The sequence below is a fragment of the Photorhabdus tasmaniensis genome (assembly GCF_011189505.1).
GTDB classification, from domain to species: Bacteria; Pseudomonadota; Gammaproteobacteria; order Enterobacterales; family Enterobacteriaceae; genus Photorhabdus; species Photorhabdus tasmaniensis.
In genome coordinates, this window is sequence record NZ_PUJU01000018.1 from 1 (window position 1) to 95,867 (window position 95,867).

Annotated in this window: 89 protein-coding genes, 1 other RNA gene and 3 pseudogenes; 39 read left to right on the forward strand and 54 right to left on the reverse strand. The window is 42.1% G+C overall.

Annotation, left to right across the window (positions count from 1 at the left end; genetic code table 11):
* Positions 1-161: 161 nt before the first annotated feature.
* Positions 162-263 (forward strand): annotated as a pseudogene (locus C5471_RS10300) (transposase); the annotation flags it as partial.
* On the opposite strand, the gene C5471_RS25285 reads toward C5471_RS10300, so the two are convergent.
* Positions 233-484 carry an IS110 family transposase gene (locus C5471_RS25285; RefSeq protein WP_133816212.1) on the reverse strand — a complete coding sequence of 84 codons (252 nt, stop codon included), beginning with the start codon at positions 482-484 and terminating at the stop codon, positions 233-235. The pseudogene C5471_RS10300 and the gene C5471_RS25285 sit on opposite strands and share 31 nt — an antisense overlap.
* Positions 485-680: 196 nt before the next feature.
* A pseudogene (locus tag C5471_RS25290) lies at positions 681-788 on the reverse strand (IS30 family transposase); the annotation flags it as partial.
* Positions 789-2,060: 1,272 nt separating this feature from the next.
* Here C5471_RS25290 and C5471_RS10310 point away from each other — a divergent pair.
* Genes C5471_RS10310 through C5471_RS10320 form a run of 3 tightly spaced genes read left to right on the forward strand, consistent with a single transcriptional unit; the run spans position 2,061 to position 5,395 of the window.
* On the forward strand, positions 2,061-2,948 hold the full coding sequence (locus C5471_RS10310) for an outer membrane protein OmpK (RefSeq protein ID WP_339959278.1): 888 nt from the start codon (positions 2,061-2,063) through the stop codon (positions 2,946-2,948).
* Positions 2,949-3,003: 55 nt separating this feature from the next.
* Positions 3,004-4,278, forward strand: a complete 1,275-nt coding sequence (locus C5471_RS10315; protein ID WP_207627289.1) for an MFS transporter — start codon at positions 3,004-3,006, stop codon at positions 4,276-4,278.
* Positions 4,279-4,336: 58 nt separating this feature from the next.
* The gene (locus C5471_RS10320; RefSeq protein ID WP_242688645.1) at positions 4,337-5,395 is read left to right on the forward strand and encodes an LLM class flavin-dependent oxidoreductase; all 1,059 of its coding nucleotides are present in this window, start codon (positions 4,337-4,339) and stop codon (positions 5,393-5,395) included.
* A 105-nt stretch (positions 5,396-5,500) separates the two neighbouring features.
* On the opposite strand, the gene ybbP is transcribed toward C5471_RS10320, so the two are convergent.
* Both ybbP and ybbA read right to left on the reverse strand, forming a co-directional pair.
* Positions 5,501-7,933: a putative ABC transporter permease subunit YbbP gene (gene ybbP / locus C5471_RS10325; RefSeq protein ID WP_133816080.1), complete on the reverse strand. Its 2,433-nt coding sequence runs from the start codon at positions 7,931-7,933 to the stop codon at positions 5,501-5,503.
* Positions 7,930-8,616, reverse strand: a complete 687-nt coding sequence (gene ybbA, locus C5471_RS10330; protein ID WP_133816079.1) for a putative ABC transporter ATP-binding protein YbbA — start codon at positions 8,614-8,616, stop codon at positions 7,930-7,932. The genes ybbP and ybbA overlap by 4 nt, the downstream gene beginning before the upstream one ends.
* Here ybbA and tesA point away from each other — a divergent pair.
* The 5 genes from tesA to C5471_RS10355 all read left to right on the forward strand — a co-directional run bounded on the left by tesA (position 8,587) and on the right by C5471_RS10355 (position 12,385).
* Positions 8,587-9,219 (forward strand): multifunctional acyl-CoA thioesterase I/protease I/lysophospholipase L1, encoded by a 633-nt coding sequence (gene tesA / locus C5471_RS10335; RefSeq protein WP_207627292.1) that lies wholly within the window; start codon positions 8,587-8,589, stop codon positions 9,217-9,219. The two genes, ybbA and tesA, sit on opposite strands and share 30 nt — an antisense overlap.
* Before the next feature lie 50 nt (positions 9,220-9,269).
* Positions 9,270-10,055: an SDR family oxidoreductase gene (locus C5471_RS10340; RefSeq protein ID WP_021323825.1), complete on the forward strand. Its 786-nt coding sequence runs from the start codon at positions 9,270-9,272 to the stop codon at positions 10,053-10,055.
* A 71-nt stretch (positions 10,056-10,126) separates the two neighbouring features.
* The gene (locus C5471_RS10345; protein ID WP_133816077.1) at positions 10,127-10,984 is read left to right on the forward strand and encodes a co-chaperone YbbN; all 858 of its coding nucleotides are present in this window, start codon (positions 10,127-10,129) and stop codon (positions 10,982-10,984) included.
* 22 nt (positions 10,985-11,006) lie between these two features.
* Positions 11,007-11,927: an SPFH domain-containing protein gene (locus tag C5471_RS10350; RefSeq protein WP_133816076.1), complete on the forward strand. Its 921-nt coding sequence runs from the start codon at positions 11,007-11,009 to the stop codon at positions 11,925-11,927.
* Positions 11,928-11,929: 2 nt separating this feature from the next.
* Positions 11,930-12,385, forward strand: a complete 456-nt coding sequence (locus tag C5471_RS10355; protein ID WP_133816075.1) for an NfeD family protein — start codon at positions 11,930-11,932, stop codon at positions 12,383-12,385.
* On the opposite strand, the gene cueR is transcribed toward C5471_RS10355, so the two are convergent.
* Complete coding sequence (cueR, locus tag C5471_RS10360; RefSeq protein WP_133816074.1) at positions 12,379-12,780, reverse strand: Cu(I)-responsive transcriptional regulator; 402 nt, start codon at positions 12,778-12,780, stop codon at positions 12,379-12,381. The two genes, C5471_RS10355 and cueR, sit on opposite strands and share 7 nt — an antisense overlap.
* A 142-nt stretch (positions 12,781-12,922) precedes the next feature.
* Between cueR and copA the strand changes: the two genes are divergently transcribed.
* From copA to ybaK, 3 genes are all read left to right on the forward strand, one after another.
* Complete coding sequence (copA, locus tag C5471_RS10365; protein WP_133816073.1) at positions 12,923-15,658, forward strand: copper-exporting P-type ATPase CopA; 2,736 nt, start codon at positions 12,923-12,925, stop codon at positions 15,656-15,658.
* Between the two features lie 185 nt (positions 15,659-15,843).
* Positions 15,844-16,656 carry a TraB/GumN family protein gene (locus C5471_RS10370; RefSeq protein ID WP_133816072.1) on the forward strand — a complete coding sequence of 271 codons (813 nt, stop codon included), beginning with the start codon at positions 15,844-15,846 and terminating at the stop codon, positions 16,654-16,656.
* Between the two features lie 190 nt (positions 16,657-16,846).
* Positions 16,847-17,323, forward strand: a complete 477-nt coding sequence (ybaK, locus tag C5471_RS10375) for a Cys-tRNA(Pro)/Cys-tRNA(Cys) deacylase YbaK (RefSeq protein ID WP_133816071.1) — start codon at positions 16,847-16,849, stop codon at positions 17,321-17,323.
* Between the two features lie 59 nt (positions 17,324-17,382).
* On the opposite strand, the gene ushA is transcribed toward ybaK, so the two are convergent.
* Positions 17,383-19,041 carry a bifunctional UDP-sugar hydrolase/5'-nucleotidase UshA gene (gene ushA / locus C5471_RS10380; RefSeq protein ID WP_133816070.1) on the reverse strand — a complete coding sequence of 553 codons (1,659 nt, stop codon included), beginning with the start codon at positions 19,039-19,041 and terminating at the stop codon, positions 17,383-17,385.
* Positions 19,042-19,296: 255 nt separating this feature from the next.
* Here ushA and C5471_RS10385 point away from each other — a divergent pair, with 255 nt between their 5' ends.
* Positions 19,297-20,514, forward strand: a complete 1,218-nt coding sequence (locus C5471_RS10385; protein WP_133816069.1) for an MFS transporter — start codon at positions 19,297-19,299, stop codon at positions 20,512-20,514.
* Positions 20,515-20,755: 241 nt separating this feature from the next.
* Positions 20,756-22,462, forward strand: a complete 1,707-nt coding sequence (gene ybaL / locus C5471_RS10390) for a YbaL family putative K(+) efflux transporter (protein ID WP_133816068.1) — start codon at positions 20,756-20,758, stop codon at positions 22,460-22,462.
* Positions 22,463-22,665: 203 nt separating this feature from the next.
* Here the strand turns inward: ybaL and C5471_RS10395 are convergent, their stop codons facing one another.
* Complete coding sequence (locus tag C5471_RS10395) at positions 22,666-23,277, reverse strand: LysE family translocator (RefSeq protein WP_133816067.1); 612 nt, start codon at positions 23,275-23,277, stop codon at positions 22,666-22,668.
* 186 nt (positions 23,278-23,463) lie between these two features.
* On the opposite strand from C5471_RS10395, the gene C5471_RS10400 reads away from it, so the two are divergent.
* Positions 23,464-23,793 (forward strand): hypothetical protein, encoded by a 330-nt coding sequence (locus tag C5471_RS10400; RefSeq protein WP_133816066.1) that lies wholly within the window; start codon positions 23,464-23,466, stop codon positions 23,791-23,793.
* A 242-nt stretch (positions 23,794-24,035) separates the two neighbouring features.
* Here the strand turns inward: C5471_RS10400 and C5471_RS10405 are convergent, their stop codons facing one another.
* The 15 genes from C5471_RS10405 to apt all read right to left on the reverse strand — a co-directional run bounded on the left by C5471_RS10405 (position 24,036) and on the right by apt (position 39,947).
* Positions 24,036-24,755, reverse strand: a complete 720-nt coding sequence (locus tag C5471_RS10405; protein WP_133816065.1) for a thioesterase II family protein — start codon at positions 24,753-24,755, stop codon at positions 24,036-24,038.
* A gap of 1 nt (position 24,756) precedes the next feature.
* Positions 24,757-25,665 carry a DMT family transporter gene (locus C5471_RS10410; RefSeq protein ID WP_133816064.1) on the reverse strand — a complete coding sequence of 303 codons (909 nt, stop codon included), beginning with the start codon at positions 25,663-25,665 and terminating at the stop codon, positions 24,757-24,759.
* The gene (locus tag C5471_RS10415; protein ID WP_133816063.1) at positions 25,655-26,338 is read right to left on the reverse strand and encodes an alanyl-tRNA editing protein; all 684 of its coding nucleotides are present in this window, start codon (positions 26,336-26,338) and stop codon (positions 25,655-25,657) included. The genes C5471_RS10410 and C5471_RS10415 overlap by 11 nt, the downstream gene beginning before the upstream one ends.
* 19 nt (positions 26,339-26,357) lie before the next feature.
* Positions 26,358-27,299, reverse strand: coding sequence for a chlorinating enzyme (locus tag C5471_RS10420; RefSeq protein WP_133816062.1), 942 nt, complete (start codon positions 27,297-27,299; stop codon positions 26,358-26,360).
* Positions 27,300-27,328: 29 nt separating this feature from the next.
* Entirely contained in the window at positions 27,329-27,580 is a 252-nt protein-coding gene (locus tag C5471_RS10425) for a phosphopantetheine-binding protein (protein ID WP_133816061.1), read from the reverse strand.
* Positions 27,570-29,084 (reverse strand): amino acid adenylation domain-containing protein, encoded by a 1,515-nt coding sequence (locus C5471_RS10430; RefSeq protein WP_133816060.1) that lies wholly within the window; start codon positions 29,082-29,084, stop codon positions 27,570-27,572. Before C5471_RS10430 ends, C5471_RS10425 begins: the two co-directional genes overlap by 11 nt.
* A gap of 390 nt (positions 29,085-29,474) precedes the next feature.
* Positions 29,475-30,785, reverse strand: coding sequence for an inosine/guanosine kinase (locus tag C5471_RS10435; RefSeq protein WP_133816059.1), 1,311 nt, complete (start codon positions 30,783-30,785; stop codon positions 29,475-29,477).
* A 96-nt stretch (positions 30,786-30,881) separates the two neighbouring features.
* Entirely contained in the window at positions 30,882-31,985 is a 1,104-nt protein-coding gene (gene wzz(fepE) / locus C5471_RS10440; protein ID WP_133816058.1) for an LPS O-antigen length regulator Wzz(fepE), read from the reverse strand.
* Positions 31,986-32,148: 163 nt separating this feature from the next.
* Positions 32,149-33,138 carry a ferrochelatase gene (gene hemH, locus C5471_RS10445; protein WP_133816210.1) on the reverse strand — a complete coding sequence of 330 codons (990 nt, stop codon included), beginning with the start codon at positions 33,136-33,138 and terminating at the stop codon, positions 32,149-32,151.
* Between the two features lie 178 nt (positions 33,139-33,316).
* Complete coding sequence (gene adk / locus C5471_RS10450; RefSeq protein WP_133816057.1) at positions 33,317-33,961, reverse strand: adenylate kinase; 645 nt, start codon at positions 33,959-33,961, stop codon at positions 33,317-33,319.
* Positions 33,962-34,145: 184 nt separating this feature from the next.
* Positions 34,146-36,038 (reverse strand): molecular chaperone HtpG, encoded by a 1,893-nt coding sequence (gene htpG / locus C5471_RS10455; protein WP_207627293.1) that lies wholly within the window; start codon positions 36,036-36,038, stop codon positions 34,146-34,148.
* A gap of 282 nt (positions 36,039-36,320) precedes the next feature.
* Positions 36,321-36,926: a recombination mediator RecR gene (gene recR / locus C5471_RS10460; protein ID WP_133816055.1), complete on the reverse strand. Its 606-nt coding sequence runs from the start codon at positions 36,924-36,926 to the stop codon at positions 36,321-36,323.
* Complete coding sequence (locus C5471_RS10465) at positions 36,926-37,255, reverse strand: YbaB/EbfC family nucleoid-associated protein (RefSeq protein ID WP_133816054.1); 330 nt, start codon at positions 37,253-37,255, stop codon at positions 36,926-36,928. Before C5471_RS10465 ends, recR begins: the two co-directional genes overlap by 1 nt.
* Positions 37,256-37,310: 55 nt before the next feature.
* A complete protein-coding gene (gene dnaX / locus C5471_RS10470) occupies positions 37,311-39,299 on the reverse strand; it encodes a DNA polymerase III subunit gamma/tau (protein WP_133816053.1) in 1,989 nt (662 codons plus the stop codon).
* Between the two features lie 96 nt (positions 39,300-39,395).
* Positions 39,396-39,947, reverse strand: coding sequence for an adenine phosphoribosyltransferase (apt, locus tag C5471_RS10475; protein WP_133816052.1), 552 nt, complete (start codon positions 39,945-39,947; stop codon positions 39,396-39,398).
* Between the two features lie 143 nt (positions 39,948-40,090).
* Here apt and priC point away from each other — a divergent pair, with 143 nt between their 5' ends.
* Entirely contained in the window at positions 40,091-40,633 is a 543-nt protein-coding gene (gene priC, locus C5471_RS10480; RefSeq protein WP_133816051.1) for a primosomal replication protein PriC, read from the forward strand.
* 21 nt (positions 40,634-40,654) lie between these two features.
* Positions 40,655-40,822, forward strand: a complete 168-nt coding sequence (rsmS, locus tag C5471_RS10485) for a pleiotropic regulatory protein RsmS (protein ID WP_133816050.1) — start codon at positions 40,655-40,657, stop codon at positions 40,820-40,822.
* Between the two features lie 118 nt (positions 40,823-40,940).
* Here the strand turns inward: rsmS and C5471_RS10490 are convergent, their stop codons facing one another.
* The gene (locus tag C5471_RS10490; protein WP_133816049.1) at positions 40,941-41,378 is read right to left on the reverse strand and encodes a DUF1284 domain-containing protein; all 438 of its coding nucleotides are present in this window, start codon (positions 41,376-41,378) and stop codon (positions 40,941-40,943) included.
* 125 nt (positions 41,379-41,503) lie between these two features.
* Here C5471_RS10490 and C5471_RS10495 point away from each other — a divergent pair, with 125 nt between their 5' ends.
* Both C5471_RS10495 and C5471_RS10500 read left to right on the forward strand, forming a co-directional pair.
* The gene (locus C5471_RS10495; RefSeq protein WP_133816048.1) at positions 41,504-42,268 is read left to right on the forward strand and encodes a 2OG-Fe(II)-dependent halogenase WelO5 family protein; all 765 of its coding nucleotides are present in this window, start codon (positions 41,504-41,506) and stop codon (positions 42,266-42,268) included.
* A 31-nt stretch (positions 42,269-42,299) separates the two neighbouring features.
* Positions 42,300-43,205: a DMT family transporter gene (locus C5471_RS10500; protein ID WP_133816047.1), complete on the forward strand. Its 906-nt coding sequence runs from the start codon at positions 42,300-42,302 to the stop codon at positions 43,203-43,205.
* On the opposite strand, the gene C5471_RS10505 is transcribed toward C5471_RS10500, so the two are convergent.
* The 4 genes from C5471_RS10505 to acrR all read right to left on the reverse strand — a co-directional run bounded on the left by C5471_RS10505 (position 43,202) and on the right by acrR (position 46,145).
* Entirely contained in the window at positions 43,202-43,750 is a 549-nt protein-coding gene (locus C5471_RS10505; protein ID WP_133816046.1) for a biotin transporter BioY, read from the reverse strand. The two genes, C5471_RS10500 and C5471_RS10505, sit on opposite strands and share 4 nt — an antisense overlap.
* Before the next feature lie 38 nt (positions 43,751-43,788).
* Positions 43,789-44,418 (reverse strand): energy-coupling factor transporter transmembrane component T family protein, encoded by a 630-nt coding sequence (locus C5471_RS10510; protein ID WP_133816045.1) that lies wholly within the window; start codon positions 44,416-44,418, stop codon positions 43,789-43,791.
* Entirely contained in the window at positions 44,415-45,089 is a 675-nt protein-coding gene (locus C5471_RS10515) for an energy-coupling factor ABC transporter ATP-binding protein (protein WP_133816044.1), read from the reverse strand. The genes C5471_RS10510 and C5471_RS10515 overlap by 4 nt, the downstream gene beginning before the upstream one ends.
* A 414-nt stretch (positions 45,090-45,503) precedes the next feature.
* Positions 45,504-46,145: a multidrug efflux transporter transcriptional repressor AcrR gene (gene acrR / locus C5471_RS10520; protein ID WP_133816043.1), complete on the reverse strand. Its 642-nt coding sequence runs from the start codon at positions 46,143-46,145 to the stop codon at positions 45,504-45,506.
* 129 nt (positions 46,146-46,274) lie between these two features.
* Here acrR and C5471_RS10525 point away from each other — a divergent pair, with 129 nt between their 5' ends.
* The 3 genes from C5471_RS10525 to C5471_RS10535 all read left to right on the forward strand — a co-directional run bounded on the left by C5471_RS10525 (position 46,275) and on the right by C5471_RS10535 (position 51,897).
* Positions 46,275-47,468: an efflux RND transporter periplasmic adaptor subunit gene (locus C5471_RS10525; protein WP_133816042.1), complete on the forward strand. Its 1,194-nt coding sequence runs from the start codon at positions 46,275-46,277 to the stop codon at positions 47,466-47,468.
* Positions 47,469-47,486: 18 nt separating this feature from the next.
* Positions 47,487-50,636: an efflux RND transporter permease subunit gene (locus C5471_RS10530; protein ID WP_133816041.1), complete on the forward strand. Its 3,150-nt coding sequence runs from the start codon at positions 47,487-47,489 to the stop codon at positions 50,634-50,636.
* Between the two features lie 1,057 nt (positions 50,637-51,693).
* Entirely contained in the window at positions 51,694-51,897 is a 204-nt protein-coding gene (locus tag C5471_RS10535; RefSeq protein WP_011147992.1) for an HHA domain-containing protein, read from the forward strand.
* A gap of 79 nt (positions 51,898-51,976) precedes the next feature.
* Here C5471_RS10535 and ffs read toward each other — a convergent pair.
* An RNA gene (gene ffs / locus C5471_RS10540) (signal recognition particle sRNA small type) lies at positions 51,977-52,073 on the reverse strand.
* A 130-nt stretch (positions 52,074-52,203) separates the two neighbouring features.
* Positions 52,204-52,650: a YbaY family lipoprotein gene (locus C5471_RS10545; protein WP_133816040.1), complete on the reverse strand. Its 447-nt coding sequence runs from the start codon at positions 52,648-52,650 to the stop codon at positions 52,204-52,206.
* Between the two features lie 251 nt (positions 52,651-52,901).
* On the opposite strand from C5471_RS10545, the gene tesB reads away from it, so the two are divergent.
* Complete coding sequence (gene tesB, locus C5471_RS10550) at positions 52,902-53,765, forward strand: acyl-CoA thioesterase II (RefSeq protein WP_133816039.1); 864 nt, start codon at positions 52,902-52,904, stop codon at positions 53,763-53,765.
* Between the two features lie 74 nt (positions 53,766-53,839).
* Here tesB and amtB read toward each other — a convergent pair whose 3' ends face one another.
* The 5 genes from amtB to C5471_RS10575 all read right to left on the reverse strand — a co-directional run bounded on the left by amtB (position 53,840) and on the right by C5471_RS10575 (position 59,756).
* Entirely contained in the window at positions 53,840-55,123 is a 1,284-nt protein-coding gene (amtB, locus tag C5471_RS10555; protein WP_133816038.1) for an ammonium transporter AmtB, read from the reverse strand.
* 22 nt (positions 55,124-55,145) lie between these two features.
* Positions 55,146-55,484, reverse strand: coding sequence for a P-II family nitrogen regulator (gene glnK, locus C5471_RS10560; protein ID WP_133816037.1), 339 nt, complete (start codon positions 55,482-55,484; stop codon positions 55,146-55,148).
* A 177-nt stretch (positions 55,485-55,661) separates the two neighbouring features.
* Positions 55,662-57,446 carry a SmdB family multidrug efflux ABC transporter permease/ATP-binding protein gene (locus C5471_RS10565; protein WP_133816036.1) on the reverse strand — a complete coding sequence of 595 codons (1,785 nt, stop codon included), beginning with the start codon at positions 57,444-57,446 and terminating at the stop codon, positions 55,662-55,664.
* A complete protein-coding gene (locus tag C5471_RS10570; RefSeq protein WP_133816035.1) occupies positions 57,439-59,208 on the reverse strand; it encodes a SmdA family multidrug ABC transporter permease/ATP-binding protein in 1,770 nt (589 codons plus the stop codon). Before C5471_RS10570 ends, C5471_RS10565 begins: the two co-directional genes overlap by 8 nt.
* 86 nt (positions 59,209-59,294) lie before the next feature.
* Positions 59,295-59,756, reverse strand: coding sequence for an Lrp/AsnC family transcriptional regulator (locus C5471_RS10575; protein ID WP_133816034.1), 462 nt, complete (start codon positions 59,754-59,756; stop codon positions 59,295-59,297).
* Positions 59,757-59,882: 126 nt separating this feature from the next.
* On the opposite strand from C5471_RS10575, the gene C5471_RS10580 reads away from it, so the two are divergent.
* Both C5471_RS10580 and queC read left to right on the forward strand, forming a co-directional pair.
* Positions 59,883-60,935 carry a PLP-dependent cysteine synthase family protein gene (locus C5471_RS10580; RefSeq protein WP_133816033.1) on the forward strand — a complete coding sequence of 351 codons (1,053 nt, stop codon included), beginning with the start codon at positions 59,883-59,885 and terminating at the stop codon, positions 60,933-60,935.
* A 32-nt stretch (positions 60,936-60,967) separates the two neighbouring features.
* Positions 60,968-61,666 carry a 7-cyano-7-deazaguanine synthase QueC gene (gene queC / locus C5471_RS10585; RefSeq protein WP_133816032.1) on the forward strand — a complete coding sequence of 233 codons (699 nt, stop codon included), beginning with the start codon at positions 60,968-60,970 and terminating at the stop codon, positions 61,664-61,666.
* Positions 61,667-61,694: 28 nt separating this feature from the next.
* Here the strand turns inward: queC and C5471_RS10590 are convergent, their stop codons facing one another.
* The 9 genes from C5471_RS10590 to bolA all read right to left on the reverse strand — a co-directional run bounded on the left by C5471_RS10590 (position 61,695) and on the right by bolA (position 72,199).
* On the reverse strand, positions 61,695-62,102 hold the full coding sequence (locus C5471_RS10590) for an acyl-CoA thioesterase (protein WP_021323860.1): 408 nt from the start codon (positions 62,100-62,102) through the stop codon (positions 61,695-61,697).
* 154 nt (positions 62,103-62,256) lie between these two features.
* Positions 62,257-62,631 carry a ComEA family DNA-binding protein gene (locus tag C5471_RS10595; protein WP_133816031.1) on the reverse strand — a complete coding sequence of 125 codons (375 nt, stop codon included), beginning with the start codon at positions 62,629-62,631 and terminating at the stop codon, positions 62,257-62,259.
* A gap of 150 nt (positions 62,632-62,781) precedes the next feature.
* Complete coding sequence (ppiD, locus tag C5471_RS10600; RefSeq protein WP_133816030.1) at positions 62,782-64,653, reverse strand: peptidylprolyl isomerase; 1,872 nt, start codon at positions 64,651-64,653, stop codon at positions 62,782-62,784.
* A gap of 177 nt (positions 64,654-64,830) precedes the next feature.
* Entirely contained in the window at positions 64,831-65,106 is a 276-nt protein-coding gene (hupB, locus tag C5471_RS10605) for a nucleoid-associated protein HU-beta (RefSeq protein ID WP_133816029.1), read from the reverse strand.
* A 229-nt stretch (positions 65,107-65,335) separates the two neighbouring features.
* Positions 65,336-67,690, reverse strand: a complete 2,355-nt coding sequence (gene lon, locus C5471_RS10610) for an endopeptidase La (RefSeq protein ID WP_133816028.1) — start codon at positions 67,688-67,690, stop codon at positions 65,336-65,338.
* A gap of 209 nt (positions 67,691-67,899) precedes the next feature.
* The gene (gene clpX, locus C5471_RS10615; RefSeq protein WP_133816027.1) at positions 67,900-69,171 is read right to left on the reverse strand and encodes an ATP-dependent protease ATP-binding subunit ClpX; all 1,272 of its coding nucleotides are present in this window, start codon (positions 69,169-69,171) and stop codon (positions 67,900-67,902) included.
* 138 nt (positions 69,172-69,309) lie between these two features.
* Positions 69,310-69,933, reverse strand: coding sequence for an ATP-dependent Clp endopeptidase proteolytic subunit ClpP (gene clpP / locus C5471_RS10620; RefSeq protein WP_133816026.1), 624 nt, complete (start codon positions 69,931-69,933; stop codon positions 69,310-69,312).
* A 273-nt stretch (positions 69,934-70,206) separates the two neighbouring features.
* On the reverse strand, positions 70,207-71,511 hold the full coding sequence (gene tig / locus C5471_RS10625; protein ID WP_133816025.1) for a trigger factor: 1,305 nt from the start codon (positions 71,509-71,511) through the stop codon (positions 70,207-70,209).
* A 376-nt stretch (positions 71,512-71,887) separates the two neighbouring features.
* Positions 71,888-72,199 (reverse strand): transcriptional regulator BolA, encoded by a 312-nt coding sequence (bolA, locus tag C5471_RS10630; RefSeq protein ID WP_046973837.1) that lies wholly within the window; start codon positions 72,197-72,199, stop codon positions 71,888-71,890.
* Positions 72,200-72,445: 246 nt separating this feature from the next.
* Between bolA and C5471_RS10635 the strand changes: the two genes are divergently transcribed.
* From C5471_RS10635 to C5471_RS10675, 9 genes are all read left to right on the forward strand, one after another.
* Positions 72,446-73,024: a lipoprotein gene (locus C5471_RS10635; protein ID WP_133816024.1), complete on the forward strand. Its 579-nt coding sequence runs from the start codon at positions 72,446-72,448 to the stop codon at positions 73,022-73,024.
* Between the two features lie 52 nt (positions 73,025-73,076).
* Positions 73,077-74,555 (forward strand): muropeptide MFS transporter AmpG, encoded by a 1,479-nt coding sequence (gene ampG / locus C5471_RS10640; RefSeq protein WP_133816023.1) that lies wholly within the window; start codon positions 73,077-73,079, stop codon positions 74,553-74,555.
* Positions 74,556-74,795: 240 nt separating this feature from the next.
* Positions 74,796-75,557: a nucleoside-specific channel-forming Tsx family protein gene (locus C5471_RS10645; RefSeq protein WP_133816022.1), complete on the forward strand. Its 762-nt coding sequence runs from the start codon at positions 74,796-74,798 to the stop codon at positions 75,555-75,557.
* Between the two features lie 364 nt (positions 75,558-75,921).
* Positions 75,922-76,848 (forward strand): cytochrome o ubiquinol oxidase subunit II, encoded by a 927-nt coding sequence (gene cyoA / locus C5471_RS10650; RefSeq protein ID WP_133816021.1) that lies wholly within the window; start codon positions 75,922-75,924, stop codon positions 76,846-76,848.
* A 4-nt stretch (positions 76,849-76,852) separates the two neighbouring features.
* The gene (gene cyoB / locus C5471_RS10655) at positions 76,853-78,844 is read left to right on the forward strand and encodes a cytochrome o ubiquinol oxidase subunit I (RefSeq protein ID WP_133816020.1); all 1,992 of its coding nucleotides are present in this window, start codon (positions 76,853-76,855) and stop codon (positions 78,842-78,844) included.
* The gene (locus tag C5471_RS10660) at positions 78,834-79,451 is read left to right on the forward strand and encodes a cytochrome o ubiquinol oxidase subunit III (RefSeq protein WP_133816019.1); all 618 of its coding nucleotides are present in this window, start codon (positions 78,834-78,836) and stop codon (positions 79,449-79,451) included. Before cyoB ends, C5471_RS10660 begins: the two co-directional genes overlap by 11 nt.
* Positions 79,451-79,783, forward strand: coding sequence for a cytochrome o ubiquinol oxidase subunit IV (locus C5471_RS10665; protein ID WP_133816018.1), 333 nt, complete (start codon positions 79,451-79,453; stop codon positions 79,781-79,783). The genes C5471_RS10660 and C5471_RS10665 overlap by 1 nt, the downstream gene beginning before the upstream one ends.
* Positions 79,784-79,796: 13 nt before the next feature.
* Entirely contained in the window at positions 79,797-80,681 is an 885-nt protein-coding gene (cyoE, locus tag C5471_RS10670) for a heme o synthase (RefSeq protein WP_166295845.1), read from the forward strand.
* Positions 80,682-80,835: 154 nt separating this feature from the next.
* Entirely contained in the window at positions 80,836-82,194 is a 1,359-nt protein-coding gene (locus C5471_RS10675; RefSeq protein WP_133816017.1) for an MFS transporter, read from the forward strand.
* 151 nt (positions 82,195-82,345) lie between these two features.
* On the opposite strand, the gene C5471_RS10680 is transcribed toward C5471_RS10675, so the two are convergent.
* Positions 82,346-82,837, reverse strand: coding sequence for a YajQ family cyclic di-GMP-binding protein (locus C5471_RS10680; RefSeq protein WP_133816016.1), 492 nt, complete (start codon positions 82,835-82,837; stop codon positions 82,346-82,348).
* Positions 82,838-82,971: 134 nt separating this feature from the next.
* Between C5471_RS10680 and panE the strand changes: the two genes are divergently transcribed.
* On the forward strand, positions 82,972-83,886 hold the full coding sequence (panE, locus tag C5471_RS10685; protein ID WP_133816015.1) for a 2-dehydropantoate 2-reductase: 915 nt from the start codon (positions 82,972-82,974) through the stop codon (positions 83,884-83,886).
* 74 nt (positions 83,887-83,960) lie between these two features.
* Here panE and thiI read toward each other — a convergent pair whose 3' ends face one another.
* Positions 83,961-85,409, reverse strand: coding sequence for a tRNA uracil 4-sulfurtransferase ThiI (gene thiI / locus C5471_RS10690; protein ID WP_133816014.1), 1,449 nt, complete (start codon positions 85,407-85,409; stop codon positions 83,961-83,963).
* A 206-nt stretch (positions 85,410-85,615) separates the two neighbouring features.
* Between thiI and xseB the strand changes: the two genes are divergently transcribed.
* The 3 genes from xseB (at position 85,616) to dxs (ending at position 88,798) form a co-directional block, all read left to right on the forward strand.
* Positions 85,616-85,894, forward strand: coding sequence for an exodeoxyribonuclease VII small subunit (gene xseB / locus C5471_RS10695; RefSeq protein WP_133816013.1), 279 nt, complete (start codon positions 85,616-85,618; stop codon positions 85,892-85,894).
* 4 nt (positions 85,895-85,898) lie between these two features.
* Entirely contained in the window at positions 85,899-86,813 is a 915-nt protein-coding gene (ispA, locus tag C5471_RS10700; protein ID WP_133816012.1) for a (2E,6E)-farnesyl diphosphate synthase, read from the forward strand.
* Between the two features lie 119 nt (positions 86,814-86,932).
* Positions 86,933-88,798 (forward strand): 1-deoxy-D-xylulose-5-phosphate synthase, encoded by a 1,866-nt coding sequence (gene dxs / locus C5471_RS10705; protein ID WP_133816011.1) that lies wholly within the window; start codon positions 86,933-86,935, stop codon positions 88,796-88,798.
* Positions 88,799-91,150: 2,352 nt separating this feature from the next.
* Here the strand turns inward: dxs and C5471_RS10710 are convergent.
* The 5 genes and pseudogenes from C5471_RS10710 to C5471_RS24320 form a co-directional block, all read right to left on the reverse strand.
* Positions 91,151-91,306: a hypothetical protein gene (locus C5471_RS10710; RefSeq protein ID WP_166295848.1), complete on the reverse strand. Its 156-nt coding sequence runs from the start codon at positions 91,304-91,306 to the stop codon at positions 91,151-91,153.
* A 61-nt stretch (positions 91,307-91,367) separates the two neighbouring features.
* Positions 91,368-91,868: an Imm70 family immunity protein gene (locus C5471_RS10715; RefSeq protein WP_133816010.1), complete on the reverse strand. Its 501-nt coding sequence runs from the start codon at positions 91,866-91,868 to the stop codon at positions 91,368-91,370.
* A pseudogene (locus C5471_RS10720) lies at positions 91,865-92,311 on the reverse strand (DUF637 domain-containing protein); the annotation flags it as partial. The pseudogene C5471_RS10720 and the gene C5471_RS10715, both read right to left, overlap by 4 nt.
* A complete protein-coding gene (locus C5471_RS10725) occupies positions 92,312-92,749 on the reverse strand; it encodes a hypothetical protein (protein ID WP_133816008.1) in 438 nt (145 codons plus the stop codon).
* Between the two features lie 27 nt (positions 92,750-92,776).
* Positions 92,777-93,196 (reverse strand): hypothetical protein, encoded by a 420-nt coding sequence (locus C5471_RS24320; RefSeq protein ID WP_242688651.1) that lies wholly within the window; start codon positions 93,194-93,196, stop codon positions 92,777-92,779.
* 34 nt (positions 93,197-93,230) lie between these two features.
* Between C5471_RS24320 and C5471_RS10740 the strand changes: the two genes are divergently transcribed.
* Complete coding sequence (locus C5471_RS10740) at positions 93,231-93,446, forward strand: SymE family type I addiction module toxin (protein WP_133816007.1); 216 nt, start codon at positions 93,231-93,233, stop codon at positions 93,444-93,446.
* A gap of 42 nt (positions 93,447-93,488) precedes the next feature.
* On the opposite strand, the gene cdiI is transcribed toward C5471_RS10740, so the two are convergent.
* The 4 genes from cdiI to C5471_RS24835 form a co-directional block, all read right to left on the reverse strand.
* Positions 93,489-93,842: a ribonuclease toxin immunity protein CdiI gene (gene cdiI, locus C5471_RS10745; RefSeq protein WP_166295851.1), complete on the reverse strand. Its 354-nt coding sequence runs from the start codon at positions 93,840-93,842 to the stop codon at positions 93,489-93,491.
* Positions 93,839-94,408, reverse strand: a complete 570-nt coding sequence (locus tag C5471_RS10750; protein WP_207627290.1) for a CdiA family toxin C-terminal domain-containing protein — start codon at positions 94,406-94,408, stop codon at positions 93,839-93,841. Before C5471_RS10750 ends, cdiI begins: the two co-directional genes overlap by 4 nt.
* A 191-nt stretch (positions 94,409-94,599) precedes the next feature.
* Positions 94,600-94,857 carry a MafI family immunity protein gene (locus C5471_RS10760; protein ID WP_110085971.1) on the reverse strand — a complete coding sequence of 86 codons (258 nt, stop codon included), beginning with the start codon at positions 94,855-94,857 and terminating at the stop codon, positions 94,600-94,602.
* A gap of 12 nt (positions 94,858-94,869) precedes the next feature.
* Positions 94,870-95,766, reverse strand: coding sequence for an EndoU domain-containing protein (locus C5471_RS24835; protein ID WP_278250153.1), 897 nt, complete (start codon positions 95,764-95,766; stop codon positions 94,870-94,872).
* Between the last annotated feature and the right edge of the window lie 101 nt (positions 95,767-95,867).

The window sequence follows — 95,867 nt, forward strand, 5'->3', positions numbered from 1 at the left end:
CCGAAATACTGAGAAAAAGCGTCGATATTCATGGGGGCACTCCTGAAAAAAGGAGTATGAGATCATAAGTAGCTCCGTGGGTCAAACTGAACGATTTTGATTAAATAACGTTCGCGATCTCACCCTAGTAAGATTACCCCGTTAGTTAAAAGAGGTGTTCAATGACAAGACAACGTCGTACGTTTTCTACCGAGTTTAAGCGTGATGCAGCCAGTCTGGTACTTGACCAAGGCTACCGCATTGCAGAAACAGTTAAGTCACTTGGTTCATGATAGACTCCAGTGGCTTCCATAACGATATTTGCTTGTTGCAGGGCAGGAATATACTTAGCTAACCACGCTATTAACATACAGGCTGAATGCTCATTATTCATAAGGGATTTTGTTTTGCGTTTCCCTTTAACTCCATCATATAATAAGCAGATATCCAGTTTATTCTTGCTAACATCTATTCCGACATAATACCCCCCCCCACTCTTATTGATGCCATCACGTCAATTTCACTTGTATATACAGAGTTCTTGTCTTGGTTACCGTTCAATATTGGTGCTGGCGTGGAAGGTGAAACAAGGGGCTTTAACTTATTAACAAAGTCTCGCTTAAATGTGCAACATGAGACTCACCTTGTTTCTTATGATGGTAGCTAACCACCATAATTACTATGATACAAGTGCAACATCGTTAATCTGGAAGTAAACATGTTCGTATTCCTTTAAATAATTCATTTGGTCTTTTCCCACTCCATGTTTTTCGGGGGCAGTTATTAAATGAATTTACCGATTTATTTAAACACCATTTGAATAGATGTCGATCGGTAAGCTGTTTTTTTTCGGTGATCCGTTAACTGAGGATAAAAAACAGGTATTCATTAATGCCAGATTTTGAAAAGATACAGAATAACTAAAAACGGCTTATTCCCTATCATGTTTAATGTATTTATCAACGATGTTATCCTTCGTTTATCTTACATTTACCTGTCCTGTTATAACCATTTAAAAACACGAAAACAGATGTATTAAAGCTTTTATATAAAAAAAGGATTAAACTATAAGTGTAGTTTTTTAAATGACATTAACCATTAACATGAAACTTAAAATAAATCAGCGAGAAAAAGAATATTATCCGAAAAAACATAACGAGGTATCTTTATACTACCAAGCTATTTACGGATTGATTTATGAAGATAAAAGATTTATAAAAACTGTTCATAATTGCCAGTAAAACAACGCCAATAAAGATAAAAAACGAATATGATTAACATTGGTTAAACGTAAAACACAATATACCATGATGATTAAACTTAATAAAAATAAAGTGTTAAAAGCAGTAAAAACAACGGCTAAAACTTTATTATACCAATTAAAACCAGAGGTTAAAAACCTACCCATCATAAATCTATCAGTGAAAATGAGAAAAAATATTGACTTTATTAATACTTATATACCCGGTAAAAAGACACATAAGAATATATAATGGGTTATTCAAATAATATATTTAAAAAAAGAACCGGGTTTAATCACGTTTTCAATCAGAGAGTTAATTCTTTATCAGCTAGTTAAATAATTATTCGTGAGAAATAGGAATAACAAAATCCGCAAATAAATGATTTAATCGAATACGAACTTGTTTACTCGCAGAGTCATTATGTTGCACTTATTATGTGAATCCGCCCAATATTTAAATTGTAATTCACTATTGGCCTTAATTCCACTATGATATAGAAAATATTAATTCATTGTTGTCATTTCTATGACTATCTCTCATTATAAATAAAATCATAAAATTCAGTGACCTAAGTCACAATTACATAAATATTTCCACACAACAATAAATTAACAATATTCTTTCCGATCTGGAACAAAAAGTTAAATAAAAAAACATTGCTAACTAAATAATCAATATATTAGCGATACTAAAAAATAACTAAAGTTAGAATAATCTTATCTTTCTACACGGTTCACCATTCATCAATAAAATCAAATCTTCCTTTGACAAAACCGTCTCATTAGATCAATGCTATCGCTATTATTAGTCCTATAACGTATAAAAAGGGGAACCCTCGTGTTATTTGCCGGGAAAGCCCACCATCCTAAAAACTGCCCACCGTTTTTTTTCACTTTAGGGCTCTCTTCTCCATTTTCTTGTGCCGCTTATCTGGCAATGGCCTGGTATTGGATCAGCACCAGATTAAAACAGAGAGAATTATCTTCAATATTGTTATTACTACCGGCAATCAATCAAGCTCAGGCAAGTGATTTTGTTAATTTTCAATCTGTTGATACCAGCCTTTATATGCAATTTGAAAACCGGGTCGATCCCAGAAAAACGATCTCACCCATTTTAGAGGCTTTCGGTGACTACAGTGTCGGAGATATGTACGTCTATAGTATTTGGCAAAATTCACTGCAAAGCGATTATACCGGTGATAAAAGCACCTACTATTACAAACTTGTACCAAGAGTGAGCTTTAGTAAAGTGACTGGTCATGACATTTCTTTTGGGCCGTTAAAAGATATTCTGTTCGCTCAATGGGTTGCTAAAACCAAAAGTATGGATTATGACTACTTTCCAGGTATCAGCATTGACTGGCAAGCAGACTGGATTAGCTGGTTACGTACAATTTTTTATTTTGAGAATAACGCCAAGGGGAGCTGGAACGATCAGCGAATTCATGTTGACTATGGAATTCCCTTCAATAATCGTTTAGGTGATTTCCGGGTTGTCGGGACTTTTGATTATACATTAGGCTTACATGGACAACCCGCAACTATCGATTTCAAACCCGAGTTGCACTATGATTTAGGAAAATTCCTAGGTAATCAACCAGGCCACTTATGGACTGGCATTGTCCTGAACCCAATAAAAAATAAATACAAAATAAAAGATACCCCTTATTATCGAACGGATCAATTTAGCTACGGGATCTTTATTCGATATAGTTTTTTCTGATACCGAAATAAAATATCAGAAATTTTTGATGACCTTTATCCATGATGGAGTCAAGATGCCCATTCAACACGACAGGTTCGGACGTACTTATCAGTGGCTCCTGCTGATACTTTTGGGTCTGGTTTATTTTTTGGTCACCGCAACGACATTTACCTCATTGGGCGTTGTGTTACCCAGCATGATCAAGGAATTACGCTGGAGTTGGACTGACGCAGGTTTGGGGTTCACTTTACTTGGCCTGTCATGTGGGCTGTCCAGTTACCTTCCGGCGATACTTATTCGCCATACGAGTGTCCGGGCCACTTTGCTGATCGGTACGCTAATCTTTATCACTGGTTTTTACATCCTCTACAACACCCACAGTATCACCGCCTATTTCACCGGCACAACACTGCTGGGGATCGGTTTTAGCCTTATGGCTACTGTTCCCGGAACTTATGTCATTAGCCGGCTTTTTGAAAAACAATCTCTGGCCTTTGGTATCTATTTCACCATTGGTGGGTTAGGTGGAGTGCTTGGTCCATGGATCTATTTCCTGGCAACAGTATTCTGGGGAAGCTGGCGCATGCACTGGGCGATTTCCGGGGTATTACTGACTCTGTTCAGCCTGTTGACTATTTTAGTGATGCGCGAAGGCAAAAAGGAACATGCCCATGCTGAACAAGTCAGTAGAAATCAACAAGATCAACCTCCTTCCAGCATCTATCGCACCAAGGAAATCTGGAATGCCCGGCAGGCACTGCAAACCTGGCAATTCTATGCTATTGCGGCAGCTTATACCTCTTTCTTACTGTGCGGAATAACCGTTAACAGCTTTGCTGTAGCCCATATCACCGAAAACGGGTTCAGTGAGTCTGTTGCCGCCTCGTCACTCAGTATTTTGGCGTTTATCAATGCATTTTCAAGATTTGCTGGAGGAGCTGTTGGTGAATGGCTCGATCCCAAAAAACTTCTTATCGGCAGTCTGTCGATCATTATCTGTGGTCTTATCGCACTCAGTGCGGCCTCTTCATGGACATCTTTAATCCTGTTTACTTTATGTATTGGCATCGGTTATGGCATGACTTTTCTGGCATCCAGCCTATTACTGTTCAATTACTTTGGGCGTAAGCCTTACCTGGAATTGTTCTCGGTGGTGAACCTGATATCCACTGTCGCGTGTTTCGCTCCTTTCCTGGTAGGAGCGATTAAAGATTATTCAGGTAGTTTTACACCCGCATTCTTTATTATTGCCATACCCGTATTTACCATTCTGATTATCACATTCACGATGCAACCACCTTCACAAATAGTGAAGAAACACTCTGATAACAGTACTTTGCTTAACTGAATTTAAAAACAAAATGGACCTGAAAAGGTATTCCTTACAACACAAAAACAAGGAATTGATGATGGCAAAAAAAGAATTCGGTGTATTTCTGCCCATAGCTAAAGGTGGGTGGATTATTTCTAAAAATACACCACCACTGGATGCTTCTTATCAGCAAAACCGTGAAGCCGCTATTCTGGCTGATCAAATCGGCCTGGACTTCATTATGTCCATGAGTAAGTGGCGTGGCTTCGGCGGTGAGACCGAACATTGGGGTTGTTCGCTGGAATCCGTCACGATGATGGCTGGCATTGCCGAAGTGACTCATCATGCCAAACTTATCGCGACCATGCACGCCGGTCTGCATAATCCCGCAGTGACAGCCAAGATGATCGCCACATTGGATCAGATTAGTCATGGACGCGCCGGGTTGAATATTGTTTCCGGTTCATTCAAAGATGAATTTGAACAAATGGGAGAATGGAATAGTGATTTAGATCATGATCAACGTTATGCAATGACTGAAGAATGGACACAATTAATCAAACGGCTTTGGTGCGAAAAGCAGGTTGATCATCAGGGCGAGTTCTTTAATTTGAAGAATTGTGTTTCTGAACCCAAACCTGTTTCCGTTCCACGTCCTTATTTGGTCTGTGCCGGTCAATCAGAACGTGGGCTGCGCTTTAGTGTACGTAATACTGATGTGTGTTTCATTGGCGGCAAGGATGAAGAAGAGACACAGCAAATAAGCCTAACGGCCAAACGTATTGCGGCAGAATACGGTACAACCACCAAAACCTTTTGTATGTGTACAATTATCTGCGCCGAAACAGATGAAGAAGCTGAAACTCTGGCTCAGTTCTATCGTGATGGCCTGGATATCGACGCAGTTAAAAGCATGATGCATAGTTTCGGCGTCGATGTTGGTGAAAAAAGCAATGCTATGGTTGAACGATCCCAAAATGCTTTTATGACCCACACGGCTATCGGCAACCCAGAAACTTGTCTCAGACAATTGTCAGATTTACTGCGTGAATGCGAGCTGGATGGAGTGATGTTGATCTTCCCTGATTATGTCGAAGGTCTCACGACTTTCGGCACACAAATCCTACCACAACTCAGAACCGAATTTGCTTAAACAACGATAAACAGATCAGCAAATAATACAGTTTCTCCCCTGGGAATGGGCTCACCCCGTATCGGCGATCTTACCCATTCCCCGGATGTGACAAATATCGCCTTTTTACCCCTGAACCCGCCGATGTAATCCCGTTCCCCGTAACAGTCGGATCCCCAGCCAACTACCACACAATGAAAGCAACAGGCTGCTGATGATTGGCAGTAAGAGCCACATTTGCCACTCTGGTTGCCATGGAAAATCAAACACTTTTGTCTGCAATATCCAAAGCGCAACTTCAGCACCCAATGCCGCAGTAAAACCCGCCATTAGCCCAAGCAAAGCGAATTCACTCCAGAGAGTACGGCGCAGTAATTGCTTACTGGCTCCCAAGGTACGGTAAACCACCAGCTCAAGTTGTCGTTGATGCATCCCTACCTGAACCTGTGCTAACAGGAGTAATGCGCCACATACCATAACCAGCCCAACCATGACCTCAAGCGCCCGGCCTACTTGCTGCAAAATCCCCTGAATTTGCTTAATCACCGCACCGGTATCAAGCAGGCTCAACGTTGGAAACTGACGATTAAGGCTGGTTAGTAGTCGGCCATCTCCTTGATAATGGAAACTGGTCAACCAGGTTTGTTGCTGATTTTCCAATGCTTGTTTCGGGAAAATAAAGAAGAAATTTGGCCGAAAACTTTCCCAATCTACCTGCCGGATACTGCTCACTGTGGCGCTGAATTGCTGCGTATCGCCACTGAATGTCAGTTTATCGCCGATTTTAATTGCCAAACGTTCAGCAACCCCCTTCTCAATAGAAACTTCATCCTCTTTTGGTGGCCAATTTCCCTCGATCAGGGTATTAAATGGCGGCAATTCCTCTTTCCATGTCAGGTTCAATTCCCGTCGTACCGTGTTGCTGTCCGGTTCTCTGGCATCTGCCCAGGTTATTGCCGATTGCCCATTAATTTCCGTCAAACGGGCCAATACCACCGGATAGAATTCCGCCGGTTTAACCTGATACTGAGCCAACAAATGTTCTACCTGTGAAATTTGCTGCCCAGTCATATTAATCAGAAAATAGTTTGGGCTGTCCGCTGGCAGTTGTTGTTGCCAGCGATCAAGTAAATCTCCCCTGACCACCAACAACAAAGCAAATAACATAAATGATAAAGAGAAAGCCGCCAATTGAGTTACAGACTGCAATGGCTGCCTCAATAATCGGTTAACCGCCAGACGAAAACTAAGTTGGCGAAATTTCAGATGACGTAATAGCCACAATCCTCCCCAACCGAGTACAGCCAGTGATACCGCAACAATCATCATGCCGGCAAGTAACGCCCATAACATTGGTTTAGTTCCAGCCAGCAGACTCAGCCCGCTAATCACCACCAGTGCCACCAACGGCAGGTAATAGCGCAACGGCCAGATGGGCGCGATAATATCATCACGCAGCACCCTTGATGGTTGGGTTGCCATTAATTGTTTATATGGACGTCCCCCCACCAGTAAAGCGATACCAGATAATGCCCCTAACGCCCATATCCACGGCCAGAAGCCTGCTTGTGGTAACGTCTTCGGCAACATAGGTGCCAAAATCTGCACCAGCAGGTATTCGAACATCAATCCAAGAAGCGCCCCCACCAGCCCTGACGCAATCAATATCACCAACCATTGACCAATCACCCATTTACGTAACGCCCAACGTCCCGCACCAAGTGTTTTAAGCACTGCAATCAAGTCATAGCGGCTACGGCAATAGTGAGTCATTGATACCGTTACCGCCGCCACAGCAAGTAATAATGTAAGCAAAGCCGATAACAACAAGAATTGCTGCGCCCTATCAATAGATTTTGCCAGCGCGCCACTATCCTGCTTCAAGGTATACCAACGCTGATCAGCCTTAAGTAGGGGATCAATTAGCTGTTGATATTGATAAACCGCTTCTTTATCGCCAGAAAATAGATAACGGTACGTCAAACGGCTGCCAGGCTGAATCGCGCCGGTAGATTGCGCATCATCAAGATTGATCAAAATCCGTGGCGCAATCTGGAATGGATTGAAACCACTGTCTGGCTCCTGAATTAATTCTCCACTCACCTTAAGCGTGGTATCACCCACATCCAGATTATCGCCAACTTTAATTTTCAACAGTTCAAGCAAACGAGGTGCTACCAGCACCGTGCCCTTTTCTGCTTTCAAACCCGGTGGATTTGTTTCCAGCTCACCATATAACGGATAGTAACTGTCTGCGGCTTTGACACTGGCAAGTTGAGGAATATCCCCGGCATAAGTCATTGTGGAGAAAGAGAGCTGGCGGCTCAACTTTAGCCCAAGGTTTACCGCCTGTTGTAACCACCCTTCATCTACCGGGTAAGAGGCTCGCAGAACTAAATCACCCGCCAGAAAATCCCGGCTCTGGTAATGAACACTTTGATCAATGCGATCACTGATCCTGCCCAATGCCAACACACAAGCCACGGCCAGCGTCAGAGATAACCAGACAATCAATAAAGCAGGAGTGCGCCATTCGCGCCAAAACCAGCGCCAAATCATTTTTCTTCCCTCAATTTACCATCGACCAACCGCAAGCAACGTTGGCAGCGGGCTGCAAGTTGGCTGTCATGAGTGACCAGAATTAATGTTGTGGCGTAATCACGATTGAGAGAAAACAGTAAATCTGCAATACGATCTCCCGTTTGTCGATCCAGATTCCCTGTTGGCTCGTCAGCAAACAAAATTTTGGGTTGGCTGCTGAATGCCCGTGCCAACGCCACTCGCTGTTGCTCACCACCAGACAGTTGTGCAGGCATATGTTTTAAACGCTTCCCCAATCCAAGTTGTTCAAGCAATGCAACCGCCCGTTTCTTGCTGCTACTTTCCGACTCACCACGTAATAGAGCCGGAAGCTGGACATTTTCCAATGCGTTTAACGTCGGAATTAACATAAATGATTGAAAGACAAAACCGACATTTTCAGCCCGCAGTTGTGCCCTTTGTTCTTCATTCATCCGGCTTAAATTATGCCCCAGCAGCCGAACCTCACCGTCACTGCCATCATCCAACCCGGCAATAATGCCGAGCAATGTAGATTTACCCGAACCCGATTCGCCCACTAAAGCAATCGTCTGTGCAGGCTCGACAACCAACCCGACTCCCTGCAATATAGTGATCCTATGTTCCCCCTGACCAACGTGCTTACTGAGATGCTGAACTTCAAGAATATTCCCCGTTACCATTTACTCTTCCTTTTACTGGTGGTGCTATTCAGCGCCAGAACGACTGCCGCTGATACCCTTTTGATTCTGGGTGATAGCCTTAGCGCCGGTTACCATCTGCCAGTTGAACAGTCATGGCCTGTTTTGATGGACAAAAAGTGGCAAAAATCCGGCAATAAGATCACTGTTATCAACGGCAGCATCAGTGGTAATACCGCAGCTCAGGGCCTTGAAAGGCTGCCCGAATTACTTAAACAGCATAAACCCCGTTGGGTCCTGATAGAGCTTGGGGCCAATGATGGATTACGCGGTTTTCTTCCACAACAAACAGAACAGGATCTGCAACAGATCATCACTTTAGTGAAACAAGCCAATATCCAGCCTTTATTGATGCAGATCCGGCTGCCACCAAACTATGGCCGCCGTTATACCGAATCTTTTGCCAGGATTTATCCCAAACTGGCAGAACACAATCAAATTCCCCTGCTGCCGTTTTACATGGAACAAGTCGCTATTAAACCAGAATGGGTACAACAGGATGGATTACATCCCAATCTGGCTGCTCAACCGTTTATTGCCGACTGGATATCTGACATATTATTAGTACACCTTAATCATTCTTAAGTAGTAAACCATCAGTTTTTACAAATTGATGTATATAAGCAGGTAAAGTTATGCAAAAGTCAGTTCTTATCACCGGCTGTTCCAGTGGAATTGGTCTGGTGGCGGCCAAAACACTCCATCAACGGGGCTACCGAGTATTAGCAGCCTGCCGGAAACCCGAGGATTTACAACATATGCGCGAATTGGGGCTGGAACCTATCGCATTGGATCTTGACGATAAAATCAGTGTCGAACGTGCCGCTGCCGAAGTTATCCGATTAACCAATGGTCGCCTTTACGGACTGTTTAATAATGGCGGCTTTGGTATTTATGGTCCATTAAATACTATCAGCCGTGAACAACTGGAACGCCAATTCTCTACCAATCTGTTTGGTACACATCAACTTACCTGTTTATTACTCCCGGCAATGCAGCTTCATGGTGAAGGCCGTATTATCCAAACCAGTTCAGTCATGGGACTGATTTCAACTCCAGGCCGCGGTGCTTATTCTGCCAGTAAATATGCTTTGGAAGCATGGTCAGACGCATTAAGAATGGAATTGGCAGGAACAGGAATTAAATCTTGTTTGATTGTACCTGGCCCAATAAAAACACGTTTTGCAGAAAATGTGAATCAAACCCAACGCGATAAACCCGTTGTAAATTCTAGGATCGCCCGCCATTTCACTCTGACACCCGAGGCCGTTGTGCGCAAACTAATTCATGCGTTGGAAAGTCCGAATCCTAAATTACGTTATCCGGTGACTTGGATAACCCATGCTGTAACTATTATGCGCCGGTTTTTGCCGGGAAGATTAATGGATAAAATACTGAGTAAACAGAGCGGTACAACTTGAAAGTCAGGAAAATAACCTCATCTGTCTAATAAGACCCTGCGACAACCGAATTAATTTAAGAGACTAATTATATGCTACCAACCACGACTGGAATTAACGTTAACGAAAGTAACCTGCATCAAACCGTCGAACAGTCTATGACTGTACCTGTTTTATTTTATTTCTGGTCTGAACATAGCCCCCACTGCCAGGAATTGGGCGTAATTCTGGATAAACTGGCAGCAGAATATGCAGATCAATTTATATTGGCAAAAGTAGATTGCGATAAAGAGCAAATGGTCGCTTCACAGTTTGGCTTACGGGCCATTCCTACTGTTTATATGCTGCAACAAGGCAGGCCAGTCGATGGTTTTCAGGGGCCACAACCTGAAAACGCGATCAGAGAAATGCTTTTGCGCGTATTACCCAAACCGGAAGAGTTGAAAGCCGCCCAAGCCGAAGAATTTATCGCGGAAGGGAAACCTCAAGAAGCTCTGCCACTGTTGAAAGAAGCCTGGCACTTAGCCCCTAAAAACAGTGAAATTGCACTGATGTTGACCAAAGTGCAAATTATGCTCAATAATATAGAAGAAGCTCAGGAAATTCTGAATCTTATCCCACTACAGGATCAAGACACGCATTATCATAGTTTACTGGCTCAAATTGAGTTACAAAAGCAAGCGGCGGATACACCGGAAATCCAGCAATTGCAACAAGAATTCTCCACTCAACCGGAAAATGCAGAACTGGCAGTTAAGCTCGCTCTGAAACTGCACGAAGTCAACCGTAACGAAGAAGCTCTGGAATTATTACTAGGCTTCCTGAAAAAGGATCTTTCCGCTGCTAATGGTGCAGTACGGAAAACCATGATGGATATTATGTCTGCAATGGGAACAGGTAACACTCTGGCCTCAAAATACCGTCGCCAGGTTTATTCGCTGCTTTACTGATTTATTTAATTAAGGAATTGCTATGGACTTATTTGCTTTTGGTGCCGTCCCTATTCTGATATTTATCGCTGTAGTTATTGTATTTACTTGCGTAAAAACAGTGCCACAGGGTTATCAATGGACAGTAGAGCGCTTCGGCCGTTATACCCGAACTTTATTACCGGGCCTGCACATTATTATTCCTTTTATCGACCGCATTGGCCGTAAAATTAATATGATGGAACAAGTGCTGGATATTCCTTCACAGGAAGTGATTTCCCGCGACAACGCTAATGTTACCATTGATGCAGTCTGCTTTATTCAGGTTGTCGATCCCGTTCGGGCCGCCTATGAAGTCAGCAACCTTGAGCTGTCCATCATCAACCTGACTATGACGAACTTCCGTACCGTTCTGGGTTCAATGGAGCTGGACGAAATGCTGTCACAGCGTGATTCCATCAACAGCCGTCTATTGCATATTGTTGATGAAGCCACTAACCCATGGGGCGTGAAAATTACCCGTATTGAAATCCGTGATGTGCGCCCACCAAAGGAACTGATTTCTGCCATGAACGCCCAGATGAAAGCAGAACGTACCAAACGTGCTGATATTCTGGAAGCGGAGGGTATCCGTCAGGCGGCGATCCTGAAAGCCGAAGGGGAAAAGCAGTCTCAGATTCTGAAAGCGGAAGGGGAACGTCAGTCCGCGTTCCTTCAAGCAGAGGCGCGTGAACGTGCCGCCGAAGCGGAAGCCCGCGCAACCAAAATGGTTTCTGACGCGATTTCTGACGGTAATATGCAAGCCATTAACTACTTTGTTGCCCAGAAATATACCGATGCGCTGACCAGCATTGGTGCCTCCAATAACAGCAAAGTGATTATGATGCCTCTGGAAGCCAGTAATCTGATGGGCGCTATTGGTGGTATTGCTGAACTGATTGGCGAAAGCAAAAAAGGTAAATAACCATGATTGCACAACTTGCGGCTCAAACAACTTGGCTTTGGTTCTCTTTCGGCGGTTTACTGTTAATCGCAGAGCTTCTGGGAACCGGCGGCTATCTGTTATGGACTGGTATAGCCGCTCTCGTTGTTGCGTTTATCACCTGGTTACTGCCAGGAATGGGCTGGGAATTGCAAGGTATTCTGTTTGCAACGCTGACGCTGCTCTCTGCGGTGTTATGGCGCTACTGGTTACGTAGCCGCCCGTCAAAAGGCAGCGATACACTGAACCAGAAAGACCACCAGCTCATCGGTACCCAGGCTAAACTGACTGCGGATACCGAAAATGGTTACAGCCGGATCAAGCTTGCAGATGGAAGCTGGCGAGTTCACTGTGATAGAGAACTCTCCGCCAATACCGAAGTAGAAGTCATTGCTGTTGATGGCATTACATTGAAAGTAAAATCCGTCGATTCTCAATGATGAGAACAGCAACCAGACAAATGATCTATGATGGGGCATACTGCCCCATCATCTCCTGGGCACTCTTGCGCCAAAGATAACAATTTACTTCTGATTTCCTGTAACTCTTTAATCGTCTTTTCTATTTCTGCCACTTTATGCAGCGTTGCCGCTTTTACATCAGCACTGTGACGGTTGGGATTGCGAAATAACACCAAAAACTCACGACACTCCTCAAGCGTAAAACCGATCTGTTTTGCCTGACGCAACAATATTAATTCATCAATATGTTTCTGCTGATAATAACGGTAGCCATTATCACCTCTTTCCGGCGGTGTGATCAGCTCCTTTTCTTCATAAAACCGAATAGCTTTACTGGTCAAGCCGGTTCTTTGGGCAATTTCACTAATGTTCATTTTTTCCCCTTGACCTTACCCTTGCGGGAAGGTTTAACCTTCGCAACAAGTCAGAAATTCACTTGGACTGTGTAGATATCATCATCAATTATCATACCGATGTGAAGAATAATTATATCACTATGTGTTAGGAGGTTTTTTTATGTCACATACCACTATTTTAACATTACAGGGGCTCTCCTGTATGCACTGTGTTAACCGTGTGAAAAAAGCACTGGAAAATCGTACCGATGTAGAGCAAACAGATATTACGATTGCTTACGCTAAAGTAACCGGAGAAGCCTCTCCTGAATCTTTAATCGAAACGATTAAAGAAGCGGGTTACGAAGCCGCCATTGCCTGCCAACCTGATGTCGAACTGGCACTTTCTGGCCTGAGCTGTATGCATTGCGCAGGTACTGCACGTAAAGCACTGGAAGCCGTAGATGGCATTATCGCCGCAGATGTGAATACTGAAACCGCTAAAGTTTACGGTAAAGCCGATACCGATACGTTGATTGCCGCCATTGAGCAAGCGGGTTATCACGCAAAACTGGCTGCTAGCCAAAACTCCCCAAAATCTAAGCCGCTGACAATATCTGCTTCAAACAGACCGGAACCTTTGGCAGCGGCAACCCCTTCTGTTCCGGTCGAAAAAACGGATGTATTCCTGGTCAGTGACAGTGATGACAGTATCCAGTTGCTGTTGGATGGTATGACTTGCGCCAGCTGTGTGAACAAAGTTCAGAAAGCATTGCAAAGTGTTGCTGGCGTGGAAAATGCCAGAGTGAACCTTGCGGAACGCAGCGCTTTGATTACCGGTAGCGCATCACCTGAGGCGCTGATTCAGGCAGTGGAAAAAGCAGGATATGGTGCTGAACTGATCCAGGACGAAACTGAGCGTCGTGAACGCCAGCAACAAGTTTCTGAAACCAATATGCGCCGTTTCCGCTGGCAATCGGCATTAGCCTTGGTCGTCGGTATTCCCGTCATGGTATGGGGTATGATGGGCGATAATATGGTGCTCACCCCGGAAAACCATAACATCTGGCTGACTATCGGGATTATCACGCTTGCCGCGATGATTTTTGCTGGTGGTCATTTCTATCGCAACGCGTGGCAAAGCCTGAAAAATGGCAGTGCCACAATGGACACATTGGTAGCATTAGGAACAGGTGCCGCCTGGTTTTACTCCATCAGTGTCAACCTGTGGCCGGATATTTTTCCACCACAAGCCCGTCATCTTTATTACGAAGCCAGTGCCATGATTATCGGTTTGATAAACCTGGGACATGCTCTGGAACAACGCGCCCGCCAGCGTTCCTCAAAAGCACTGGAACGCCTGCTGGATCTGACACCACCGACCGCCCGTGTGGTGACAGAAGTTGGTGAAAAAGAGATCCCTCTGGCCGATGTTAAACCGGGAATGATATTGCGTTTGACGACGGGTGATCGTGTTCCGGTTGATGGTGAAATCATTCAAGGTGAAGTCTGGATAGATGAGGCGATGCTGACCGGTGAACCGATTCCACAGCAGAAATCCAGAGGCAATAACGTTCACGCGGGTACAACTGTGCAGGATGGCACCGTGCTGTTTACTGCCGCCGCAGTCGGCAGCCAGACGACATTAGCGCGGATTATCAAACTGGTACGTCAGGCGCAAAGCAGTAAACCCGAAATGGGTCAGTTAGCAGATAAAATCTCCTCCGTGTTTGTTCCGGTCGTTGTGGCGATTGCCGTGATTGCCGGTGCCATTTGGTATTTCGTTGGTCCGGCACCACAGATTATGTATTCATTGGTCATTATTACCACGGTGCTGATTATTGCTTGTCCCTGTGCTCTTGGGCTGGCAACCCCTATGTCGATTATCTCGGGTGTTGGCCGCGCCGCAGAATTTGGAGTTCTGGTTCGGGATGCCGATGCTTTGCAACAAGCCAGCACACTGGACACCCTTGTTTTCGACAAGACCGGTACGTTGACTGAAGGTATGCCACAAGTTACTGATATCCATACTTTCAACGGATACAGTGAACAAAATGTATTGATTTGGGCAAGCGCACTGGAAAGTGGTTCTAACCATCCATTAGCCAAAGCAATTCTTGCCAAAGCCGAAGGACTGGAATTACCACCAGTTGAACAATTCCGCACTCTGGCTGGACTGGGTATCAGCGGTGAGGTGAATGGTATGGCACTGTTGCTGGGTAATCAGGCATTGCTGGAACAAAATCAAATTGATACACAGGAATTAAAACCGCTGATTGCTCAACAGGCAGAAAAGGGCATCACGCCGGTTATTCTGGCGGCAGGCGGCAAAGCGGCGGCAGTGCTGTCAATTCGTGATCCATTGCGTGAAGACACCCTTAGCGCACTGAAACGATTGCATCATCAAGGCTACCGTTTGGTGATGCTGACTGGAGATAATCCGGTGACTGCCAATGCAATTGCCAAAGAAGCAGGTATTGATCAGGTGATCGCCGGTGTCCTACCCGATGGCAAAGCTGAAGCTATTCAGAAACTTCAAGCAGCAGGCCACAAGGTTGCTATGGTGGGGGATGGTATTAACGATGCTCCCGCACTGGCACAAGCTGATGTTGGGATAGCAATGGGCGGCGGTAGTGATATCGCCATTGAAACCGCAGCAATAACATTGATGCGTCACAGTCTGCATGGTGTGGCTGATGCGGTTGCACTGTCCAAAGGAACTCTGCGCAATATGAAACAGAATCTGTTGGGCGCATTTATTTACAACACATTAGGGATCCCAATTGCTGCCGGCGTGCTCTATCCCTTTACCGGAACATTATTAGATCCGGTGGTAGCCGGTGCCGCTATGGCGCTTTCTTCAATTACGGTGGTAAGTAACGCTAACCGATTACTGAGGTTTAAGCCTAAATTCTGAATCACCAGAGAAATGAGTCCGCTTTAATGATCTACCCCAGCACCTTCTCATACAGAGATGAGGGGAAATCTCCTTGTATACTGACAGTAGTAAAGAAACATTCAATGGAAATGAATAAAGGTACAGCTGTAATATTAACCTGAAAATAGTTAGCCTAAAAAATATATGCCGAAACTGGAGTTCAAATGGGACGACTGATTAAACACCTTGCCAATATACTGGGGCTGAACTCATCCCACCACCGGTATCCTTATCCAGCTTGTGATATTACACTGGCAGGTGACCGACATCTGCATCTGGTAGGCAGTATTCATATGGGCACGGAAAACATGTTTCCGCTTCCAGAAATATTAATAGAGCAGCTTAATCAATCCGATACATTAATTGTGGAAGCAGATATTACTCAGGCAAGTTTCCCATTTCATAATGACGAGGTTCAATCGTATTCCCGTATTGAACAACGTCTATCTTCTGAAATGTATCAGGATTTTCAGCGCTGCTGTAATGAAATCCGGCAACAGGAAGAATGGCTTAATTTATTACCCTCATGGCAAATCGCTTTAATTTTACAGTCTGAACAAGCGCAAAATCTTGGATTGTACTCTCACTATGGTATCGATTATCAGCTACTGAATGCAGCCAAAGCACGAGGGAAAACAATTATCGAACTGGAAGGTACTGAATCACAGATTAAGTTACTCAATCAAATACCGAATAACGGCCTGCCACTACTGGAAGATACATTAGCCCATTGGTACGCCAATGCCCGCGCTTTACAAACGATGATAAGTTGGTGGATGGATTATCAGCCTGAACAGCAAGAACATGCTTTACCAACAACTTTCAGTGAAGAAATATATCAACTGCTGATGACTGAACGTAATAAGCAATGGGATCAGCGCTTACGGGAATTACCTGCCGGCCGGTATTTGATCGCTGTCGGAGCTTTGCACTTATATGGTGAGGGTAATTTGCCTCAGATGCTGGTGGAAGAGTAGAGTTAAAAAAAGGCCAATATTTCTATTGGCCAGTCAAAAAGAGGAATAACCTATTATTTTCGTTATTCTTATTATTAAGGGGTATTACCCGTTTGTATACAGGTAACAGAGCCGAGAGTCAGAATATCAATTTCACAATTCTATTTCATCCGTTATCCTAGATTATAAAATTACCCTCTGTAATGAAATCATGACACCGGCGATCATTTTATTAGAAAAACAAAAAGTTAACTTCACGCTTCATACCTATGAACATGATACCAATGAGCATAACTTTGGTGATGAAGCGGCTAAGAAGTTAGGATTAAATGCCAGACAAGTGTTTAAAACGTTGCTGGTCGCACTTAATGGTGATGCTAAAAATTTAGTCGTCGCCGTTACCCCTGTTTCAGGTCAACTGGATTTGAAAAAGGTCGCCAAAACCTTTAAAGCCAAAAAAGCAGATATGGCTGATCCATACATAGCCCAAAAAATCACGGGTTATCTGGTCGGTGGGATCAGCCCGTTAGGACAGAAAAAACACTTGCCAACAGTTATTGATAATCAGGCGCAACAGTTCCCGACTCTGTTTATCTCTGGCGGTAAACGGGGATTAGATATTGAACTGGCACCTGCTGATCTGTGTCGTTTGCTGAATGGTACTTTTACCGATATAGCAAAAGTTTAATCTCAGTAAAAAAGGGCCGCCAGATTGGCAGCCCTTTCAATTCATCACGTTGTCAGGGATTAGTGATAAACAATTTCACCTTTTGGCTCATAATCAGCCTCTTTCAGTGGTGAGTGCTTCTCGATATAGCCTTTTAGAACTTCTGCATCAATAAAACCGGTGTTGACATAGGTTGGGTAATTATCAATACGTGGGTAACCATCACCACCAATAGCGTTAAAATCAAGCATTGCCATGCGGTAAATTTTATTTGGCTCTAATGGTTTACCACCAATTTTTACCTCTTTAACATGTTTACCATCAGCAACCAAGCTGACATTCACGAACTGAGCATAAGCGCCAGAGTCAACTTTCATATTTGCAATCGTCGCCAGATATTGCTCAATTTCGCTGCCTTTCATCTCAACGTAAACCAATGTGTTAGCAAATGGATGCACTTTCAACACATCTTTATAAGTGATGTCGCCTGATTCAATTGAATCACGAATACCACCACCACTCATAATCGCGAAATCAGCATCAGCGCGTTCCATCATGGCAGAAAGAACAACATGGGCCATATTAGTCTGAACAAAACGAACTTTGCTGCGATCACCTTCCAATTTACCGTCAATAGAACCCACTTTTAAACCAAGCTGTTTATCACCTTTATCCTGATAAGGCGTCAGCAACTTCATCATTTCCGGGTTTTGAGCAATTTCATGAGTGTAGTAAACTCGTTCAGCAGAACCCTCTTCCTTTTGCACTTTCTTCTTGAGATTAATGGGGATCAACTGATAGTGAGTCAGCTTTAATTCACCATTACGGAACTGGAAATCAGCACGACCAACATATTTGCCCCACTCGTGAGCCTGAACAATCCAGATGCCATTCTGGCGATCAGGCGAACATGGCGTTCCTGGTACATAATCGATCTGTTTGTAATTTTTATTTTCCGCAGACATACAGACCGGATCTTGTGAGTGACCACCTACAATCATATCCAGATAACCCGCCGGCAAACTGCGTGCCATTTCAACATCACCCGGTGCGTTGGAGCCATGATTACCGTTGTCATAGTGTCCCATATGCGTTGCCGCAATAATGACATCGGGTTTTTCATTTCTTTTCAGTTCCTCAACCACCATTTTAGCTTCTGTAGCGGGAACACGAAATTCAACATCAGGGAAATTAGCAGGATTGCCGATTTTTACCGTATCATCAGTCGTCAAACCGATAACCGCAATTTTCACACCCTGTTTATCAAAAATGGTATAAGGCTTGAACAAACGTTTACCGGTGCTGGTCTTGTAAATATTGGCCGCAAGGAATGGAAAATTTGCCCATTTTTCCTGTTGACGCAACACTTGCAAAGGATTATCAAACTCATGGTTACCCAACGCCATTGCATCATAGCCCACCAGGTTCATACCTTTAAAATCAGGCTCCGCATCTTGCAAATCGGACTCTGGTACGCCGGTATTAATATCTCCGCCGGAGAGCAGTAATACACTACCGCCTTTTTTAGCGATTTCCTGACGAATTTCATCAACTACCGTTTTTTGCGCAGCCAAACCATATTCGCCGTAGTCGTTATGCCAAAAATGACCATGATGGTCATTTGTGTGCAAGATAGTAATGTCATAGGTTTTGTCTTTCTCCCATGCATTTGCCATTGCTGGAAGTAGTGTCATAGAAACAACCAAAGCACAAGCTGAGGTTTTAAACGAAAACGTCATGGTATATCTCCATGTTTTTTTTAGTGAATTGCCATGCAAAAACAGCTTCAGAAGCTAACAAGGCGGGATTAATTGATCATCCTATGGGATAGGTCACTTAATGTGATTATTAGAACATGATTCGTTTCATCTTTTCGAGCATCTTATCAAACTATTATCTGGGATAGTAAAAAATCAACTATCAGCCTAATATATATTTAAGTGCAACAAATAACCAATGAACTTACTTCCAAATGAGACAGGCTGGCAGTTAATATGAGTGAACAAAGCAACACCACCATAGTTCCACCTCATGCAAGAAAAACCAAGAATACCGTTTTTACTATTCTTGGTGCGATCAGTATTTCACACTTGTTGAATGATATGATCCAATCGTTGATTCTGGCGATTTATCCTTTACTGCAATTAGAGTTCAACCTGAGTTTCGTGCAAATTGGCATGATCACATTAACTTATCAGATTACGGCGTCTTTATTACAACCACTGATAGGTCTTTATACTGATAAACATCCACAACCCTATTCATTACCCATTGGGATGAGTTTTACCTTATCCGGCCTGTTACTGCTGGCCTATGCTGACAGTTTCCCAATAATCTTATTAGCGTCTGCATTAGTTGGTACTGGCTCTTCGGTATTCCACCCTGAATCATCGCGCGTAGCACGCATGGCATCTGGAGGTCGCCACGGGCTGGCTCAATCTCTTTTTCAAGTCGGCGGTAATTTTGGCACTTCCCTCGGGCCTTTGCTGGCGGCTGTGTTTATCGCACCTTATGGTAAAGGCAACGTTGGCTGGTTCTCTTTGGCTGCGTTACTGGGAATTGTCGTGTTGTTGCAGGTCAGTAAATGGTATAAGGCCCAAAATCATACCAAAAAAAATCAAACCAAAATTGCCCCTGCTGTTAAAGTTTTATCAAGAAAAACAGTGATCATTTCTCTGTCTATTTTGCTGATCTTAGTATTTTCCAAATATTTTTATCTCACCAGTATCAGCAGCTATTACACTTTTTACTTAATACACAAGTTTGGCATTTCCGTACAAAACGCCCAGTTTCATCTGTTCATCTTTTTATTTGCAGTTGCAGCAGGGACCATCATTGGCGGACCTGTTGGTGATAAAATCGGCAGAAAGTACGTTATCTGGATCTCAATCCTTGGTGTTGCACCTTTTACATTGATTCTGCCTTATGCTTCTCTGTACTGGACAAGCATTCTGTCAGTGATTATTGGTGTGATCCTGGCATCTGCGTTTTCTGCAATCCTGGTATATGCTCAGGAGCTTATTCCGGGTAAAACCGGGATGATATCCGGCCTGTTTTTCGGACTAGCTTTTGGTATGGGAGGTATTGGTGCCGCGGTACTGGGTTACATTGCGGACAGGACAAGTATTGAACTGGTTTATCAGATTTGTGCTTTTCTGCCGTTACTTGGAATATTTACCGCACTATTACCTAATATAGAAGATAAGAACTAGAAAAATCGCCAAACCGCACCACATAAAATTTATTTTTTATGTGGGCATAACCTTTATATACCTCATAAATGTTCAAACAAATCAATAAAAATCGATGTTACGGGTAATTTAATCCTTTCAATCCATATTTTTTGATGTTTTATTCATTTTTTTAGCGAATTTACCTCGAATTATCTATAAAATACGGTTACACCTACCTCTTCACTATTCTATTTAATAGCCTCAGTAAGAAGGAGTTTTAATGGAGCATTCGACACCACTTATCACCACTCTCGTTGGCGGGTTCGTCCTCGCTTATCTGCTTGGTATGCTGGCACAACGTCTGAAAATCTCACCACTGGTTGGTTATCTTACTGCCGGTGTACTCGCGGGTCCTTTCACCCCCGGTTTTGTCGCTGACGCATCACTGGCACCGGAACTGGCCGAAATTGGTGTTATCTTACTCATGTTTGGTGTTGGACTGCATTTTTCACTCAAAGATCTGCTGGCAGTAAAATCCATTGCTATCCCCGGCGCTATTGCACAAATACTGGTAGCAACACTGCTTGGTGTCGGGCTATCGGCAATACTGGGTTGGGAGTTATTTAGCGGGATTGTCTTTGGTCTCTGCCTGTCAACCGCCAGTACTGTCGTTTTGTTACGAGCGCTGGAAGAGCGTCAACTGATCGATAGCCAACGAGGTCAGATAGCTATCGGCTGGCTGATTGTTGAAGATCTGGCGATGGTACTAACGCTGGTATTACTGCCTGCGGCTGCCGGTATTCTGGGTAATCATGACGCCAATATCGGGCAGTTGATTATGGAACTCGCCATTACCGTCGGAAAAGTTATCGCGTTTATTCTGCTGATGATTGTTGTTGGCCGCCGTCTAATTCCGTGGCTACTGGCAAAAACCGCCAGTACCGGCTCCAGAGAACTATTTACCCTTGCCGTACTGGTTATCGCCCTGGGTATTGCTTACGGTGCCGTTACGCTATTTGATGCCTCATTTGCGCTAGGGGCATTCTTTGCCGGTATGGTACTAAACGAGTCAGAACTCAGCCACCGTGCTGCTCAAGATACACTGCCACTCAGAGATGCTTTCGCTGTTCTATTCTTCGTATCCGTTGGTATGCTGTTTGATCCGATGGTACTGATTCAGCAACCACTTGAGATACTGGCAACACTGGCAATTATCATTATCGGTAAATCTGCCGCTGCAATGTTGCTGGTAAAGATGTTCGGTCATTCACGCCGTACGGCGCTGACGATTTCGGTCAGTCTGGCACAAATCGGTGAATTTGCCTTTATTCTGGCTGGTCTTGGCGTTGCACTTGGCCTGCTTGACGGAAATGCCCGTAACCTTGTTCTGGCTGGCGCGATTGTTTCTATCATGCTGAACCCAGTTCTGTTTAGCCTGCTGGATCGTTATTTGGAAAAAACAGAAACCATTGAAGAACAGTTATTGGAAGAAACGCTGGAAGAAGAGACGCAAATTCCTGTCAATATCTGTGGTCACACTATTGTTGTCGGTTACGGACGCACGGGTAGCTTGCTATGCCAACGCTTGCAGGAAAATGGGTTCCCTCTGGTTGTTATTGAAAATACCAGAGCCAAATTTGAGGAACTGGGTGAACAAGGTATCAGTGCAGTCATGGGTAACGCGGCCAGCAAAGACATTATGTCACTGGCGCGCCTAGACTGTGCTTGTTCCTTGTTATTGACCATCCCTAATGGTTATGAAGCGGGTGAGATTGTCGCCAGTGCAAGAGAAATCCGCCCGGATATTAATATTATTGTCCGTGCTGACTATGATGACGAAGTTACCTATATCACGGAGCGCGGAGCTAGCCATGTCATTATTGGCGAACACGAAATTGCCAAAACAATGGCAAATGTGCTGATAAACGGTGAGCAAGGTTATCCGGTTGAACCTCCGCCAGTATCGCCCTTTTCTCCATCACTGTGAGGAAATGCTGACAATGGAATAATTTCCTATTCATAACCGAGTTGGGTCATGACCTTTATCATATGATATATTCCATGACCCATTTTATTCAAATTTAAAACAGAAAAAATCAAACACAAATTCAACAGCCTCCAATATTTTCTTGAATAAATCTTATTTTTCAAAAAATTAATAGGAAAACAATATCAAATCTCAATATTACATCAGAGATATAACATTCCCTTGATTGAGGAGTAAAACATGGAGAATGAGAAAACGGATAGTACTAAAGAAGCAAAACGATAAAACAGATTAGGTTTTAAACGACCAGCTTCCTGTCCTTCCCGATATAATATTTTTCCTACTCCCGTCCAAATCAGGGAAACGGGTAACAATGCACAAACAAAAGTTGTCATGGAAAAGATATAATCTACCCACTGAGTGAACGCAGTAAAAGGCAAGACATAGGTAGCAAATACAAAAGCCTTGGGATTAAGCAAAGTGGTAAACAACACAATACTGAAACAAACTTTCACCCCATTTTTGCTTAATGAAAAATGCCAGACTTTAAAAGCTAAATAAGCAATGTATGTTGAAGCACAAAGCTTTAAAACTAATATCAACCATATGAAAGTCTGAGGAATTATGGATAACAATAATCCCCATAAACTAATTGCGGTTAGATAACCCAACATCTCAGCCAATACCAACCTGAGTATGCTAATAAAACCATATGAATATCCAGATAATACTAAAAGGGTATTTGTCGGGACAGGCATCATTAAGACCATTGTCAACATACCAACAATTTTCACATAATCATAATAACTACTCATAGTATCCTCAATGACGGTTATATAATAATTTAATCATTCGACGTGTAATAGAAAATACTTATTACAAGTTTCAACATGTGCTTCTCCTTCCTCAAATGACCAACAATGAAATTATAGTTACTGAATGCTATTAATTTTATTTAGCCACTATTAACTTCATCTTTTATTCGAATGTTGGGAATCTCAATGTATCTTCAGAGCATCTCTATAAATCTGGTTCAACAACAAATAAGACTAAAAAAACCTGTACTATCGAAACCAAAATCAGAAAACCACAACCCGCGTATCGATACACTGGATGCTATCGCTATTACAACACTACATCTCCCTTTAGATAATTTGCCAGGAGGAAATAAAGAACAACACTCCTATTTAGAAAAGCGTCAATCTATGAAAGGAGACTACACAAAAAATATGAAATTCCAGGTCGGTTTAGGGAATGTCACTAAAATATATTATTTCAAAATGAATCTCGGTGCTGCTATCAATAGCCCTGACCACATAAGGTATTCATGAACATATTATGGTACACTTAAGCGTCTTAATATTACGTCTGACCACAGATAGAAGCATTATTTTACAAGCGGGTGACTTTTACATTTAATGGTGATGTTCCACACACTTATGTTTGTATTGATGAAATAGTAAGTGCAACAGTTATCATATCTTATTCTATACTGACATAACAATTCGCTACAAAATAGAGATGTTAACTCCCCAAACATAAACACTGCAAAAAGACACCTTAAAACACCTTCTCAATTAATTTTTTGTGAATGAACGAAGTTTATAATCTGATGAGCAATCTCTTCACCTCTATCTGACAAGATGAAATGCCCTCCAGATAAACTTAATACTTTAAAAATTCCAGGGCCGTATTGGCTCCACTCCAATACTCTCTCATCTAAAAGAGGATCATCATTTCCATATATGACGAATAAAGGAATATTTTCTAGCTGCCTATCCTGATTTTGATTAATAGAATCTGCAATTGAAAGATCGGCCGCCAAAACTTGTAAAAATTGCGATCTTAGCTCGGGTTCATCCTTTAACCAGTCAGGGATCCCGCCAGCATAAGTCGCAAAATCAAGAAGTTTATCCTCTGATGTTTCTCCCTGTCGTATTTCACAAAAGCATTTGCGTAAATGTATCGGCAGATTTGAAATAACAACCAGATTAACTTGGCGCCCAGGTTGACGGCATCGTACATAACGAGCCATCATATAGGCCAAATAAGCTCCCAGGCTATGTCCAATAAAAGTCAGCGCCCCTTGCGATGGTACCTTCGTAGCAAAATCGGCGATAGCATCATCAATCTTATAAAGAAGCCGCTCTTTACGACGTTTCCCACGCCCAGGTAACTCCATTGTGTGAACCGAAAAATATTTTTTCAGGGCCGCAGAGAAATTATGCATTACGGCGGCGCTTCCTCCAGCATGAGGAAATAGCAAAGCATGAAAGCCATGAGGATCATTCATATCATTTTCCCTCAATCATTCTCCCCACAAGCGCAGAAAATAGAATAATTCCGCCACCTATACTTTGCAATAACCCAATATGTTCTTGCATAATGATAATAGCAAACATAGCTGCAAACGCCGGCTCAAGAGAAATGATTAGGCCAACACGAGTCGGGCTTGTGACTTTAGCGGCGTATAACTGCATTAAAAATGAAAATGCCGTAGCAAACAAACTGAGAAATAAAATATATCCCCATATATGGTATGGAATGTGTAAAATCATGCTAAACGATGATGGAGAAAATAACGATACACCTACCAAGCCCAATACCGCCACCGTCACCAATTCAATTAAGGTAATATGCACCAATGAATAATCTTTCCCCACTGTTTGCCGCCCAAACATAAATATTTGGAAACCACGGATCAATGCAGCAAGTAAAATCAGTATATCTCCACTATTAAAGCTAAAAAATCTGCTATCGGAAAAACTCAGTAATCCACCGCCAACCAAAGAGAGCAGGCACATAAGATAGACCATATTACTCTGCCGTTTCTTACCAATCACTCGTTCAAAAATTGGAACAAGAATAACCGACAGAGCAATCAGAAATCCCGCATTTGATGCAGTTGTATACTTAACACCTAAAGTTTCAAAGGTCAGAATTGCATACAGTAAAACACCAAAGATAACACCATTTACCACTTCACCCTGCCGTATTTTGGCAAAATTAATCCGCGTCCCCATAAACATAAAAGGAACAGACAAAGCAAAACGCAGCATTAAAAACAGTGGTACGGCAACACCGGCCTGAATGATTAATTTCATCAGAGAATAACTTGCTCCCCATGAGAGAGCAACAGCAATCAAACCAATATCGATCAGATAAAGTCGTGCTCTTGGTGGACGCAAAGTATCATTCAACATAGTCAGACCTTAAATCACCGTGGATGGCATCATAGCTGATCCGTAGTGTGCTCTTTTTAAGCTTCACAGCCTTGATTGAAAATTCAACGATACTTCCCAATGTCTTAACATGTGTCCCCGCGCAAGGCATGGCTTCAGTTCCTTCAATCAAACAGAAGCGTATTTCATTTTCTATCCAAGTTTTAACCGGCAAATTCGCTTTTATCTTCTCTTGCATCGAAGTTTCAATTCCTACAAGCGGTAATTCGCTTACGGGAACTGTATCTGAACCCATTGCTGTAAATTCAACCCTCGATTCCCCTGGAAAATGGTGCCCGGTTTTCGCCAACCACCCATACCGGCGCAGTTCCCAATTAAGCAAATGACCGGCGCTATGCAGCGCCGTATTTAATAAACGTTCTGACTGGGACACTGATGCTTCAACTTTTTCCCCAAGCACCACATCCAGTGTTTTTTCAGGGTAAAGAACAATCAATCCTGAAGGTTGTCTTTTCACTTTAACCGGAACATTATTAACCCAGCCGCTATCTGCCGGTTGCCCTCCACCCTGAGGATGAAAGATGTTCTTCTCTAGCGCAATCCAGTGACCATATTCATCATTGCCCATTACTAAAACGGAGCTGACTAAATGAAAGCAATAAGTATCACTAATATAACATTGATGCTGGGTCATAATCATTCCACCGCGGTTATTACACTAATAATGTATTAAACTTGTAGCCTCGCAGGTTATGCGTTGCAATTCTATTATTTTGGTTATTACTATTACCTACCACGATAACATTACCAAATTTATCCAAGGGAATGCTTCCTCCATATTCATGCACAATATCTGTGTTAGGATAAATGTCAACGTAGCTTGGCGCATAACGCGTCGCAAATCCCATACGGTAATCCTTTTCCGTACTATTTGGGTAAGACGCATGCATCAGTGTCGACCAAAATATTACGCACTGCCCCGCCTTCATTACCAAAGGCACAGCCTGATTTTCATCAGGTTTCCAATCGGAGTCTATCTGCAAGTTACGATAATCGTAGCCAAAAAAGCCGCGTTTTTTACCCTCTTTCTCAAGCTCATTAATAATATCGGCCTGATAGTCCATTGATTTGTTTTCATCATAATTCATTTTATGATGTGTGCCTGGTATAATTTCCAGACATCCATTTTCAATAGTAGCATCCGTAAATGCAGTCCAGACAGTTAATGTCCCCTTACCAAAACTATTCTCCGTTTCTCCAGGCCATAAAATCTGTGGCTTCCCACTGGCATTAGCAAATGTATCAGCTTGATGCCAATCAGTACCTTCATCTCCAGGGTATTTAGGGAAAAACTCTGTACGCCAGCATAAAACATCATTACCCAAAATACTTGACACAGGCGCTACAATACGCGGGTTGGTAATATGCTTGCTTAACAGTTCAATATCTAAGTGACGATCATAATTTGAGATGTTCGTTGCTGCGCTGTAAGAATCAGCAGAATACGCCGCATAGCTTCTATCTGGTAATGCTCTTCTTACATTATTCCATATCTCGGCCATTTCTTCCGGGGTGTAGATTGTCAAAGGACCAATAAAACCATTTTTATTAAAATCGTCCAGCTGTTGTTCAGTCAGAAATAATTCTTTACTCATAATATTATATTATCAACTTGAAATTAAGATTACTTGGCCTGAGAGAAGGCTTCCATTAATGACACGTTATAAAGCCTCTCCATTGAGATAGAGAAACCATATTGTTTATTAATACGTTCATTCAACGAGACTGCAATCATTGAATGCCCACCCAAATCAAGAAAGTTATCGTCCTTTGTTACAGACACTTCCAAGATATCTTGCAACCATGTTATATAATCCTTTAAGGCTTTTACCTTATCATCTCTTATATTACTTTCAGATAATTCATCAACTAACATATGCTAACTCCAGTGAATGTATAATCGCAGATTTATCCATCTTTCCATTAACGGTTCTTGGGATTCTATCTAACCTTTTATATTTCAGAGGTCTCATATAAACAGGAAGTTTATCTTTAGCCAATATTTTAAATCTTTCTATCAATGTAACATCAGACTCTATAATAGAAGAAGAAAAATAGCAAAGCAGATAATCCCCAAGCATTTCAGATCTTAATGCTATAACGCAAACATCTTCAATCCCATCAAGTTGAGCCATAATAGATTCAATCTCACCAGTTTCAATTCTATAACCGTTGATTTTAACTTGTTGGTCAATTCTACCCTGATAGATTAATTCATCATTATCGTTACATTTTACTATGTCACCAGAACAATAATAGACTATTGATAAATTATTATTCTCTATTTCGATGAACTTTCCTGATGAAGTGTTATCGCTGTTCAGATATCCTTCAGTAACCTGTCTTCCGGAAAGGAGTAATTCACCACTATTATCAGAAAACGATGAATCTTGAAGCTTCCTAAGTATATAATTAAAACTCGGTAATACTTTACCAATAATAGATTCTGGTTTATCGAGATCGTTTTTTTTAACTACATGCAAAGTCGCATGAACGGTAGTCTCAGTAATACCATACATGTTAATGAGTAACGGAGAATCTAAACCAAATTTTTTCTCCCACGGCTTCAATGCCTGAAAGTTAAGGCGCTCTCCTCCAAAAATAATAAAACGTAACGCTAGTTCCGAACGATTAAAATTCATCAATTTAGGTGCATTAATAGAAAAAGCCGTTGGTGTTTGATTTAATACTGTTACATTTTCATCTTTTATTAACTGTGAGAGTTTTTCAGGTTCAATTCGTGTCTCATCATCTGGTATTAACAACGTCCCACCATAGGCGATAGCAGACCACATTTCCCATACGGAAAAATCAAAAGCATAAGAGTGATATAACATAATCACATCTCTGGAATTAAACTGATAAAAACTTTCCGTAATTTCGAACAGTGCACTCAAGTTATTATGCGTTATTGGTACCCCTTTAGGCTTACCCGTTGTACCGGAGGTATAAATAACATATGCAATACCAGTCAACTGCGATGAATCGCTCACTGACTGGAATATATCCATTTGCTGAATACAATGATAAATATCACAAAAGGGGTAATCTTTCTGATGAAAGTTATCCTTATCCCCGATAATGAATACAGGTTGAACATCTTCCAAAATCAGTTGGTTTCTTTCTATGGGCGCCTTTTTATCCAAAGGTACATAGGCTGCCCCCAAAGCCTGAACAGCCAACAATGACGCAATTAATTCTGCCGAAGGTGTTAACTCTACAGCGACAAAATCTCCCGGCTTAACACCATTTAATGAAAGATAAGATGCAATCTTTCCAACCCATTGGTTTAAAAGCCCGTAAGAAACTGTCTGATTTCTATATTTCACCGCTGTCAGGTGTTTATTTTTTTGAGTAATGTAAAAAAAACGACTCAACATCGTGCACTTATCATGTGAATCCGCCAAAACAAACAAATATGTTTTTTATGTTAGTTTAGAATAACAAAATGAAATTTTATAATAAATAGATTAATTTATTTAGAATTAAAAAATAAAATTTAATAATTATAAAGGAAGTAATAATGTTAAAAAAAATTATTCACCTTAAAACAAAAACCATTTACTAATAAGGCATAAAATTACAATACACAACTATTATAATAATAAACAATTAAAGAGCGGTCCTAAAAAAGTCAGTCTTTTCCTTTCATACCATTACGTATATTAGTGATCAGTGTAATCTCTTTCATTTAGAAAAAATACGGCTGTAAGCTACAGCCGTATTAAATTACGCAATAATGAATATAATGAGCTGATATTATCTAATAATTACCGTTCCCAGTAAGACTCTTCCAGACTATCTTCTTTTTCTGGTAAACCACGGCTTAATCGTGGTGAGTGCTGACTCAATACCTGATAACTCACTCTGTTTGCATATTTACAAACCTGAGCAAGTGATGAATATGTCAGGTAAGTACGAATATGCTTACTGGAATTAGGCACATTCATTCTGTGATGGTTGTTAGCGGTTATATCATGCAATAAAGCAGATAAAGCACCATCACCCGCACCATTAGTATTCATAATTTTTTCTGGCCCCCCCATATAAGGTTCAATATGGGAGTAAACTTTCATTGGAGTTTGGCAATCAGATTTTCGCATAGCGCGGCTAAATTCATAACGGTTAAATTCAGCAATAGCACCTGGCAGCAGTGGGTGAGTTGTCTGACGCTTATAATCTTTTTCCGTATACCCCGCCATATATAATCCCGCAGGACCTGCGGTACACAAAACTAAATCGACCCAATCCAGAGCCATATCTGACGCCAATAATGGATCACTGAAACCAGTAAGCTCATAAGCTTCATCTTCATTCATTGCCAGAACAGAAATATTCTCAACCAGAAAATCGCGCCACCATTGTGGATCATCAGCAATAACATATTTTGTCCCCAAAGTCAGAACAACAGGTACACTATGTTTTTTCGCATATTCGATGGCTTTCATTGTCGCTTCTGGCATTGGTTCCCCAGGCTTGCAACGAACCAAATAAGCGGTTAATACCAAGGCTGAAGCTTCAGCGATAATCTGCTCAGGAATACTCTCCGGTTTTAGTTGGTTCATTTGTCCAGGACTAATGGCAAAAGTCCGTTCACCATTTTCTGTCACCAGCGTAAAACAGCGGCCAATTGTGCCGTCCACACCTTGTAAATAATTTAGATCAGTTCGACTAGAGGTGTTACATAAGTAGCGGTAAGCATAGCTGCCAATCTGAATGTTATTACACATCGCGCCCAGTAAAACAGAGCGATCATCAGCCAGCACTGAATAATTATGTAAAGTATTACCGATCGTGCCACCAGCAAATTCGTGGCTGATAAGATTGTTATCCGTCAGTTCTCTATACAAGGTTTCAGCTACATCATCTTCAATAACTAATGAATGTCCCTGGCTGAGGTGATAACGCCGGATAAAATCTTCGTCTACTTTCGCCTCAATATCCACTAATGTCTGATCGATACCAACAATATAAGCTCGGTTATTCTCACCATCCATCATTTCTTTAATTGGCTGGAGTAAAGGATCACGCAGACTGACAGGAAAATAGTGTTTTGATTTACGTTTACCAGGGAATTTCATATTTGATTAATGCTATAACGCCAAAAGATGCAGCATGTTAGCACAATAAAAACTGACAGGCAGCAAGTGTCATTGCAACACCGGCTGCCAGAAAGATTAAGCCACTTGCTGACGACTGCGCGCCACGTGACGAATCAGAACAAACATTACCGCTAGGATCAAACCGATAAAGGCACTGCCTACCAAGATAAGCAGACGTTTAGGCGAATCTTTCTTCGTTGGTTCATAAGGCGCCTGCATATATTTAAATGGCTGGAAGTTAACTTTATCTATTTTAAGTGATTTAAGTTCGTTTATATAGAACATGCGGTTACGTAAATCACCATCAATCAAGGATGGATCTTTGATCTCTTCTGTAATTTGCAGCTTACGTTGTAATGCATCAGCGCCCAAAGCAATGGAATAATCTGGATCGTCTTTGATCATTGCTCCTTCGCTGGAAATAGGCTTTTTAATTCCTGCTGAATTGGCGATAGATAATGAATATTTCAATCGCTCAATATTAGCTCTTTGTATATTTTGAACACGGTTCAAATCAATTGCATACAAACCTTCAGAGTAGGCAAGCTTCTGTTTCACCATATCTCTCAATTCACTTTCCAACCGCTCATGAACAACAGATGACACATACCCGATATAGCCATTTAGCAGGTTATATGCATCCTCAGCAGTTCCGGCACTGAAAGTCAGTTTAGTTTCACCATTTTCATCATCTTTTTCCACTTTTGAAGAAGATGAAATATTATTATTTACAATCTTTTCAATAAGTTTTCTTTTTGCAAGTGGTGAATGATCATCTGATTCAGCTAGCAGATTTTTAAAATATTCTGTATTAATCAGATATTCTTCTCGTAAAACACGTGAATTAAAATTATTTAAAAAATTATCATACAGTGATGATGAAGTTACCGATGATTGTAAGCTTAAAACCTCAAATTTAGTCAGGATATTTTTAAGTGGCTGTATTTCTTCAAGTTGAGGTTGAATAACTGAAGCTGAACTGGTCCATTTTTGTGGCATAAAAGATGCCGTTGTAAAACCAATGACAGCAAAAATGATAGTAACAGCAATAATCAATAACTTTGATTGAAATAAAACAGAGAATAACTCAAACAAATCAATTTCATCGTCTTGTTTTGAATTGTAATAATTAAAATATTCTTCACTGGAGTTAGGGCTTTTAATCGGTTTAATACTCATTATTTATGTCCAAATTCAAATATGACTGTTGCTAACTATTCTACAAAACATCATCCCACAGAGCCCTCAGTTTATATCCTGAAAAACCGGGCGAAACAGCTCGGATAGATAGACTCCCGCGTGAGAATATATCATTAAAGAGTCATTTAATCCTAATGATAGATTAATTGTATATACTATTCGTTTTGCTTCCAACAAGCCCGCTCACCAACGCTTCTAGCAGAAAAATATGATTACTATTGTCGTTAAGCGCAGGAATATATTCACATTTCTGCCCACCAGCATTAAGAAATATCTCTTTATTCTGCTGTTTTATCTCTTCCAACGTTTCCAGACAATCGGACGAAAAGCCGGGACAAAGTACCTGAATATGCTTTATTCCCTGATTAGGTAATGATTTCATGGTTTGATTAGTGAATGGCGTCAACCAAGGTTCACGACCAAACCGCGACTGATAAGTCATCATTACCTGCTCTGCCGGATAGTTAATTGTCTGCTTTAGCAACCGGGTTGTTAACTCACACTGTTCAGAATAAATATCACCTGTATCAACAAAACGCTGTGGAATACTATGGTAGGAAAATAGTAGTCTGTCCGGCTTGCCATGCTCATGAAAACTCTGCTCAATAGTCTCTTTCAATGCAGAAATATAAGCAGGATGGTCAGCATAACTACGGATAAAGTGAATTCCAGGAATAGTCCGGTATTTCTGCAATACTTTGCTGACACCATCAAACACAGCCGCAGATGTAGAACAGGAATACTGAGGATACAGTGGCAAGACAATCAATTGCTCAACACCCTGTTTGAGCAGATTGTCAATTGCCTGCTCAAGCGATGGAGAACCATAACTCATTCCCAATTCAACAGGAATCACTGCCAGTTTTTCTGCCAGCAATTTCTGCTGACGACGGCTATATACTAACAGGGGAGAACCTTCATCAGTCCAGATTTTCTGGTACAACTTTGCCACACGTGAAGAGCGGAAAGGCAAAATAACGCCATATAGTATTGGAATCCAGATAAATCTGGAAAAGTCGACAACTCTTTTATCACTCAGAAACTCAGCCAAGTAACGTTTTATAGCCGCCGTTGTCGGCTCATCAGGAGTGCCAAGATTAACTAATAAAACGCCATACTTACCGCTGCTCATCATGCCGATTCCCTATTGTCTTCTCTGGTGAGAACCCTAACACAATAAAATACAGATGAAAATCATGTTTATCCATCAAGACAATAAATAAAAACCAACTGATTTACCTGAAATAGTAAAGAAATAATATAAGAATAAGGCAGCTTACAAGCCGCCTTTTAAACATCACTAAGGTTGATTAATCCAGAATTTTGACTAATTCTTCACTAACTTCAGATACCTTGCAAGTACCATCAATTCTGAAATATTTAGTATCACCTGCTTTAGCTTCTTTCTGGTAATAAGATACCAAAGGAGCTGTCTGTTGATGATATTCAACTAAACGTTTACGCACGATATCTTCATGATCGTCTTTACGAATAGTCAGATCTTCACCGGTAACATCATCCTTATTTTCCACTGCCGGTGGATTAAATTTGAGGTGATAAACACGGCCAGATGGCGCATGTACACGGCGCCCACTGATACGTTCGATAATCAGTTCATCAGGAACATCGAATTCCAAGACATAATCAACATGAATGCCGGCCTCTTTCATTGCATCAGCCTGAGGAATGGTACGAGGGAACCCATCCAACAAGAAGCCATTGTGACAATCATCTTGTTTGATGCGCTCTTTTACCAAAGCAATAACCAGTTCATCAGTAACCAGCTTACCATTATCCATCAACTCTTTGGCTTTTAAGCCCAATTCTGTGCCAGCCTTAACCGCAGTACGCAACATATCACCGGTAGAAATTTGAGGGATCCCATATTTCTCCATGATAAATTGCGCCTGAGTCCCTTTACCGGCGCCCGGAGCGCCCAGCAGAATAATACGCATTGCGTAAATCCCCTTGCTAGTTAGTTTTTATATTTGTCAGAAAACGAGTCACCATACCATTTGGAATAGGGTTCGCTCAAGAAAACAGGGAAACGATTTCGTGATATTTTTTTGCAAAAAATAAACCACGCCCCATCTCACTATCAGAGGCATGGTTTACAATCATTACCAAAAAATAATTAAATCAAGCTTTTTCAGACAGTAATAGCTGATTCATACGGCGAATAAACTGGTTTGGATCTTCCAATGTGCCACGTTCAGCAAATAATGCCTGATCGAGCAACAGTTCAACCCAATCCGAGAATTGAGCTTCATCATTGATATCAGCAGCCAGTTTTACCAATTGATGATCAGGATTCAATTCAAAATTGTATTTAACATCCGGCACTTGTTGACCCGCCGCAGCAAACAATTTCGCCATCTGAGTGCTCATTTCATCCGCATTTGTTGTCACAATTGCCGGAGTATCCGTCAGACGGTGAGTCAATTTAACCTCTTTTACCCGGTCGCCAAGTAATGTTTTCACACGCTCAACAAACGGCTCCAGCTGTTTATCAATTTCTTCCTGTTCAGCTTTGTCTTCATCTGCCAGTTTATCCAGAGATTCATCAGCTTTACTGACTGACTGGAATTTCTTACCATCAAATTCAGTAAGGTATCCCATCATCCATTCATCAATACGCTCTGACAACAGCAGAACTTCAATACCTTTCTTACGGAACAGCTCCAGATGAGGGCTATTTTTCGCCGCAGCATAACTGTCCGCAGTGATGTAGTAAATCTTATCCTGACCTTCGGTCATCCTGCTGACATATTCTTCCAAAGAAACTGTTTGCGCAGAACTGTCATTATGAGTAGAAGCAAAGCGCAACAATTTAGCGATAGCTTCTTTATTTGTATTATCCTCTGCCGGACCTTCTTTCATCACTAGACCAAACTGCTGCCAGAATTGCTGATATTTTTCTGCGTCATCTTTCGCAAGCTTATCCAGCATCTGCAATGCCCGTTTGGTCAACGCATTACGTAAATTACGGGTAATAGAATTATCTTGCAGAATTTCACGGGAAACGTTCAGCGGCAAATCATTGGAATCAATCAGGCCACGAACAAAACGCAAATAATTTGGCATAAACTGTTCTGCGTCATCCATGATAAACACGCGCTGGACATACAATTTCAGCCCGTGCTTATGCTCACGGTTCCACATATCCCACGGTGCCTGGGAGGGAATATAGAGCATACTGGTATATTCCTGTTTACCCTCTACGCGGTTATGGCTCCAGATCAACGGATCAGTAAAATCATGAGAAATATGTTTGTAGAACTCTTTATATTCTTCATCTGTAATTTCAGATTTACCACGAGTCCACAAGGCCTGAGCTTTATTAATCTTTTCCCAGGTTACTGTATCTTCTTCGCCCTCTTCTTCGCTCTTATTTTTAGTTTCAATTTCAACTGGCAGAGCAATATGGTCAGAGTATTTACTGATAACAGAACGCAAACGCCAGTCATTCAGGAAATCATCTTCCCCTGCACGTAAATGAAGGGTGATCTCTGTACCACGAGTTTCTTTTTCAATATCAGCGACAGTGTAATCGCCTTCACCAGCGGATTCCCAAAATACACCCTGATCAATTGAAGCACCGGCAGCACGGGTACGTACCGTGACTTTATCAGATACAATAAAGGCAGAGTAAAAACCAACACCAAATTGACCAATTAACTGGCTGTCTTTAGCCTGATCTGAACCAATAGACTCCAAGAAAGCTTTTGTTCCTGATTTAGCAATAGTGCCAAGATTGTCGATGACTTCATCACGGGTCATACCAATGCCATTATCACTGATCGTGATAGCTCTCTTTTCTTTATCAAAAGAGAGACGAACACGAAGTTCACCATCACCTTCATAAAGTTCTGGAGCAGATAATGCGCGGAAACGTAATTTGTCAGCCGCATCGGAAGCATTTGAGATTAACTCACGAAGGAAAATCTCTTTATTGGAATAAAGTGAATGGATCATTAATTGCAGAAGTTGTTTTACTTCAGACTGAAATCCACGGGTTTCCTGACCTTTCATACTCATTTGTTACCTCAATCTAAATCCAGTTCAGACAGATAAAATCAGACGATAGTATGCAGATGGGGATAAATAAGCCGGGTTTCAAGTTTGATTATTCAAAAGAGTATCAAATAATGCGAATAAGTTAGATATTTAAATAGGTTATAACTATAGCGGAATGAATTGATAGGCGTGCGCCACATAAATGCAGCGCCTCAACGTCTTTACGATTTAATCTATACAGGGTATACAACCGTATTCTTTTCCAACCAGATAAAACGGTAAGACATCAACAGAAAATCAATAAGTAATCTTCTGCCGCCCAGCAAGTGAATGCGACAAAGTTGTACCATCTACCATTTCAAGCTCACCACCAACCGGTACACCATGAGCAATGCGGCTTGCTGTTACACCATACTGAACGCATATTTCTGCGATATAATTGGCCGTTGCCTCTCCCTCCACTGTCGGATTAGTCGCCAGAATTACCTCTGAAATCTCTTCTGTGGAGAGACGGTCTTCAAGACGATCTAAACCAATATCTATCGGGCCAATGCCATCCAATGGAGATAGATGCCCCATCAGAACAAAGTAGCGCCCGGCAAACTGCCCAGTTTGTTCAATGGCATGAATGTCCGCAGGGCTTTCAACCACACAAATCTGGTCATTTTGCTGACGGCGTGGATTAGCGCAGATCGTGCACTGTTCCTGCTCGGTAAAAGTCCGGCAATATTTACAGTGTCCAATTTCCGACATCGCCCTTGTCAAGGCCTGAGCCAAACGCATTCCACCACTGCGATCACGCTGTAACAGATGAAAAGCCATCCGCTGCGCAGATTTGGGGCCAACTCCTGGCAAGCAGCGTAATGCTTCCATCAAGGATTCAAGGAGAGGACTGGTTTGCATCAGAATGGCATCTTAAAACCTGGTGGCAGTTGCATTCCGCTGGAAACGCCCGCCATTTTCTCTTTCTGAGTTTCTTCAATACGGCGGGCTGCGTCATTGAATGCAGCCGCAATCAGGTCTTCCAGCATCTCTTTGTCATCTTCCATCAGGCTTGGATCAATCTCAACACGACGGCAATTATGAGCACCATTGATAGTCACTTTAACCAGACCTGCGCCAGATTCACCTGTCACTTCCAGATTGGCAATCTCTTCCTGCATTTTCTGCATCTTGTCCTGCATTTGTTGGGCTTGTTTCATCAAATTGCCCAAACCACCTTTACCAAACATAGTTTTCTCTCTTCGCTATGGCTACATCGTACAACAGGTACAGATTGCAGCGCGGTTAGACCGGCCGGATACTCTCTTCATCCAGTGCAGCATCAAATACCTGCCGCAATGTCTGAATCGTCTTATCCGCAATAATTGATTGGCGAGCTTGTGCCAATTTTTCTTCATAAATGGCTTGTCGCCACTCCAGTGGAGTTTTCTCCTCCGGATTATCATCTTCAATAATGCTGAATTCAATCGTTACACCGTACAACTCGCTTAAAGCCTCCGCTAATGATTTTTGTGCAAAAGCGGAATTAAGATGACGCTGATTCGAGCGCAGGTGTAAACAGATATTATTAACACTAATCTGCTCTTTAAACGCATTTAATGCTAATTGTTGCACCAATTTAGGAATTTTAAGTTTATCAACTTCCGCAGCCCATGCATCTCTTTGTTTGGACTCTTCAGCTAATTTTTCTGCCAGCTCCTGCGTTTTTTCATGCTCCAGAGCCGTCCTTAAAGCCTTTGGCGTAGCGACATGGGTTTCTGGTTTTTCTTCAATATTCTTGGCTCGCCAACGGTAAGCCTCTTTTTTCTCAGGTTTTTCTTCCTGTATTTTATTAGCTATTGATGACTGAGGTCGCTGCCCTGACACTGCGGCAATCCGTTCCAGTGCCGAGGTTGCCGGCCTCGCCTTAACAGGCGTAGCCGGTTTAGGCTTTTTTGGTGGCGTTTGCTCTTGCTGCCGGGATAACACACTCCTTGCTTTCAACAACTGCGCTGTCGGACTTGATGCAAGTGCCTGAGGTATCTGAGGTTCTGGCTGAGAAACGCTGTCCACCGGTACTGGCTCATCAATAAGGTAAGCGGATGGCGTATTGCCCTGATTATGTTGCGGCTGTGCTGCAACTGATGGGATAGCCGCAGGATGTCCATGCACAACCGGTGCAGCAACCTCTTCAATGACTGTTTTTGGATGAAATGCCAAAGCCCTGAGCAGCGCCATTTCAACACCCATCCTGCGTTCCGGTGCATACGGCAAGTCTCTACGACCAATCAATAGAGTTTGATAATAAAGTTGCAAATCTTCCGGTGAAATTGCTTTTGCCAATATTCGCAAACGGCCTTCAATTGAAGAGGAAGCGATTTCTGATTGAGAAAGTAAAGGTAATAGCTGGATCATTGCAATACGATGCAATAATGAAAGAATCTCTACCAACAAATTCTCCCAATCAGCCCCCCGTGAAGCAGCTTGTTCCACCAACACCATAACCTGTTGACCGTCAGCCCGAATCAATGATTCTATAATTGATAACGGCTGTTCATCATCCAACGTTCCCAGCATCAGGCTGACTATTTCAGTTGTTACCTGGCCTTGTCCCATCGCGATAGCCTGATCTGTCAGACTCAAAGCATCACGCATACTGCCATCAGCCGCACGGGCCAGAAGCTGACGGGCACGGCTGTCACTCCCCAGATGTTCAGCTTTAAGAATATGTTCGAGCTGATCGCTTATCTGATCAACATTCAGCGCTTTGAGGTGAAACTGCAAACAGCGGGAAAGGATAGTTACCGGTAATTTTTGCGGATCAGTGGTTGCCAGTAGAAATTTCACATGCTCAGGTGGCTCTTCCAGCGTTTTCAATAATGCATTGAAGCTGTGGCGGGAAAGCATATGCACTTCATCAATCAGGTAGACTTTGAAACGCCCACGAGCTGGAGCATATTGTACGTTATCTAGCAATTCGCGCGTATCTTCAACTTTAGTACGAGAAGCTGCATCAATCTCAATGAGATCGACAAATCGCCCTTGTTCAATTTCAAGGCAATTAGCACATTTACCACAAGGCTTATCAGTAATACCTATTTCGCAATTTAACCCTTTGGCAAACAAACGGGCAATCGTCGTTTTCCCGACACCTCTGGTACCGGAAAATAGGTAGGCATGATGGAGCCGGCCATGGGAAAGACCATTAGCCAGCGCAGTCAAGACATATTCCTGACCAATCACATCAGAAAATATTTGTGGACGCCACTTACGGGCAAGTACCTGATAGCTCATTGATACCGGGAAAATTGAATATAATTGGGTGCCATGCTAACACAGCCCCACTACAGACAGCGAGGCCGATATATCAGTAATACGAAAATAAGCAGATTAATGACCAGGGAATTCCAGTAGAGTGAAGCTGTTCACGCCTTGTTTTTGCAGGCGTTCACTCCCCCCCAAATCAGGTAGACCAATAACAAAGGCAGCTTCAAAAACTTCACCATCTAAATGACGAATTAAGCGAACAGTTGCCTCAATAGTGCCACCCGTTGCCAGCAAATCATCAATAACCAACACCTTATCACCTTCTTTAATGCTGTCCTTATGTATTTCCAGTGTATCGGTGCCATACTCTAAATCGTAAGTTTCACTCAATGTTTCACGAGGTAATTTGCCTGCTTTACGGACGGGGATAAAACCAACACCGAGACGCAATGCAACTGGCGCTCCGAAGAGGAAACCACGCGCCTCAGTGCCCACAATTTTTGTGATGCCTTTGTCCTGATATCGCTCTACCAGAAGATTAATTGTTGCCTGGTAGGCAAGAGGGGTATCCAATAAGGTCGTGATATCACGAAAAAGAACCCCCAGTTTAGGATGATCAGGAATAGTTTCAATACTGTCTTTAATAAATTGCAGTTGCTGCGCGTTTGCGGTCATAATCGGTGCCGGTAAGTAGAACACGAGAGTGCTAAAATCTATGCAAACTGATAAAAAAAAGCAACCGATGAACATGCATCAACCTATTTTTTATCGTTTCTGGTTAATTCTTCTTCACAAAACATAACCATTGTAGGGTATAAATGAGTACGCAACCGTTATTAAATTTACTCGAAAAACAAGTCAATATACTGGCGGAAGAGCTCACACCTTTGGCAGATATCCCATTTTTTACTGCCCGGTTTGATCAAACTTTATTTAACCGGCGCAGCGATAAACTCCGTGGTTATCTGCAAGAAGTCAGACATAACATGGAACAACTCAAAGAGTGTGTTCAAGATAACCGAACGGAACAAGTCGCATTTCTGACCGAGCGTTTAGTTGCTCAAATGGAAGCATTAAAGCGTGAATTGTCTACTCAATCACTGCGAAAAAAAGAGAGCAGATTCGAACATAAACAACAAGCTACGGACCTGTATCACAAACTGGCTGAACATCAGGATTATGAGCGCCGTCTGCTCGCAATGATCAATGATCGAGAGCTAAGATTGAATCAACAAACTACACTGAGTAATCAACAAAAAATACAGAAAGAAATCGCAGCATTAGCCGGAAGGCTAGCACGTTGCCGCCAATCTCTGACGCGAATTGAAAAATCAATCGAATATAAAGAGAATATGGATTAACGACTCAGATGAGGAAGTTTTATGTCAATCGAACACGCACCACCTGAAGTTCAACTTGCTGTTGATCTGATCTATCTGTTGGAATGTAATGAAATTACGCCCAAAATTGCGCTCGCTGCACTGGAAATAGTCAAACACGACTATCAAGCTAAGTTAGCGAAACAGTCACAATCCACGAAGGAATATTGAGCGATTTATTACAAACACTTCGTAGATACTTTGTCGATACTGTAAAAGATCTACATTAGTTAGTCTTAGAATTTGCTCTCACACTCTTGATCAGCCTTTGCAAAATGGCTTGATGTCGTCATTCATTCTTTCCATTGCTGAGTTTAAGAAACGTTGAAGCATAATCGTCCGCAGCGATTCGAGTGCAAAGCTGCTCCCATTCACAGCCTACACAGGCAGCTCTTACGATCCTGCGGTTAAAAGCCCATCTAGCTTGTTTTAAATAGGTTTCGTCGAGCCTCAGTGTATGACCTACTTCAACTGGTCGGCCCATCAGAGCACCAACAGCTTCCAAAGCATGACTATCTCGGATAATAACGCTCTTTCCCAAACAATGAGGATCATCTTCTCCAAGCAAAGGAGCACAGATGTCGTCCGGTCCTTCCACAATCAGAATATCTTCGTTCTGAATTCGAGAAATAATCTTATTGTAGTTTTCAATAAAGCCGGGGGAATATCCATTGCCCGCGTAGGTAAGAATACACAAGAGGTGATGCCCCCTCAGAGATATTGTCATTGTTGCGTTCCTGAGTGTGGAGTGCAGCCAAGTGTTGCATTATTATACAATCAATGTTATACGATTGACACTGACCTTCAATAAATCAATTTTTCTAATATAAAATAGGCTAGGAATCGGCAATTATGTCGTCAAGGTGGGCATCAAACGGGCTTGTCAAATTATCATCAGAAAGCTTGCAGGCAATCATGGATAACAAGATTCCGGCGGTAATGATAGATGATTTCGCAACTACAGAGGAATCAGTACAGCTTTCTGCGGCAATACTGAGCATGAAGGCCAAACAATATGAATTCGGAAAGCCAGGATTTTATTTGGGAAATCCACTCACCCATTATCGTGATCGCCCAAAAGAAGAATATTTTGCTCAAGTTGTCGCCGCTGAACAAGAACGCGCTCACGTGATCAATCAAGCTTTTGATCCGGTTGATAGGTTCATACGACGCATCAACCACGATACAAATTTCAGCATTTCGATCGCGCAAGAACCAGGGCTTGGCCCCTATTTTGCCGGTATCGTTCGTATTATCTCCGGTGGTTCAGATCTGCATGTGGACTACGCCCCCACTTTTGCAAAAGGAAATTTGGCCATTGGTGATGTATCAACGCAACTCGCCTGGAACCTCTATGTTTTGTCCCCCTCACAAGGAGGGGAAACAGTAATCTATAATCAACCATTCAAGAGTACTATCGTTGATAAAACATATAAGCCATATGATAGTTCGCTATTGGCTGATTGCGAATTTTTCACTTTCCGACCTCAAGTTGGTTCTGTCGTCATTTTTAACACCTGTAATCCTCACATCGTCCTGCCTGCGAACGGCAATCGGATTGCAACCGGCTCCTTCATCGGTCTGTTAAATGAGAAAAATCTGATCTTATGGTCGTGATATATTTCAATAAGGTGCTTGGAATCTGAGCATGAAGATCGCTTTTTCTTACTCTACCGTTGTTCTATATGTTGTGACGATCATCACGGGGGGAACATCCTGGTATGCAGCAAAACTGCAATTAACTGATGTTTCACCGGTAATATCCCTGATTTACCGTTTTGGATGTGCGTCGGTATTGTTACTTCTGATTACCGCTATTTCACGGGAGAGACTCACATATACCTGGCGTGAACACCTCTCTTTCGCTGCACTTGGCGCGTTCGGGTTCGCTGTCGCATTCTTACTGATTTACAAGGCTGCGGCTTTAATCACCACCGGACTAATCGCCCTTACCTATTCTTCGGTCATATTATTCAACTCTGTCAATGCAATTCTCTTCCTACGGCAATCAATTTCATGGTCAGTTCTAGTAGGTGCTATGGCCGGTCTGACTGGGATAATTTTGGTCTTCAGCCCGGAGTTTTTAAATAATGAATGGAATTGGACGGGATTTGGTTACGCTATCGCAGCAACTCTCGCATTCTCATTCGCCAACATTTCCGCAGTTCAGTTACAGAGAAAGGGGGTCACGGTTCTCCCAATGACAGGTATTTCTATGGGATATGGCACCGTATTCTTGTTCAGTTATGCCTTTTTAACCAAACAAACGTTTGACTTTGATCTATCTCCAACCTACGTAACATCTCTGTTCTATTTAATCCTGTTTCCTTCGGTAATTGGGTATACAACATATTTCGCCGTCGTCGGTCGTTTGGGTGCAGAACGAGGAGCCTATACAATGCTTCTCGTTCCGCTTGTAGCCTTAGCAATCTCCAGTGTCACAGAGGGCTATCGTCCAACCATTTGGGCCATCATCGGTACAACCATGATACTTGGCGGCAACTATTGGGTGATCACCACCAAGTATCAGCCCACCGTAAAGACTGACACCTAAGAACGTGGTTCAAGAGTCGGGTAAGCCCGACGAACAGTTTTCGCAATTAAAATAACCAGTACAATTTTGATAATATCCCCCGGCATGAACCCAATCGAACCTATGGCTGCTTGCCAGAAGCTGATTTTGGCAAATGCTGCAACCCACGGAAGACCGATCGCGTAAACAATCACAATGCCACCAAAGACAAGAAATACAGCTTCTTTAAAGGCATTTAGCTTTATAAGATTCCACTCATATAAATAGCCGATAACAAAAGCTGCAATTGGCCATGCCAAAACAAAGCCGCCGCTTGGACTGAAAAATACCCCCAATCCCCCCATACCTCCAGCCATTACCGGTAATCCAACTGCAACAAGAACACAAAAGAGCAACAATGCCAGCCCACCCCGTTTCGCACCAGCAATAGCGCCAGCAAGCATTGCTCCCATTGATTGTGCTGTTATCGGAACACTCACAACGGGAAGTGCCAGTGGTGGGAATAAACCCAATGCTGCCGTTAGCGCGGCAAATAGTGCTATATAAACAATATCTTTCGTGGACATTTAATCCCCCTTTTTTCGACAAAGCCACAAACCAGGCTTTATTTGCTGCTCGATTTCTTTCTCTCAAACCCTGGATCGTAGGACCGGGCTTCAATAGCAGCAGAAATATCGTCTGCCATTTTGAGAGTTCGCACGATAACGGGAACGGCTATTGCTATGACACTCTTATCGAGACCTCTTGCTTTCTGCGCCTCCCGGACTTCTTCTGTAATTGACGCGAGAACAGGGATAAACCGCAAAGCAAGCGATAGAGCCAAACTCACTTTTCCTGGATTGATTCTAAAATAGTACAACCACCAAAGCCCCTTTTCCAATGCGTCGATCATGTCAGAGGAACGAGTAGTAAGGGTGACAAGCGAGGCTAACAGCAAAAGTGAGGCAAGGCGAACTACCACAAGTACACCTATTGTCCAGTGATGTAGAAGCGCTTGGACTATAAAAATAAGCGCGAAGATCCACATCGCCGGTCGTAACTGTGCCCAGACAGTTCTTAATGAGATTCTGGCTAACAAGTATAAAAGTACGATACCTGCCAACGCTGCAATAGAAAGATCGATACGCGGAACGATAAAGAGTAATGTTCCCAGAATGAGCAAAGAAATAATTTTGAATCCAGGACTCACTCGATGCACAAATGATGAACCAGGTTCATAACCAGACAGGCTCATGACATCATCCTTACATATTCAGGAATAGCCACAGAGGGAATGTCATCGACAACCACTTGGCCATCATCAAAAACGAGCACGCGGTCAAACCCCGCCAAAAACTCAAGGTCATGAGAAACTACGATCACAGTTTGAGATAATTTATCGATTGCTTCAGCAACACGGCGCTTGTTTCGTAAATCCAGTAAAGTCGTAGGCTCATCGAAAATGATGTAAGCGGGCTCCATCACGAGAACACCAGAAATTGCAAGGAGTTGTTTCTGGCCGCCACTTAAAAGATGGGCTGGATGCTCCCTAAATTCAAGTAAGCCATATCGTGAAAGCGCCTCTTGCGTTCTTTGTTGAATTATTTCCTTGGTAAAACAGAGATTTTTCATTCCAAAGGCCAAATCTTCTTCAACAACTGGAAAAACAATCTGATTATCAGGATTTTGGAATACAAAACCAACCTTGCGCCGGATCGCTTTACCCTCCGTTCTGGTGTTCAGCCCATCCACCAAAACATCACCACATTTCGGTACCAACAATCCATTAAGAAGACGCGCAAATGTGCTCTTACCGCAACCATTGCTGCCTATGATGGCAATTCGCTTTTCCTTCAGCTGCAAATTTAGCTCTTTCAATACCACACGCTCACCATAAGCATGTGTTACATTTCGTATTTCCAGCATAGATGGTTATCCCTCAACAATTGTGACCAGCTATATAACACGGTACCAACTCAGCACTCTATTTGACTGCAAAATCCGTAGGGCAAATTCAACCAATGCACAGACTTCAACACCTTAAAAAAATACAACTGATTGATATTAAATAACTTAATCCAATCACACTGAATTTAAATAATACATTTTACTCAGACAAAATCTTCAAAATTTGCTTTAAGTTATAGTTTTTTGGTCACTATCCTACAAGGCCAGCAACAACAATATTCGATATTAGAAACAATTTCGGCCCAGTTCCTAAACTTTATTCCTTGTATATATGAAGTAGATAAACAAAAGAGCATAAGATAATGACTTTTGACCATTACCCGCATTGTTAGCAATTACCAAAATAGAATTTAACTCTATTATTCTGGTTTTTCATTTTTCTGTGATTTTCATATGCTCACTACATTTAAGCATATCAATAAAACTATCCACTAACGATTCCGATTCTTTCTGAATATCAAAACTATCTGGTGCAAATAACCAATTCTCCAGCAAACCCGTTATCAATCCTCTCAGCATGATAGCAGCTCGCCGCAGATTAAGATTATAAGGAAGCTGACCTGATGCAATACAGCAGGAAAGTGACTCTTCAATACGAACATAGTCTGCAACACACAGCTCTTGACGAACTGCCACCAAAGCAGACATTTCACCAACAAACTCACATTTGTGGAAAAAAATCTCCATCAATAGCCGGTTCTTCGGATCGTCAACGACCGATGTCAGGATATGAATTATTAAAGTTCTTAAAATCAGGAGTGGATTATTAGGATATTTTCCTTGATACTCTTTTTCTAATTGGTCAATCTTGGAATCTGTTATTCTACAAGCTTCGGAAAACAGGTCTACTTTATTTTTAAAGTGCCAGTAGATTGCACCTCGGGTTACTCCAGCCGTTGTAGCAATATCTGTCAGTGAAGTAGCAGAGACACCGCGCTCAGAAAACTCTTTTATAGCTGCGTCTATAATCTGTTGCCGGGTCTCCTCAGCCTGTTGTTTAGTTTTTCGTGCCATATACTCTGTTTTTAACCGGAAGCTGATTTACATACATTCATGTATGTTTGTATTATAGCATGCTGCTATTAATGGAGTAGCGGTTTTACGGATTGAAAGGTCAACATCTAAAAATATTGAGGTTTACTTATGCGAATAAACAGGGGAGTTTTGCCTCTGGCTACAGTACTGGTACTCTCAGGCAGCTTAGCTCTTTCAGGATGTAACGACAAAGACTCTCAGCAAGTTGCTGAAAATCAACAAGCCCCTGAAGTCGGTATCGTGACGCTGAAAACTGAACCTCTGATGGTCACAACTGAACTGCCAGGCCGAACATCAGCCTTCCGTATTGCAGAGGTTCGTCCACAAGTAGGTGGCATAATTCTGAAACGAAACTACAAAGAAGGAAGTGATGTAAAAGAGGGGACTTCTTTATACCAGATAGATCCAGCGACTTACCAAGCTGCCTATGACAGTGCTAAAGCTGATTTGGCTAAAGCTCAGGCTAATGCAGAGATAGCGCGCCTGACAGTGAACCGTTATAAGCCACTGTTAGGTACAAACTATGTCAGTCAGCAGGAGTTTGACAAGGCCAGTGCTGACTCTGCACAAGCGAATGCTGCCGTACAAGCGGCAAAAGCGGCTGTAGAGACTGCCCGTATTAATTTGGCATACACCAAAGTTACGGCACCGATTAGCGGTCGTTCCGGCAAATCGACTATCACTGAAGGCGCTTTGGTTTCTGTTGGTCAACCAACAGCACTGACAACAGTTCAACAGTTGGATCCAATTTATGTGGATGTCACTCAGTCAAGTGATGACTATCTGCGTCTTAAAAATGAAATCACCAGAGGTATTGTACAGAAAGAAGGTAGTAAAGCTAAAGTTCACCTGGTTATGGAAGATGGTAAAAATTATAGTGAAACAGGCTATCTGGAATTCTCCGATATCACTGTAAATGAAACAACGGGTTCTATCACCATCCGTGCAATATTCCCTAACCCAAATGAAAAATTACTACCAGGTATGTTTGTTCGCGCAAAACTGGAAGACGGTATTCGTCGGGATTCAATACTGGTTCCTCAGCAAGGAATTACCCGCACACCTCGTGGCGAAGCTACTGTCATGGTGGTCGGTAAAGACGAAAAAGTCGAAACACGCGTTATCACGGCAAACCAAGCTATTGGCGACAAATGGCTGGTAACTTCCGGTCTGAAAACCGGTGATCGGGTTATCGTTACTGGTTTGCAAAAAATTCAACCTGGCATACCAGTTAAAGCAGAAGAAGTGGATTTAAATGCAAAACCTGCTACGAACCAAGCTGAGCCTGCAAAAAAGTCTTAATTAAGGAGTCGGTGATTCATGCCTAAGTTTTTTATAGATCGGCCAATCTTTGCATGGGTAATCGCAATTATTACCATGCTGGCTGGGCTGCTGGCAATTATGAAATTACCCGTGGCGCAGTACCCTACTATCGCACCACCGGCGATTTCTATCTCCGCAACTTATCCCGGCGCAGATGCCACGACTGTGCAAAACACAGTTACTCAGGTTATCGAACAGAATATGAATGGTATCGATAATCTGGTTTATATGTCTTCCGACAGTGACTCTGCTGGCAACATGAATATCACGCTAACCTTTGAAGCGGGTACTAATCCTGACATTGCACAGGTACAGGTACAGAACAAGCTGCAACTGGCTATGCCTCTGTTACCACAAGAAGTACAGCAGCAAGGGATACATGTGGATAAGTCCACAAGTTCTTTCCTAATGGTTGCAGGGTTCATTTCTGAAGATGGATCCATGTCACAGGAGGATATCGCTGACTATGTTGGCGCAAACGTCAAAGACCCGTTGAGCCGTGTAACTGGTGTAGGTGATTCAATGCTGTTTGGTAACCAATATGCAATGCGCATTTGGTTGAATCCTGACAAGCTCGTTGACTACAAAATGACGACTCTGGATGTAATAAATGCAATCAAAGCACAAAATAATCAAATAGCCGCCGGTCAGTTAGGGGGAACCCCTCCCGTTCCAGGTCAACGGTTGAATGCTTCGATTATTGCCCAAACACGTCTGACTTCACCGGAAGAGTTCAGCAATATTCTTCTGCGCGTTAATACTGATGGTTCTCAGATCCGTCTGAAAGATGTGGCAAAAGTGGAGTTAGGGGCAGAAAGTTACAATATCATTGCCCGCTTTAACGGTAAACCAGCTGCTGGTGTCGGTGTCAAACTGGCAACAGGTGCTAACGCTCTGAATACGTCAAAAGCAGTAAAAGAAGCGCTAAAAAATATGGAGCCTTTCTTCCCGCATGGGCTGAAAATCGTCTATCCATATGACACCACACCATTCGTTAAAATCTCTATTAACGAAGTAGTGAAAACACTGGTTGAAGCAATTATGCTGGTGTTCGTGGTCATGTACCTATTCCTACAAAACTTCCGAGCAACACTTATTCCAACTATTGCGGTTCCAGTCGTACTACTCGGAACATTTGCAATACTCGCCACATTTGGTTATTCAATAAATACATTAACTATGTTTGCCATGGTTCTCGCGATTGGCTTACTGGTAGATGATGCCATTGTTGTGGTGGAAAACGTTGAACGTGTTATGCAGGAAGAGGGTCTATCGCCGAAAGAAGCAACCAGGAAATCGATGGGGCAAATCCAAAGCGCCCTTGTTGGTATTGCCATGGTGCTGTCTGCTGTATTTGTTCCAATGGCCTTCTTCGGCGGTTCAACCGGTGCGATTTACCGTCAATTCTCAATCACCATCGTATCTGCAATGGTACTATCTGTACTGGTAGCATTAATCCTGACACCTGCTCTGTGTGCCACCATGTTGAAACCCATTGCTAAAGGCAGCCACGGTAAACAGACCGGGATCTTTGGCTGGTTTAATCGCATGTTTGATAAAAGTACCCACCACTATACTGACAGTATCGGCCGTATTCTGCGCAATACAGGCCGCTATCTGGTGATTTATGTATTGCTGGTTGCTGGTATGGCTGTCATGTTCACTCGTCTGCCATCCTCCTTCCTTCCTGAAGAAGATCAAGGGGTATTGCTGACAATGGTTCAATTACCTTCAGGTGCAACACAGGAACAGACACAGAAAGTTCTGGATAAAATAAGTGACTACTTCAATACAGAAGAAAAAGATCTTGTGGTTTCTGTATTTACAGTAAGTGGCTTTGGTTTCAGTGGTCAGGGGCAAAACACCGGTCTGGCATTTATAAGCCTGAAAGACTGGAGTGAGCGCTCTGATGCAGAGAACAAAGTACCTGCCATTGTTACCAGGGCAAGTGCTCACTTCCAGAAAATCAAAGAAGGTATGGTTTTTGCCTTTAACATTCCAGCAATTGTAGAGTTAGGTTCAGCAACTGGTTTTGATTTTGAATTAATTGACAAAGCGAACCTTGGGCATAACAAACTGACCGAAGCACGTAACCAATTGCTTGGCATGATACAAAAACATCCAGATATGTTAGTAGGTGTTCGCCCTAATGGCCAGGAAGATACCCCTCAGTATCGGATTAGGATTGATCAGGAAAAGGCAGAAGCTTTAGGTGTTTCCATCTCTGATATCAACTCGACACTAAGCACGATGTTTGGTGGCAACTATGTGAACGACTTTATCGACCGTGGTCGTGTCAAAAAAGTTTATGTTCAATCAGAAGCACCTTATCGTATGCTGCCAGGTGATATCTACAAACTGTATGTCCGTAACAAACAGGGTGAAATGGTTCCATTATCTGCCTTTGCCGATATGTCTAAAGAACCATGGACCTATGGCTCGCCACGTTTGGAACGTTATAATGGTTTGCCATCAATGGAAATTCTGGGTGAAGCAGCTCCAGGTAAAAGTACCGGTGATGCAATGGCTCTGATGGAAGAATTAGCATCCCAGTTACCAAATGGAATCGGTTTCGACTGGACAGGCATGTCTTATCAGGAACGCCTGTCAGGTAATCAGGCACCTGCTCTTTATGCACTGTCATTGATAGTGGTATTCCTCTGTCTGGCTGCACTGTATGAAAGCTGGTCAATTCCATTCTCAGTTATGCTGGTAGTACCACTGGGTATCATTGGAGCCTTGTTAGCAACAACATTCCGAGGCTTGGATAACGATGTTTACTTTAAAGTCGGCTTGTTGACTACCATCGGCTTATCGGCAAAGAACGCAATCTTAATCGTTGAGTTCGCTAAAGACCTGATGGAAAAAGAAGGAAAAGGGTTGATAGAAGCTACTCTAGATGCCGTAAGAATGCGTCTTCGCCCAATCCTAATGACATCACTGGCATTTATGCTGGGTGTTATCCCTCTGGTACTGAGTAATGGCGCAGGTTCCGGCTCTCAAAACGCAGTAGGTACTGGGGTATTGGGCGGAATGATTGCTGCAACCTCGCTGGCTATCTTTTTCGTACCTGTGTTTTTTGTCGTTATCAAACGACGTTTTAGTAAGAAAGCGGAGGAGATTGAACCTGCGTCAGAATCTCACTAATCACTAATGCAACTAAGCAATAATCAAAAAAGGCCGTTAAAACGGCCTTCTTAAATATAATAGTTGTCTGCATCAGGCAAGATTCCGCTCATTAATCTACCTGCTGAACTCTTACATAAATTCGTTCAAATTTAATTAAAATTACCACTTATGAGTAAAAAATATCTTTAAAAATCCAAGCATTACTGACTTTAATAAAATTAACGGGAAAATTGTTGGACAAAAGCTGCTTTATCTTTTTTTACACTAAATGACAAAAAACAATACCAGCACATAGTGACTTATGTAATAATGATGTTATATTCATTGATTATTGTAGCCATCAGGCTATAATCTGCTGTTACGGGTATCTGAGGATAATACTGTTTTATATAAGCCCACATATTTACTCGCATATACCAGTCATATTTATAGTTTATTACGTTAAGGTATGAGTTTTTGTTTAAGGGGCGATTCTACTTTACTAAAAGCAAATCAGGGTTTCCTGTAAAAAAGATAAATAATCCCAAAGAACGATTATAGACACATAATAATAATCTCTCGAAAAAAAATTTCTATAATACGTGCATATGTTTAGTGTTTGACTCAAATTAAGTAATACCATACATATACGGGAGAGATACATAGCATGGATGAATATTCACTAGGATGACATGACATTGCTGAATTAAAATGCTGATGTGAGAATCTAAGGCAAGAAGCACCTCTAGTGACAGAGTACATTGAGACTGGTTGTGTAAATAATTCTTACGTCTCAGAATAATTTAAAGCTAAATGAATTGATTGAGTACATATCAATTTTAGTTTAGCACTTTAAAATAAAATATTCTGATGATTTCGACCTTCTCACTTGAATTGATAAATTTTTTGATAATACATATACTTATACTTTGTTTGGAAGCGAATGAGATTAGCTTTTATAAACTTACGGAATGGTAAAAAACTAATGAATGTTTAACCAGTATTCTGTTACACGATTTAAATTGCTCCCTGAGCAAAATTTGATTGAATATTTTACTAAATAATTTTTTATATATCTTAAATAAGAAAGGCGACTATGACTAAAACTGATTATCTGATGCGTTTAAGAAAATGCACCACAATTGATACACTGGAACGTGTGATTGAAAAGAACAAATATGAACTTTCAGGAGACGAACTTGAACTATTCTACTCTGCTGCGGATCACCGACTAGCTGAGCTGACCATGAATAAACTGTATGACAGAATTCCACCTTCTGTGTGGAAATACGTTCGCTAAAATAGTTTTCATCAGGTAGAAAGTGATCCGGGCCGGTAAAGTGCTATCGGCTTATTGGATTATTAATAATTGGTGAGGGCTCTGCCAGCGACATCCCGGCACACACATCCCCTGCTATGGCTGCTTCCTTCCGGACCTGACCAAGTTAACAAGTTAGCGTTGCGGGAGAACCAACAGAGCCCCCATTGACGTGTTGCTTTAACTTCAAAGCCGCGCCATTATCATTCATACCTATCTAAATAGCAAGACAAGCAAATCTGAATGATGTTTTATTGCACATTACGAGTAAATACACAAGGAAATGTATTATCTAACCGCTTTCAACGTAATTTCGATATCTTTAGTCTGCCCATTATTAATCACCTCATATGAAGTATCTGTAACAAACATCAAACGATTATGCAGCGAAACAGAAGCACTGACGACAATACGTGCATATGGCTTAATTTCGTTTTGCCGGTAAGGCAGAACAAAATGGAAAGGTGATTGTTTCCCACCCAAACGTTCTACCTTCTTAGACAGAGTAACTGAAGGTGCATCAGCCAAAGATATATCAGATAAAGTTACTGTCAGAACTGCATCCGCTGGCAACGCAATACGCTGCAATATATTAATATTGCCTTCAACAAAAGAGCGTTCTACCGGATTTTCAATCGCTTCCACCTGAGTATCTACTATTTCAGGACCTTTACCATTACACCCAACCAAAGCAACCGCCAGTAATACGCTAGCAGGGATCTGCCATAATTTCATACACACTCCTCCACTATTAACTAATCTATATAAATAATAAAATAAATTGAAATATCAAACCGTTAAATCTAAACCGTCTGGATTATAAATTAAAAATTTGAATATAAAACTTCAATTAATCTCATATTCTTTGTTGCACGACTATCAGGACTTAAAACATTTACAATTTAGTTATTTATTTATCATCTATTAATGGGACAATAATCATCTCTTGTACTCTCTGATAACCAGATAGAAAACAAAGGCATATTATGAGCAAGTCATTAAAGAATCTGATAAATTTGATGAACTTAGAAAAAATTGAGGAAGGTATTTACCGGGGGCAAAGTAAAGATTTGGGCTTTCCTCAGGTTTTCGGGGGACAAGTGATTGGTCAGGCACTTTATGCTGCCAAACAAACCGTTGTTGATGACCGGATGAGCAACTCTTTCCATAGCTATTTTTTACGTCCCGGTGACAGTAACAAACCCATCGTCTATGATGTTGAAATCCTGCGCGACGGGGGCAGCTTCAGTGCCCGGCGAGTCAGTGCGATTCAGAATGGTAAGCCTATCTTTTATATGACCGCCTCATTCCAAAGTCATGAAGAAAGTTTTGAACACCAGAATATAATGCCGGATGTCCCCTATCCAGAAGAACTTATCCCTCAGGACGAAATTGTGAAAAAAATGTCGCATCTACTGCCGCAGAAAATGCAGAATATTTTTCTCCGCCCCTGCCCGTTGGAAATGAGACCAGTAAAATATTACAGCCCATTCAATTGCCCACCAGAAGAACCCGTACGCTATGTTTGGTTCCGCAGTAATGGCGATATGCCCGCAGATCCTTTTATGCATCAATATCTACTCGGCTATGCCTCTGATTTTAACTTCCTGCCAACAGCACTACAGCCACATGGTGTTGGGTTCCTTGAGAAAAATATTCAGATAGCAACTATCGACCACTCTATGTGGTTCCACCGTCCATTTAAACTAGACGACTGGTTACTCTATGCTATAGATAGTCCATCAGCTTCTGGTGCCCGTGGTTTTGTTCGTGGACAGATTTATAATCATCAAGGTGTACTTGTTGCTTCCACTGTACAAGAAGGACTAATTAGGAAACGGAACAGATAAAATAATAAGGGCAGCCAATAAGAAGCCAACATCACACTCTTATTGGTCTTATTGCTGCCTGTTTATATCACAGATTAATTATAAGCACTCTCTCCATGAGAATTAATATCCAGACCTTCTCTTTCAATTTCAACAGTAACCCTCAGCCCTACCAGCAGATCGGCTATTTTGAAAGCAATAAAAGAAACAATTACTGACCACACCACACAGATAAATATACTAAAAGCCTGAATACTCACTTGTTCCAACATGGTTATACCCTCTGCATAACCGGTTCCGCCCAATGATTTCGCCGTGAAAACGCCGGTTAGGAGGCAACCCACGATCCCACATATGCCATGTATACCAAATACATCACATACATCATCAACGCGTAACCACCGTTTTAACACCACCACTCCCCAAAGCCCGGCAAAACCCGCAATTAAGCCTATAATTAGTGCACCACCAACACCAACCATTCCTGCTGCGGGTGTAATACCAACCAGTCCGGCAATACAACCTGAACATGCCCCTAAAAGAGAAGGTTTATTACGGAAAAGCCATTCTGCAAAAACCCATGACAGAATAGCGGCGGCAGTCGCCACAATTGTATTCAAAAACGCCAGAGCAGCGATCTCATTAGCAGCCCCAGCAGAACCCGCATTAAAACCAAACCAACCGATATAGAGCACAGCAGTACCGATAAAGACCATCGGCAAGTTATGCGGTTTAAATGCCTCTTTCCCAAAACCAGTGCGTTTTCCCAGTAAGTAAGCACCAACCAATCCAGCTACAGCCGCATTAATATGTACAACTGTGCCACCAGCAAAATCCAACGCACCATCCTGTGAAAGAATACCACCGCCCCAAACCATATGCGCCATAGGCAAGTAAGAAAACGTCAACCACAGCACACTGAAAATTAACAAAGCCGGAAAGCGAATACGTTCCCCTAACGCGCCAATAATCAAAGCGACGGTAATACAAGCGAAAGAACCCTGAAATGCCACATGAATTAACTGATAGAAACTGCCGCTTAAGCTCGTGAGTGCCAAATTCTTTAACATTATTTGACTAAAACCACCAAAAAAACCATTTCCTGGTTCAAAAGCCAGACTATAACCGTAGATCACCCACAATACACACACCAAAGCAAAGCTCACCATAACCTGAGCCATCAACGATAAAACGTTTTTGCTCCGCAACAATCCACCATAAAATAGAGCAATTCCAGGAATTGTCATAAACAGCACAAGTACTGTACAAATCATCATAAAAGCATTATCAGCACTATCAGCAACGCCTTCCGCTGCCTGAGATAATGACGGAAAGAAACTAGCCACAATACCGGTAGCCACAGAGAATTGTCTTTTCATATATATCGTCTCTATCAGTGAATTACAGTGCCGCATCGTTAACCTCACCTGTTCTGATACGGATAGCCTGTTGTAATTCGATGACAAAAATTTTACCGTCGCCAACTTTTCCGGTGAAAGCCGATTGCTGAATTGCATGAATTACCTCCTCAACTAACTCATCTGCTACAGCAATATCTATCTTTACTTTAGGTAAAAAATTGACGCTATATTCAGCTCCACGATAAAGCTCCGCATGCCCTTTCTGACGACCAAATCCTTTTACCTCTGTTATAGTCATCCCTTGAACACCAAGATCAGAGAGAGATTCCCTAATATCCTCCAATTTGAATGGTTTTATAATTGTCGTAATGAGCTTCATATATCCCCCGCCATCCAGCTATTATGTTTGCAATAAGGAAATAGCAAGAGGTGTGCCAGAAATTAAAAATATATAAAAATCAAGTAATAATAGAGTAAATAAAAACCACGGAGAGAAGAAGAGAGGAGAGCAACGAATGTACCCTCCGGTTAGCGCACCAAATTAGTGCAAATATGCTTAGATCACCATCTCTTTCTCAGAGATTGTGCCACATTCATTTAATGTATCGCTTACTTGTTGTAACTGATACATCTGATAGTAACGTCCACGTCTCACCAATAATTGTTGATGGCGTCCTTGTTCAACAACTGCACCACGATGCAGCATCAGAATAGTATCAGCCTCCACAATAGTGGACAGGCGGTGAGCAATCACGATCAGTGTTGTTTGCTGACGAATCAATCGTAAAGCCTGTTGTACTGCTTGTTCCGTACCAGAATCAATATTTGCTGTCGCTTCATCAAGGATCAAAATTTGCGGTGCTTGCACTAACACTCTCGCCATAGCAAGCAATTGTTTTTGACCGGCTGACAACGTATTGCCCTGCTCTCCCAAGATAGTATGAAGGTCATCAGGAAACGTACGCACTAACTTAGCTAATTGCACAGTTTCCAGTACCTGCCAAACTTTCTCTTCTGAAATATTCCGACCAAGCGTAACATTGTTAAAGAAAGAATCAGCAAGAACAACAGGATCCTGCTGAACCATTGCCACACCATTGCGCAATACCGAATGAGACAAAGATGATACAGGCCGACCATCAAGGTAAATCTCCCCTTTCTGCCACGGGTAATATCCCATCAGTAAATTTGCCAGCGTACTTTTTCCACTACCGGTATGACCAACTAAAGCAACAAAACCATAAGCCGGAACCTGTAAGTTAATATCTTGTAAAACTATTTTGTCATCACGGTAGGAAAAACTGACATTTTCTATATCAATTCGACCACTGGATAAGGGTTGACTATCCATGCCATAACCTTGTTGAGGGCTATCCATTAATTCAAATATCCTCTCACCAGAAACTACAGCCTGTTGCAGGATTGATTGCTGAGAAGTCAGTTCGATTAGTGGTTCATTCAACCGCCCCAGATAATTGATAAAAGCATACAATACCCCGACACCGATCACTCCTGCTCCACTGAACCCAAACAACACAATAAGACCGCACAACACCATAGTAGACAATAAACTCAGTAATGGACGTAACAACATCCCATCTAATCGCAGTGCCTGCATTCTCGCTTTAAAATGAGCACGATTTGTTGACAACATCCGTTCACCAAAACGAGCCTGCTGCCGGAACTGCTGAACAACACTCATTCCATTGATGACTTCATTAAAATTATCATTAATATCAGCTAAATAACTGCGTACCCGCCGGACAATTGGCGTACTTAGATGCTGATATATCGCCATGACAATCAACACGAAAGGAAAAATAAGCATTGCAATCAGTGCCATACGCCATTCCAACACAAACATAGCAATCAGCATCGCACCAATCAATGCAATGCTGCGGAATACCGCAGGAACCACATTGACATAAAGATCTTTAATGACCTCAGTATCGTTCGTTACACGTGAAATCAATTGCCCTACTGGTTGATTATCAAAAGCACTCAGAGGCTGACGTAATGCTGCATTCATCACATCAGTACGAAGTTGCTGAACCACATCAACTGACACTTGATTGAACAACAAAGCCTGGAAATAGTGTAATGCGGCCGTAATCAGTTGCAGAGCAATAAAGGTTACAGACAGCCCAATAATCACCCTTGTTGGCATATTACCCGTTGCAACCATATTATCGATAAAGTAACTAATCAGAATCGGACCACTCACTTCCGCAATTGCAGCCCCCCACAGCATGAGTACCGCCAGCCCCAACGGCTTACGATAATTTTTTCCATAAACCAGCAAACGTTTCAGAGACGGCCACAATCGGTGAACCTTAGTCATCTTTCTCTCCCTCGGTGGTTTCCTCGTCATCCAATGCTGCTTCAAGCTGCTGATAATGGTACATATCACGATACCATCCTGGCTGCTCCACCAGTTGCTGATGCTGCCCTTGATGTATAACAGAACCTTGCTGCATCACCAGAATATTATCAGCATCAGTTAATGCAGACAGGCGGTGGGCACTAATAATAACCGTGCGTTGTTGTCTCCATTGGTTGAGGTTTTGTAAGATATTGTGTTCAGTTTGCCCATCAACCGCAGATAAAGCGTCATCCAGAATCAAAATCTCTGCATCTAAAAGCAATGCTCTTGCAATAGAGATGCGCTGCTTCTGCCCACCAGAAAGCATCACTCCACGTTCGCCCACTTCCGTCTGATACCCTTCAGGTAAACGAAGAATATCTTCATGAACATTAGCAAGACGGGCAACTTCTTCGATCTGTTCCTGTGTTGCCTCAGGACGTCCCAAAGCAATATTCCCAGCAACTGTATCTGAAAATAAAAAAGGAATTTGATTGACAACGGCAAATCGTGCTCGCCATTCATCTAACCGGATATCTGCAATTTTAATCGACTGGAAAAGAATTTCCCCATCAGTCACATCAAACTGTCTCTGTATCAACGCAAATAGTGTGCTCTTACCGGAACCAGTTGGGCCACATATCCCCAGTAACTGTCCGGGTGATAAGCGGAAGTTAATTTGGCTCAGAATTGTTTTGTTACTTTGCGGATAATGAAACGCTTTGATATTCACATTCAGAATACTACGCTCAGGAGATAAATGACGGTTACCATCCGCAATAACCGGAGGCTCCTGCAATAAGCTACGGATACGGCTGTATGCAGCACTTCCCCGTTCAACGATATTAAACATCCAGGCCAGCGCTAACATTGGCCAAATCATCAGGCCAAGGTACATCACAAAGCTAGTAAGCTCCCCAAGAGTCAAAACACCATTCAGCACCATCCAACTACCACCACCGATAGCCAAAAAGTTTGACATACCGATAGCAATAAAAATTGTCGGATCAAATCGGGCATCCACCCTGGCAACATACATATTCTTACGACCAGCTTCCACAGCAACCTGTTCAAACTGATTTGATTGCAGATCTTCAAGACCAAACGCCTTGATCATGCGAATGCTAGTCAGACTTTCCTGAGCCTGGTTATTCAGAGCAGAAAAGGCACCTTGTGCAGATTTAAAGCGATGATGAAGTTGATCACCATATCGTTTAATGATGATTGCCATAATCGGCATAGGTAACAAAGACAATAAAGTTAACTGCCAACTAATTTGTATACTCATCACAATCAGCACGGCGCAACCCATAACCAACGAATCAACTAAAGTGAGCACCCCCTCACCCGCAGCAAATACCACACGGTCCACATCATTAGTCGCACGGGCCATCAAATCACCCGTACGGTGACGCAGATAAAACTCAGGGGTTTGTCGGCTAAGTTGCCGGTAAAAATTATTCCGTAATTTAACCGCTAATTGATATGACGCCCCAAACAACCACAAGCGCCATATATAACGCAGAATATAAACAATCAATGCAATGACCAGCATAACACCAATCCACGCCATCAGTTGGTGAGATGACATAGAACCAGCACGGATGCCGTCAACAATAACGCCCACCAGATATGGAGGAACCAGTAGCAGAATAGAGATGATAATAAGCAGAGTCACTGCACCAAGATAGCGACGCCACTCGCTGCGGAAGTACCAGCTTAATTGAGAAAATAATCTCACACGCGTATATCCTGAAATAAAAATAGATAGTATAAATGTTGAACGACATTCAGAATAATGAAGTTAACTCATTGAGTAATCATTAGTTAATCTGGTATCGGTAATGCTGTAGTGTACTTGATTTTTTCCATTGCAAAGCTGGATGTAACATCAATTAATCCCGAAACACCATTAACCATGCGCTTGTAGAAGAGATCATAGCTTTTCATATCCACAACTTCTATATGCATCAGATAATCACATTCACCGGCCATACGGTAAAAAGCCAGAACTTCTGGCATTTGCTTTATAAATGCAACAAATTCCTCATACCAACTACTGTTATGCTGCTGAGTTCTGATCATGACAATCACTGTCAACCCTAACCCTAATTTTTCACTATCAAGCAAAGCAACTTTGCCAACGATATAGCCTTCGTCTTCAAGCCGTTTTAAACGTTTCCAGCAAGGAGTAGAGGTAAGATTAACAGCTTCCGCCAATGCATTCAGAGACAAGCTACAATCTTTCTGTAGTAATTTAAGCAATTTGCGGTCTGTTTTATCTAACATAGCCACCTCTTATAGAAAATTTTTCCATAAAGAAACCACATATTAAAAAAAATAACAATCCATTTCTCTCAGTATAAAGTTAATCTATTCATCATCAATCATATTCTAATTCAGAGTTAACAATTTATGTCGCACCGCTGGACAACCAAAGCAATCAAAGAGATTCAGGCAGATTACCAACGCAGTTCTGATACTCATCTCATCCGCCTTAATTTACCGGCTTTTCCAGGTATCCATTTATATCTGAAAGATGAAAGTACCCACCCGACCGGCAGTCTAAAACACAGGCTTGCCCGTTCTTTATTCCTTTACGCACTTATCAATGGCTGGATCAAGGAAGGTACTCCAATTATTGAATCCTCATCTGGTAGTACTGCTGTATCTGAAGCCTATTTTGCCCGTCTACTTGGATTACCTTTTATTGCTGTTATGCCTTCATACACCGCAAAACGTAAAATTCAAGAAATTGAATTCTACGGCGGTAAATGCCATTTTGTTAATCATTCAGCGCAAATCTATGACGAATCAGAACGACTAGCGAAAGAATTAAATGGTCATTACATGGATCAATTTACTTATGCTGAACGTGCAACAGACTGGCGGGGTAATAATAATATTGCTGAAAGTATTTTCCGCCAGATGAAAATGGAACCATTTCCTGAGCCAAATTATATCGTTATGAGCGCTGGCACTGGCGGGACTTCCGCAACATTAGGACGCTATATCCGTTACCAGGGGTATAACACCAAGCTGATTGTTGTTGATCCAGAAAACTCCGTATTTTATGACTGCTACCGTCAAAATTGTTGTGATATTCGTGGCAATTACAGCAGCAAAATTGAGGGTATTGGCCGTCCCCGTGCAGAGCCTTCTTTTATTCCTACAGTTATCGATGACATGATACAAATACCAGATTGCGCCAGCATTGCAACGATTTACTGGCTGGAAACATTACTGGGCAGAAAAGTTGGAGCATCTACGGGGGCCAATGTTTGGGGTACACTCCTGCTTGCCAATCAAATGCATGAACGTGGAGAACAAGGAGCAATAGTCACCTTACTGTGTGACAGTGGTGAACGTTATCTCGACACTTATTACAACCCAGATTGGGTAAAAAATAATATCGGCGATATCTCACCTTATCTCAAGCAGCTACCCAATCTCCAGGGTTATAAGTAACATAACCGTTTTATTCCAATGAGGATGTTACAATGAAACGAGCTGTTGTTGTATTCAGTGGTGGGCAAGATTCCACTACATGTCTGATTCAGGCAATTAATCAATATGATGAAATACATTGTGTCACTTTTGATTATGGTCAACGCCATCGTGCCGAAATTGATGTTGCATGTAATATCAGCCATTCTCTTGGTGTTATTGCACATAAGATAATTGATGTCACATTACTTAACGAATTGGCTCTCAGCAGTCTGACTCGTGATAACATCCCTGTCCCCAACTATAGTGAAAGTAAAAAAAGCACCCTACCCAGTACATTTGTCCCTGGCCGTAATATTTTGTTCCTGACACTGGCTGCTATATATGCTTACCAAGTTGAAGCTGAAACAGTTATCACTGGTGTATGCGAGACTGATTTCTCTGGCTACCCTGATTGCCGTGATGAATTTGTCAAAGCACTGAATAAAGCTGTAAGCCTTGGCGTTGCCCGTGATATCCACTTTGAAACCCCATTGATGTGGCTCAACAAAGCTGAAACTTGGGCATTGTCCGACTACTATCAGCATTTAGATTTCGTCCGTAGCCAGACACTGACTTGTTATAACGGCATCCAAGGTAATGGGTGTGGTACATGTGCAGCTTGTCATCTCAGAGCTAGCGGACTGGAACAATATCTGAATGCGCCTGAGAAAATAATGACTGAAATGAAAGCAAAAACACATTTAGCCTAACTTAAAGGACAATGAGAACATTCTCCTCTCATTGTCCCGTTTTCATCAAAGCTCCCATTATTTCACGTAATTCACCTTCAATAGACAATGCTTTTTGCGTTTTCCTATCAATCCACACAAATGTGGTTTTAGCATCTGTAATGAGTTGATTATCCCTCTTACGTATTATTTCCTGCGAAAATACACCACTTCTGTTTCTCAACTCAGTCAATCGGCAATCCACTTCCAATTCATCACCGAGAACGGCTGAACTACGATAATTAATATTCATGTTAACCACCGCAAACCCAACATTATTTTTCTGTATCCATTCCACCACAGAATGCTTATATAGCCATTCCCATCGAGCACTTTCCATAAACTCCAAATAACGGGCATTGTTTACATGTTGAAATAAATCGATATGATAACCATGAACTTTTATAATTGAACTCATAATATTGCCTTAATGTTAATTTCACTCATCTGACCAGAGGCAGTTAACAATAGCAAAACAAAAAATTTACACGAATTAAAGTGATTTATTTGCAACCCCGATCACAACATCCTCACTCACAAAATAAATCGTGAATGAGGATGCTGGATGACTACTAATAACTCAACTTATTTCTGTTTCGTTCAATAAAAACTGGCCCTATTCCCTGAACCTCCTGTAACTGTTCCACAGCAGTAAATGAGCCATGTTTTTCACGATACTCAACAATTCCCTGTGCTTTTTTTACTCCAATACCATTCAGTGCTTTTGCTAACTCTTCTGCACTTGCAGTATTAATGTTCACCTTTCCCTTTTCTTCTATTTTCAAAGCATCTGGCTGCTGTAACTGCTTTTCTGATGAAGAATTACTTGTAGTACTGGCTGTTTTAGCTACTTTATCTTTTACTTGTTCAGCGGCGATTGCAAATTGCCCTCCACACGTATAAAGCAAGCCAGCAAGTAAAACAGATAAAATTCCCGATTTTTTCATACTCATTCCTCCGTGTTTTATTGGTACAAAAAAGATTGCCACAGATAAATTTGAGCACAATAGATGAGTATCAGATATGCGAAAGGCCGCGAAAGCGGCCTTTATGAGCAAGATAATTACAAAAATATTTGCGATATTCCCCGCAAATTTTTATTCAATATGACCTAACTTAATTTTGGCTTTTTCACGCAAGCTAATCAGTAATGACTCCAGCATCGCATTACCTATTTCACTCTGGTAACCATCAGTCATGCTTTTAATTTGTTCTCCGGATACAACACCTGGAGTCACTTTATCCAATTGAATCAAAACAATGTCATCCAAACTATTTTTTGCTAAACCATACTCTGCCTTAGCTTCTTTTGGCTGTGGTAAAGCGAATACCGCATCAACCAATACATTATTCTGAGGTATACGCTGAATAACCTGAGATTCACCGAAATGAATGCCTGCGTCTTTCAGAGCTTGTTCACCTTTACCTTCTTTTAAGGCAGCCAGTAATCTCTCACTTTCAATTTGAAGCTGTTTTTCAGCTTTCTGACGCTTAACCAGTTCGATAACCTGTTCTTTAACTTTCTCAAATGGCTGCACTGCTTCTGGCTTGTAATTATCTACACGCAGAACAAATGCACGATCACCTTCAACTGAGATCACATCAGAGTTAGTACCTGTTGGCCCTTGCCCATCAACAAGATTACCTTCAAAAATTGCATGAATAACAGAACTAAAGTTAATCTCTGCCGGCACATTATTGCGATCAAACCAATTAGTCGTCACAACTTTAATACCTGAAACTTCCTCAGCAGCAGCTAAAGATTCATTATCGCTGGTAGCCGCATCACTGACCTTCTGTTGCAGAGCATAGAAAGCATCTACCGCTTTTTCCTGCTTAACTATTTTCTCAATTTCAGGACGAACCTCAGACAAAGGCTTAGTTATCTGAGGTCTAACATCATCTAAATGGAAAATAGCGAAACCATTAGGAACTTTAATCACAGAAGAAGTTTGGCCTTTCTCTCTTAAGTTAGCTTTCTTCATCTCTTCAGGAAGAGAATCCGCTTCCATCCAGCCAATATCGCCATGATTTTTCGCTGAAAACTTATCTGTGGATTTTTTAGTCGCCAATTTACCAAAATCGACACCTTTATTCAGCTCATCAAGCACTACTTTGGCTTCAGCTTCGGTTGCAAGCTGAATCAGACTGTACTTTTTCTGCTCTGATTGAGTATAACGCTTCAAGTTGTGCTCATAGTAAGTATCAATATCAGCGGATGTGGCTGAAACTTTATCCATTTCGTCTACAGCATCCATTTTTAGATAACTGACTTTTACTTCTTCAGGAGCAATAAAGCTGTTCTTATTTCGAGTGTAATAATCCTGTAAATCTTTATCTGTCACTTCTTGCTGCGCCTGAATTTTCTTCATTTCCAGTGTAGCCAGACGGACTGTCCTCTTTTGCAAAAGCAATTCAGCATTGAGTTTTGCCTCACCAGGCAATGCTATTTCACTACCAGAAAAAGCCATAACTAATTGCTGATTAATTAAATTCTGGCGCGTTTGTTCAGCAAAAATATCCGGACTCTGATTGAAACGGTTGAGCAGTTCCAGGTATTTGTTGTTATCAAATTTACCATTTGTCTGAAAATAAGGGGTATTTCGGATAGAATCCTTAACTTGCTCATCACTGGCAGATAGACCCAACTCACGGGAATATTGCTCAATCAACGCGTTATTAATCAGACGTTCCAAAGCTTGGCCACGAATCTGCTTCATACTTTGTTCGTCACTTGCCAACACAGAGAATTTATCTCCCAGTTGTTCTTGCAACGTGTTTCTCTCTTGCTGAAACGCCTGCTCCAATTGAGCACGACTGATAGTCTGACCATTCACTTCGGCAGCATAACTACCCGTTCCACTTGTCAAGTAACCCCCAACCCCCGTCAGTACAAAAGACAGGATAATGAGAGCCAGCACGATTTTAAGCACAGGACTGTTTGCCGCCGTGCGTAGGTTGTCCATCATAAAGAGGCAAAACTCCGCTTTGGTGAAATAGAAAACGCCATATTACGTTAATTCAAGCGTCAAGAGAAAAAAAGCGCACCAATCAATTGATGCGCTTCTATTTTAGCTTACCAAATCTGTCTCGTCAGTCTATGTTTACCAATATAACAGACGTTAACAAAGAATATTTGGTTTGTGTTACTCGTTAACCGCGTCTTTCAAACCTTTACCTGGACGGAAAGCAGGTACTTTAGCCGCAGCAATTTTGAGCTCTTTCCCCGTTTGAGGGTTACGACCAGTACGTGCAGAACGTTCACGAACAGCAAAAGTACCGAATCCCACCAGAGCAACATCATCGCCATCTTTCAATGCACCCGTTACAGAAGAAATGAATGCATCTACTACACGCCCTGCAGCTGCTTTAGAAATATTAGAGTCAGCAGCAATTTTGTCGATCAGTTGTGATTTATTCACTCTTATTCATCCCCATATAGTATTTTACTATCGCATCAGAATCCTAACGGATAACCCGATAGCAGTGCCGTTATATCAATCCTTTCCGATATTGGCAAGAAATCATAAAACAGCAAAATATTTATTAAACAATTCATCCAAGTTAACAATATAAAAAAGCTGGTAAGCCTAAATTCACTTACCAGCCTATATTTCATCCATAGTTCTTGAGATCGTTCACTATTTTATACTATTTAACTGACACTAATTCCACACCAAACGCAGGATCTTGCAATGTTATAGCTAAAACATCTTCAATACGCTTAACCGGATGGATCTGTAGATCCGCAATGATGTTTTGAGGAATTTCTTCCAGATCACGTTTATTCTCTTCCGGAATCAAGACTGTTTTAATACCACCTCGATGCGCAGCCAATAGTTTCTCTTTCAAACCACCGATTGGCAGAACTAAACCACGCAGAGTAATTTCACCCGTCATAGCAACATCAGCCCGAACTGGATTACCGGTTAGACAGGAAACCAATGCTGTGCACATAGCGATACCTGCACTTGGGCCATCTTTTGGTGTTGCGCCTTCCGGCACGTGGACATGAATATCCCGCTTTTCATAGAAATCAGAGTTGATACCCAGTTTATCAGCCCGGGCACGAACAACGGTCAATGCAGCCTGAATCGATTCCTGCATAACCTCACCTAATGAACCGGTATAGGTCAGCTTACCTTTCCCTGGAACACATGCGGTTTCAATGGTCAATAAATCACCGCCAACCTCGGTCCATGCAAGTCCTGTGACTTGACCAATACGGTTTTCTGTATCTGCACGACCATAATCCACACGTTGAACACCCAGATAATCCTTCAGATTATCTGCATTGATCTCAATGTGTTTTAAGCTCTTATCCATGAGCAATGTTTTCACCGTCTTACGGCACAGTTTAGAAATTTCTCGTTCTAAACTACGCACTCCGGCTTCACGGGTGTAATAACGGATAATGCCAATAATGGCACTGTCATCAATAGTTAATTCATCTTTTTTCAGGGCATTACGCTCAATCTGCTTAGGCAGCAAATGACGTTTGGCAATATTTAGTTTTTCGTCTTCGGTGTAACCGGAAAGACGAATAATTTCCATACGATCCAGCAATGGTGCTGGAATATTCATAGAGTTGGATGTTGCAACAAACATGACATCTGACAAATCATAATCAACTTCCAGATAATGGTCGTTAAATGCCACGTTCTGTTCCGGATCCAAAACTTCCAATAAAGCAGAAGCTGGATCACCACGCATATCAGATGACATCTTGTCGATTTCATCTAACAGGAACAATGGATTTTTCACCCCAACTTTGGACATTTTCTGAATCAATTTACCCGGCATAGAGCCAATATAGGTACGGCGATGACCACGGATTTCCGCTTCATCACGAACCCCGCCCAGAGCCATACGCACATATTTCCGTCCGGTTGCTCGTGCAATAGATTGGCCTAAAGAAGTTTTACCCACACCTGGAGGCCCAACCAGACATAAAATCGGTCCTTTAATTTTACTGATCCGGCTTTGTACTGCCAGATACTCAAGGATACGCTCTTTAACGCGCTCCAAACCATAATGGTCGGTATCCAAAGTTTCTTGGGCTTTAACCAAATCTTTTTTAACTTTACTGCGGACAACCCACGGAACCTGTACCATCCAATCAATGTAGCTACGGACAACCGTCGCTTCCGCCGACATAGGAGACATCATTTTCAGCTTTTGTAATTCAGCTTCCGCTTTTTCATGGGCTTCTTTTGGCATTTTTGCCGCTTCAATTTTGCGCTTGAGAGTCTCATACTCATCAGGCGCATCATCCATTTCACCCAACTCTTTCTGAATCGCTTTCATCTGTTCATTCAGGTAGTACTCGCGCTGGCTCTTTTCCATTTGTTTCTTCACGCGATTACGGATGCGTTTTTCTACCTGTAACAGATCAATTTCTGATTCCATCATTGCCATTAGATATTCAAGGCGCTCAACAATATCAGACATTTCCAGAACAGTCTGTTTGTCACTGAGTTTCAAGGGCATATGAGCAGCGATTGTATCAGCTAATTTAGCAACATCTTCAATATTGTGCAGTGAGGTCAAAACCTCCGGCGGGATTTTTTTATTGAGCTTAATGTAACCTTCAAACTGATTAATAGCCGTTCTGATCAGAACTTCCTGCTCACGCTCATCAACGATTGGTGAATCAAGATACTCAGCCTGAGCAGAAAAATGCTCGCCATTGTCAGTCAGAGTCGTAATACGGGCACGTTTCAACCCTTCGACAAGTACTTTTACGGTGCCATCTGGCAATTTTAACATCTGTAAAATAGAAGCTACTGTACCAACGGAAAAAAGGTCATTAACCCCTGGCTCATCAGTTGAAGCTTCTTTTTGCGCAACCAACATAATCTGTTTGTCATGATCCATTGCTGCTTCCAGGCAGTGAATAGACTTTTCACGCCCTACAAACAGAGGGATCACCATATGCGGGTAAACCACGACATCGCGCAGAGGCAATACAGGGGTTTCTATGCGTTCGGAACGCTCAGGATTCATAGAGCTCTCTCTTCGTTTAGCTTTCGCCAGTTTTTAAGGAATCTCGTGAAACACGGTTCTCACGAGTTTCACTTCATAGAATATAAAATATATGGGGACAGGAATTTGACATTCAATGGTATGATACTTTAATTAAAAACAAAATGAGGGCAACCCCCTCATTTTATTCAACAATATCTCGTTTAGTGAATTCCCTGTCCTGGCCTTAATTATTCACCAGAAACTTGGGCATCCGGCTTGCTGTAAATCAGTAATGGTGCAGATTGACCATTAATAACAGATTCATCTACAACAACTTTCCCAACATTGTCCATTGATGGCAGATCGTACATCGTATTCAGCAATGCGCCTTCAACAATAGAACGCAGACCACGGGCCCCTGTCTTACGAAGCACCGCTTTCTTAGCAATAGCGATCAGAGCTTCATTTCTGAACTCCAGATCGACACCCTCAAGGTTAAATAGAGCCTGATACTGCTTAGTCAGCGCATTTTTAGGCTCTTTTAGAATCTGAATCAACGCTTCTTCACTCAGTTCAGTAAGCGTAGCAACAACAGGTAACCGCCCAATAAACTCAGGGATAAGACCAAATTTGATCAGATCTTCTGGTTCAGCCTGTGCAAACAATTCGCCTTCAGTCGCTTTTTCTGACTCACCTTTAACTTTCGCACCAAAGCCAATACCAGTACTAGTATTTAGACGCTGGCTAATCACTTTATCCAGACCGGCAAACGCCCCACCACAGATAAATAAGATTTTAGAGGTATCTACCTGTAAAAACTCCTGCTGTGGATGTTTACGCCCGCCCTGAGGAGGAACCGCCGCAATTGTACCTTCAATCAATTTCAGCAGCGCTTGCTGTACACCTTCCCCTGAAACATCCCGGGTAATTGACGGGTTATCAGATTTACGTGAAATTTTGTCAATTTCGTCAATGTAAACAATACCGCGTTGAGCTTTCTGCACATCGTAGTCACATTTTTGCAGTAATTTCTGAATAATGTTTTCTACATCTTCGCCCACATATCCCGCTTCGGTCAGCGTCGTCGCATCAGCCATGGTAAAGGGAACATCAAGATAACGGGCCAGTGTTTCAGCCAACAGTGTCTTACCACTCCCTGTCGGCCCAATGAGCAGAATATTACTTTTACCTAATTCAACACCGTTATTGGTATCACCATTACGTAACCGCTTGTAGTGATTATAAACAGCAACTGCTAACACTTTTTTCGCCGTTTCCTGGCCGATAACATAATCATCCAGATGCTGACGAATTTCATGAGGAGTTGGTAATGCACTACGCTCACGATGTGGTACAAGCTCTTTAATTTCTTCGCGAATGATGTCGTTACATAAATCCACACATTCATCGCAGATATACACTGACGGGCCAGCAATCAATTTCCTCACTTCATGTTGGCTTTTCCCGCAGAAAGAGCAATACAGCAGCTTTCCTGAACCGTCTTTGCGCTTATCTGTCATCAGTCACAACCTCACTTTAATCAACTGCCACCCCAGATTCATCTGGCAAAGCAGGAAACTCTGCTATTACCCCGAACGACATAACCCTACCAAACTAGTAAGGCGAATATTTATATTATAGCTTCCGGGAATAATAAATTAATCGCGATGGGTGAAAATCTTATCAACCAACCCATACTCTACGGCTTCACTTGCTGACAAGAAACGATCACGTTCTGTATCTTTCTTGATTTCTTCAAGTGTTTTTCCCGTATGTTTTGCCATCAAATCATTCATACGCGCTTTAACTTTAAGTATTTCCTGGGCATGGATCTCAATATCTGTAGCCTGCCCTTGGAAACCACCTAATGGTTGATGGATCATGACTCGAGAATTTGGCAAACAGATACGTTTTCCTTCTGCGCCGGCAGTCAGCAAGAATGCCCCCATTGAACATGCCTGCCCCATACAAATGGTGCTAACATCCGGTTTAATAAACTGCATCGTGTCATAAATGGACATGCCCGCAGTAATCACACCACCTGGTGAATTAATATATAAGAAAATATCTTTTTCCGGATTCTCTGCCTCAAGGAACAGCATTTGGGCCACAATCAGGTTTGCCATATGATCTTCAACCTGACCGGTCAGAAAAATAATACGTTCTTTTAACAGGCGTGAATAGATATCGAACGAACGTTCTCCACGTGCAGTCTGTTCAATTACCATCGGCACCAAAGCCATATGAGGCACATATTGATCCCGCTTGTCGCTATATGACATTTCCGTCTCCTAATAGAATTCATGTTGGTGCCATTCATAACCGATTCTACTTGAGATAAGCGATGATGACCATGATTCAAAAGTTAATCAATCAAAAGAGGATTACCCCTGAAAAATCTTGCAATCATATACATAATGTAGAAAAGGATCTGGGGTTAAACCCACTTTTTTCAAGAAAAATTTTGCCTTTTATTCATAAAAAAACCCGCAGATAAATCTGCGGGTTCAATTTCACAGAGATGATAAATTCGTTATCTCAAGCAAAGCCAACGCTTATGCCATTTGATTCTGATTCATTAACTCATTAAAAGTTGTTTCTTTTTCAGAAACTTTTGCTTTATCCAGAAGAACTTCAACAGCTTGTTCTTCCAGAGCAATATTACGAACATTGTTCATCAATTCCTGGTTCTTACCATAGAACTCGATCACTTCCTGAGGATCTTCATAGGCAGAAGCCATTTCCTCAATCAGTCTTTTAACACGCTCTTCGTCAGCTTTCAGTTCATTGCTACTGATAACTTCACCTAATAACAGGCCAACAACAACGCGACGTTTAGCTTGTTCTTCAAACAGTTCACGAGGCAAATCCAACGCTTGTTTTTCATTACCACCAAAACGCTGGGCAGATTGACGACGCAGAACATCAATTTCGCCATCAACAACAGCGGCCGGAACTTCGATTTCGTTAGCTTTAACTAAGCCATCGATAACCTGAGATTTAATACGGTTACGAACTGCATTTTTCAGTTCACGTTCCATATTCTTACGTACTTCTGCACGCAGGCCGTCAACTGTGCCATCAGCAATACCGAAACGTTTGATGAATTCTTCAGTCAACTCCGGCAATTCACGCTGTTCCACTTTTTTCAAAGTGATTTCAAACTTAGCGGCTTTACCTTTCAGATTTTCAGCATGATAATCTTCTGGGAAGTTCACATCAATAGTGAATTCTTCGCCAGTTTTATGACCAACAATGCTCTCTTCGAAGCCTGGGATCATACGGCCCTGGCCCATAGCCAGAACAAAGTCAGAAGCTTTACCGCCTTCAAACTCTTCACCATCAACAGAACCGTTGAAGTCAACAGTAATACGATCTTCTGCACTAACAGCTTCTTCGGTTTCTTTCCAGTCAGCCTGCTGCTTACGCAATGTTTCCAGCATTGCATCGACATCTTCGTCTTTTACTTCAACAACGGGTTTTTCAACTTCAATAGCTTCCAAGTCTTTCAGCTCAACTTCCGGATACACTTCAAATTCTACAGAATAAGTGAAATCTTCGCCGTCGTTGAACTGCTCTGGCGCATAGCTTGGCGCACCCGCTGGATTGATTTTTTGTTCGATGATTGCATTAACAAAGTTACGTTGCATCAGATCACCCAGAACATCCTGAATAACAGAAGCACCATAACGTTGTTTAATGATGTTCATAGGCACTTTGCCTTTACGGAAACCATCAACACGAACTTTTTTTGCTACATTGACCAACTCACTGCTAACTGCCTTTTCAACATCGGCAGCAGGAACGGTGATTGTCACACGACGCCCAAGGCCTTGAGTGGTTTCAACAGAAACTTGCATCTTTTTACCTCAAAAAAATCATAGTGCTCGGTCAACTCCAGAGACCGTACAACCGGCAGATGTTCTATGTGCCAATCGCAACACTCTCTAAGAACCGGGGCGGTCGCATTTAAAAACCGAGAATCCCTGATGTCAGAAGCATCCCGAAACCATTCTAAAAATTAGACGCAGCATTATAGCGATGCAGACGGTGTGAGTCGAGAATTGCTAACAAAAGCCCGAGGTATTCATCAATTTCATGCAACAACGATTTTTTAGCTATCAGAATTGCGTTCAAAATATGTCACATATAAAACGCAAAAACGGCCCAAAGGCCGTTAACCGAGTACATTCTATTTTGATATCGCAATTTCAGGAGAATGTCCCAATTCAGTACTCAGGCCACATTACCACCCCGACAAGCCGGTGAAGCTAAAACAGTATCCTGCAATTCATTCCACTCTTTCTCGGTATAGGTATGTAACGCCAAAGCATGAACACCGGCGGCCAGTTCTGCCGATAATGTGCCGTAAACAGAACGATGGCGATTCAACATACGTTCACCAACAAATTTATTACTGATGATTACAACCTTAAAATGGCTTTCAGAACCTACGGGTACATTGTGACGATAACTTTCATCAATAACCTCAAGATATGATGGGTTAAATGCAGCCTGTAATTTCTCTTCTATATCCTGGTACACCATAACCATTCTCCTTATAACTACACAGCAATCGTACTGCCAACCATATTAATGATTTTAGTCTATTCTTCATGAGTTATAGCACCAGCGTATTAAAATATCTTTTAATCAAACCCCACATCAAAAGGTTTTTATACACGTTTACCTCATCAGGGATATGCCATGATCAAAGGCAGTGCTATTATTGGCGTAGTTTATGCTTATTGATAAGTATTACTGGACATCCTTATCACTGATGAGAACATCAACATGTTGAAAAGAATATTACTCCCGCTTATTGCCCTTTTTCTTCTTGCTGGTTGTGCTGTTCCCAGCAATACCCTGACCATCGAACCTAAAATTACACTGCCAACAGCAGACCCAACTATGAGAGCTATTACCATCAGCATCAGTGGTGCCGACAATCGCCAATCTCAGACTCTCGCTCAAGTTAACCGTAATGCAAAGCTGGAAATACTGAAACCGTCCCGTGATCTGCGTTTTCTACTCCAAGAAATCCTGGAAAAACAGATGGCCGCCCGTGGTTATATGATTGGCTCACCAGCCAATGCTAATCTGCAAATTATTGTGAACAACCTGTATGCAGATGTTAAAGAAGGCAGCTTACGTCATAATATTTCAACAAAAGCCGATATTTCCATTATCAGTGCAACACAAAACGGAAGTAAACAAGTTAAAAACTATCGCACCAGCTACAATGTGCAAGGCCCTCTCGGAGCAACCAATGAGAAAATTGCTGATGCGGTAAATACTGTACTATCTGAAATCATCGCAGATATGGCTCAGGATCCTTCCGTCAGTAATTTCATCAAACAAAATGCCCGCTAATTAAGGATTAATTACTTACTCTGTCCGCCAAGGACAGAGTTTTGGGAGACTCATGCATTATCGTTATCTCACTGTTTTTACTCAACATAACTCACGTATCCTGCTTTTACTTGGCTTTGCTTCTGGTTTACCTCTCGCACTGACCGCTGGCACCTTACAAGCGTGGATGACCGTTGAAGACGTCGATCTTAAAACTATTGGCTTCTTTTCCCTTGTCGGCCAGGCATATGTTTTCAAATTTCTTTGGTCCCCTTTTATGGACCGCTTTACCCCCTCTTTCCTTGGGCGCCGCCGTGGTTGGCTACTTGTTACACAGTTATTACTGATAGCCAGTATTGCTACAATGGGTTTTCTCCAGCCATCTCAACATTTATGGTGGCTAGCCACACTGGCAGTCACCGTCGCTTTCTGTTCTGCGTCACAGGATATCGTCTTTGATGCTTATAAAGCAGATTTACTCAGTAGCGAAGAACGAGGTGCAGGTGCTGCTGTTTCGGTACTTGGTTATCGGTTGGCAATGTTAGTTTCAGGCGGGTTAGCATTATGGATCGCAGACCGCTATATAGGCTGGCAACACACATACTGGTTGATGGCTGGATTGATGCTGATTGGCGTCTATGCAACGTTAAGGGCCAGAGAACCCGAAATTAACATACCTCCACCCAAAACACTCCAGCAGGCCGCAATAGAACCATTAGCTGATTTTTTCAGTCGCAATAACGCGTGGCTGATACTGCTATTAATTGTCATGTATAAAATAGGCGATGCCTTTGCTGCCAGTCTCAGCACACCATTTCTTATCCGCGGTATTGGTTTTGATGCTGGTGAAGTCGGTATGATCAACAAAACACTGGGACTAGCCGCAACTATCGTCGGTGCATTATATGGTGGTTATTTGATGCAACGATGGAGTTTATTTCGCTCACTCATGATATTTGGCATTCTTCAAGCCATCTCTAATACTGGATACTGGCTGTTATCCATCACTGACAAAAATATCTACACTATGGGCAGCGCCATTTTTCTAGAAAATATCTGTGGTGGAATGGGAACCGTTGCATTTGTTGCCTTGCTAATGGCTTTATGTCACAAATCATTCTCCGCAACACAGTTTGCTTTATTATCTGCCTTATCAGCTGTTGGACGAGTATACGTCGGACCGATTGCTGGTTGGTTCGTGGAATTACATGGCTGGTCAAACTTCTATCTGTTTTCTATAGCAGCCTCTGTTCCAGGTTTATTCCTATTATTTATCTGCTGCCAGACGCTGGCTTACACCCAACGAACTAACGATTTTATGCCACGTACTGAGTTCGACAATTTCTATCGTCTGGCTCTTGGCTTACTATCATTAGCAAGCCTCCTTTTTATACTTTGGTTATTTACCATAATCACCAATGCTCTCAACTGGGCTAATGTACCTGATCTGGCCGAACAATTGCTATTATGGGGAGCACAGATCGGTATCGCCGGCATCATTCTGGGTAGCTTTCTGGATTATCTCGCATTAAGAAGGAACAAATTGGCTTAATAAAGTGAAAATATTAAATTAATTTATTAAAGGTTGACTACGGTCAGCCTTTTTATACCCAGCTAAAAACTAAGTGACAACGATCACATTTCAGATAGCCATTTATCTAAAAATGCTATTTTTGAGTAATTATTGGATTGTTCAATATTCATATCCGCGTAAAATCAGGCTACCCTTTTAAGGCTTACTATATAGCTTTAAAATTAAAAACCTCTTTTCATGGATGCGTTAGAGAAATTTATGAGAAAAACCATTCTGGCTACTGCCTTATTTACCACGGTCTCAGTTCCAGCTTATGCTGAATATCAATGGGGCTTTGCTAATATCAGCATGAACTACCTTGACTGGACTAGCCACACCACACACAAATCAGGGCAAACCTCTCATAAAGACGATTTTGCCTATCTGGAACTGGAAGGTGGAACCGGATTTGACTGGGGTGAATTATACGGGTTCTTTGATCTGGAAAATGCGTTCAACAGCAAACATGCTCAACCAGGGGATAATCAAAGATACACCTTTAAAACAACCGGGCGCTTCTACCTTGCTGATACTGGTTTCAATCTCTACGGCCATGTTTACGGTACTTACTCCCTTCCAGGTAAAGCACATGGCGGGAATTTCCATGAGGTAAATACCCTGTATGGCATTGGCTACAACACTGATATTGCCGGTGTCTGGCTAAAACCATTCGTTGCATTACATTATGTTGATCAAACTTTCTACTCTGGTAATAACGGCTATGTTGTCGGCTGGGTGGCTGGTTATGATTTTCAGCTCTGGCAGGAAAAATTCAGCATAACTAACTGGAATGAAATAGAACTTAACCGGAATGAACGCTACGGCAATGGCGGGCGGGACGGTATTAATGGCGCAGTAGCGCTGTGGTGGACACCTCACCCATCTTTCACCACCGGCGTTCAATATCGATATGCCGATCATAAATTAGGTGAAGATTTCTGGCAGGATGGGATTGTCTACACCATCAAATATAATTTCTAATTATTGATGTTAACTGTGAGCTACTACTTCTGGTGGCCCACAGTTAATTTTATTCTTAAATAAAATTGTCGTTGTGGAAATCTTTAAAGTAAATTTTTATATTTTTCCTTCCACAGAAAATATAGGAATATTTTAATATAAATTAATATTTTCATTACATTTCAATCACACATCGTTAAGCTTAAATAACCTTTTCAAGCTAACTCTTGCCGTGTCTTCCATTTACATGTGATCCCACTAACATAAAGGGTCAACAACCTCTCAACTAACTATTACAAATGTTTACACTCCTGTGACCTTACCGTAGAATGCCCACACTGATGAAACGACAATAGAGCTTTTGTTATTTGGGGTCGTTAGACTTATGAAATACAATAAAAGTATTGGGATATTGTCATTACTGGCAGCCACTCTTATGTTGAATGGTTGTGATATGGTATTGATGAATCCTAAAGGCGCTATCGGCGCTGAACAAAAAACGCTAATACTCACAGCTATTGGCCTGATGCTTATCATTGTTATTCCGGTAATCATCATGGCATTTACCTTTGCCGTGCGTTACCGCGAAGCCAACAAAAACGCTACCTATCGCCCTAACTGGGCACACTCAAATAAAATTGAGCTGGTAGTGTGGACTGTTCCTATCATTATCATTATCATTTTGGCAACTATTACTTGGAAAACAACCCACGAGCTTGATCCCTATAAGCCACTGGTCAGCGACGAAAAACCAGTGACAATTGAAGTAATCTCTCTGGACTGGAAATGGCTGTTCGTTTACCCGGAGCAAGGTATTGCTACCGTTAACGAAATTGCTTTCCCTACTGGTGTTCCTGTTAACTTCAAAATCACCTCTGATTCAGTGATGAACTCATTCTTCATCCCTCAGTTAGGTGGTCAAATCTACGCGATGGCGGGTATGCAGACTAAACTTCACTTAATTGCCAATGAACCTGGCACTTATAAAGGTTTATCCAGTAGTTATAGCGGGCACGGCTTCTCTGGCATGAAATTTACTGCCACAGCTACCCCAGATCGTGAAGGTTTTGAACAATGGGTCCAAAAAGTGAAAGCCTCTCCCAAAACCCTGGATACCATGCAGGCATTTGATGAGTTAGCCAAACAAAGCCAGAACCATCCGGTTGAATACTTCTCAAGCGTTAAGCCTAACCTGTATCAAGACATTATTGCCAAATTTATGGGCGACATGAATATGCATGGCGACCACGGTACAACGACAGGTCATAACATGAATATGAGCAAAATTGCTCATGCCGGAGTTGAGGAATAAAGTAATGTTGGGAAAATTAACACTTGATGCAATCCCATTACATGAGCCCATTATCATGGTCACTCTTGCAGGGATTCTCTTCGGAGGGCTCGCCGTTGTCGGAGCCCTAACCTATTTCCGTAAATGGAAATGGCTGTGGAGCGAGTGGTTAACCAGCGTTGACCACAAAAAAATCGGTATTATGTACATCGTCGTGGCACTGGTCATGATGCTCCGTGGCTTTGCCGATGCCATCATGATGCGTGGTCAGCAGGCTGTCGCTTCCGCTGGTGAAGCAGGTTTCCTGCCGCCACATCACTATGACCAGATCTTTACCGCCCACGGCGTCATCATGATTTTCTTCATGGCAACACCTTTCGTTGTCGGCCTGATGAACATCGTGGTTCCACTACAGATCGGTGCCCGTGACGTTGCGTTTCCATTCCTGAACTCACTGAGTTTCTGGTTCTTCGTCGTTGGTGTCGCACTGATTAACATCTCTCTGGGTGTGGGTGAATTCGCTCAAACTGGCTGGTTAGCCTACCCTCCACTCTCAGGCATCGAGTATAACCCTGGCGTTGGGGTCGATTACTGGATATGGAGTCTCCAGATATCCGGTATCGGTACGTTGCTAACAGGCGTTAACTTCTTTGCCACGATCCTGCGTATGCGTGCCCCCGGCATGTCTATGATGAAAATGCCTGTATTCTCATGGGCAGCATTGTGTACTAACGTACTGATCATCGCAGCATTCCCGATTCTGACTGTGACCATTACCTTGCTGACTTTAGACCGTTACATCGGCACCCATTTCTTCACTAATGATATGGGCGGCAACATGATGATGTATATCAATCTGATATGGGCCTGGGGTCACCCTGAGGTTTATATTCTGGTATTGCCGGTCTTTGGTGTCTTCTCTGAAGTTACAGCGACGTTCTCGAAAAAACGACTGTTCGGCTATACTTCCCTGGTATGGGCAACCATTGCCATCACCGTGTTGTCGTTTATCGTATGGCTGCACCACTTCTTTACAATGGGCTCCGGCGCGAACGTTAACGCCTTCTTCGGCATAGCCACCATGATTATCTCAATTCCGACTGGGGTTAAGATCTTCAACTGGCTGTTCACGATGTATCAGGGCCGTATTGAGTATAAAACACCGATGTTGTGGACTGTTGGCTTCATCGTCACCTTCTCGATCGGTGGTATGACTGGGGTTCTGCTGGCGGTTCCGGGTGCAAACTTCGTTCTTCATAACAGTTTGTTCCTGATCGCGCACTTCCATAACGTCATCATCGGCGGTGTTGTCTTCGGTTGTTTCGCTGGTACCGCTTACTGGTTCCCGAAAGCATTTGGTTTCACACTAAATGAAAAATGGGGTGTCCGCGCATTCTGGTTCTGGCTCATCGGCTTCTTCATTGCCTTTATGCCCGTTTATGCCCTCGGCTTCATGGGGATGACCCGTCGTATCAGCCAGGATATCAACCCTGAATTCCATACTTTGCTGGTTGTCTCCGCAATCGGTGTTGCACTGATTGCCGTTGGTATCCTGTGCCAGGTCATTCAATTCTACGTCAGTATCCGTGACCGTGACCAAAACCGTGACCTGACGGGTGACCCTTGGGGCGGTCGTACCCTTGAGTGGGCAACATCCTCTCCACCACCATTCTATAACTTTGCTGATGTTCCACATGTTCAAACCCGTGATGCATGGTGGGATATGAAAGAAAAAGGCACAGCTTATAAACGTCCTGCTCAATATGAAGAAATTCATATGCCTAAAAATGCCGGTGCCGGGGTGATTATTGCTGGCTTTAGCTTGGTATTTGGTTTCGCTATGATCTGGCATATCTGGTGGATGGCTATCGCAGGCTTCGCTGGCATGATTATCACTTGGATCGCAAAAAGCTTTGATGACGATGTTGATTACTACGTGCCCGTTGCTGAAGTTGAGCAAATTGAAAATCAACACCATGAACAAATTAGCAAGGCAGGTCTGAACCATGTCAACTGAAACTATGACTAACCACAATCATGCCCATGAGGATCATGGGCACCACGATGCGGGAGCCACTAAGGTATTTGGTTTCTGGATCTACTTGATGAGTGACTGTATTTTGTTCGCATGTCTGTTTGCGACTTATGCAGTGCTGGTTAACGGAATAACCGCAGACGGCCCCTCGGGTAAAGAAATTTTCGGCCTCTCTTTTGTACTGGTTGAAACTTTCCTGCTGTTATTCAGTAGTATCACTTATGGCTTTGCCATGCTGGGCATGAATAAAGGCAAAATCGGCCAGGTTAATGCCTGGCTCGGTATGACTTTCCTGTTCGGCCTTGGCTTCGTGGCCATGGAACTGTATGAATTCCATCATCTGATTGAGAAAGGCTACGGCCCTGACCACAGTGCATTCCTGTCTGGATTCTTCGCACTGGTCGCCACTCATGGTATCCACGTTACCTGTGGTCTGGTCTGGATTATCATCATGATGATTCAGGTAACACGCCGCGGCTTAACCGATGTTAATAAAACCCGTCTGAACTGCCTGAGCTTATTCTGGCACTTCCTTGATGTGGTGTGGATCTGTGTGTTTACCGTTGTTTATCTGTTAGGAGCTATGTAATGAGTCATTCAAATACAGCTCATACTGGAGCTAGCCACGGTAGCCTGAAATCTTATATTATCGGCTTTGTTCTTTCAGTCATCCTGACAGTGATTCCGTTCTGGATAGTAATGGATGGTTCCGCCTCCCATGCCACTATCCTGACAACGGTAGTCGGTCTGGCTGTTGTGCAGATTCTTGTTCATTTTATCTACTTCCTGCACATGAACACCTCGTCAGAAGAGCGCTGGAACTTAGTCGCCTTGCTGTTCACTATTTTGATTATCGGTATTGTTGTTGTTGGCTCGCTATGGATCATGTACAACCTCAACATTAATATGATGGTTGATTAAAGAGCTGCATATTATGATTAAGCAATACCTGCAAGTAACTAAACCAGGAATTATTTTCGGCAATTTAATTTCTGTGATCGGTGGTTTTCTACTCGCCTCGAAAGGGGTGATTGATTACCCTTTGTTCATCTCGACTCTGTTCGGCGTCTCATTAGTCGTGGCTTCTGGTTGTGTATTTAACAACTACATTGACCGTGACATCGATCGGATCATGGAAAGAACAAAAAACCGCGTCCTTGTAAAAGGGCTTATTGATCCGAAAATCAGCCTGATTTATGCATCAATACTGGGTATTGCTGGCATGGTGCTGCTCTATGTAGCAGCCAATGCCTTAGCAATGCAATTAGCGATTATCGGTTTTGTCGTATATGTAGGGGTTTACAGCCTCTACATGAAAAGGAAATCTGTCTATGGCACGTTGATCGGCAGTTTGTCCGGCGCTGCACCTCCGGTTATCGGTTATTGTGCAGTGACTGGTCAGTTTGACACAGGCGCGTTGATCCTGTTACTGATTTTCAGCCTGTGGCAAATGCCGCACTCCTATGCCATTGCTATTTTCCGTTTCAAGGATTATCAGGCAGCGAACATCCCTGTACTCCCCGTGATTAAAGGCATATCTGTGGCGAAAAACCATATTATCCTTTATATCCTGGCATTTATGATTGCAACCCTCATGTTGGCAATCAGCGGCTACGCTGGTTACAAATATCTGATTGTTGCAGCAGCAGTCAGCATCTGGTGGCTGGGAATGGCATTATCCGGTTACAAAACGGCTAATGACCGCGTTTGGGCCCGTAAGTTATTTGTCTTTTCCATTGTGGCAATCACCTCCCTGAGCGTCATGATGTCTGTTGACCCAAATGTGTCCTCAGGAACCTTTCTAACTTACGTCCGATAATTCTCCCTGATGGCCGTGGCATACGCCTCTGCCATCAGTTTCCTCTTTATATCCTCCCCCTCCCCTTATACTTCAATATTATTAATTCAATTAACTATTTACCGCTTATCAAAAACCTATCTACAATGGCACATCTAAATATTTCGAGGTAACCATGAACGATAATAAAATGACGCCACTTGAGCTTCGGGCGACATGGGGCTTAGGCTCAGTTTTTTCTTTGCGTATGCTAGGCATGTTCATGGTCCTTCCTGTCTTAACAACCTATGGTCTTGATCTAAAAGGTTCTACCGAAGCACTTATTGGCATTGCTATTGGCATTTATGGTTTAACTCAAGCAATTTTCCAAATCCCTTTTGGTCTGCTTTCTGACAAAATTGGCCGTAAGCCCTTAATTGTTGGTGGGCTATTGCTCTTCGTTCTTGGTAGTATCACGGCAGCTCTCAGTGATTCTATCTGGGGCATAATCGTTGGGCGGGCGCTCCAAGGCACTGGGGCTATATCCGCCGCAATTATGGCTCTGCTTTCTGATTTGACCCGCGAACAAAACCGAACTAAGGCAATGGCATTTATTGGCATTAGCTTTGGAGTCACTTTCGCCATAGCAATTGTACTTGGCCCAATTCTTACTCATGCCATTGGCTTAAATGGCCTGTTTTGGGGTATTACCGTTCTAGCTGGTTGTGGCATTCTGATAACATTATTTGCTGTTCCTTCCACAGATAAACACGTTCTTAACCGTGAATCAGATATTGTTCGTCACAGTTTCCGTAAAGTTTTAGCTGATAGCCAACTGCTAAAACTTAACTTTGGCATTCTCAGTTTGCACGCTTTGCTAATGGCAAGCTTTGTCGCCCTGCCTCTGATTATGCAACAAGCGGGATTCCCAGCCCAACAGCATTGGAAAGTTTATCTGATCACCATACTGATTTCATTCTTATCTGTCTTGCCTTTCATTATCTACGCAGAAAAAAAGCGCCGCATGAAACAAGTGTTTCTGTTGTGTATCACTCTGCTATTTATCGCTGAAATTGTATTGTGGTCAGCGGGACACCATTTGTGGACAATCTTTGTTGGCATACAAATTTTCTTTATTGCTTTCAATATAATGGAAGCTATCCTGCCATCACTGATCAGCAAAGAAGCGCCGGCGGGTTATAAAGGTACAGCAATGGGAATTTACTCCACCAGCCAGTTTTTAGGTGTAGCTTTGGGTGGTAGCCTTGGTGGCTGGTTATATGAATTAAAGGGAGCATCGCTGGTATTTATGGCAGGTATCGCTCTGACAATTATTTGGTTTATTATCAGCACGACAATGAAACAACCCCCTTATGTCAGCAGTATCAGAATTTCGCTGCCAGAAAATATAGTCAATAAGACATTGCTGGAACAAAAAATTCTTGTTCAACCAGGTGTTCGCGAAGTTGTTATTGTGCCGGAAGAGTATAGCGCTTACATAAAAGTAGATATTAAGCAGACAAGCAGAGCACAACTTGAGCAATTGATAGCATAACTTACAGCGGCTTTCGCTAACAAAACCTCTCATTCCGGTTAGATATTGAAGGGAAATTGGGGATGGAATTCCCGCTCAGGAATATCCCACCCCACATTAAGCCCGATATGTTAATACATTAAGCGACGCTAGTTAGCCAATACGAGAAAAATCAATCCCGGAAATTAGTAAACTGGAATGGCTGTCCTAATTCTGCTCCACGAACCAATGCCATAACACTCTGCAAATCATCACGCGCTTTACCGGTTACCCGCACCTGCTCACCCTGAATCTGAGCCTGCACTTTCAATTTACTATCCTTAATCAGCTTCACGATCTTTTTCGCTGTAGGGGTATCAATCCCCTGTTTCAGAGTCGCTTCAACGCTATAAGTTTTACCACTGTGCAACATATCATCAGGGACATTTAGTGCAGCTCCATCAATACCACGTTTAGCCAGTTTTTCACGTATAATATCAACCAACTGATTTACCTGAAAATCTGACTCACTGGCAATCTTGACAGATTCACTTTTTTCATTTAATTCAAAACTGGCGCTGACATTACGGAAATCCCAGCGTGTAGCAAGCTCACGCTGTGCGTTTTCTACCGCATTGCGAACTTCATGTATATCAATTTCTGAGACAATATCGAAAGATGGCATTATCCGTGACCTCCTGATAATCAATAAGTTGGCATGATAACCGCTTTCCATTGTCAGCAAAAGCTCTATACTCAGATTAGCGGGATCTTGCTATTTCCATTCAATATTACAGCGTCTTGCAACAAGGGTATATTATGAAGATAACCGTTCTTGGCTGTGGCGCTATAGGAAAACTGTGGCTGGCAGCATTATCACAACGAAAACACCAAGTACAAGGTTGGCTAAGGATCCCCCAGCCTGATTTACCTGTTCATATTGACGAAATTAATGGAGAAGCATTTGACCAGCCGATCCCAACTAATGACAATGACCATCTTGCTAACAGCGAATTACTGATTGTCTGCCTGAAGGCCTGGCAAGTATCTAATGCGGTTAATAATCTATTCCCCAAACTTTCATCTGATTGCCCAATCTTATTACTACACAATGGCATGGGTTCCCAAGAAGAATTGTTGTCTGCGCCTAATCCAATACTCCTTGGCATCACGACTCACGGCGCATATCAGAATGACCAACAAGTTTATCATACGGCTTCTGGACTAACACATATTGGCTCCGCAACATCAAATGCAACTGCACTTAGCTCTCTGGCCGATATTCTGCATCAGGCTTTACCGGACGTTGCATGGCATAATGAAATTCTCTCTATTAGTTGGCTAAAACTCGCGGCTAACTGTGTCATAAACCCACTTACTGCGATTTATGAATGCCGGAATGGCGATTTGCTTCGCTACCCGGAACAACTAAATGTTTTGTGTGAAGAAATCATTCAGGTTATGGAGCGAGAAAACATACATACTTCCATCAGTCACCTAACTACCTATATCTACGATGTTATTGAGCGCACAGCAAAAAACTACTCTTCAATGTTGCAAGATATCCGCGCAAAACGTCACACTGAAATTGACTATATCACTGGATATCTATTGCGCCGGGCCCGTGCTCATGGCCTGCCTGCTCCTGAGAATACTCGTCTATATAACCTGATAAAATGTAAGGAAGGTGATTATGAACCATTCAGCACTCATCTGCCTGGTTCATGGCAGTGAAAAAGTAAACAAAAGCGCCCTGCTTCAGACTCATCATTGAGGCTCCCCTGATGGGAAGCCTCTAGGTATCGTCATTAAGGCCGATAAACTTTCACATTATCAAACCCCTGCTCACACAAATAAAGCGCCTGCAAACGGCTCATCACTCCGCGTTCACAATAGAGCAGATAGGTTTTCTCTTTGGGTAAATCGCCAAACTGGCTGCTTAATTTATAAAACGGCAGTGATTTGATTTCTACGCCATTCATCTGCAATGGCCGATCATCCTGCTCATCAGGTGAACGAATATCCAGTAATACATCAGTTGGCGCGAATTCAGTGACTGTTTCAACTTCGACGACTTGCTCACTGCTTTGTTCTGCGATCTGGCGGATATCAATATTCTGAGCTTCACTGATGACTTTTTCCAGAATATCAAAATCGAAATTAGCCTCTTCCGCTTCAATTTTGGCTTTAACCGCTTTTACAGTCGGACTTTTTGAAATAACACCACAAAATTCAGGCATCGTACGGGCAAAATCTTCCGTGCCAATTTCGCGTGCCAGTTTGATAATGTGCTCTTTATCATGAGAAATCAGCGGCCTCAGAATCAAAGTATCCGATGCATTATCAATCAAACGCAGATTGGTCAGCGTCTGGCTGGAAACCTGTCCCAACGCCTCACCGGTAACAATAGCCTGCACGCCATAGCGTTCTGCAACTTTAGATGCCGCCCTTACCATCATTCGTTTAAGCACCACCCCCATTTGGCCGTCATCAACTTTTTCCAGAATTTCAGCAACGACAGGTTCAAAATCCACAGCAACGAAACGAACTTTATGGGAGCGACCAAAGCGGTTCCAAAGATAATGAGCAACCTGCTTCACACCAATTTCATGAGCAGAACCACCAAGATTGAAGAAACAATAATGAACACGGCAGCCACGGCGCATCAACATATAGCTGGAAACACCAGAATCAAAACCACCAGAAATCAAAGACAGCACATCTTCCTGCGTTCCGATAGGAAAACCGCCAATGCCTTCATAACGGGCTTTCACCAGAATCAGTGTATCCTGCTCAATTTCCAGATTAACAGTAACATCAGGATGAGTCAGTTTTACTTTCGCAGATTCAATGTGCTGGTTTAAACCACCACCGACATAGCGCTCTACTTCATTTGAAGTAAACACATGTTTACCACGGCGTTTAACCCGTACACAAAATGTTTTGTTGTGGAGCAATTCGCCATAAGCCTCATAAGCTTGTTCAAAGATATGATGCATATCACGAAATTCACATTCTTCCACTTGCAGAATATGGTGGATACCGGGGATACGTGTCAGCGCATCACAAATTTGAGAGCCAAGGTTTTCATCTTTAGTACGAACTTCGATATTATCCCAATGGCGAACTACTGCAATATTATCCCCCAAGGCTTTGAGCACATTGCGAATATTACTGGTAAGAATTTTAATAAAGCGCAAACGGACAGTTTGGCTCTTAATCGTGATTTCTGGGAATAATTTAATAATAAACTTCATAGTGAGTTATAGTAGTCGTTAGGAGTTTTGATAAATGAAACTGACATCATGTTCTGGTAGTCAAATCAGGCTGCGGAGTATAGCACTATCTCACGACATAGCGCGCAAAAAATACAAAACCAGTTAAGGATTTGTTTGCACCAGTATAAACCAGCATAATAGGATAGTCTGCAACCCTCAGGCGAACTCTAAATAGTAAAAAGATTATGCCAAAGAAAAACGCAACATCAGAAAACCCAGACAGTACACCAGAAACCACACCAGCAATGACATTTGAAAGCTCATTAAAAGAGTTGGAGCGCATTGTCGTCCGTCTGGAATCCGGTGAACTGGCACTGGAAGAAGCCTTGAACGAGTTTGAGCGTGGTATTCAGTTAGCCCGTCAAGGGCAACAAACGTTGCAACAAGCAGAACAGCGGGTGCAAATTCTTCTTAACGATGACGCCCAATCTCCGCTAAATAACTTCGCCCCGGATACTGAGTGAGCCTATGTCTGAACAAAACCCAATTCAATTCAAAGAACAGCTTAAGACCTGTCAACAACGCGTTAATAACGTTCTGACAAACACATTATCTTCATTAGTATTTGTCAACCCACTGGTTCAGACAATGCAATATGGCGCTTTACTTGGTGGCAAACGTCTGCGTCCATTTTTAGTTTATGCCACAGGTGACATGTTCGGATTATCTGCCAATAATCTGGATGCACCAGCCGCAGCAGTCGAATGCATTCATGCTTTTTCGTTAATCCATGACGACTTACCCGCAATGGATAACGATGATTTACGCCGTGGGCAACCAACTTGCCACATCAAATTTGGTGAAGCTCACGCTATTTTGGCGGGAGATGCATTACAGTCTCTGGCATTTGAAATCTTATCTAAAAGAGAAATGCCAAATGTGACAACAACTGATCGCCTTAAAATGCTTTCTGAGCTGGCAACAGCCAGTGGTATCGCCGGTATGTGTGGCGGTCAAGCCCTGGACTTAGAAGCTGAAGGCAAACAGATTGATCTTCATGCGTTGGAACAAATTCATCGTCACAAAACGGGGGCCCTTATCCGTTGTGCTATCAGAATGGGAGCCTATGGCGCGGGCCAGAGTGGACATGATGCCTTACCTGAATTGGATCAATATGCCCAAGCTATTGGCCTCGCTTTCCAGGTTCATGACGATATTCTTGATGTCATTGGCGATACCGAAATGATTGGGAAGCGTCGGGGCAGTGACCAACAATTAAGAAAAAGTACCTACCCGGCATTGCTGGGGTTAGAACAAGCACAGAAAAAAGCGCACGAGCTGTACCAAGAAGCGCTAGAAGCATTGAATAAACTGGAAGAAAAATCCTATAACACAACAATGCTGCGTGCACTTGCCAGCTTCATCATTGAACGTAACAACTAATTGCCTATCCCAATAGGCGTTATTGTTGCATAAAATAGCCTAATGGGATGGGCTCTAAGGCCGTTGGTAAATTTATCCGCCAGCAGTTCTATTCATAAACACTTCTTAACGAGCATCAAATGAGCATTGATATAGCCAAATACCCAACATTGGCATTAGTGGAAAATCCTGAAGAACTTCGTATGTTGCCAAAAGAGAGCCTGCCGAAGTTATGTGATGAACTTCGGCAATTCCTGCTAAACAGTGTCAGTCGCTCCAGTGGTCATTTTGCCTCCGGTCTTGGTACCGTTGAGCTGACTGTGGCATTGCATTATGTCTATAAAACGCCTTTCGATAAACTAGTATGGGATGTTGGTCATCAGGCTTATCCGCACAAGATCCTGACAGGACGCCGGGATCGTATTGATACTATCCGTCAGAAAAATGGACTTCATGCCTTCCCTTGGCGGGATGAAAGTGAATACGACACCTTGTGTGTCGGGCACTCATCTACCTCTATCAGCGCAGGATTAGGCATGGCAATTGCCGCTCAACGCGAAGAAAAAGGCCGCCGCACAGTCTGTGTGATTGGTGACGGCGCGATAACAGCGGGTATGGCCTTTGAAGCGATGAACCACGCGGGGGATATCGACCCGGATATACTGGTCATTCTTAATGACAACGAAATGTCTATCTCAGAGAACGTCGGAGCGTTAAATAACCATCTGGCTCAACTTCTTTCCGGTAAGCTTTATACCACACTGCGGGAGGGTGGAAAAAAGGTCTTTTCTAACCTGCCCCCCATTAAAGAATTACTGAAAAAAACCGAAGAGCATATCAAAGGGATGGTCATTCCCGGCACAATGTTTGAAGAATTGGGCTTTAACTACATAGGGCCGATTGACGGGCATGATGTATTGACATTAACTCAGACGCTGAAAAACATGCGTGAGCTGAAAGGGCCACAACTCCTGCATATCATGACCAAAAAAGGTCGTGGCTATGCACCAGCCGAAAAAGATCCCATCAGTTGGCATGCAGTGCCTAAATTTGATCCAGCTAGCGGTACATTACCCAAGAGTTCAGACAACCGCCCGACGTTCTCTAAAATATTTGGAGACTGGCTATGTGAAGAAGCCGCTAATGATAAAAAACTGATGGCAATCACCCCGGCTATGCGTGAAGGCTCCGGTATGGTGCGATTCTCCCGCGAATATCCGGATCAATACTTTGATGTCGCTATCGCAGAGCAACATGCCGTGACTTTTGCCGCTGGTCTGGCAATTGGTGGTTATAAGCCGATCGTCGCTATCTACTCAACATTCCTGCAACGTGCTTATGACCAAGTTATTCATGATGTCGCAATCCAGAATCTGCCTGTATTGTTTGCAATAGACCGTGGCGGTATCGTTGGCGCAGATGGTCAAACACATCAAGGCGCTTTTGATCTCTCATTCCTTCGTTGCATTCCCAACATGGTGATTATGGCACCGAGTGATGAGAACGAATGCCGCCAAATGCTGCATACCGGCTATCATTACCAGCAAGGCCCGGTAGCTGTACGCTATCCACGAGGAGCAGGAACTGGCGCAGAATGCCAACCATTTGAACAGTTGCCCATGGGTAAGGGTGTTATTCGCCGTCAGGGTAAAAAGGTAGCAATTCTGAACTTTGGCACTCTGTTACCCGATGCAATAACAGCAGCAGAATCACTGGACGCGACTGTCGTTGATATGCGTTTTGTTAAGCCACTGGATAAAGAGCTGGTTCTGCAAATGGCTGGCAGCCATGATTTACTGGTCACTTTGGAAGAAAACGCGGTTATGGGCGGTGCTGGCAGTGGTGTCAATGAACTGCTGATGCAGGAAGGTCAGCTTGTGCAAATTCTGAATATCGGCCTGCCTGACCAATTTGCGCCACAAGGCAGCCAGGAAGAAATCAGAGCGGATTTAGGGCTTGATGCCGCAGGTATTCAAAATAGTATCAATAAAAGGCTATTTTCCTGAGTGTATAGGGATAATAGGATATTTATCCTATTATCCTCAGACCTGAATCAAACTAAACTGCTGGCCTTCAAACATTTTAAGTAAATTAGCAGAAAAAAGTACGAAAAAGTTCAAAAAACATTAAATAAATGAGTGTGGTATCTAATACCATTAACAGAGAATTGAAAAGAAATCAGTAGATAAAAGAACATTATCTGAATAAATGGGTATGCAAAAGCTTTCTAGCCGTTATTTTACGAAGTAAGCCATAAAGAAATAGCGCAATAAAAAATGGATAAAAAGGTTAATTCGGTAAGGTTTAAACTCTGAAAAAAGCTTGGAAAAATAACGATATGAATTGATTTTAGCGTTAAATCATATTTAAGGTATAAAAAGAGACATGGTTTAAATCAAACGGTAGAAAAACAATGCTATTAAACGGGATAAAATAGTGTAAAACAAGTTTAAACCGGTGTATTTAATGTATCGTGTTTTTGCATAAAAAATGCAGCATAATAACGATTAAAATAACCCAGTTCGTATTCGGTTAAATCATGTATTTTCGGGTTTTCTATGAAAGATTATTTAACTGGTTTGTGAAAAAGTTTACCCCCCGGTTGAAAACATTATTAAAGTCGATTAATTTTGTAAAATAGATTGTGATTAACCGATTAATATTCTTATTTATCCTTCTTTACCGGGTGTATAAGCATCAATAAAGCCAATTCTTTTTCTCATTTTTACTGATAGGTTTATGATGGGCAGGTTTTAAATCGTTATTATAAAGCCATTTTTTTAACCTCTGGGTTTAATCGGTATAATAAGGTTTTAACCATTGTTTTTACTGCTTTTAACACTTGCTTTTTATTAAGTTTAATCATACTCACTTTATCTTTATTGACGCTGTTTTACTGGCAATTCTGAGCCGTTTTTATAAGTCTTTTATCTTCATAAATCAATCCGTAAATAGCTTGGTGGTATAAAGATACCCCTTTATGTTTTTTCGGATAATATTTTTTCTCGCTGATTTTTTTGAAGTTTTCTGTTAATGGTTAACGTCATTTTAAAAAACTGCACTTATTAGTTAAATCCGTCTTTTATATAAAAGCTTTAATACATCTATTTTCGTGGTTTTAAATAGTTATGGCAGGACAGGTAAATGTAAAATAAACGAAGGATAACGTCGTTGATAAATACATTAAACATGATAGGGAATAAGCCGTTTTAGTTACCTCTGTACCTTTTCAAAATCTGGTACTAATAGGCATCTATTCTTTACCCTTAGCTAACTAATCACCGAAAAAAGCAGCTTGCCGATCGACATCTACTTAAATGATGTTTAAATAAATCGGTAAACTCATTTAATAATGAGTATTTAAGCGTTAATAGATCACGAAAATAGCTTGGAAAAATAACGATATGAACTGATTTTAGCGTTAAATCACATTAAAGCATAAAAAGAGGCATGATTTAAATCAAACCGCAGAAAAGCAATGCGATTGGACGGGCTAAAATAGTGTAAAACAAGTTTAAACCGGCGTATTTAATGCACCGTATTTTTGCATAAAAATGCAATATAATAACGTTTAAAATAATCCAGTTAGTATTCGGTTAAATCATGTGTTTTCGGGTTTTCTATGAAAGATTATTTAACTGGTTTGTGAAAAAATTTACTCCTCCGGTTGAAAACGTTATTAAAATCGGTTTCTTTTAGAAAGTAGATTGTCTGATTAACCGATTAATCTTTTTATTTGTCTTTTTTACGGGGTATATAAGCATTAATAAAGCCAACTTTTTTCTTATTTTTCACTGATAGCTTTATGATGGATAGATTTTAAGTTGTTATTAAAATCCATTTTTTAACCTCTAGGTTTAATCGGTATAATAAGATTTTAACCGTTGTTTTTACTGCTTTTAACACTTGCTTTTTATTAAGTTTAATCATACTCGCTTTATCTTTATTAACGCTGTTTTACTGGCAATTCTGAACCGTTTTTATAAGTCTTTTATCTTCATAAATCAATCCGTAAATAGCTTGGTGGTATAAAGACACCTCTTTTTTTTACGGAAAATATTCTTTTTCTTGCTGATTTATTTTAAGTTTTCTGTTAATGATTAATGTCATTTAAAAAACTGTACTTATAGTTAAATCCTCCTTTTCAAAATCTGGCATTAATGGATACCTGTTTTTTTATCCTCAGTTAACTAATCACCGAAAAGAAAACGCTTGCCGATCGCTAAAAAAGGGAAAACAAGTAAAAAGAGAAAATGCATCATGTTAAAAAAATGACAAATCTGTAAAGTGATTCTCATTTCGAGTATTGTAGTTATATTACTCAATGGATCCCAAATAGGATGTATCCAGTCAATCAGTTATAACGACACCTGTTCTATATCGAATAGTTTTACTGCTTGAATTTTCATTGAGTTGTTGAATGTTTTCTCCGGTGTTATTGCCGCTAATTTAGCGACCAAAATACCCAAGGTTAAATAGCCTGAGTCCAGTGGAGTTCCAGACTCAGGTATCATTAGTTGCTTAGCGTAACCTGTCCAACTTTATGGGGGCAGTTTACGCTGGTCGGGATCTTTTTTAACGTAACCAAAATGGCGGATCGTCTGGACCTAAAGCATCGTATTCTTCAAGGGGGCGATTAATCTCATCAATGTAATATGGTGTATCAGTAAAACCAATTCTTACAGGGATATATTCATTAAGCTCTTGATAATAAACTTCAGTGCATTCTAACGCTTCAGAAAATGCACTAAAAAGCCTTTTAAAAACAACTGATAGAGACTCTCCATTCAGATTTAATTTCGTATTATTTACATTCACTCCTAACGACATCCAATCAATATCTTTAGCTGATATCTGTGAAAATGACCTTTCTATGCTATCAAGCTCTTTTTTGACATTTGATAGTTCCTCATATTTCAAAGAACGTCGATAGAGATTTTCTGTAACCCGAGGATATTTACTCCCTTTATTATGATGTTCCAATAACGTTACCACTGAATTGAAAAATCCATTTATATCAGATGTAGGGCCTATTTCAGCTAATGTCATAGCAGCATGTATACCAACATTTTTCATTCTGTTTTAAACCTAATGAATGATGAATTTATAGCACCATTTGATTTCTGCACTATACCTTGAACTATTTGCATTTTTTGCTTGGCAGTTATTGCTTGCCCACGAACATCAATGACGACTCGTTGTTTCATCCCCGCAGGTAAATTCTTCTGCCGCTCAATCGCCTGTTTAGCAACATTATTAATCAGGCCATTTTTGTTCGTTGCAATGTTATAGTTTTTCACTTCAACACTGCAAACATTACCCTGACACCAGTCTGGGCGAACGCTGCCTTTAGTGCCATAGGGGACTTCCTTACCCTCTTTAAATGTCACCTGACCATTCCAGCCATCCCCCAAAATTTCCCCGTTATCTCCAATCAGCCCGGCCCCTTCCGCGTTAATCTGGCGACCGATATGGTTTAATAACGCGGTTTGCAGATTGTCCGTAAAACTGCCGCCATTTCAGCCAATTGTATAGGCAAATTCGCCATCAATTTTTTGCTTTTCGAGAAAAAAAGCTTCTAGATCCTCTGATTCTCTCTCAATAATACCTATGTAATGAGAGATAGATGTAACTAACTCAGAATAACCTATAAGCGATTGTATCTTAAAATTATCAGATAAGATTTTATAGTCATCACTTAAATGAGTTATACAAATCGACCAATTAGAAGACAACTTACCGTCTTTAATCTCGCATAAATTAGCAGGAATCCATACAGGGTTACCTTTATTAGGGCAGATTAAATAATCGATTCGACATGAAAGCAACATCAAACCATAAACTACATATTCAGTTCCAATCTTCAAAAAAGAATAGTCTGTTTCATCAGTTTCGCTAAAACAACGGCTATCATCAGGTAAATTTTTTCCCGAATTAAAAATACATTTAATTAACATAAAAATACTCACTTAAATTTAAAATCATCAATAGCTCCTGTCTGTATTCCTTACATAGTGGACTTCTATTCCGTTAATATTTTGAGACATTTTTACCCAACCATCTGATGCAGGCCAACGTTTATCAGTCATAGGAACAGGGAGCTGCCGTCCCGAATTAGGATTGGATATAGCTTGCTCAAGTGCTAATTTTTCATTCAAATTTGCAGGAGTATTGCGCCCAGTAGAGCCTAAACCAAGGGGATTATTTGCACTTGTTCCCTTTCTAGCACTAGCATTTTTCTCTGCATTTTCATCAATCCACTTAACTTTTATTTCATCACTGGCTTTATTAATCAGCCTGGAAGCTTCTGTTACATCACCTTTAGTCAGCGCTTTTTCTGCTGCCTTGATAGCCTTCCCTGCGGCATCACCTGCACCGGGAATAATAGCTATCGCGGCGACCAAATAATCTAACGCACTCTCAGCTTCAACAAAACCTTTGATATCCCCAACTTCAGGCAGTTCGAAAGCTCAACGCCGCTATAAGGTCGGCTATACCAGCACCCGCCACGAAGACCGCTACACGGGCATGAAGCATCCCAGTCTGCACCTTAAAGGCAACTGGCTGGAAGAAGCCGGGTTTACCACCGGACAGGCAGTGAACATCACCGTTGAACGGGGGCAGCTGATTATCCGGCTGGTTGAGAATAATTGACCGCTAAAAGGAGATCCCAGCGCTTGGGCTGGGATCTTGAAGTTAACAAGGCAGTTGTTTGAGTAAAGTATCTATCTCATCTTCATCTTCTGGATGTAGTTGAAGATATTTTTCACAGGCTAATCTGACATATTCAAAACCAACAGATTCAGGCACGATAATTTCTCCCTCCCATACACCAAAAGTAATGCCATCAAAGTGATATTCAGGGTCTGGCTCCTCAAAATCTGGAAAAATGCAATAGGTTTCATTAACACCACACCCATTTTTTTTCAGGATATGCGGTAACGCCCATAAAAACTTATTTTGAAGATATAAAGAATTAAAAAACTCTTTCATCACCCATTCAGAATCGTTGTCAAAATCTACTTTTTCGAAAAGATGTTGATTGTTCATTGTGCCACCGGGAAAAAGTTCATAACTCTACCTGTTTCTTGATCCAAATAAACTTGGAATTTAACGCCACCGGCTGACGATTCATACTCACGCACCCCCTGAGAAATGGCTTTTTCATAACCCTTAGAAGCAGCCTGTTGACCCAGTTCCAACATTTTTTGATCAGAGAAAACTTTCGGATCATATACTGTTTTCGTCAATACTTGTGCTTTATGTCCAGTGACATTTCCTGCCCTATCTTTTGATGGAATCTGATACTCAATTTGAGTAATGCCTTTGACGTTACTGGGTGTTTCACTGACAACCTTAATTCCTTGCTCCGATACCGTTCGCTTAAACACGTCAGCGTTGTGTGTACCACCTACTCCTTTTTTAGATATTCCATCAAAATCAGTCAGATGATGCTTTTGATTTAAACTAAAATTGATCCCATCTGGATAAGAATTTTTAGCCAGCCCCAAAAAGGTTTTCGCAGCCACATACTGAATCACTTTGCCTTCGTTGGTCGGAATGCCACTGGACACAATTTCAGCGGCTTTCTCCGGTGTCATTTTCTCATTGGACATCACCACATCCAACGGCACACCAAAAAAGTTCCCCCATGCCACAATCAGCCCTCTGGCTGGAAGAAGCGGGCTTTGCGACCGGACTGCCGGTGCAGGTTAGTTGAGCACGGGCAGTTGATTATCCGGCTTGTTGAGCAGAACTAACGGCTAAAAAGGAAGATCCCAGCACTTGGCTTGGGATCTTTTATCACTCAAGAATCTTTGTCTGGATTAATGTATAGATATCTTTCATCAACTTCTAACGATAATTCATTCACTATCTTAATTATTTGATGATATTCATCTTTTGTTATTTCAACGTCATAATCAGCTATATGATCACATAATGTTTCGAATGCTAGTACGTTTTCGGCATGATCTATATATTCCAAGTCATAATCAACAAGTGAAGGTTCTAATCGATCTTTCAATCCTTCCCCCAAAAGCCTTATTTTTTGGTTCACATGCATATTCATTACTCCTTATTTTATAGGCTTCAAGGTTGCTGCTGGTTTCGATACGTTATCTGGGAACGCAGTGTCAACTTTACCATTTGCAGGCTCATAGATTACTCGCATACGAACACCATCACGAACTTCCCAGGCAACCCATCTAGCAGGTTTTCCAGATTTGGTATAAAGCCCGCCAGTTCCTGATTGTGCATACCATTGAGTTTTTGGAGAGGTCGCAATATCACCTATTTCATGAACAATTTTTTCTTTCGTCCAATTAGATGGGAACGTTGTTTTTCCAGGATTTCCTGGGAAAATATGACCACCACTTGTAGGACTATCTCCATAAAGTATATGTTTTTTCGCCTCAGGAGGGAGAATATCTACATAATCTGTACTTTTACCAACGCTTCCAACTGTATCTTTGTAAGGCAGTGATTTTGCGTCAGGTTTACTTGTTGGATTCTCAACGTTTGTAACTTTACCCTGATCTTTCGGGCTGAATTTTCCTTCTCCGGCACTCCATTGAGGCAGCGTGTTTCCTGTTTTACTGCCCGCCCCCGGATTTTTAGCCAACGATAGGAATGCTTTTGCCGCCACATACTGCATCACTTTCGCTTCACTGGTCGGTACACCGCTGGCAACGATGGAAGCGGCTTTCTCCGGTGTCATTTTCTCATTGGACATCACCACATCCAACGGCACACCGAAGAAGTTCCCCCACGCCACAATCAGTCCTCTGGCTGGATCCTGGCCTTCGGGATGGGTGCCTCTCGCTTGCTTCGCCAAGGCTTCTGACAATTCATCCGGTGTTGCACCGTCTTGGAGCATTTTATTGGCTAATGAACCCTGCGCCTGTCCATAATTCGCCAGCCCACCAAAGTCACTGTGCTTCAAGAAGTTATTCTCAATAACAACGCATTCCATTGCGACGTTGATTACCGAACGCCGATTTTCCTCATGCCCTCAGTCAGTTACCACCCGTTTTTTCCAATGTCCGTTCACCGCCGACCCCAAAACCCCCTGAC

Coding starts and splice junctions, on each gene's coding strand:
- C5471_RS10545 (WP_133816040.1), bottom strand. CDS start 52,650: ATGAAATTATGGCAGATCCCTGCTAGCGTATTACTGGCGGTTGCTTTG.
- C5471_RS10645 (WP_133816022.1), top strand. CDS start 74,796: ATGAGAAAAACCATTCTGGCTACTGCCTTATTTACCACGGTCTCAGTT.
- cueR (WP_133816074.1), bottom strand. CDS start 12,780: ATGAACATTAGTGAAATTGCCCAAAGAACCGGCTTGACCAGTAAAGCT.
- C5471_RS10415 (WP_133816063.1), bottom strand. CDS start 26,338: ATGACCCAGCATCAATGTTATATTAGTGATACTTATTGCTTTCATTTA.
- C5471_RS10660 (WP_133816019.1), top strand. CDS start 78,834: ATGTCAACTGAAACTATGACTAACCACAATCATGCCCATGAGGATCAT.
- cyoB (WP_133816020.1), top strand. CDS start 76,853: ATGTTGGGAAAATTAACACTTGATGCAATCCCATTACATGAGCCCATT.
- dxs (WP_133816011.1), top strand. CDS start 86,933: ATGAGCATTGATATAGCCAAATACCCAACATTGGCATTAGTGGAAAAT.
- C5471_RS10385 (WP_133816069.1), top strand. CDS start 19,297: ATGAGTGAACAAAGCAACACCACCATAGTTCCACCTCATGCAAGAAAA.
- C5471_RS10435 (WP_133816059.1), bottom strand. CDS start 30,785: ATGAAATTCCCTGGTAAACGTAAATCAAAACACTATTTTCCTGTCAGT.
- acrR (WP_133816043.1), bottom strand. CDS start 46,145: ATGGCACGAAAAACTAAACAACAGGCTGAGGAGACCCGGCAACAGATT.
- C5471_RS10680 (WP_133816016.1), bottom strand. CDS start 82,837: ATGCCATCTTTCGATATTGTCTCAGAAATTGATATACATGAAGTTCGC.
- ispA (WP_133816012.1), top strand. CDS start 85,899: ATGTCTGAACAAAACCCAATTCAATTCAAAGAACAGCTTAAGACCTGT.
- C5471_RS10590 (WP_021323860.1), bottom strand. CDS start 62,102: ATGAGTTCAATTATAAAAGTTCATGGTTATCATATCGATTTATTTCAA.
- rsmS (WP_133816050.1), top strand. CDS start 40,655: ATGTCAATCGAACACGCACCACCTGAAGTTCAACTTGCTGTTGATCTG.
- C5471_RS10315 (WP_207627289.1), top strand. CDS start 3,004: ATGCCCATTCAACACGACAGGTTCGGACGTACTTATCAGTGGCTCCTG.
- clpX (WP_133816027.1), bottom strand. CDS start 69,171: ATGACAGATAAGCGCAAAGACGGTTCAGGAAAGCTGCTGTATTGCTCT.
- cdiI (WP_166295851.1), bottom strand. CDS start 93,842: ATGAACAATCAACATCTTTTCGAAAAAGTAGATTTTGACAACGATTCT.
- queC (WP_133816032.1), top strand. CDS start 60,968: ATGAAACGAGCTGTTGTTGTATTCAGTGGTGGGCAAGATTCCACTACA.
- panE (WP_133816015.1), top strand. CDS start 82,972: ATGAAGATAACCGTTCTTGGCTGTGGCGCTATAGGAAAACTGTGGCTG.
- C5471_RS10430 (WP_133816060.1), bottom strand. CDS start 29,084: ATGTTGAGTCGTTTTTTTTACATTACTCAAAAAAATAAACACCTGACA.
- C5471_RS10635 (WP_133816024.1), top strand. CDS start 72,446: ATGTTGAAAAGAATATTACTCCCGCTTATTGCCCTTTTTCTTCTTGCT.
- tesB (WP_133816039.1), top strand. CDS start 52,902: ATGAGCAAGTCATTAAAGAATCTGATAAATTTGATGAACTTAGAAAAA.
- C5471_RS10575 (WP_133816034.1), bottom strand. CDS start 59,756: ATGTTAGATAAAACAGACCGCAAATTGCTTAAATTACTACAGAAAGAT.
- C5471_RS10500 (WP_133816047.1), top strand. CDS start 42,300: ATGAAGATCGCTTTTTCTTACTCTACCGTTGTTCTATATGTTGTGACG.
- C5471_RS10405 (WP_133816065.1), bottom strand. CDS start 24,755: ATGAATGATCCTCATGGCTTTCATGCTTTGCTATTTCCTCATGCTGGA.
- bolA (WP_046973837.1), bottom strand. CDS start 72,199: ATGGTGTACCAGGATATAGAAGAGAAATTACAGGCTGCATTTAACCCA.
- C5471_RS10400 (WP_133816066.1), top strand. CDS start 23,464: ATGTATCTTCAGAGCATCTCTATAAATCTGGTTCAACAACAAATAAGA.
- glnK (WP_133816037.1), bottom strand. CDS start 55,484: ATGAAGCTCATTACGACAATTATAAAACCATTCAAATTGGAGGATATT.
- C5471_RS10395 (WP_133816067.1), bottom strand. CDS start 23,277: ATGAGTAGTTATTATGATTATGTGAAAATTGTTGGTATGTTGACAATG.
- cyoE (WP_166295845.1), top strand. CDS start 79,797: ATGATTAAGCAATACCTGCAAGTAACTAAACCAGGAATTATTTTCGGC.
- ybbP (WP_133816080.1), bottom strand. CDS start 7,933: ATGATTTGGCGCTGGTTTTGGCGCGAATGGCGCACTCCTGCTTTATTG.
- C5471_RS10350 (WP_133816076.1), top strand. CDS start 11,007: ATGGACTTATTTGCTTTTGGTGCCGTCCCTATTCTGATATTTATCGCT.
- C5471_RS10715 (WP_133816010.1), bottom strand. CDS start 91,868: ATGAAAAATGTTGGTATACATGCTGCTATGACATTAGCTGAAATAGGC.
- ampG (WP_133816023.1), top strand. CDS start 73,077: ATGCATTATCGTTATCTCACTGTTTTTACTCAACATAACTCACGTATC.
- ppiD (WP_133816030.1), bottom strand. CDS start 64,653: ATGATGGACAACCTACGCACGGCGGCAAACAGTCCTGTGCTTAAAATC.
- C5471_RS10530 (WP_133816041.1), top strand. CDS start 47,487: ATGCCTAAGTTTTTTATAGATCGGCCAATCTTTGCATGGGTAATCGCA.
- C5471_RS10420 (WP_133816062.1), bottom strand. CDS start 27,299: ATGAGTAAAGAATTATTTCTGACTGAACAACAGCTGGACGATTTTAAT.
- dnaX (WP_133816053.1), bottom strand. CDS start 39,299: ATGAGCTATCAGGTACTTGCCCGTAAGTGGCGTCCACAAATATTTTCT.
- C5471_RS10675 (WP_133816017.1), top strand. CDS start 80,836: ATGAACGATAATAAAATGACGCCACTTGAGCTTCGGGCGACATGGGGC.
- C5471_RS10345 (WP_133816077.1), top strand. CDS start 10,127: ATGCTACCAACCACGACTGGAATTAACGTTAACGAAAGTAACCTGCAT.
- ybbA (WP_133816079.1), bottom strand. CDS start 8,616: ATGGTAACGGGGAATATTCTTGAAGTTCAGCATCTCAGTAAGCACGTT.
- C5471_RS10595 (WP_133816031.1), bottom strand. CDS start 62,631: ATGAAAAAATCGGGAATTTTATCTGTTTTACTTGCTGGCTTGCTTTAT.
- ybaL (WP_133816068.1), top strand. CDS start 20,756: ATGGAGCATTCGACACCACTTATCACCACTCTCGTTGGCGGGTTCGTC.
- C5471_RS10515 (WP_133816044.1), bottom strand. CDS start 45,089: ATGCTGGAAATACGAAATGTAACACATGCTTATGGTGAGCGTGTGGTA.
- copA (WP_133816073.1), top strand. CDS start 12,923: ATGTCACATACCACTATTTTAACATTACAGGGGCTCTCCTGTATGCAC.
- C5471_RS10370 (WP_133816072.1), top strand. CDS start 15,844: ATGGGACGACTGATTAAACACCTTGCCAATATACTGGGGCTGAACTCA.
- C5471_RS10490 (WP_133816049.1), bottom strand. CDS start 41,378: ATGACAATATCTCTGAGGGGGCATCACCTCTTGTGTATTCTTACCTAC.
- C5471_RS10665 (WP_133816018.1), top strand. CDS start 79,451: ATGAGTCATTCAAATACAGCTCATACTGGAGCTAGCCACGGTAGCCTG.
- recR (WP_133816055.1), bottom strand. CDS start 36,926: ATGCAAACCAGTCCTCTCCTTGAATCCTTGATGGAAGCATTACGCTGC.
- apt (WP_133816052.1), bottom strand. CDS start 39,947: ATGACCGCAAACGCGCAGCAACTGCAATTTATTAAAGACAGTATTGAA.
- priC (WP_133816051.1), top strand. CDS start 40,091: ATGAGTACGCAACCGTTATTAAATTTACTCGAAAAACAAGTCAATATA.
- C5471_RS10355 (WP_133816075.1), top strand. CDS start 11,930: ATGATTGCACAACTTGCGGCTCAAACAACTTGGCTTTGGTTCTCTTTC.
- hemH (WP_133816210.1), bottom strand. CDS start 33,138: ATGAGCAGCGGTAAGTATGGCGTTTTATTAGTTAATCTTGGCACTCCT.
- C5471_RS10320 (WP_242688645.1), top strand. CDS start 4,337: ATGATGGCAAAAAAAGAATTCGGTGTATTTCTGCCCATAGCTAAAGGT.
- ushA (WP_133816070.1), bottom strand. CDS start 19,041: ATGACGTTTTCGTTTAAAACCTCAGCTTGTGCTTTGGTTGTTTCTATG.
- C5471_RS10425 (WP_133816061.1), bottom strand. CDS start 27,580: ATGTTAGTTGATGAATTATCTGAAAGTAATATAAGAGATGATAAGGTA.
- clpP (WP_133816026.1), bottom strand. CDS start 69,933: ATGTCATATAGCGACAAGCGGGATCAATATGTGCCTCATATGGCTTTG.
- C5471_RS10580 (WP_133816033.1), top strand. CDS start 59,883: ATGTCGCACCGCTGGACAACCAAAGCAATCAAAGAGATTCAGGCAGAT.
- C5471_RS10340 (WP_021323825.1), top strand. CDS start 9,270: ATGCAAAAGTCAGTTCTTATCACCGGCTGTTCCAGTGGAATTGGTCTG.
- C5471_RS24835 (WP_278250153.1), bottom strand. CDS start 95,766: ATGGAATGCGTTGTTATTGAGAATAACTTCTTGAAGCACAGTGACTTT.
- adk (WP_133816057.1), bottom strand. CDS start 33,961: ATGCGTATTATTCTGCTGGGCGCTCCGGGCGCCGGTAAAGGGACTCAG.
- C5471_RS10710 (WP_166295848.1), bottom strand. CDS start 91,306: ATGATACCTGAGTCTGGAACTCCACTGGACTCAGGCTATTTAACCTTG.
- C5471_RS10510 (WP_133816045.1), bottom strand. CDS start 44,418: ATGAGCCTGTCTGGTTATGAACCTGGTTCATCATTTGTGCATCGAGTG.
- xseB (WP_133816013.1), top strand. CDS start 85,616: ATGCCAAAGAAAAACGCAACATCAGAAAACCCAGACAGTACACCAGAA.
- C5471_RS10410 (WP_133816064.1), bottom strand. CDS start 25,665: ATGTTGAATGATACTTTGCGTCCACCAAGAGCACGACTTTATCTGATC.
- C5471_RS10525 (WP_133816042.1), top strand. CDS start 46,275: ATGCGAATAAACAGGGGAGTTTTGCCTCTGGCTACAGTACTGGTACTC.
- ybaK (WP_133816071.1), top strand. CDS start 16,847: ATGACACCGGCGATCATTTTATTAGAAAAACAAAAAGTTAACTTCACG.
- C5471_RS10565 (WP_133816036.1), bottom strand. CDS start 57,446: ATGACTAAGGTTCACCGATTGTGGCCGTCTCTGAAACGTTTGCTGGTT.
- lon (WP_133816028.1), bottom strand. CDS start 67,690: ATGAATCCTGAGCGTTCCGAACGCATAGAAACCCCTGTATTGCCTCTG.
- thiI (WP_133816014.1), bottom strand. CDS start 85,409: ATGAAGTTTATTATTAAATTATTCCCAGAAATCACGATTAAGAGCCAA.
- C5471_RS10750 (WP_207627290.1), bottom strand. CDS start 94,408: ATGTCCAATGAGAAAATGACACCGGAGAAAGCCGCTGAAATTGTGTCC.
- C5471_RS10465 (WP_133816054.1), bottom strand. CDS start 37,255: ATGTTTGGTAAAGGTGGTTTGGGCAATTTGATGAAACAAGCCCAACAA.
- C5471_RS10505 (WP_133816046.1), bottom strand. CDS start 43,750: ATGTCCACGAAAGATATTGTTTATATAGCACTATTTGCCGCGCTAACG.
- htpG (WP_207627293.1), bottom strand. CDS start 36,038: ATGAAAGGTCAGGAAACCCGTGGATTTCAGTCTGAAGTAAAACAACTT.
- cyoA (WP_133816021.1), top strand. CDS start 75,922: ATGAAATACAATAAAAGTATTGGGATATTGTCATTACTGGCAGCCACT.
- C5471_RS10760 (WP_110085971.1), bottom strand. CDS start 94,857: ATGCATGTGAACCAAAAAATAAGGCTTTTGGGGGAAGGATTGAAAGAT.
- C5471_RS10535 (WP_011147992.1), top strand. CDS start 51,694: ATGACTAAAACTGATTATCTGATGCGTTTAAGAAAATGCACCACAATT.
- C5471_RS10495 (WP_133816048.1), top strand. CDS start 41,504: ATGTCGTCAAGGTGGGCATCAAACGGGCTTGTCAAATTATCATCAGAA.
- C5471_RS10725 (WP_133816008.1), bottom strand. CDS start 92,749: ATGTTAATTAAATGTATTTTTAATTCGGGAAAAAATTTACCTGATGAT.
- amtB (WP_133816038.1), bottom strand. CDS start 55,123: ATGAAAAGACAATTCTCTGTGGCTACCGGTATTGTGGCTAGTTTCTTT.
- tig (WP_133816025.1), bottom strand. CDS start 71,511: ATGCAAGTTTCTGTTGAAACCACTCAAGGCCTTGGGCGTCGTGTGACA.